Source organism: Methylocystis silviterrae (assembly GCF_013350005.1).
GTDB lineage: Bacteria > Pseudomonadota > Alphaproteobacteria > Rhizobiales > Beijerinckiaceae > Methylocystis > Methylocystis silviterrae.
In genome coordinates, this window is sequence record NZ_JABVWW010000003.1 from 230,687 (window position 1) to 341,733 (window position 111,047).

113 protein-coding genes, 1 tRNA gene and 9 pseudogenes (2 of these 123 running past the window's edge) are annotated in these 111,047 nt (G+C 61.8%); 37 read left to right on the forward strand and 86 right to left on the reverse strand.

Annotated features, from left to right (window positions below; genetic code table 11):
- The 3 genes from HUN39_RS04655 to HUN39_RS04665 all read right to left on the reverse strand — a co-directional run.
- Window positions 1-1,107 carry the 5' portion of a glycosyl transferase family protein gene (locus HUN39_RS04655; RefSeq protein ID WP_175093325.1) on the reverse strand. The gene continues 354 nt to the left of window position 1, outside the view, so only the first 1,107 of its 1,461 coding nucleotides appear in the window; it begins with the start codon at window positions 1,105-1,107; its stop codon lies off the left edge, out of view.
- A 111-nt stretch (window positions 1,108-1,218) separates the two neighbouring features.
- Window positions 1,219-2,394, reverse strand: coding sequence for a non-hydrolyzing UDP-N-acetylglucosamine 2-epimerase (gene wecB / locus HUN39_RS04660; RefSeq protein ID WP_175093326.1), 1,176 nt, complete (start codon window positions 2,392-2,394; stop codon window positions 1,219-1,221).
- An 80-nt stretch (window positions 2,395-2,474) separates the two neighbouring features.
- Window positions 2,475-2,630, reverse strand: a complete 156-nt coding sequence (locus tag HUN39_RS04665) for a hypothetical protein (RefSeq protein WP_175093327.1) — start codon at window positions 2,628-2,630, stop codon at window positions 2,475-2,477.
- A gap of 455 nt (window positions 2,631-3,085) precedes the next feature.
- On the opposite strand from HUN39_RS04665, the gene HUN39_RS04670 reads away from it, so the two are divergent.
- The gene (locus HUN39_RS04670; RefSeq protein WP_232365908.1) at window positions 3,086-5,965 is read left to right on the forward strand and encodes a bacteriophage N4 adsorption protein A; all 2,880 of its coding nucleotides are present in this window, start codon (window positions 3,086-3,088) and stop codon (window positions 5,963-5,965) included.
- An 83-nt stretch (window positions 5,966-6,048) separates the two neighbouring features.
- Here the strand turns inward: HUN39_RS04670 and HUN39_RS04675 are convergent, their stop codons facing one another.
- The 3 genes from HUN39_RS04675 to HUN39_RS04685 all read right to left on the reverse strand — a co-directional run bounded on the left by HUN39_RS04675 (window position 6,049) and on the right by HUN39_RS04685 (window position 9,833).
- Window positions 6,049-7,080, reverse strand: coding sequence for a hypothetical protein (locus tag HUN39_RS04675; RefSeq protein ID WP_232365909.1), 1,032 nt, complete (start codon window positions 7,078-7,080; stop codon window positions 6,049-6,051).
- Window positions 7,081-7,310: 230 nt separating this feature from the next.
- Window positions 7,311-8,336 carry an adenylate/guanylate cyclase domain-containing protein gene (locus HUN39_RS04680; RefSeq protein ID WP_175093328.1) on the reverse strand — a complete coding sequence of 342 codons (1,026 nt, stop codon included), beginning with the start codon at window positions 8,334-8,336 and terminating at the stop codon, window positions 7,311-7,313.
- 1,215 nt (window positions 8,337-9,551) lie between these two features.
- Complete coding sequence (locus HUN39_RS04685; RefSeq protein WP_175093329.1) at window positions 9,552-9,833, reverse strand: hypothetical protein; 282 nt, start codon at window positions 9,831-9,833, stop codon at window positions 9,552-9,554.
- Between the two features lie 50 nt (window positions 9,834-9,883).
- Between HUN39_RS04685 and HUN39_RS19415 the strand changes: the two genes are divergently transcribed.
- The gene (locus HUN39_RS19415) at window positions 9,884-10,012 is read left to right on the forward strand and encodes a hypothetical protein (protein WP_269750300.1); all 129 of its coding nucleotides are present in this window, start codon (window positions 9,884-9,886) and stop codon (window positions 10,010-10,012) included.
- A 271-nt stretch (window positions 10,013-10,283) separates the two neighbouring features.
- On the opposite strand, the gene HUN39_RS04690 is transcribed toward HUN39_RS19415, so the two are convergent.
- The 11 genes from HUN39_RS04690 to HUN39_RS04730 form a co-directional block, all read right to left on the reverse strand.
- On the reverse strand, window positions 10,284-10,532 hold the full coding sequence (locus HUN39_RS04690; protein ID WP_175093330.1) for a hypothetical protein: 249 nt from the start codon (window positions 10,530-10,532) through the stop codon (window positions 10,284-10,286).
- The gene (locus HUN39_RS19420) at window positions 10,526-10,660 is read right to left on the reverse strand and encodes a hypothetical protein (protein ID WP_269750301.1); all 135 of its coding nucleotides are present in this window, start codon (window positions 10,658-10,660) and stop codon (window positions 10,526-10,528) included. The genes HUN39_RS04690 and HUN39_RS19420 overlap by 7 nt, the downstream gene beginning before the upstream one ends.
- Window positions 10,657-10,899, reverse strand: coding sequence for a hypothetical protein (locus HUN39_RS04695; RefSeq protein WP_175093331.1), 243 nt, complete (start codon window positions 10,897-10,899; stop codon window positions 10,657-10,659). The genes HUN39_RS19420 and HUN39_RS04695 overlap by 4 nt, the downstream gene beginning before the upstream one ends.
- A complete protein-coding gene (locus tag HUN39_RS04700) occupies window positions 10,865-11,095 on the reverse strand; it encodes a hypothetical protein (protein WP_175093332.1) in 231 nt (76 codons plus the stop codon). Before HUN39_RS04700 ends, HUN39_RS04695 begins: the two co-directional genes overlap by 35 nt.
- The gene (locus tag HUN39_RS04705; protein ID WP_175093333.1) at window positions 11,095-11,250 is read right to left on the reverse strand and encodes a hypothetical protein; all 156 of its coding nucleotides are present in this window, start codon (window positions 11,248-11,250) and stop codon (window positions 11,095-11,097) included. The genes HUN39_RS04700 and HUN39_RS04705 overlap by 1 nt, the downstream gene beginning before the upstream one ends.
- Window positions 11,205-11,513 carry a hypothetical protein gene (locus tag HUN39_RS04710; protein ID WP_175093334.1) on the reverse strand — a complete coding sequence of 103 codons (309 nt, stop codon included), beginning with the start codon at window positions 11,511-11,513 and terminating at the stop codon, window positions 11,205-11,207. The genes HUN39_RS04705 and HUN39_RS04710 overlap by 46 nt, the downstream gene beginning before the upstream one ends.
- Before the next feature lie 41 nt (window positions 11,514-11,554).
- Window positions 11,555-11,677 carry a hypothetical protein gene (locus HUN39_RS19425; RefSeq protein WP_269750302.1) on the reverse strand — a complete coding sequence of 41 codons (123 nt, stop codon included), beginning with the start codon at window positions 11,675-11,677 and terminating at the stop codon, window positions 11,555-11,557.
- Window positions 11,678-11,680: 3 nt separating this feature from the next.
- Window positions 11,681-12,196, reverse strand: a complete 516-nt coding sequence (locus HUN39_RS04715; protein ID WP_175093335.1) for a M15 family metallopeptidase — start codon at window positions 12,194-12,196, stop codon at window positions 11,681-11,683.
- A 256-nt stretch (window positions 12,197-12,452) separates the two neighbouring features.
- Window positions 12,453-12,893: an FkbM family methyltransferase gene (locus HUN39_RS04720; protein ID WP_175093336.1), complete on the reverse strand. Its 441-nt coding sequence runs from the start codon at window positions 12,891-12,893 to the stop codon at window positions 12,453-12,455.
- Window positions 12,853-13,197, reverse strand: a complete 345-nt coding sequence (locus tag HUN39_RS04725) for a class I SAM-dependent methyltransferase (protein WP_175093337.1) — start codon at window positions 13,195-13,197, stop codon at window positions 12,853-12,855. Before HUN39_RS04725 ends, HUN39_RS04720 begins: the two co-directional genes overlap by 41 nt.
- Before the next feature lie 115 nt (window positions 13,198-13,312).
- The gene (locus HUN39_RS04730; protein WP_175093338.1) at window positions 13,313-13,624 is read right to left on the reverse strand and encodes a hypothetical protein; all 312 of its coding nucleotides are present in this window, start codon (window positions 13,622-13,624) and stop codon (window positions 13,313-13,315) included.
- A 1,055-nt stretch (window positions 13,625-14,679) separates the two neighbouring features.
- On the opposite strand from HUN39_RS04730, the gene HUN39_RS19140 reads away from it, so the two are divergent.
- The 4 genes from HUN39_RS19140 to scpB all read left to right on the forward strand — a co-directional run bounded on the left by HUN39_RS19140 (window position 14,680) and on the right by scpB (window position 18,107).
- Window positions 14,680-15,225, forward strand: coding sequence for an Arm DNA-binding domain-containing protein (locus HUN39_RS19140; RefSeq protein WP_232365910.1), 546 nt, complete (start codon window positions 14,680-14,682; stop codon window positions 15,223-15,225).
- A gap of 80 nt (window positions 15,226-15,305) precedes the next feature.
- Window positions 15,306-15,923, forward strand: coding sequence for a site-specific integrase (locus HUN39_RS19145; protein ID WP_232365911.1), 618 nt, complete (start codon window positions 15,306-15,308; stop codon window positions 15,921-15,923).
- 416 nt (window positions 15,924-16,339) lie between these two features.
- The gene (locus HUN39_RS04740; protein ID WP_175093339.1) at window positions 16,340-17,329 is read left to right on the forward strand and encodes a DUF1403 family protein; all 990 of its coding nucleotides are present in this window, start codon (window positions 16,340-16,342) and stop codon (window positions 17,327-17,329) included.
- 16 nt (window positions 17,330-17,345) lie between these two features.
- Window positions 17,346-18,107: an SMC-Scp complex subunit ScpB gene (gene scpB / locus HUN39_RS04745; protein WP_175093340.1), complete on the forward strand. Its 762-nt coding sequence runs from the start codon at window positions 17,346-17,348 to the stop codon at window positions 18,105-18,107.
- 58 nt (window positions 18,108-18,165) lie between these two features.
- On the opposite strand, the gene HUN39_RS04750 is transcribed toward scpB, so the two are convergent.
- Complete coding sequence (locus HUN39_RS04750; RefSeq protein ID WP_175093341.1) at window positions 18,166-19,251, reverse strand: AI-2E family transporter; 1,086 nt, start codon at window positions 19,249-19,251, stop codon at window positions 18,166-18,168.
- 544 nt (window positions 19,252-19,795) lie between these two features.
- On the opposite strand from HUN39_RS04750, the gene acsA reads away from it, so the two are divergent.
- Genes acsA through HUN39_RS04780 form a run of 6 tightly spaced genes read left to right on the forward strand, consistent with a single transcriptional unit; the run spans window position 19,796 to window position 25,884 of the window.
- Window positions 19,796-21,574 carry an acetate--CoA ligase gene (acsA, locus tag HUN39_RS04755; RefSeq protein WP_175093342.1) on the forward strand — a complete coding sequence of 593 codons (1,779 nt, stop codon included), beginning with the start codon at window positions 19,796-19,798 and terminating at the stop codon, window positions 21,572-21,574.
- Complete coding sequence (pdhA, locus tag HUN39_RS04760; RefSeq protein WP_175093343.1) at window positions 21,571-22,557, forward strand: pyruvate dehydrogenase (acetyl-transferring) E1 component subunit alpha; 987 nt, start codon at window positions 21,571-21,573, stop codon at window positions 22,555-22,557. The genes acsA and pdhA overlap by 4 nt, the downstream gene beginning before the upstream one ends.
- Complete coding sequence (locus tag HUN39_RS04765) at window positions 22,554-23,561, forward strand: alpha-ketoacid dehydrogenase subunit beta (RefSeq protein ID WP_332310722.1); 1,008 nt, start codon at window positions 22,554-22,556, stop codon at window positions 23,559-23,561. Before pdhA ends, HUN39_RS04765 begins: the two co-directional genes overlap by 4 nt.
- Window positions 23,562-23,572: 11 nt before the next feature.
- Window positions 23,573-24,733, forward strand: a complete 1,161-nt coding sequence (locus tag HUN39_RS04770) for a dihydrolipoamide acetyltransferase family protein (protein ID WP_210266842.1) — start codon at window positions 23,573-23,575, stop codon at window positions 24,731-24,733.
- Window positions 24,730-24,996 carry an acyl carrier protein gene (locus tag HUN39_RS04775; RefSeq protein WP_175093345.1) on the forward strand — a complete coding sequence of 89 codons (267 nt, stop codon included), beginning with the start codon at window positions 24,730-24,732 and terminating at the stop codon, window positions 24,994-24,996. Before HUN39_RS04770 ends, HUN39_RS04775 begins: the two co-directional genes overlap by 4 nt.
- 27 nt (window positions 24,997-25,023) lie before the next feature.
- On the forward strand, window positions 25,024-25,884 hold the full coding sequence (locus tag HUN39_RS04780; protein ID WP_175093346.1) for an ROK family protein: 861 nt from the start codon (window positions 25,024-25,026) through the stop codon (window positions 25,882-25,884).
- On the opposite strand, the gene HUN39_RS04785 is transcribed toward HUN39_RS04780, so the two are convergent.
- On the reverse strand, window positions 25,861-27,657 hold the full coding sequence (locus HUN39_RS04785; protein WP_232365912.1) for an ABC transporter ATP-binding protein/permease: 1,797 nt from the start codon (window positions 27,655-27,657) through the stop codon (window positions 25,861-25,863). The two genes, HUN39_RS04780 and HUN39_RS04785, sit on opposite strands and share 24 nt — an antisense overlap.
- A gap of 174 nt (window positions 27,658-27,831) precedes the next feature.
- Here HUN39_RS04785 and HUN39_RS04790 point away from each other — a divergent pair, with 174 nt between their 5' ends.
- Both HUN39_RS04790 and HUN39_RS04795 read left to right on the forward strand, forming a co-directional pair.
- Window positions 27,832-29,961 (forward strand): glycoside hydrolase family 3 N-terminal domain-containing protein, encoded by a 2,130-nt coding sequence (locus HUN39_RS04790; protein ID WP_175093347.1) that lies wholly within the window; start codon window positions 27,832-27,834, stop codon window positions 29,959-29,961.
- Between the two features lie 18 nt (window positions 29,962-29,979).
- Window positions 29,980-31,566 (forward strand): alpha-amylase family glycosyl hydrolase, encoded by a 1,587-nt coding sequence (locus HUN39_RS04795; protein ID WP_175093348.1) that lies wholly within the window; start codon window positions 29,980-29,982, stop codon window positions 31,564-31,566.
- Here the strand turns inward: HUN39_RS04795 and HUN39_RS04800 are convergent.
- Window positions 31,558-31,908, reverse strand: coding sequence for a ribose-phosphate diphosphokinase (locus HUN39_RS04800; RefSeq protein ID WP_232365913.1), 351 nt, complete (start codon window positions 31,906-31,908; stop codon window positions 31,558-31,560). The two genes, HUN39_RS04795 and HUN39_RS04800, sit on opposite strands and share 9 nt — an antisense overlap.
- 462 nt (window positions 31,909-32,370) lie before the next feature.
- Between HUN39_RS04800 and ftsH the strand changes: the two genes are divergently transcribed.
- Both ftsH and HUN39_RS04810 read left to right on the forward strand, forming a co-directional pair.
- Window positions 32,371-34,245: an ATP-dependent zinc metalloprotease FtsH gene (gene ftsH / locus HUN39_RS04805; protein ID WP_175093349.1), complete on the forward strand. Its 1,875-nt coding sequence runs from the start codon at window positions 32,371-32,373 to the stop codon at window positions 34,243-34,245.
- A 326-nt stretch (window positions 34,246-34,571) separates the two neighbouring features.
- Window positions 34,572-34,745 (forward strand): annotated as a pseudogene (locus HUN39_RS04810) (IS630 family transposase); the annotation flags it as partial.
- Window positions 34,746-34,777: 32 nt separating this feature from the next.
- Here the strand turns inward: HUN39_RS04810 and HUN39_RS04815 are convergent.
- The 5 genes and pseudogenes from HUN39_RS04815 to HUN39_RS04830 all read right to left on the reverse strand — a co-directional run.
- Window positions 34,778-36,333 (reverse strand): annotated as a pseudogene (locus tag HUN39_RS04815) (ISL3 family transposase).
- Between the two features lie 59 nt (window positions 36,334-36,392).
- Window positions 36,393-36,605: a hypothetical protein gene (locus HUN39_RS04820; protein WP_175093350.1), complete on the reverse strand. Its 213-nt coding sequence runs from the start codon at window positions 36,603-36,605 to the stop codon at window positions 36,393-36,395.
- A gap of 414 nt (window positions 36,606-37,019) precedes the next feature.
- On the reverse strand, window positions 37,020-37,370 hold the full coding sequence (locus HUN39_RS04825; RefSeq protein WP_175093351.1) for a hypothetical protein: 351 nt from the start codon (window positions 37,368-37,370) through the stop codon (window positions 37,020-37,022).
- Window positions 37,371-37,993: 623 nt separating this feature from the next.
- The gene (locus HUN39_RS19550; RefSeq protein WP_332310727.1) at window positions 37,994-38,662 is read right to left on the reverse strand and encodes an OmpA family protein; all 669 of its coding nucleotides are present in this window, start codon (window positions 38,660-38,662) and stop codon (window positions 37,994-37,996) included.
- Between the two features lie 96 nt (window positions 38,663-38,758).
- Window positions 38,759-41,299, reverse strand: a pseudogene (locus HUN39_RS04830) (cation-translocating P-type ATPase); the annotation flags it as partial.
- 394 nt (window positions 41,300-41,693) lie between these two features.
- On the opposite strand from HUN39_RS04830, the pseudogene HUN39_RS19725 reads away from it, so the two are divergent.
- Together HUN39_RS19725 and HUN39_RS04835 are read left to right on the forward strand one after the other, a co-directional pair.
- Window positions 41,694-41,768, forward strand: a pseudogene (locus HUN39_RS19725) (IS6 family transposase); the annotation flags it as partial.
- A gap of 945 nt (window positions 41,769-42,713) precedes the next feature.
- Window positions 42,714-42,921, forward strand: a pseudogene (locus HUN39_RS04835) (helix-turn-helix domain-containing protein); the annotation flags it as partial.
- Window positions 42,922-43,038: 117 nt separating this feature from the next.
- Here HUN39_RS04835 and HUN39_RS04840 read toward each other — a convergent pair.
- Complete coding sequence (locus HUN39_RS04840; RefSeq protein WP_175093353.1) at window positions 43,039-43,599, reverse strand: cytochrome b; 561 nt, start codon at window positions 43,597-43,599, stop codon at window positions 43,039-43,041.
- A 471-nt stretch (window positions 43,600-44,070) separates the two neighbouring features.
- Here HUN39_RS04840 and HUN39_RS04845 point away from each other — a divergent pair, with 471 nt between their 5' ends.
- Window positions 44,071-44,457, forward strand: coding sequence for a hypothetical protein (locus HUN39_RS04845; protein WP_232365914.1), 387 nt, complete (start codon window positions 44,071-44,073; stop codon window positions 44,455-44,457).
- 309 nt (window positions 44,458-44,766) lie between these two features.
- Here HUN39_RS04845 and HUN39_RS04850 read toward each other — a convergent pair whose 3' ends face one another.
- The 3 genes from HUN39_RS04850 to mgtA all read right to left on the reverse strand — a co-directional run bounded on the left by HUN39_RS04850 (window position 44,767) and on the right by mgtA (window position 49,602).
- Window positions 44,767-45,900, reverse strand: a complete 1,134-nt coding sequence (locus tag HUN39_RS04850) for a sensor histidine kinase (protein ID WP_175093354.1) — start codon at window positions 45,898-45,900, stop codon at window positions 44,767-44,769.
- A gap of 283 nt (window positions 45,901-46,183) precedes the next feature.
- On the reverse strand, window positions 46,184-46,696 hold the full coding sequence (locus tag HUN39_RS04855; RefSeq protein WP_175093355.1) for a L,D-transpeptidase: 513 nt from the start codon (window positions 46,694-46,696) through the stop codon (window positions 46,184-46,186).
- Between the two features lie 314 nt (window positions 46,697-47,010).
- Entirely contained in the window at window positions 47,011-49,602 is a 2,592-nt protein-coding gene (mgtA, locus tag HUN39_RS04860) for a magnesium-translocating P-type ATPase (protein WP_332310723.1), read from the reverse strand.
- 227 nt (window positions 49,603-49,829) lie between these two features.
- Between mgtA and HUN39_RS04865 the strand changes: the two genes are divergently transcribed.
- The 3 genes from HUN39_RS04865 to HUN39_RS04875 all read left to right on the forward strand — a co-directional run bounded on the left by HUN39_RS04865 (window position 49,830) and on the right by HUN39_RS04875 (window position 52,583).
- Window positions 49,830-51,548: an ABC transporter ATP-binding protein/permease gene (locus HUN39_RS04865; protein WP_175093356.1), complete on the forward strand. Its 1,719-nt coding sequence runs from the start codon at window positions 49,830-49,832 to the stop codon at window positions 51,546-51,548.
- Between the two features lie 148 nt (window positions 51,549-51,696).
- Entirely contained in the window at window positions 51,697-51,861 is a 165-nt protein-coding gene (locus HUN39_RS04870; RefSeq protein ID WP_083909734.1) for a DUF3309 family protein, read from the forward strand.
- A 20-nt stretch (window positions 51,862-51,881) separates the two neighbouring features.
- Window positions 51,882-52,583 (forward strand): VIT1/CCC1 transporter family protein, encoded by a 702-nt coding sequence (locus HUN39_RS04875; protein WP_175093357.1) that lies wholly within the window; start codon window positions 51,882-51,884, stop codon window positions 52,581-52,583.
- A 76-nt stretch (window positions 52,584-52,659) separates the two neighbouring features.
- On the opposite strand, the gene HUN39_RS04880 is transcribed toward HUN39_RS04875, so the two are convergent.
- The gene (locus HUN39_RS04880) at window positions 52,660-52,959 is read right to left on the reverse strand and encodes a hypothetical protein (RefSeq protein WP_175093358.1); all 300 of its coding nucleotides are present in this window, start codon (window positions 52,957-52,959) and stop codon (window positions 52,660-52,662) included.
- A 222-nt stretch (window positions 52,960-53,181) separates the two neighbouring features.
- Window positions 53,182-53,373, reverse strand: coding sequence for a CsbD family protein (locus HUN39_RS04885; RefSeq protein ID WP_175093359.1), 192 nt, complete (start codon window positions 53,371-53,373; stop codon window positions 53,182-53,184).
- Window positions 53,374-54,327: 954 nt separating this feature from the next.
- On the opposite strand from HUN39_RS04885, the gene HUN39_RS04890 reads away from it, so the two are divergent.
- Window positions 54,328-55,440, forward strand: a complete 1,113-nt coding sequence (locus HUN39_RS04890; protein WP_175093360.1) for a DUF2252 family protein — start codon at window positions 54,328-54,330, stop codon at window positions 55,438-55,440.
- Between the two features lie 172 nt (window positions 55,441-55,612).
- Here HUN39_RS04890 and HUN39_RS04895 read toward each other — a convergent pair whose 3' ends face one another.
- Entirely contained in the window at window positions 55,613-56,008 is a 396-nt protein-coding gene (locus HUN39_RS04895; protein WP_175093361.1) for a cupin domain-containing protein, read from the reverse strand.
- A 1,267-nt stretch (window positions 56,009-57,275) separates the two neighbouring features.
- Between HUN39_RS04895 and HUN39_RS04900 the strand changes: the two genes are divergently transcribed.
- The 3 genes from HUN39_RS04900 to HUN39_RS04910 all read left to right on the forward strand — a co-directional run bounded on the left by HUN39_RS04900 (window position 57,276) and on the right by HUN39_RS04910 (window position 58,561).
- Entirely contained in the window at window positions 57,276-57,440 is a 165-nt protein-coding gene (locus tag HUN39_RS04900) for a DUF3309 family protein (RefSeq protein WP_175093362.1), read from the forward strand.
- 174 nt (window positions 57,441-57,614) lie between these two features.
- Entirely contained in the window at window positions 57,615-57,980 is a 366-nt protein-coding gene (locus HUN39_RS04905; protein ID WP_232365915.1) for a VIT1/CCC1 transporter family protein, read from the forward strand.
- Window positions 57,977-58,561, forward strand: a complete 585-nt coding sequence (locus tag HUN39_RS04910) for a DUF3833 family protein (RefSeq protein ID WP_175093363.1) — start codon at window positions 57,977-57,979, stop codon at window positions 58,559-58,561. Before HUN39_RS04905 ends, HUN39_RS04910 begins: the two co-directional genes overlap by 4 nt.
- A gap of 386 nt (window positions 58,562-58,947) precedes the next feature.
- On the opposite strand, the gene HUN39_RS19615 is transcribed toward HUN39_RS04910, so the two are convergent.
- The 5 genes and pseudogenes from HUN39_RS19615 to HUN39_RS04935 all read right to left on the reverse strand — a co-directional run bounded on the left by HUN39_RS19615 (window position 58,948) and on the right by HUN39_RS04935 (window position 62,311).
- Window positions 58,948-59,511 carry a hypothetical protein gene (locus tag HUN39_RS19615; RefSeq protein ID WP_408631387.1) on the reverse strand — a complete coding sequence of 188 codons (564 nt, stop codon included), beginning with the start codon at window positions 59,509-59,511 and terminating at the stop codon, window positions 58,948-58,950.
- Window positions 59,512-59,687: 176 nt separating this feature from the next.
- Window positions 59,688-60,168, reverse strand: a pseudogene (locus HUN39_RS04920) (DNA-binding protein); the annotation flags it as partial.
- Window positions 60,146-61,344 (reverse strand): annotated as a pseudogene (locus HUN39_RS04925) (DUF932 domain-containing protein). The pseudogenes HUN39_RS04925 and HUN39_RS04920, both read right to left, overlap by 23 nt.
- A 228-nt stretch (window positions 61,345-61,572) precedes the next feature.
- Window positions 61,573-61,648, reverse strand: a tRNA-Lys gene (locus HUN39_RS04930).
- A 111-nt stretch (window positions 61,649-61,759) separates the two neighbouring features.
- Window positions 61,760-62,311: a hypothetical protein gene (locus tag HUN39_RS04935; RefSeq protein WP_175093364.1), complete on the reverse strand. Its 552-nt coding sequence runs from the start codon at window positions 62,309-62,311 to the stop codon at window positions 61,760-61,762.
- Between the two features lie 241 nt (window positions 62,312-62,552).
- Here HUN39_RS04935 and mdh point away from each other — a divergent pair, with 241 nt between their 5' ends.
- Both mdh and HUN39_RS19430 read left to right on the forward strand, forming a co-directional pair.
- Window positions 62,553-63,515 (forward strand): malate dehydrogenase, encoded by a 963-nt coding sequence (gene mdh / locus HUN39_RS04940; protein WP_175093365.1) that lies wholly within the window; start codon window positions 62,553-62,555, stop codon window positions 63,513-63,515.
- A gap of 181 nt (window positions 63,516-63,696) precedes the next feature.
- Window positions 63,697-63,822, forward strand: a complete 126-nt coding sequence (locus HUN39_RS19430) for a hypothetical protein (RefSeq protein ID WP_269750303.1) — start codon at window positions 63,697-63,699, stop codon at window positions 63,820-63,822.
- Window positions 63,823-63,929: 107 nt separating this feature from the next.
- Here HUN39_RS19430 and HUN39_RS04945 read toward each other — a convergent pair whose 3' ends face one another.
- The 6 genes from HUN39_RS04945 to HUN39_RS04970 all read right to left on the reverse strand — a co-directional run bounded on the left by HUN39_RS04945 (window position 63,930) and on the right by HUN39_RS04970 (window position 69,603).
- Complete coding sequence (locus tag HUN39_RS04945; protein ID WP_175093366.1) at window positions 63,930-65,483, reverse strand: DUF882 domain-containing protein; 1,554 nt, start codon at window positions 65,481-65,483, stop codon at window positions 63,930-63,932.
- A gap of 505 nt (window positions 65,484-65,988) precedes the next feature.
- Window positions 65,989-66,765, reverse strand: coding sequence for a hypothetical protein (locus HUN39_RS04950; protein WP_175093367.1), 777 nt, complete (start codon window positions 66,763-66,765; stop codon window positions 65,989-65,991).
- A gap of 85 nt (window positions 66,766-66,850) precedes the next feature.
- Entirely contained in the window at window positions 66,851-67,879 is a 1,029-nt protein-coding gene (locus tag HUN39_RS04955; RefSeq protein ID WP_232365916.1) for an NUDIX hydrolase, read from the reverse strand.
- Window positions 67,839-68,363, reverse strand: coding sequence for a tyrosine phosphatase family protein (locus HUN39_RS04960; RefSeq protein WP_175093368.1), 525 nt, complete (start codon window positions 68,361-68,363; stop codon window positions 67,839-67,841). The genes HUN39_RS04955 and HUN39_RS04960 overlap by 41 nt, the downstream gene beginning before the upstream one ends.
- A gap of 21 nt (window positions 68,364-68,384) precedes the next feature.
- Window positions 68,385-69,017: an HD domain-containing protein gene (locus HUN39_RS04965; protein ID WP_175093369.1), complete on the reverse strand. Its 633-nt coding sequence runs from the start codon at window positions 69,015-69,017 to the stop codon at window positions 68,385-68,387.
- A 4-nt stretch (window positions 69,018-69,021) separates the two neighbouring features.
- On the reverse strand, window positions 69,022-69,603 hold the full coding sequence (locus HUN39_RS04970) for a DNA-3-methyladenine glycosylase I (protein ID WP_332310724.1): 582 nt from the start codon (window positions 69,601-69,603) through the stop codon (window positions 69,022-69,024).
- A gap of 233 nt (window positions 69,604-69,836) precedes the next feature.
- Between HUN39_RS04970 and HUN39_RS04975 the strand changes: the two genes are divergently transcribed.
- Entirely contained in the window at window positions 69,837-70,376 is a 540-nt protein-coding gene (locus HUN39_RS04975; RefSeq protein ID WP_232365917.1) for a hypothetical protein, read from the forward strand.
- A gap of 122 nt (window positions 70,377-70,498) precedes the next feature.
- Window positions 70,499-70,894: a DUF3126 family protein gene (locus HUN39_RS04980; RefSeq protein ID WP_175093371.1), complete on the forward strand. Its 396-nt coding sequence runs from the start codon at window positions 70,499-70,501 to the stop codon at window positions 70,892-70,894.
- Between the two features lie 76 nt (window positions 70,895-70,970).
- On the opposite strand, the gene HUN39_RS04985 is transcribed toward HUN39_RS04980, so the two are convergent.
- The 32 genes and pseudogenes from HUN39_RS04985 to HUN39_RS05145 all read right to left on the reverse strand — a co-directional run bounded on the left by HUN39_RS04985 (window position 70,971) and on the right by HUN39_RS05145 (window position 94,611).
- Window positions 70,971-72,347, reverse strand: a complete 1,377-nt coding sequence (locus HUN39_RS04985; protein WP_175093372.1) for an ATP-binding protein — start codon at window positions 72,345-72,347, stop codon at window positions 70,971-70,973.
- A gap of 4 nt (window positions 72,348-72,351) precedes the next feature.
- Window positions 72,352-73,035: a response regulator transcription factor gene (locus tag HUN39_RS04990; protein ID WP_175093373.1), complete on the reverse strand. Its 684-nt coding sequence runs from the start codon at window positions 73,033-73,035 to the stop codon at window positions 72,352-72,354.
- A 22-nt stretch (window positions 73,036-73,057) separates the two neighbouring features.
- Window positions 73,058-73,441 (reverse strand): PepSY domain-containing protein, encoded by a 384-nt coding sequence (locus HUN39_RS04995; RefSeq protein ID WP_175093374.1) that lies wholly within the window; start codon window positions 73,439-73,441, stop codon window positions 73,058-73,060.
- Window positions 73,442-73,516: 75 nt separating this feature from the next.
- Window positions 73,517-73,711, reverse strand: coding sequence for a hypothetical protein (locus tag HUN39_RS05000; protein WP_175093375.1), 195 nt, complete (start codon window positions 73,709-73,711; stop codon window positions 73,517-73,519).
- Window positions 73,698-73,919 (reverse strand): hypothetical protein, encoded by a 222-nt coding sequence (locus HUN39_RS05005; RefSeq protein WP_175093376.1) that lies wholly within the window; start codon window positions 73,917-73,919, stop codon window positions 73,698-73,700. Before HUN39_RS05005 ends, HUN39_RS05000 begins: the two co-directional genes overlap by 14 nt.
- A gap of 1 nt (window position 73,920) precedes the next feature.
- A complete protein-coding gene (locus tag HUN39_RS05010; RefSeq protein ID WP_014890979.1) occupies window positions 73,921-74,097 on the reverse strand; it encodes a hypothetical protein in 177 nt (58 codons plus the stop codon).
- A gap of 41 nt (window positions 74,098-74,138) precedes the next feature.
- Window positions 74,139-74,750 carry an N-acetylmuramoyl-L-alanine amidase gene (locus tag HUN39_RS05015; RefSeq protein WP_175093377.1) on the reverse strand — a complete coding sequence of 204 codons (612 nt, stop codon included), beginning with the start codon at window positions 74,748-74,750 and terminating at the stop codon, window positions 74,139-74,141.
- Window positions 74,751-74,821: 71 nt separating this feature from the next.
- Window positions 74,822-76,408, reverse strand: a complete 1,587-nt coding sequence (locus tag HUN39_RS19435; protein ID WP_175093378.1) for a DUF2793 domain-containing protein — start codon at window positions 76,406-76,408, stop codon at window positions 74,822-74,824.
- 8 nt (window positions 76,409-76,416) lie between these two features.
- Window positions 76,417-80,300: pseudogene (locus HUN39_RS05025) on the reverse strand (baseplate multidomain protein megatron).
- A gap of 147 nt (window positions 80,301-80,447) precedes the next feature.
- Window positions 80,448-80,879: an NlpC/P60 family protein gene (locus HUN39_RS05030; protein ID WP_175093379.1), complete on the reverse strand. Its 432-nt coding sequence runs from the start codon at window positions 80,877-80,879 to the stop codon at window positions 80,448-80,450.
- Window positions 80,876-81,766 carry a DUF2163 domain-containing protein gene (locus HUN39_RS05035; protein ID WP_175093380.1) on the reverse strand — a complete coding sequence of 297 codons (891 nt, stop codon included), beginning with the start codon at window positions 81,764-81,766 and terminating at the stop codon, window positions 80,876-80,878. The genes HUN39_RS05030 and HUN39_RS05035 overlap by 4 nt, the downstream gene beginning before the upstream one ends.
- Window positions 81,767-81,828: 62 nt before the next feature.
- Entirely contained in the window at window positions 81,829-82,467 is a 639-nt protein-coding gene (locus HUN39_RS05040) for a DUF2460 domain-containing protein (protein ID WP_175093381.1), read from the reverse strand.
- 15 nt (window positions 82,468-82,482) lie between these two features.
- Complete coding sequence (locus tag HUN39_RS05045) at window positions 82,483-83,076, reverse strand: phage tail tape measure protein (RefSeq protein ID WP_175093382.1); 594 nt, start codon at window positions 83,074-83,076, stop codon at window positions 82,483-82,485.
- Window positions 83,073-83,312: a rcc01693 family protein gene (locus tag HUN39_RS05050; protein ID WP_232365918.1), complete on the reverse strand. Its 240-nt coding sequence runs from the start codon at window positions 83,310-83,312 to the stop codon at window positions 83,073-83,075. Before HUN39_RS05050 ends, HUN39_RS05045 begins: the two co-directional genes overlap by 4 nt.
- Complete coding sequence (locus HUN39_RS05055; protein ID WP_175093383.1) at window positions 83,309-83,665, reverse strand: gene transfer agent family protein; 357 nt, start codon at window positions 83,663-83,665, stop codon at window positions 83,309-83,311. Before HUN39_RS05055 ends, HUN39_RS05050 begins: the two co-directional genes overlap by 4 nt.
- A gap of 161 nt (window positions 83,666-83,826) precedes the next feature.
- Complete coding sequence (locus tag HUN39_RS05060) at window positions 83,827-84,234, reverse strand: phage major tail protein, TP901-1 family (protein WP_175093384.1); 408 nt, start codon at window positions 84,232-84,234, stop codon at window positions 83,827-83,829.
- A 12-nt stretch (window positions 84,235-84,246) separates the two neighbouring features.
- Window positions 84,247-84,654: a DUF3168 domain-containing protein gene (locus HUN39_RS05065; RefSeq protein ID WP_175093385.1), complete on the reverse strand. Its 408-nt coding sequence runs from the start codon at window positions 84,652-84,654 to the stop codon at window positions 84,247-84,249.
- A gap of 10 nt (window positions 84,655-84,664) precedes the next feature.
- Window positions 84,665-84,991: a phage head closure protein gene (locus HUN39_RS05070; RefSeq protein WP_175093386.1), complete on the reverse strand. Its 327-nt coding sequence runs from the start codon at window positions 84,989-84,991 to the stop codon at window positions 84,665-84,667.
- The gene (locus HUN39_RS05075; RefSeq protein WP_175093387.1) at window positions 84,988-85,563 is read right to left on the reverse strand and encodes a head-tail connector protein; all 576 of its coding nucleotides are present in this window, start codon (window positions 85,561-85,563) and stop codon (window positions 84,988-84,990) included. Before HUN39_RS05075 ends, HUN39_RS05070 begins: the two co-directional genes overlap by 4 nt.
- A gap of 71 nt (window positions 85,564-85,634) precedes the next feature.
- On the reverse strand, window positions 85,635-86,861 hold the full coding sequence (locus tag HUN39_RS05080) for a phage major capsid protein (RefSeq protein ID WP_175093388.1): 1,227 nt from the start codon (window positions 86,859-86,861) through the stop codon (window positions 85,635-85,637).
- Window positions 86,862-87,017: 156 nt separating this feature from the next.
- Complete coding sequence (locus HUN39_RS05085; protein WP_175093389.1) at window positions 87,018-87,629, reverse strand: HK97 family phage prohead protease; 612 nt, start codon at window positions 87,627-87,629, stop codon at window positions 87,018-87,020.
- Window positions 87,629-87,805, reverse strand: coding sequence for a histidine kinase (locus HUN39_RS05090; RefSeq protein ID WP_175093390.1), 177 nt, complete (start codon window positions 87,803-87,805; stop codon window positions 87,629-87,631). The genes HUN39_RS05085 and HUN39_RS05090 overlap by 1 nt, the downstream gene beginning before the upstream one ends.
- The gene (locus tag HUN39_RS05095; RefSeq protein ID WP_175093391.1) at window positions 87,802-87,990 is read right to left on the reverse strand and encodes a hypothetical protein; all 189 of its coding nucleotides are present in this window, start codon (window positions 87,988-87,990) and stop codon (window positions 87,802-87,804) included. The genes HUN39_RS05090 and HUN39_RS05095 overlap by 4 nt, the downstream gene beginning before the upstream one ends.
- Before the next feature lie 36 nt (window positions 87,991-88,026).
- Window positions 88,027-88,415 (reverse strand): annotated as a pseudogene (locus HUN39_RS05100) (phage portal protein); the annotation flags it as partial.
- A gap of 28 nt (window positions 88,416-88,443) precedes the next feature.
- Window positions 88,444-88,746 carry a hypothetical protein gene (locus tag HUN39_RS05105; RefSeq protein ID WP_018407163.1) on the reverse strand — a complete coding sequence of 101 codons (303 nt, stop codon included), beginning with the start codon at window positions 88,744-88,746 and terminating at the stop codon, window positions 88,444-88,446.
- 16 nt (window positions 88,747-88,762) lie between these two features.
- A complete protein-coding gene (locus HUN39_RS19555; protein ID WP_210266843.1) occupies window positions 88,763-89,719 on the reverse strand; it encodes a phage portal protein in 957 nt (318 codons plus the stop codon).
- Between the two features lie 4 nt (window positions 89,720-89,723).
- The gene (locus tag HUN39_RS05120) at window positions 89,724-90,032 is read right to left on the reverse strand and encodes a hypothetical protein (RefSeq protein ID WP_175093392.1); all 309 of its coding nucleotides are present in this window, start codon (window positions 90,030-90,032) and stop codon (window positions 89,724-89,726) included.
- Between the two features lie 69 nt (window positions 90,033-90,101).
- Window positions 90,102-90,509 (reverse strand): hypothetical protein, encoded by a 408-nt coding sequence (locus HUN39_RS05125; RefSeq protein WP_175093393.1) that lies wholly within the window; start codon window positions 90,507-90,509, stop codon window positions 90,102-90,104.
- A gap of 3 nt (window positions 90,510-90,512) precedes the next feature.
- Entirely contained in the window at window positions 90,513-91,112 is a 600-nt protein-coding gene (locus tag HUN39_RS05130) for a hypothetical protein (RefSeq protein WP_175093394.1), read from the reverse strand.
- A gap of 5 nt (window positions 91,113-91,117) precedes the next feature.
- Window positions 91,118-92,605 (reverse strand): phage portal protein, encoded by a 1,488-nt coding sequence (locus HUN39_RS05135; RefSeq protein WP_332310725.1) that lies wholly within the window; start codon window positions 92,603-92,605, stop codon window positions 91,118-91,120.
- Window positions 92,606-92,792: 187 nt separating this feature from the next.
- A complete protein-coding gene (locus HUN39_RS05140) occupies window positions 92,793-94,064 on the reverse strand; it encodes a DNA-packaging protein (RefSeq protein WP_408631388.1) in 1,272 nt (423 codons plus the stop codon).
- Between the two features lie 13 nt (window positions 94,065-94,077).
- Window positions 94,078-94,611 carry a hypothetical protein gene (locus HUN39_RS05145; RefSeq protein WP_175093396.1) on the reverse strand — a complete coding sequence of 178 codons (534 nt, stop codon included), beginning with the start codon at window positions 94,609-94,611 and terminating at the stop codon, window positions 94,078-94,080.
- Window positions 94,612-94,967: 356 nt separating this feature from the next.
- Between HUN39_RS05145 and HUN39_RS05150 the strand changes: the two genes are divergently transcribed.
- Both HUN39_RS05150 and HUN39_RS05155 read left to right on the forward strand, forming a co-directional pair.
- Window positions 94,968-95,261 carry a GIY-YIG nuclease family protein gene (locus HUN39_RS05150; RefSeq protein WP_175093452.1) on the forward strand — a complete coding sequence of 98 codons (294 nt, stop codon included), beginning with the start codon at window positions 94,968-94,970 and terminating at the stop codon, window positions 95,259-95,261.
- 366 nt (window positions 95,262-95,627) lie between these two features.
- A complete protein-coding gene (locus HUN39_RS05155; protein ID WP_175093397.1) occupies window positions 95,628-96,179 on the forward strand; it encodes a hypothetical protein in 552 nt (183 codons plus the stop codon).
- 49 nt (window positions 96,180-96,228) lie between these two features.
- On the opposite strand, the gene HUN39_RS05160 is transcribed toward HUN39_RS05155, so the two are convergent.
- Window positions 96,229-96,837 (reverse strand): YcgN family cysteine cluster protein, encoded by a 609-nt coding sequence (locus HUN39_RS05160; RefSeq protein WP_175093398.1) that lies wholly within the window; start codon window positions 96,835-96,837, stop codon window positions 96,229-96,231.
- Window positions 96,838-96,977: 140 nt separating this feature from the next.
- Between HUN39_RS05160 and HUN39_RS05165 the strand changes: the two genes are divergently transcribed.
- The 3 genes from HUN39_RS05165 to HUN39_RS05175 are packed head-to-tail and all read left to right on the forward strand — an operon-like array spanning window position 96,978 to window position 100,412.
- Complete coding sequence (locus tag HUN39_RS05165) at window positions 96,978-99,212, forward strand: transglycosylase domain-containing protein (RefSeq protein ID WP_175093399.1); 2,235 nt, start codon at window positions 96,978-96,980, stop codon at window positions 99,210-99,212.
- 16 nt (window positions 99,213-99,228) lie between these two features.
- Window positions 99,229-99,819, forward strand: coding sequence for a DUF1214 domain-containing protein (locus HUN39_RS05170; RefSeq protein ID WP_175093400.1), 591 nt, complete (start codon window positions 99,229-99,231; stop codon window positions 99,817-99,819).
- Window positions 99,810-100,412 carry a DUF1254 domain-containing protein gene (locus HUN39_RS05175; protein WP_175093401.1) on the forward strand — a complete coding sequence of 201 codons (603 nt, stop codon included), beginning with the start codon at window positions 99,810-99,812 and terminating at the stop codon, window positions 100,410-100,412. The genes HUN39_RS05170 and HUN39_RS05175 overlap by 10 nt, the downstream gene beginning before the upstream one ends.
- Window positions 100,413-100,476: 64 nt before the next feature.
- Here HUN39_RS05175 and HUN39_RS05180 read toward each other — a convergent pair whose 3' ends face one another.
- The 5 genes from HUN39_RS05180 to HUN39_RS05200 form a co-directional block, all read right to left on the reverse strand.
- Window positions 100,477-101,010, reverse strand: coding sequence for an SRPBCC family protein (locus tag HUN39_RS05180; RefSeq protein WP_175093402.1), 534 nt, complete (start codon window positions 101,008-101,010; stop codon window positions 100,477-100,479).
- Window positions 101,007-101,372: an ArsR/SmtB family transcription factor gene (locus tag HUN39_RS05185; protein ID WP_175093403.1), complete on the reverse strand. Its 366-nt coding sequence runs from the start codon at window positions 101,370-101,372 to the stop codon at window positions 101,007-101,009. The genes HUN39_RS05180 and HUN39_RS05185 overlap by 4 nt, the downstream gene beginning before the upstream one ends.
- A gap of 539 nt (window positions 101,373-101,911) precedes the next feature.
- Window positions 101,912-102,310: a DUF1178 family protein gene (locus tag HUN39_RS05190; RefSeq protein ID WP_175093404.1), complete on the reverse strand. Its 399-nt coding sequence runs from the start codon at window positions 102,308-102,310 to the stop codon at window positions 101,912-101,914.
- Window positions 102,307-102,579, reverse strand: a complete 273-nt coding sequence (gene grxC / locus HUN39_RS05195; RefSeq protein WP_175093405.1) for a glutaredoxin 3 — start codon at window positions 102,577-102,579, stop codon at window positions 102,307-102,309. Before grxC ends, HUN39_RS05190 begins: the two co-directional genes overlap by 4 nt.
- A gap of 21 nt (window positions 102,580-102,600) precedes the next feature.
- Complete coding sequence (locus tag HUN39_RS05200; protein ID WP_175093406.1) at window positions 102,601-103,368, reverse strand: ComF family protein; 768 nt, start codon at window positions 103,366-103,368, stop codon at window positions 102,601-102,603.
- A gap of 173 nt (window positions 103,369-103,541) precedes the next feature.
- Here HUN39_RS05200 and HUN39_RS05205 point away from each other — a divergent pair, with 173 nt between their 5' ends.
- Window positions 103,542-104,858, forward strand: coding sequence for a cation:proton antiporter (locus HUN39_RS05205; RefSeq protein ID WP_175093407.1), 1,317 nt, complete (start codon window positions 103,542-103,544; stop codon window positions 104,856-104,858).
- A gap of 32 nt (window positions 104,859-104,890) precedes the next feature.
- Here the strand turns inward: HUN39_RS05205 and HUN39_RS05210 are convergent, their stop codons facing one another.
- The 5 genes from HUN39_RS05210 to HUN39_RS05230 all read right to left on the reverse strand — a co-directional run bounded on the left by HUN39_RS05210 (window position 104,891) and on the right by HUN39_RS05230 (window position 110,448).
- A complete protein-coding gene (locus HUN39_RS05210; protein WP_175093408.1) occupies window positions 104,891-106,087 on the reverse strand; it encodes a CobW family GTP-binding protein in 1,197 nt (398 codons plus the stop codon).
- Between the two features lie 96 nt (window positions 106,088-106,183).
- A complete protein-coding gene (locus tag HUN39_RS05215; RefSeq protein WP_175093409.1) occupies window positions 106,184-107,599 on the reverse strand; it encodes a D-alanyl-D-alanine carboxypeptidase family protein in 1,416 nt (471 codons plus the stop codon).
- A gap of 143 nt (window positions 107,600-107,742) precedes the next feature.
- Entirely contained in the window at window positions 107,743-108,303 is a 561-nt protein-coding gene (locus HUN39_RS05220) for a DUF3280 domain-containing protein (protein WP_175093410.1), read from the reverse strand.
- A 103-nt stretch (window positions 108,304-108,406) separates the two neighbouring features.
- Window positions 108,407-109,051, reverse strand: a complete 645-nt coding sequence (locus HUN39_RS05225; RefSeq protein ID WP_175093411.1) for a response regulator — start codon at window positions 109,049-109,051, stop codon at window positions 108,407-108,409.
- Window positions 109,048-110,448 (reverse strand): sensor histidine kinase, encoded by a 1,401-nt coding sequence (locus tag HUN39_RS05230; protein WP_175093412.1) that lies wholly within the window; start codon window positions 110,446-110,448, stop codon window positions 109,048-109,050. Before HUN39_RS05230 ends, HUN39_RS05225 begins: the two co-directional genes overlap by 4 nt.
- A gap of 244 nt (window positions 110,449-110,692) precedes the next feature.
- Between HUN39_RS05230 and HUN39_RS05235 the strand changes: the two genes are divergently transcribed.
- A protein-coding gene (locus tag HUN39_RS05235; protein WP_175093453.1) for a LysR family transcriptional regulator crosses the window boundary here: on the forward strand, window positions 110,693-111,047 show its 5' end (the start). 545 nt of this gene lie beyond the right edge of the window; only the first 355 of its 900 coding nucleotides appear in the window; it begins with the start codon at window positions 110,693-110,695; its stop codon lies off the right edge, out of view.

Genomic DNA, 111,047 nt, shown 5'->3' on the forward strand with positions numbered 1-111,047 from the left:
ATAGGCCACGACGGCGATAATGCCGGACAGGATGCCCTTGCGATCGCGTAGAAAAAAGATTCTCTCGGTAAGCGTGTTCCCCCAGCCGAGCTTTGCGGCTCCCTGGAAGCCGATTCCCAGAAGCCAGCGCGCACGCTGGCGGTAGGCGGCGCGGTAGTCGCTCGGAAAATTTTCTCTCGTCGCGATCGCGAGCGGTGATGCGATCCGTTGCACCTGATCAGTCCCGAGCGGAATATCGAGCGTATAGGGGGCCTCATTGAGAACGAACGCGGACGTCAGGCCAAGCGATTTCATGGCGAAGGCGACGTCGTAGTCCTCCGTCAAAGCGATGGGGTCGAACACCTCGCCCCGACGCCAGGACTTCAGAGCTTCAATCGCTTTTCGGCTGAAGCATGCGGCCACGCCGGCGCACGGAACAACGCCTGTAAGACGCTGCCGGACAAACAGATCCTTATTATGAAACTCCGCGAATTCATCCATATAGGTGCCCGCGGTCATCTGAAGGACCGAGCGCCTGAAGGAGTATACCGGGATCTGGATGAAGTCGAAGGTGGCGAGGAGCGCGCTGAACAGCGGAAATTCCAGCGGATGAATCACATCCTCGCTGTCGTGGAGCACAAATCCCTCAAACTTTATGTTTGAGGCTTTCTCATATTCGCCGATTTCCGCGATGAGCGCATTGAGACAATCGGCTTTCGTCGTCGGCCCGTCATGCGGACCGATGACAAGGCGGACATTTTTTGGAAGTTCCGCCGCCGCTCTCAGCACTTCCAGCTGAGTCGCGGCATCATTGGGATAGGCGCCAACAAAAAAAACCGTCGTCGCGGAATGGACGGCGTTGGTCTTCAACATTTCGTAGATGACATCCTCTTCGCGCCAGGCCGGCACCATGACCGCGAGGGGGCGTTGCCGCTGTTCAAGCAGCGCCTGTTCAGAAAGCTGAAATCGTTCGGCGCGGATCCTTCCTGAAAGTCTCATAAGCCAGTAAACAACGTCGATGAAGACATCGTCGAGGCTGTAAAGAATAATGGCGACGCCAAAAACAAGGAAAAGTCCCACCAGCGCGTCGACATAGGCGACGGTGGCGTCGGTCAGGTCAAAAAACATCGGTCGTCCTTAAGCTCTTCAGCCTCGCGTGTTCGGCAGATTGAGCGCGCGTCGGACTTTTGTTTGTGCGCCTTGCCGCTAAGCGTCGGCATGGCGAAGCGCTGAAGCGGCCTAAGCCGCCGACAACGCCGGAATCGCGCGCACCAGTCGCGCACGCATCGCGGCGACGATCCGCTTCGCCGCATGGCCATCGCCATAAGGGAAAACCGGGACGGCCATGCGGGCGTATAGCGCCGGATCGTCGCAAAGCTGAGAGATCGCGCTCGACACCGCGGCGGAGTTTGTGCCGACCACGCGAACCGCTCCGGCGCGAACCGCCTCAGGCCGTTCGGTGGTATTCCTCAGCACGAGGACGGGCTTTCCCAGCGCGGGCGCTTCCTCCTGGAGACCGCCGCTGTCGGTGACGACAATCCAGCATCTCTTCAGCGCCGCGACCATGTCGGCGTAGTCGATCGCATCCGTAACCACGATGCGCGGATGGCCGCCAAGAATCCGGCGCGCCGGCTCATGAGCGTTCGGATTGGGATGGCTGACGAAAAACAACCCGAGGTCGTCATGCCGCTCGACCGCCGCCCTTATGCCCCGTAGCGCGTTTTCAATGGGCGCCCCGAAGCTCTCCCGCCTGTGCGCCGTTGCGAGAATGACTCGCGGCAAATTCGGAAACCCCTTCGGGGCAGGCAATTTGCGCGCCGCCGTCTGCAGCAAGGCGTCGATGCCCGTATTGCCCGTGACGAGACAGTCGCCAGGATTGACGCCTTCACGCAGGAGATTATTGAGCGACGCTGAGGTCGGAGCGAAATGCATGGCCGCAGTCAGTCCGGCGATTCGCCTGTTGAGTTCTTCCGGATAGGGATCGTTGAGATTTCCCGTGCGGAGCCCCGCCTCTATGTGCATGAAAGGCACGTTCTTGTGAAATGCGGCGAGCGACACGACCGCAACCGACGTCGTGTCGCCCTGGGCGATGAAGCAGTCAGGTTGAACTTCGTCGATCACGCGATCCATCTCGGCGATCACCTTGCCGAATAGCTCGTTCAGCGAGCCGTTTCGACGTTCGAGGTCCAGCCGGCGCGAAGGAACCACGCCAAAATCCTTTAGGGCTCCTTCAACGACATCAGCGTGCTGGCCGGTCGTCACCACGTAGGGAAAGGCCCAATCCGAATGATTGAGTTCGGCGATGACAGGGCCCATCTTGATGGCTTCGGGTCGTGTGCCAACGACGCATAAACAGCATAGTTTTGATTTACTTAGGCGAATGTCGCCTTTCTTGAGGCTTGTCAATTCGTTCATCTCAGCTCCGCTCAGGGTCGCCAGTTTAGTGACCTGTATAAATTAGAAGTTCTGAACTGTCGAATGAACATTTAGACATCTCAGCGGCCTGTAAAAAAAGCTATTCCGATAAAGGAGATAGACAAACCCAGCACCATCAGCACGACAGCTCCCGCCGCGCCAAAAAAGAATGCTCCGATGAAGCCGGCGAGGGATATCAATGTAAACAGCACGAGGACTAACAGCATAAGTTTCATTTGGCTTCTGCTCCTGCATATGCGGTCAAGGTTGGGCTTCCGTGTACAAATCTTCTGGGCGCTCCATGGGTCTAAGTATAGATTTTAAATTAAGTTTCTAGTATGATGCAAAACATAGGAATGCGGCGACCTTGCGAAGAGCCATCGTCCCAGAGTTCGAGGCGCGCCCGCCCGATTTTGCTTCATTCGCGGTTATAGGTTAGCAAAAACAATATGTTTTGTTCCTGATTCGCGTGACGCGCGTTCGAAGATTCCGATGTCGGAATCTCGGCTTTTTGCAACGCAGATGGAGCGCAATCGTGCGGCGGGTTTTTCGAAGGCCTTGCGCAACAATCCTCTTTTTGGCGCTGGCGCTGGCGCTGGCGTCCACGACGCCAATCGCTGCTCGCGCTGGTGACAACGACGGCGTTCGCGAGGAGCCGCGGCCAGGCCAGCCTGGCTATCAGGAGCTTGCCTTGGCGTTCGCGCGTCTGGCCAAGGGCGATTACGATGGCGCCCTCAAATACGCGCAGCGGGCGCGAAGCCTCGCGCCCGCATACGAGATGCCCGTCCGCCTGCTGGCCGACATTCTAAACAAATCGGGACGAACCGGCGAGGCGGTCGACGTCATTAACGCCTTTGTCGTCAGCCATAATCATTCGATGGCGCTGATCGCCCAGCGCGGGCATCTGCGCAAGCGACTCATGGACGTCGCCGGCGCCGAGGCGGATCTGCGCAGCGCACGAGACAGCGGCGCGCTGACCCAAGAGCAGGCCGCCGCGGTCGACGTCGCGCTCTTCGATCTTGCAATGAGCGTCGCATATAAGGACTTCAACGAGTCTCGGCTGAATGAAGCCATAGAGAAGGCGCGAGCGGCGCACGAACTCGATAAAAAATCGGAAGCTCCCGTCGGGCTTATCGCCGAAGCCTATAGCCGACAGGGCCGGGCGCAGGCGGCTCTCGACGAGCTGAATCGCTATATCTCGCAGAATAAGGCGAGCGGGCGTCTTCTCGCCCAGCGCGGATATTTGCGTCGCGCCATGCAGGACTTGAAAGGCGCGGCGGCGGATTTCGAAGCCGCGCTCGCCGCGCCCGACATTGAGCCGAGCCAAACGCTGCCATTGCGCAACGCGCTCGCGGAAGCTGTCAAGGCTGAGCATGATAGCATTGTGCAAGCCGAACTCGCGGAGGTTTACGCAGCGATCGCGAAACGCGATTACGCTCGCGCGGTGAAGGCGGCGCGCGACCTGCGCGCCAAATATCCAAGCGCCGAAGCGCCGCTATTTGCGCTCATGACGGCGTTGACCAAATCCCGGCAGGTAAAAGCAGCGGTAAAAGAAGCGGATGCGTTCATCAAGGACAATACGCCGAGTTCGACGTTGCTCGCGCAGCGCGGATACGCCCGGCGCACGATTGGAGACCTGCGCGGCGCCATTGCGGACTTTCGGGATGCGCTCGCGCAGCCGGCTCTCGAGCCCGCGCAAGTGAAAAGGCTAAAACTCGCGCTTGCGGAGGCGGAACGCGCGAATGAACAGGGCGGTTCGCCGGTCGGCGCGCAGGCGACGCCCCTGCAGCAAGCGCTCAACAGCGGCTATGACGCGCTAAAAGCGGGGCGGCCGGACGAGGCTGTGCGTGCGGCAAGAGAGGCGCATAGTCTCGATCCCAAAGCGGAGGAGCCTGTTCTCCTCCTCTTGACGGCGCTCCTTCGCCAAGGGCGCAAAGCCGAGGCGCTTGCGGAAGCGAACCGCTACCTTGCGTCTGTCCCGCAAAGCCCGAGGGTGCTCGCACAGCGCGGGTTCATGCGGCGTCAGGCCAAGGATATGAGCGGCGCCGTCGCAGACTTCGAGCAGGCCTTGAAATACGGACTTCCGGCCGATCAGAAGCTCAACGTCACGCGGGCGCTTGATGAGGCGCGCTACACGCTCGTCGCCGAAAAGGCCTTCAAGGCTCTGGCCGCTCGCGATTGGGTGAGCGCGTTGCGTTATGGCAGGGCGGCAGAGGCTTTCCCCCGAGCCGACGAGGCCGTTTTTCGCGTGACGATCGCCGCGCTTGCAGGGCTTGGCCACACGGATGAGGCGCTACGGGCGTCAAACGCGCTCATCGCGCGAGGCAAGGCCACGGGCCAAGCCTATGCGCAAAGGGCCTATCTTCGTAAGACGCTCGGAGACGGCGCTGGCGCGCTTGCGGACTTTGTGAAAGCGCTTGATCGGGGAGGTTTGCCTTCAGCGCAAAGGATGGCGGTCGAACTCGAAATCGCTACCGCCAGGTCGTCTGCGTACGAAAAACAGGGAGATCTGATGCGCGCGCGCGCCGAACTCGTCAACTTCGCGCAAACGCATCCTGGCTACGCTGCCGGCTGGTCAACGCTTGGCCAATTTTATGCGCGTCAAAAGGAATATGCCGCCGCCGTCGCGGCCTTTGAGAATAGCCTCGCGGTCGAGCGCAGCGGCGAAGTGTTGCTGAACGCGGGCTATGCGAGCGTCTATGTCGATCGCTCTAAGGAGTCGCAGTTCTTTCGGGAAGCGCTCGACCGCTGGTCGAGCGATCCCTCACTCAAAGCCCGGCCGGCCCGCGATCGAGATGTGATCAGAACGCAGGTTGTCGAGGCGGATGCGAGCGTTCGCACCAATGTGGTGTTCAACGGCATCGCCGATCGTCGAAAACGCTGGGGCGGGCATCAGCTTCAGCCGAGCTTTGAAACGGTCATCCGGTTCGATGGGCGCTACCTGCCGTACATATTTGGCCTCGAGGGTTTGATCGGCGGCTTTTGGTCCCAGGACCAGACACGCTTCACCGAAAGCTATTCGCGGCTCGGTTTGCGCTTGCGTCCGTTCGACGGCGTTAATTTCTCGGTGAGCGCTGAGTGGCAGCACTATTTCACGCGAAACGCGCCGTTCAATCAGCTCGCCTTGTCATGGGGCTATGGCTACGGCGGATTCGCCTATTCGAGCGCCTCAAGCGCGGGAGCGGCCGGCGCGATCGAACCGACAGACATGAGCTATCCGCATGAGACGACATGGCAGCCGCTGACGAGCTTTGCGACCTATGGCACCTACAGGGCCGGCGAGCGCCGGTATCTGCAGAACGCGGTGGGTTTGCTTGGCTATTCCTACTGGGACGCCGACTCGCGCGTCGTGCTCGGGGCGGCTGCAATGGGCATGGCGACATATGATAGCGCGGATACCCGCCGATTTGCCTTTGGGGCAGGTCCGGCGCTGGTCGCGCGCACATGGCTGGGCGGAGACTTCTATCGCGCCTTTGACGGCATCTTGACTGCGCAAATCGGCTATTTGTTCCCCTTCGGGGAGAGTCGCCGTCAAGGCGGTCTCAACGCGACAATCGGAATTTCCTTTTGACTGCACGCATATCCGGGGTCCGCCTCTGACGCCGGGACTGCGCGATGTGGCACCCGCCCAGAACCCGACCTTGCGGCGCGTCCCTATTTCAAATAATCCGCTAAGGCGCGAGGAATCGTCACGACGACCGAATGGAAATACACTGCGGCGTCCTCGGAATAGAATCCGACAAGCCCATTCGAATAGGGTCTTTCTCGGTCAGTGAAGGTGGTCAAGAGCACGCCGTCGACGAATGCCGAAATCGTCGTCGACGTCGGGGTGACGGCCTGAACAATTTTGACGACATATCGATTTCCGATCGGATAAATCGGTCGATTTCCCGACGCCAAGAAGCGCTGGTCGCCGGGATAAGCAGGGTCCGCCTTGCCGAGTTCCCAGCCGTTCGGCTTCGGGATGAGGTAATAGAAATGCGTTTTGTCGACGTAGTCCCACAAAAGCCAGCCCACTTCCCAAGGATTTGGCGCATTCTGCCGACGCAACTGCTTCTCTGTGTGCAGCGAGGCCTCGATGGTGAAATTGCCTTTGATCTCGACGGGCCAAGACGGATGCGGCCCGCTGATCAGCCCGGCATGCGTTTCGTTCCCGGAATTTGACTCCTTCGGGCGTATCGCCAGCGCCTGGCCATCGAAAAGGCGGGCGACCGAGTTCGAACCATAGCCGTGATAAACGGACTTCCATTTGTGAGCGAGAAGCCCGCCATCTTCGATCCGGGTTTCAGGCCCGTGAGGAACCGCGCTGTCAAAAATATCGGAAAGGATGATGCGTTCCGGCGTTACCGTCACGACAGCGCGACGCGACCTGGACGTCGCGCCTTTCTTGCACTTTATCGTATAGGTCGTCGTGCGGGCGGGCCGTACGACAACATTGCCCGACACGTCGTGGACGACAAAATTCGGATCGCGCGGGCGGCTTGAACTCATGCAGACGTCGGCGTTCGTTGCGGAAAACGCCAGAGTCGCCGACTGACCCGGATTGATCATCGTCGGCTTCGCCGACAGTGCAGCAACGGGAGCGTTCCTGATCGTTTCCGGGCGCGTCGGCGCATCCTCAGCGGCGGCGTCGGCCAATGAGATCGACGCCAAGGCGATCGATCTCAGCAAGAAGGCCCATTTCATTTAAGCCAAGCCACGGATGGCTCCCCACTCGCAAACGCAACGCTCCGAGACCGCCACTTTACTCAACTTTGCCGATCCGCGATGAGGATTCCACGGCTAGGCTTAATAGGCCCGAGCGAGCCACAGGCGATTTGGCGCATGAGCCTGACGGCCGCAGCTTGATTTGGTTGCTCGTGAACGTCGCGTCAAGCATCGTTAGCGCGCGAAACCATCGCGCGTTTGAGGCGGCGTTAGGAAATCGCCCGTTCGTCCTGCAGACGGCTCGCCGGAGTCCATTGGTAGACCTCGTAACCGTCCACCACCTTGCCTGCATCGTTGAAGCCTCCGCGCTGCTGCACGGGCTCGATGATCTGCTTCGCGCAGGCGATCGTGCCTGGCAGCGCATATTTCTGCATATGGCCGGCGATATCGATGACGCGGTCGCTCATCTCCTCCATCGGCGTGTGCTCGTCGTAATAAACGTGCCCGGCGTTGATGCCGCAACGAACGGTGAAATTCGATTTGATCATCTTCACATTGGCGTTGAACGCGTCGAGACCGGCGATCACTTCCTTGGCGGATTTCAGCGCTGCGTCGATCGAGGGAAAGCAGGCCATGACGCCGTCGGGCGTCCACGCCGCCTTCAGCGAGCCGTTGCTGCGGAGCTTGCTGTCGACGAGATCCTTGTATTCACGAAAATCATGCTCGATGAATGTCTTGTCCTCGCCGAGCTTCATCTTGGTCGAATCGACGACGTCGATAGACAGAAAGGCGAGGTCGCGGCCCATCGACTCCAACTGACGCTTGGCGTCGCCCATGACCTTGAGCAACTCCGCGCGGCTCTTGGGGTTGCGCGCATCCATCGTCTTCATTTTTTCCTTTACCGGCGCAAGCACCCGCGCGTCGGCCGGCGCCGCGGACTGCAGCGCCTCGAAGTCACGCTGCACCGTCGTACGGTAGATCGCGGTAGAAACCTTGTGCCGCAGTGTGTCGACCCACATGCGCCCGAAGAGGAGTCCGCCGACGATAAACCAACGCGCCAGCTCATAGCCCTTGAAGTTGGTCGGGACCAGCGACTTGACCCACCGGATCATCCGCGCGTCAAAGACTTCGACATGTTCAATCCAGCGGTATGACCCCGCATGCTTGAAATAAGGCGTGACGAGCGGGAGCAGGACGAGCGCAACCGCGACGAGCAGGGCGATGTTCAGCAGCCCGAGTAAGACTCTGGCCAGCCTCAGACGGAGCGGGGATCCGGGATTGCGCGAATGATCCATGAGCTTCTTTCAATCCGAGCTGGGGACGCCGATCGCCAGCGTTATCGCACGCGCAAATCGGTCCGCGCAATTCTGGACCGATCTTCGACACGCACTCAACGCAAGTACCGAAGTTCCTTGGCCAATTACCGCAAGGCGCGCCTGACGCGATTTAAAATTTTCGGCGCAGATCTACGGCGAGCGCCATCCGCTGCGCTTGCGCTGCATGCCCCGGGTCGAGCCCGAGCGCTATCAATTTTGAGTCTCAAGATAGGAGAGAACGCCCCGAGCCCGGATGCACGCGCGGAGCGTTTTTCTATTGTTGAGGGAGTCCTTATTGAGGGACTTCTTGGTCGAGAGAATCCCTACTTGGATTGGTGAAGATCTTTCGCATGAAGCGAATCCAATAGCTCATTGCCCTTCAGCGTAGAGACCCGTGCGGCCGTTCCGTCTTCGTTGCATTTCCCGCTCGTGTTTTTCGAGCCAGTGCATTGGCGGCTCCCGTCGGCGGGGCATTCGAAGACGACGTCGTTTGTGCATCCGACCAAAGAATTGCCTTTGATGCCATAATTGCAGGTTTGCCCTGCGCCGTGCATCCGATCGCACGCCGAGATAACGGCGCCAACGGGCGCCGCAATCGCAGCCGAGACAGTCACAGAAAAAATAAGCGCGAGCGCACATGTTCGGGGAAAGGTCGTCCTCATGGCAAATCTCCAAATTGCTGTTTTGGCGTCGCCCTCCCAAAGCCCTTGAAATTGTAGAGCCCAATTCACGGCGAGGAAGATCGCGAGAGAGGTTACGTTTCCGGGCTGCTCGTTCTTTCCGCGGTCAGAGCCCTTGCGATCGTCTGCGCGACGGCTTTGGCGTCGGCGCCCGACGGCCGATTGACGAGTCCGCGACGGCTCGGGTCATCCTCAAGATCGACATAGGCGGGCGCGGCCACGAATGCGGAGGCGAGCGACGGGCCCAGCGGAGGGTGAGAGAAGCGACCCCTAAAGCTGCCCCCAGCAAATTTTGCGGGTATTTCCGCGGGCGCCGAATTTTGCGTAACGGATTGCATGAGTGGTGGGCGCACAAGGGCTCGAACCTTGGACCCGCCGATTAAGAGTTATTGGAAATATAAATAAAATCAATATGTTGATAGGTCAGCCCGTGCGCCTTTCATATGAAAGTCAGACGAAAGTCGCACGGATTTTGTCAGGTCGCGCTTAGCTGGCGTCTTCCTCGATCTCGATCTCATAATCGATGACGCCAGCCGGCTGGCACCGCCGCGCCATTGAGATTGATCCCGAGCCATTCCGCCGCCCCGCGCAGCCGCAGCGGCGCGTTCTGGAAGCTGAACTCCACCGGCTGCGGCTGCGCGCCCGTGCCGACCGCCGGCATGTTCAGGCGCGTCGCGCCCATCGTTCCGACCGCCGTTCCGAGTGTCGTGTAATTCGCCGTGCCGACCGTCGACACGACGCCGGTCGCGGCGCCATCGGTGGTGTCGAGCTTGACGCCCGTCACTGCCGTCAGCACGGCTCGAGCCGAGCGTTCCGGCGGTCGAGCGCCGCACGAGCTGCTCCGGCATGTTGCCCTGCGCCGTCGCGACGCCGCCGATGCGGATTTTCGTCACCCGCAACGTCTTGGTCGCTGACCCCTGGATCTGGATGACGTCGGTCGGCGTCGCGACGGGCGTGAAGGCGACCCCGGAATAGCGATAGGTCGGCCGAGGCACGAAGTCGAGGCCGCCAGCGCCATCGGCCACCAGCATGCGGGAATGCGCGTCATAGGGCGTTTGCTGGAGGGCGACGGCGCTCCCGGCGAAGAGAAGCGCGAGGCCGCAGATGAGAAGCAGGCGTTTCATTGATTGTCTCCTGGGAAAGGTTGGACGCGCACGCGCAACCTGGCACAAAATCACCACGGCCCATTCGGCTCCTATTTCAAAAATTCGCTCTTGACGCCGAGATACGAAAGCAGCGCCAGGCCTCAAATGGTGAGCATCCGGGCTAGAAAATGGTGAAATCCGCGACGCGCCGTCAGGCGCAAATCGCGGATGAATTCCTGATTCTTGCGGATTTCGGCGCGCTCTCCCGCATCGTGGCAGCGCCAACCCGCCGTGAGTTCGAGCTTCTTGGCCATCGCCTCGGCCAGCACCGCCGCGCCGGCCTCGCTCTTGAGCGCTTCGATCATGGCGGTGCGAACGTCGTCGCGGGTCAAATTTGGAACGGTCACCACGGCGGCCTCTCGGTTTCGCGCATGAAGCAGATGAAAAGGCGCACGAGCAGCTCGGTCGCCAGCAAAGCGAAGACGCCCCACATGGCGCGCGAGACAAGCTCCGGCAGCATGTTGGGGTCGAAGTTCATTGCGCGGGTTCTGGCGCGCCGCCGGCGCGGCAGGCGTCGCGGGTCTTTTTGTAATCGACGATCATAGCGGCCAGCGGCGAGTTCTTCGGCAGCGTGCGCAGCTGCTTGGCTGCATTTTTCTGCTCTTCGAGCGAATAGGCGACGAGCGGCGGACAGCCCCCGCCCGTCGACTGGCAGGCCGCAAGCGCCAGGCTAAAAGCGAGACTAAAAGCCGCCTGCGTCAAGATCCTTGGCGACATTTTCCACGTCCTTATGCTGGGCCATGATTTCGCCCTGACGCTTGGCGACGGCGAGATCGGCTTGCGCGCGTGTCGCGCGCTCGGCCGCCGCGCCGCCTTCGGCGAGCTTGCCGTAGACGTAGCGACGCAGCGCGTAGACGACGACGCCGGCGACGACGAGCGCCGCGCCGGCGATGAGCGGGCCGTAAGCGCCCATCAGGCCTTCGGCTCGTTGGCGGCGTTGCCCCAGTTCCAGGCGACGGCGTCGATAACCTTGCGGCCGAAGCCCCACCAGGTGCCGCGCGCGCCCTGCGGCAAGGCCGCGCTCAGCGCCGACGCGGCGCCGGAGATCGCCAGCGGCGTCGCCACCATCGCCCACATCGACGACCACCAGGGCGCGCCGGGGGCGCCGCGGCGTCAGCGGCTTCCTGCGCGAAGGCGGGCGTCACGCCGATCAGCGCGCCGATGGAGACATGACCGCCGAAGATCGCGCGGAACACAGCGGCGATGTGATCGAAGGCGACCGTCATCCAGCAGAACGGCTCAAGCGCCGGCTGGCCGTCGAGCGCAAAAGCCGGCGCGACGAACAGCGTGGCGACCAGCGCAAGAGCGCCAAACAATGCAAGCAGTCTCATATGTTTCTCCTTTCAGAGCCGGGAAACCGCCCGGCGGGGGTTCAGTGCGGGCTTGCAACGGCTTCGAGCGCCAGCTCGAAAACCACCCCGGCGCCGAGCAGGACGATCGCCGCCACAAAGGCGAAAAGGATCAGGCAGGCGATGAGCTTTGCGAGATCGAACATCGCTCAGCCCAACCGCGCGAATTGAAAATGCATGCCGTCGCAGGCGCGCTCGTCGAGACTGTCGCCGTCGCCGTCCCAGTCGCCGCCCCAGACGCCGCCGAGCGCGAGGAACGGCTTCACGACCTGTTCGCGCAGCGTCTCGAAATGCGGCGTGCGGTCATATTGGCCGTTGCGCGGCGCGTCGAAATCGACGGCGCAACCCCAGGTGTGCATCGACAGCGTCCTGCCGCCGCGCATGGCGCGGAAATTATAGCCGCCGGCGGTGTTGTCCATGCCCCAGTCTTTGATGATTTTGCGGTCCTTGCCGGCGTCGGACCAGACGGCTTCGACCCACGCCATGAAGGCGTCGGCGCATTTTTTGTGGACGCGCAGCCGCATCGACTTGCCGAGAAAGAAGATCGGGAACGGCGGCGTGACATAGGTGAGGTTCTTCGCCTCCCACGACGCGCTCGCCAGGCCGTTGCGCCCGCGCGGATCACCATAGAACGCGTTGCACTCGGATTGTTTCGGCCAAGGCATCGGACGCCCTCCTGATTTGCGCCAGCTTAGGCGCGCGGGAGGGGCGTCAATTCAGGGTCAGGGGCCGTTCTAGCAGTTTTGAGTCGAGCTATGCTCAGGGCGAGGGCGCACAGGCGCGGCAGAGATATGCCCGGCATGGCGGGTGGGAGGCTAGGCACGATGATGCGCGCCGGCTCGCGGCGCGGCGCGCTGCACAGATATCAGCGTCAGTCGATCGGGAGGCGGCCCGTCTGTCAGTTGCGCAGGCGCTGGCGCGTCAGGCCCAAGCCTTATCTTCGCAAAGAGCGCTTGAGCTTCTCACAAAAACAAAATCGCCGTGGCGCGGCCTGTTATCGCGAGGCCTCGGATATATCGAAGCGATGTCGTAAAGTTCAAAACCAGCATCATCAAAAAACTGAACTAATTGAGCTATGGTCGGCTGATAGGATTTCGCATAAAATGCAACTTCGATAAGCACGACCTCGATATTGCGCAGAGATTCGCGGCCACCCTTCAGAGCTTCCAGCTCCCATCCTTGTAAATCGAGCTTCAGCAGTGCGCGATCATCTCGCCGCAACCAACTTGCAAAGACATCGTCCAATGCGATCGTCGGAACCGAGACACTTGAAGGAGTCGCAAACTCTTCAACATAAGCGCCTGTCGTTACCGCGACAGGATCAACCACAAAATGCACGTTTTCGTCGCTCTTCGCGCTCATCGCTGCAGCGTGATACACAAACCCTCTTTGTTGTAGCCAAGGATTCAAGCGCTGGCGCACAGGCCGGCTGAGGGTCAAACATATGAATTTTCAGGTTCGGCCCGAAAATCTCATCGGCAAGCAGCGAAAAACTGCCCACATTTGCGCCGCCGTCCGCAACGACCTTCGGCGCGTATCCTCGTCGCTTGAGCGCTCTGAGCGTTTCCTCGATCGCCTCAAAGCGATTATAATCTGCAGCGCGAATGATCTTATATGGGGTTTTACGAAGAAACGCCCTAATCGAAGCTTTCAACTTTCTCAACATTACTTGCCCCTATGATTTTCGTGATGAGTCTATCGCTACCATGGATCACGGAGAATTAGATGGCAACATGGCGTAATCGCCTGCCGCGGGTTCCGCCCCCGAGGGAGCGGATCGTTCAGCCTCTGGACGTCGCCCCGCCCTCAACTACAGGCTGCGCCGCCAACCCCATAGACTCCGACCCGCACATCAAGACGATGAACTTGAAATCCGGAAGAAACTCGACGATTAACCCCGTCTCTTTGAAGTCGAGAAGGGCGGCGTTGACGTCTTCGACCGGCACGTTGGCACGCACCGCGATCGAATTGACGTCAGGGAAGCAAACCGCTTCCGGAGAGCCGCTATCAGTCGCCAGCAGCATCAAAACCAGCTTCGCTGCCGCCCCCCGCGTGGGCCGCTTCTCCGCCCAAGAAAGCGCATTCAAATTCATTTCATTTCTCCTTTGAGCTTTGTTTCATCTTAGCCGGCCGCGACGATCATCCATCGCGACACGAAGCCAGTGCTGCTGATAAATCCGGTGTCTTTCAATCTTGCCCACTTGCCGGCACCGGCGGGGAGGATAGCCGTTCCAAGCGCGCTGCCCGCCAGAGGCTCGACGTTCGCCGAGGCTGAACTTAGCGTAAAAGCGCATGTGCTGCGCATCAAGAGAGGTCGACCTCTGCCTGTCGGAGTTGGCAGCGTAATCGTTCCGTTCGCCGAGCCCGCCCATATGATGACCTCGTTGCCTTCATATGCTGTGCTCGTCGTTGCGGTAATTCTTCTGGGCAGATCTTATCGATGCCGAATTTCGCTCAGACCCTATGAGCGTGCAATGTTTTGATCTTCGAATTGTTGAACGCGTTCGGCAATGCGTTGCGAGTAGAGAGCAATTTGAGAAGAACAATCCGATCTATAGGATTTGTCCCGGCGGCTCGACAAGGAAGGGGTGAGGGTGTGACGCTTTCTTCGAACAGCGCTCACGAAAGTTCAGGGCTTACGGCGTCTAGCGAAGAGGAAATGCACGCCTTGGACAGCCTCGCGCCAGACGCCGCGAATTGCTGAACTATGCCAGCGAGAATTATTCGGCCTTGCAGATCACCAGAGCCAAAGCCGACGGGAGCAGCGGCGGCGCGGTTCCGCCCCAATGAGCGGCAAGCGCTACTGGAAGCGATCGCGAAACGCGAAGCAGCAATCCCGCCTTTGAAAATTGTCGATCGAACAAAAGTCGCACGTGCGACTTTGCGACCCCTCGTACGCGGTCGCATGTTCTCGCGACGTTCCGCCTGATAGCGCCTCAAATCTCTGATTTTATTGGTGGGCGCACAAGGGCTCGAACCTTGGACCCGCTGATTAAGAGTCTCACCCATGGCTATTCTACGCTATCCGTTCTTACGCCATTCTGCGATAATATCCTGATTATAATTGACATTATGCGCGAGGTGCTTTCCCATTGCCGTCGGCGATATTCTTTCTGGTGGTCACCATATGGTCACCAAAGGAAGCCCGATGATAGTGCGGATTGCGAAGCTGACAAAGCGGATTGTCGACACGGCGCAGCCTGAGCCTGAACGTTATGTAGTCTGGGACAGTACGTTGAAAGGCTTTGGGCTTAGGGTTGAGCCGTCAGGGACAAAGACGTTTCTTGTCCGATATCGCATTGCGGGTCGGAAGCGCTTTCTCGCGGTGGGCCGGTTCGGACATTTAACGCCGGAGCAGGCGAGGGGGTTGGCTCAGGCAACTCTTGCCGATGTGCGTCGCGGCAGTGACCCTGCAGAAGAACGTCGTGGTGAGCGAGCGGCAATCACTGTCGACGAACTGGCAAGGAGATTTCTCGCCGAGCACATCGACCCGAAGCGGAAGGGCACGACGGCGGCTCACTACCGCAGCCTGATAGAACGCTATGTCTTGCCCAAACATGGGCCCCGGAAGGCGCATGATTTCGCCCGGTCCGAACTCGCGCGTTTACATTTGTCGATGCGAGACCATCCGTATCAGGCCAATCGGCTGCTCGCGGTCGCAAGCATGTATTCTTCGCGGAGCGGCTTGGACTAGTCGCAGATGGATGTAATCCCGCTGCTCGGATTGAGCGGTTTCCAGAAGCGCGGCGGGAGCCCTTCCTAACGACGGAGGAGTTGGCGCGGCTCGGAGAAGCTCTTCGTCGATTTGAGAACGACCGGCGATTTCGAGAGGGGATTGCGGCGCTACGGCTCCTGCTATTTACCGGCGCGCGCTTGCGCGAAATTCTTCACCTTCGTTGGGAACATGTCGATATGGAGCGGGGCTTGCTGCTCCTGCCCGATTCCAAGACCGGCAAGAAAACGATCTTCCTTAACGCGCCAGCACTGGCGGTGCTGCGCTCGCTGGAGCGGGTCGGAGAATGCGTCATACCTGGCGCGGACCCGAGTCTGCCGCGAGCGGATCTCAAGAAGCCGTTGGCGGCAGTGACGGAGGCCGCCACTCTTCCGGGGCTGCGCATTCATGACCTGCGCCACTCTTTCGCCAGTGTCGGCGCCGGAGCAGGGCTTGGCTTGCCAATCGTCGGCAAGCTCCTCGGCCATATGCAGGCTTCGACGACTAACCGCTACGCGCATCTCGACGCCGATCCGGTCCGGCGCGCAGCGGATACGATCGGTGAGACCATTGCTGCAGAGCTTAACAAAAGCTGTGATAGGGGTCCAAGTTTAAAATCGGATGCTAACCACTTATCGATTCAAGTTCGCAGGCGAGCTGAGGTTGTCGGAGAAGAATAGCGGAGGTCCACTACCGCCGATCCCGCGACTGAAACCATTGGCATTTTCACGTTCGCTCGCATAGCCGGTCAAAACGCCTGACAGGGTGGCGGACGCGCCGGGCACCGCCACCAATCTGTTCATTCGGTTACCTTGAGAGTCAGAAGCTAAACTTGTGCGATTAATCGACCGCAAAATGCATCCGATATGCGCACATTATCGGACATGCGGGAGAGACGACAAGCGCGGCGGATCGGGCGTGAAATCGAGTGACAAAGCGCCGCTTTCGATTACGATTTTGAGATGCTGGAAATCGATTAGGCCGCCGTTTTTGACGCGCAATCGTCGTCGACTGGGGCGCGCAAACGGCGCGCATCAAGAGGCTGCGCGCGCTTGACAGATACGAGAATTCCCAAAGAAATCCAGGCGTTTCCGTCTTGGGCGCGGCTCCGAACGCCGCCCGTTGCTCTGGCGCCGATCTATCGTGCGCCGGCAAAGACTCCGGCGATGTTTTGAGCGTCGGCAAAAGCGGCGGGGGAGGCGGCGACGAACCCGTTTTCGCCGGCGCGCTGCGTCATCGCCTCGCCTTGCGCGCCGGCGCCGCCAGCGCCGCCCTTGCGCGTCTCCGCGAAGATGAGGGCGCGTTACGTGACGCGCAGCATCTTGCCGGCGTTGACGCCGCACTGAGCCCGGGCGCACGCCTGCATCGGCTGTGGCGCCTGTTCGCAACACGTCCAACGCGGTTCGATGCGCGCGTGTTGCGTGTCGCCGCCGATTGTCTCGACCTGCCGCCCGACATCGACTGCGATGCGCTTATCGCCGCTGCGCATGAGACAATGGGTGAAACGCCGCTTGCCGCGGCGACGCGCGTTAGCGCGGAAACGCTACGCGTGCTGAATGACGCTTCCCCGATCGACGTCGAGATTTTCGCTTTGTGGCTCGCCGATCTCGTCCTGGCGCAACAGCTGCGATGGGACGCGCCGCTGCCGCTGCTCGCAACGATGATCGCGCATCCTTCAGTGCGAAATGCGTCCTCTGGCGGCGCTTCCAACAGCGCCGCCGATGTTTCGAGCGGCGCAGGAAACATCCGCGCCGCATTGGGGCGCCGACCCAGGCTAGGCGACGCCGATTGGTCCCTAAGCGTGATGCGGGCGTATGCGCGGGCGGCGCAAGAGACTTATGCGCTGGCGGGCGAGTTGTCGCGACGCGCGGAAACATTGCTGCGCGCCGCGCCAAAATTGCGCGCGAAAAAGGCGACGCGCGTTGTCGATCTTCTGCTGGCGGATGATTGCGTTTCTGCGTCGCGCGCCGCGAAAACGGCGGGGCTATCGGATCGCGCCGCGCGGCGGCTCTTCGATCGACTCAGCGAACTTGGCGCCGTGCGCGAACTTACTGGCCGCGCAAATTTTCGGCTCTACGGACTGTGACGAGAGGATCGTCGACATGCGGTGGATGAAGGCGCCGCGCAACGAAACTGACGCGCAACATGAGATGCGCGCGCGGCCGCATCGTCGCACATCGGAGCAGGGGAGCGGCCTGCTATTCGACCCCGAACTGTCCGATCTGCCGCAGGCGATGCGCTGGCGTGAGTGGATGGGCCGTGTCGAGGCGGCGATCTTCGCCTCGCCGACGCCGATCACGCGAGAGGCGCTGAGCAAACTCGTCGGGCGCGCCTGCAATTTCGATGAGCTGATTTCGGACATTCGCGACGACTTGCGCGCCAGGCCGTATGAACTGGTTCTTGTCGCCGGCGGTTATCAACTGCGCACCAAACCGCGCTACGCCGACGCCATTCGCGTCTTGAACAACGGCGCCCGCGACGCCGGACCGCCGGCGCTGACGCCGACTGAACTCCTCACGGCGACGGCGATCGCTTATCTGCAACCAGCCACCCGCGCCGAACTCTCGCGACTCGCCGGCAAAGAAATCAGCCGCGACGTCATCGGCCAGTTAAAAAGCCTGGACCTCATTGCCGCCGGGCCGCGCGCGCCGACAGCGGGCGCGCCCTATGCCTATGTTACGACGAAGCGATTCCTTGAGGCGTTCGGGCTCGCAAGCCTGCGCGATCTGCCCGATATCGAAAAGCTCGAAGATGCCGGACTGTTGCAGTGTTCCGCCAATGAAATCGAACTCGACGGCGTGTTGCGAATGCGCGATCGGGATGCGATCGAATTCGTTGAAGCCGTTGACGACGAGGAGGATTAATTCCAGCGTCGCGAGAAAGCGGCGAGACAACGCAGCCGATGTTCTTACTTGGTCGTGATCATCGAGAGCAATTTCTACTGCTTCGAGCCAAATCCAGAGCTTCTACTGCTATCGCCGTCCTCCGCCAACCATTGGCGCCAAATTGCAAAAAGGACGGCCAGAATGAGCGGGCCGAGAATAGTCCGACCAGTCCGAACGCGAGCAACCCGCCCATTACGCCGAAGAGGACAATCACGAGTGGAACGTCCGTCGCGTTGCTGATCAATAGCGGCTTCAAAATATTGTCTGTCGGGTTCACGATGAAAGTCCCCCACGCCAGCAACGCGAAGCCAGCGCCAATCCGATCGGAGAATAGGAGCCATAAACCGATCGGTCCCCAGACCGCCACAGTGCCCAAGAATGGCACCAAGGCCGTTACAGCCGTGAGCGCGCCTAACAGAATTGGCGGTCCAACGCCGATAAATGCGTAGCCAATACCGGCAATGAGGCCCTGCGCCAAGGCGCTGACAATCAGTCCGAAAACCACGGCTTGCGTCGTATCTCCTACGGCTTTGAAATATTGATCCGCCGGCTCGCCTGCAACTTTGCGCAATCCTCCGCGAATCTGCTCCAACACCCGTTCTCCGTCACGATAGAAGAAGAACAGGGTAACCGTCGTGATGGCAAGTTGCGCGAATGTGCGCCCAATTTGTCCGATGATCCCGGCAAGTTCCCGCACCCAGGGCTCCAGCCAATCTTTCACCTGCTGTTTCCGAAGCTCCGGATCGTTCCACACTTGGGTCACCGCCTCATCGAGAGCAGGGCCAAGGATGGGGATGTTGGTGACTGCTTTAGGCAAGACAAGCGGTTCGCTGGCGAATTTTGTCGACATCTCCCTGTAGGCGTCGGCGAGTTCGCTTTGCAATCGGATCAAGAGAAACGAAACTGGCACGACCAGAACCACCATAAGGACGAACGTCGCAATCGTTGCAGCAAGGGATGGCCGATTTCCGCAGACGCGTCGGATTCTCACGTGATATGGACCGGTGACATACGCGAGAATGGCGGCCCACACCAGGGGCGTGAGGAAAGGCTTCACGACGACAAAGCCAAGCCAGACCATGACGCCAAGCAAGACGAGACCAAAAATCTGACGATTTGGCATTGTCCCTTGCTCCCTGCTCCGCGGTGTCTTGTTCCTATCGATAAACGTCGAGCCGCGTTGTGATCGCGCGCCGCGCGCTTAATTTGCTGAACCCTATAACATCGACCTGGGTCGCGTGATGACGGCGGCCAAGGAGCGCGGTTGCTGCCTGGAGCTTAACGCAGAGCCGACCGCCTGGACCTGACAGACGTCGCCGTCAATGGCTGCGAAGGATTTGGGCGTGAAAATAGCGATCTCGACGGATGCGCATTCGACCGCCGGCCTTGCTTATATGCGCTATGGCGTGACCAAGCGCGTCGCGGCTGGTTGGAGCCTGACGATGTCATAAACACCCGGCCGTTAAGGGAGCTGAAGAAATTGATCAGGCGATAGCCGCGTCGCTATGGCCCATGGCGGCGCGGCATTGTCACCGCCCCTTGGGTTCTTGCCCATCAAAGATCTGTTGCTTAAGCTCAATTGGCCAAGTCCGACGCGATAACGCCTCTGATCGACGCCGCATATTGGACGATGGAAGAAGAAGCGTGGCGGCTGCGGGAAACATTAGATGCGCGCCTCTGATAATGCTGCCCGTTATGCGACGATCCACAAGGATCCGGCCTCCTTTGCGGTTCCGCCAAACCTTGCGGACTATCGCGCCGTCTGCGCCGCGTTCAACTGGGAGGCGGCGCGCAAAGGCTTGAGCGGATTGCCGCAGGGAAGGGGTCTGAACATCGCTTACGAGGCGGTGGACCGACATGCCTACGGTCCCCGCGCGGATCGCACAGCGCTGCGGTGGATCGGGAAGACCGGAGAACGTCGCGATTATTCCTATCGCGAACTGGTCCTCGCAACCAATCGCCTCGCAAACGCCTTACAAACCATGGGCGTCAAGTCGGGCGACAATGTCTTCGTTCTGCTCGGCCGCGTTCCGGAGCTTTACGTCGCCGTTCTGGGCGCGTTGAAGATGAAGTGCGTCGTCACGCCGCTCTTCTCCGCATTCGGGCCAGAGCCGATCGCGACCCGCATGAAAATCGGCGATGCGCGCGTCCTGGTCACGACCGAAACGCTTTATCGGCGCAAGGTCGAAGCGCTACGCGGGAGCTTGCCCAAGCTCCACTGCGTTATTCTCGTCGACGCTGACCAAGACGGCGAAGGAACGCGCTCTTGGCGCAAGCTGATGCAGGCGGCGTCCGACGCCTTCGAAATACCCCCGACCGATTCGCAAGAGACGGCGCTGCTGCATTTTACAAGCGGCACGACCGGCCGTCCCAAGGGCGTCGTACATGTGCACGAAGCCGTAGTGACGCATTACGCGACCGGACTCTATGCGCTTGATCTTCATGACGACGACCGCTTCTGGTGCACGGCGGACCCCGGCTGGGTGACTGGAACGAGCTATGGGGTCATCGCGCCGCTCACGCATGGCGTGACCAATATTGTCGTCGAGGCGGAATTCGACGCGCCGACATGGTACGGCGTGCTCGCACAGGAACGGGTCACCGTGTGGTACACCGCTCCCACCGCCATCCGCATGATGATGAAGCTCGGCGCGGACGCCTTGAAGGATTATGATCTCTCCGCCTTGCGCTTCGCCGCCAGCGTTGGAGAGCCGCTGAACGCCGAGGCGGTGGTGTGGGGCGCAGAGGCCTTCGGCCTGCCGTTCCATGATAATTGGTGGCAGACCGAAACGGGCGGCATCATGATCGCTAATTTCGCGTCCATGGACATCAAGCCCGGCTCGATGGGCCGGCCCTTGCCAGGCATCGAGGCGGGAATAGTCCGGCGGAAGGCCGACGGCGGGGTTGAAACGGTCAATACTGACCAAGAAGGCGAACTCGCGCTCAAAAGCGGCTGGCCATCGATGATGCGCGGCTACCTTCACGAGGAAGCGCGCTATCGAAAATGCTTCGCTGGCGAATGGTATCTGACCGGCGATCTCGCACGCTGCGACGATGATGGCTATTTCTGGTTCGTCGGACGCGCCGACGACGTGATCAAATCCTCGGGCCATCTCATCGGCCCCTTCGAAGTCGAAAGCGCGCTGATGGAGCATCCGGCCGTCGCCGAAGTGGCGGTCATCGGCAAGCCGGATCCGATCGCCGGCGAGATCGTCAAGGCTTTCGTCGCCTTGAAGCTTGGCTTTCCGGCGGACGAAGCCATGCGCAAGGAGTTGCTCGGACACGCCCGCAAAAGGCTCGGCGCCGCCGTGGCGCCCAAAGAAATCGAGCTTCGCGCCAATCTGCCGAAGACCCGTAGCGGCAAGATCATGCGGCGCTTGCTCAAGGCGCGCGAGCTCGGCCTGCCGGAAGGCGATCTTTCGACGCTGGAGAGTGACGAGCGATGACCAAGAAAGTGCATCTCGATCACGTCCACTTGCTTCATCTCTTGAAAGCGATGATCCGCATCCGGCATTTCGAGGCCAAATGCGTCGAGCTCTATCAGGCGCAAAAGATTCTCGGCTTTCTTCACCTCTACGACGGCGAGGAGGCCGTTTCGGTCGGCGTGATGGAGGCGCTGACGCAAGACGACGCCGTTATCGCGACCTATCGCGAACATGGCCAGGCGCTCGCCCGCGGCGTCGATCCGAAGTGCCTGATGGCCGAGATGATGGGTAAACTGAACGGGTGCTGCCGCGGGCGCGGCGGCTCCATGCATTTTTTTGATCGCGCGCGCCGTTTCTATGGCGGCAACGCCATCGTCGGCGGAGGCCTGCCGCTGGCGCTCGGCGTTGCGCTCGCCGACAAGATGCAGCGACGATCCACTGTCACGGCCTGCTTCTTTGGCGAAGGAGCGGTGGACGAGGGCGAGTTCCACGAGACGCTCAACTTGGCCAAGCTCTGGCGGCTTCCGATCCTGTTCGTCTGCGAGAATAATCTATACTCCATGGGCATGGCGGTCGAGCGCGCGGAGGCAGATATCGACTTCGTGCATAAGGCGTCGGGCTACAGAGTCGCTGGCGAGAAGGTAGACGGCATGGACGTGGTCGCCGTCGAAAGCGCGGCGAGAAACGCCATTGATAGAATTCGCAGCGAAAACGACCCCTATTTCCTCGAGTGCCGAACCTATCGTTTTCGGGCGCATTCAATGTTCGACGCGCAACTCTACCGCTCGAAGGATGAAGTCGAAGCTTGGCGCAAAAAGGGGCCGATCGTCCGCTTCCAGACCTGGTTGGAAGCCAATCGCTTGATCAAGCCCGAAGAGCTTGCGGCGATTGAAGAGGAGGTCGACAAGGAAATCGCGGCCGCAGTCGCTTTCGCGGAAGCCGGCGGTCTAGAACCGGTTTCGGAGGTTGAACGCTTCGTCACGATGGAGGCGGTCCCGTCGTGAACACACCGCAAGCGAACGCCGCCGCCACGCGCATGACCTATCGCGAGGCCTGCAAGCAGGCGCTTCGCGAGGCGTTGCTCTCTGATTCACGCGTCTTCCTGATGGGCGAGGACATCGGCCGCTATGGCGGCTGCTACGCAGTGACAAAGGGTCTCCTTGAGGAGTTTGGCGAGGAGCGCATTCGTGACACGCCGCTCTCGGAGAGCGCCTTCGTCGGCGCGGGGGTCGGCGCCGCCATGGCGGGGATGCGACCGATCGTGGAAATCATGACCGTGAATTTCAGCCTGCTCGCGCTCGATCAGATTCTCAACAACGCCGTCACCATTCCGCATATGTCGGGCGGCCAGTTCGCGATCCCCCTCGTCATTCGGATGGCCACCGGCGGCGGGCGACGCGTCGGGGCGCAGCATTCGCGCAGCCTCGAGGGCTGGTATGCGCATATCCCTGGACTGCGCGTCCTGACCCCCGCCACAGTCGAGGATGCGCGCTTCATGTTGAAGGGCGCGCTCGCGGACCCCAATCCTGTGATTATTTTCGAGCATGTCATGCTCTACAATATGGAGGGCGATCTTCCATCGGACATGGAGAAGGTCGATATCGCGCATGCGAAATTGCGTCGCGCCGGACGAGATGTAAGCCTCATCACCTATGGCGGCAGTCTGTTCAAGGCGCTGGAGGCGGCGGACGCGCTTGCTGCTGAGGGGATCGATGCAGAAGTCATCGATTTGCGCGTGCTCAGGCCACTCGACACGAAGACCATTCTCGACTCAGTCGCAAAGACGAGGCGCTGTGTCATCATTGACGAAGGCTGGCGCAGCGGGTCGATTTCGGCCGAAATCGGCATGCGCATCGCAGAAGAAGCTTTCTTCGAACTCGACGCGCCGCTGCGGCGCGTATGCTCGCGAGAGGCGCCGATACCCTATGCGGCGCATCTCGAAGACGCTTGCCTGCCGCAAGTAGCGACGATCGTCGCAGTAGCACGCGAACTTGTCCGTCCGTCATGAGCGCGTTCAAAATGCCAGCGCTCGGCGCCGACATGGAGGCCGGCACGCTCGTCGAGTGGCTCGTGAAGCCTGGCGATCGCGTCAAATCCGGGGATGTCGTCGCGGTGGTCGAGACGCAAAAGGGCGCGATAGAGGTAGAAATCTTTCTGGAGGGCGTCGTCTCCAACATCCTCGTTCCGGTCGGCGCGCGCGTTCCGGTCGGGACAGTTCTTGCGCAGATCGACGGCGCGCCCGGCGCCGCCCCGCCGCTCCCCCTTGAACCCGCAGCCGCTGCGCTGAAGCCGGCACCGCAGATATTGGCGCAGGCGCCGCCGATGCCGGCCATCACGGCGCCGAGCTCGCGACTAAAGATTACGCCCGCGGCGCGGCGCCGAGCGACGGCGTTGAGCCTCGACCCCACAATGATCGTGAAAGGAACCGGCGTCGAGGGATCGATCCGGCTCGCCGATGTCGAAACATACGCGAGCGGAGCAAAGCTCGCACAACGCCCGGCGAAAAAAGGCCTCGATCTTTCTCAGATGCGCCAGGCAATCGCCGCCGCTATGAGTCGCTCGAAGCGAGAAATCCCGCACTATTACCTCACAGAAACGGTCGACCTTAACGCCGCTTTGACCTGGATCGAGCGCTTCAACGCCGAGAAAACCCCAGTCGAACGCATTCTGCCCGCCGTGCTCTTTCTCAAGGCTGCGGCCTTGGCCTTGCGCGAGCAACCGCAGCTCAACGGCGCTTATGAAAATGGCGCCTTTATTCCTTCTTCGAGCATTCACGTCGGTTGGGCGATTTCTCTGCGGGGTGGCGGGCTGATCGCGCCAGCAATTCGGGACGCGGATAAGAAATCGCTCGCCGAATTGATGGGTGCCATGCGCGACCTCGTCGAACGCGCACGGCGCGGGAATTTGCGCAGCTCCGAACTCACTTCACCCACTGTTACCGTCACGAGCGTCGGCGATCGCGGCGCGGAATCGGTGACCGGCATTATCTATCCTCCGCAGGTCGCGATCATCGGATTTGGCCGTGTGGTCACGCGTCCATGGGTCGTCGATGGGCGCATCGAGACTCGTCCGCTCGTCACCGTCAGCCTCGCGGCGGATCATAGGGTCACCGACGGCCATATCGGCGGCCTGTATCTCGCCGCGGTCGGGCGTCTCTTACAGGAGCCGGATAAATTATGACGGACGCCGAAATCAGAGCGCTCATCCTGGAGCTCATTGGCGAAATCGCGCCCGAGGCCGATCTCGCGTTGGCTCGCGATCAAGATGATTTACGTGAAGTATTCGATCTTGATTCGATGGATTTCGCCAATCTCGTCGTCGCCATTCATGATCGACTGGGGGTCAATATTCCCGAGGCCCACTACAATCAGCTCTTCACGCTGGAGTGTGCGATCGCCTATCTGCATGATGCGCTCACGCAACCAAAACAAAACGATGGATAGCGCCCATCGTCAGGGATGTTTAGCAAGATGCATGTCGTCATCGATATTGGCGGAACGAAGACGCGGCTCGCAGGCGCTCATGATCTTGGTGCGTTCCTAGAACCCGTCATCGTCGATACGCGGCAGAATTACCGAGAAGCGCTCGACGCTCTGTACGCGGCAGCTGTAGGGGCGTCGACGGGCGCGTCGATCGACGGCGTGGCGATCGGCGTTCCAGGGGTGCTGTCGCGCGATAAGCGCGTTCTGGTTCACGCGTCCAATCTTCCAAAATGGAATGGAGCCAAAATCGCCGACGACATCGAATCCACTGTTGGCGCGCCCACCGTGTTGGAGAATGACGCCGCCCTTGTGGGCCTCGGCGAAGCGACCGATGGCGCGGGAAAGGGCTCGGCGATCCTCGCCTATGTCACGATCTCGACGGGCGTGAACGGGGCGCGCATCGTCGATGGCCAAATCGATCGCACAACCTATGGTTTTGAGATTGGCGAGCAATATGTCGACGATTCGACGCGCACTTTCGAGGAGCTTGTCTCTGGCCGCGCGATCGCCGCGCGCTTCAACATGCCTCCGCGAGAGCTCGGCAAGGACCATCCCGTGTGGGATGAACTCGCTCGGCTCACCGCGCGGGCTCTGCACAATGCGATCGCGCATTGGTCGCCCGACCGCATCGTCATTGGCGGCTCGATGATGAACGAAGTTGGCATTCCGATCGATCGCATATGGACGCATCTGCAGGCGCTGCCGCGCAAGAATCCGGTGCTGCCTGAAATCGTACATGCGACGCTCGGCGACTTCGGCGGATTATGGGGCGGTCTTGCACGACTGCGTCTCGCGCGCGAGCAAATATCGCTCGCGCCGGCCGGCTCAATTGGCCAAGCGAGCGTTTGATGCGGCCGAACGTTCGGGCAGCCGTTGTCGCGCGTCCAGCGTCAAATGCAACACGCGGCCAAAGAACTTGTCCTGACTTTTTGGTCCGCTAACATAGATTAGCGCCGTTCCCGCCAGCTCTTGTCCGAAGACATCGAAAAGCGTTTGGCGTGCCTGGGGCGAGAGCGACTCGATCGCCTCGTCCACAACGACGAACCGCGGCTTGTGCAGCAGGACGCGTGCAAAGGCGAGTTGTTGCTGCTCGGGATCTGTCAGCTCATTCTCCCATCGCGCCACCCGATCCAGCAGAAACGCGAAATGTCCCAAATCGAAACGCGTCAGCGCCGCGACATAGGCTTCCTCAGAGAAATCGCTCGATGGCGACGGGTAGGATATAATCGCGCGCAATGAAAGATCGGGTATGTAGGCGCGCTTCGGGACAAAGAGAACGCTTTCCGCCGACGGCAGACGAATGCGTCCGCTCCCGGATGTCCACAATCCCGCCATCGCCAGAAACAACCGCGTCTTGCCGGACCTCGGCTCGCCTACGATCAGCACATGTTCGCCGGGCGCAATCTCGACACGCGCTTCGCTTAAGCTCGTTAGTCCGGCAGGCGAAAGAATGCACAGTTCGTCGAGGACAAACCGATCGTCGGACGTCTCTTCGAATGTGATGCGGCGCGCGTCCAAGCCGGCCTTGTCGATGTCGATCAAGGCTTGCCGAAAACCGCCGACGCGATGCAGCGTCGCGCGCCAATCGGCGATCGTTCCGGCATTGTCGACGAACCAGCGCAGCGATTGCTGCACCTGAGTGAAAGCCCCCACCGCCATGAGCAAGCCGCCGAAGGTGAGACTTCCCGCAAAATAGGCGGGGGCGGCGACGATGATGGGCGCAACGATGGTGAACCAGCCATAGCCGGCGGTCACCCAAGTCAGATTGGTGGTTGCGGAGACAATTCGGCGCAATACGTCGAGAAGACGATCGAGCTCCCGGTGCAGACGAGCTTCCTCCAGCTTCTCGCCGCGGGAAACCGCAATCGCTTCGCCGTGTTCATTGACATGCATCAGTGCAAAACGCATTTCGGATTCTCGCGCATAGCGCTGGGCGCCGAGCTCGACCAGCGGGCGCCCGACACGCCAGCTGGCGAAAGAAGCGACGCTTGCATAGAGGAGCGCGCACCACACCATATAGCCCGGAATGACGATCTTTCTGTCGAATAGGCCGAATGCAACGCCTTCGGAGAGTCCCCATAGCACGCCGACGAAACTTAAGAGCAGCAAAGTTGCTTGCAGAAGGCCGATTCCTAAATCCGTTGAGACCTCGGCGAGCCGCTGCGCGTCCGCATGAATGCGCTGGTCTGGATTGACGCCGATTTCGCCCAGACTCGCGATGCGGAAGCTGCGATGCGATTTCAGCCACTGAAAGAACAAATCCCGGGTCATCCCTTCGCGCAATTTCAGCTTGGCCGTCTGAGCCAGCCACGTCTGAGCGACGTTGAGAACCAGCAATGCGCCGGCGATATAGGCAAAAACCAAAAGCTGCGCGATAACGGCGGAGAGTTCCTTTCTCGATAGCGCGTCGTAAAAAGGCTTATTCCACGCGTTTAACCGAATCTGGCCATAGGCCGTCGCGCTGATGATCACAACGAGAGCGAAGCCCAGCCAATAGAGCGCGAATCTTTCGCGAGACGCGCGAAGGGCGCCGAGAATCATCTTGAGATGCGGCCATAGGGTGACGGCCGTGGTCGTTCCCAGAGCCATTGCTTCCTGCTGCGGGTTGTCTTGGTCAATCATCTTAAACGATCTCGCCCAAGCAATTTCGCGGCGCCGTCTCCGACCGTTGCGCGCCGTCGGCGGCCGGATGATCTGTTATACATGCAGTTTAGAACGGATTGTTCCGCTAAGGCGAGGCCCAGGTCCGCGCCGAGACGGGACGGTTGAAACGACGACAATTATGTGGGCGACGCCATGAGCCGGATTGAGTCCCTTCTGCGCGCCATGACGCTCGAGGAGAAGCTCGGCCAGCTCAACCTCGTCACGGCCGGGCAGGCTGCCACTGGCCCAATCGTCCCAGGCGAGACGACGCAAGACATTCGCGCCGGCCAGGTTGGCGGCGTCTTCAACCTTTGGGGGCGCGATGTCGTCGCGCGGACGCAGCGGCTTGCGGTCGAGGAGACTCGATTGGGCGTGCCGCTGATTTTTGGCCTCGACATTCTCCATGGATATCGCACGATCTTTCCGGTTCCGCTTGCGGAGACCGGCGCTTTTGATCCGCTCTTATGGGAGCGCACGGCCCGCGCTTCGGCGCTAGAGGCGGCATGCGAGGGCATTCATCTGAGCTTCGCGCCGATGCTCGACGTCTCGCGCGATCCGCGCTGGGGCCGGATTGCGGAGGGACCGGGCGAAGACCCCTTTGTCGGATCGAAATTCGCGCAGGCGAAAATTCGAGGCTTCCAGGGCGAGCGCCTGAGCGATCGAGGCGCGCTCGCAGCGACCGCCAAGCATTTCTGCGCGGGCGGCGCCGCCACAGCAGGACGCGACTATGCGGCTGTAGATGTCTCGGAGCGCATGCTACACGAAGTCTATCTGCCGCCGTTTCGCGCCGCCGTCGAAGCAGGATGTGCGGCAATCATGTCCGCCTTCAACAATGTCAACGGCGTTCCGATGACGTCGCACGACAAGCTGTTGAACGGATATTTGCGGCGTAAACTCGATTTCGACGGCGTCATCATGAGCGATTACACGGCGGTCACGGAGCTCGTCGAGCATGGCGTCGCCGCCGATCTTGTCGAAGCGGCGGCCCTTGCGCTCACTGCCGGCGTCGACATGGATATGGTGAGCGGCGCCTATTTGCGTTGCCTTCCGGAGGCGCTGGCGCGCGGCCTGATGGCCGAAGCCGACATTGACGCAGCCGTCGCGCGCGTCTTGCGGCTAAAAGAGCGGCTTGGATTATTCGACGATCCCTATCGGTTCGCGACGCCCGCTGAAGGCGTTCAGGAGGCGCATCGGCAGCTGGCGCTGGACGCCGCCCGGCGCGCGATCACGCTGCTGTCCAATCGGGGCATTTTGCCGCTTGCCGCGGATGTGCGCCGCATCGCCGTCATTGGACCCCTGGCGGATGCGCGCGCCGACATGCTTGGTCCCTGGTCTGCGGCCGGGGCCGCTGAAAATTGCGTCACGATCCTCGAAGGGCTCAAGGCCGCCTTGCCGGCTCTTGAGATCATTCATTGCACGGGCGTCTCGATTGAGGGCGACGACGAGAGCGGAATCGAACAGGCTCGCGCGCTGGCGAGGGACGTGGATGTCGTCGTGCTCTGCTTGGGAGAATCCGCTAGCATGAGCGGCGAGGCGGCCAGTCGCGCGACGCCGGGACTGCCTGGAAAACAACGCCAACTTGCGGAAAGGATAATAGCGACCGGCGCGCCGGCGGTCGCACTTCTTTCTTGCGGACGCCCATTGACCGCGCCTTGGCTTTTCGAACAGGCGCAGGTCGTGCTCGCCACATGGTTCCTTGGCGATATGGCGGGCCATGCCATCGCCGATGTGCTGACGGGCCGCTTCAACCCTTGCGCGCGGCTTGCCGTCACTTGGCCGCGCGATGTCGGGCAGGTTCCGATTTTCTATGCGTCGCGATCGACGGGGCGCCCGCCGGACGCGAACAATTTCTACAGCAGCAAATATCTCGATTGTCCTGTTGAGCCACAATTTCCTTTCGGCCACGGACTTTCCTTTGCGCGCGTGACCTTGACGAATCTTCGCATCAATCGGCTTGAGTTCACGCTCGGCGATGAAGTCGAGGCGCGCGTCGATGCGCGCAATGAGAGCGAGGTTGCGACGGAAGAGACGATCTTTCTCTTCCTTCATGACGTTACGGCGCGTGTCGCGCGCCCGCTGATGGAGTTGAAAGCCTGGGCCAAGGTCGCCTTGGAGCCCGGTAAAAGCAAGACGGTTACTTTCACGCTGACCGCAGAAAGCTTCTCCTTTCCAGGCGACGATATGGAGCCCATGTTCGAGCCCGGCGCTTTCGACATTCTGGTCGGCCTCAGCGCGGACCGGAAAAAATTGCTGACCGCACGCTTGCGCATGATGTCGACTTAACGCGCGTTGGAGGCGCACATGCCGCACTCCTGGTGGCGAACAGGAACGGTCTATCAAATCTATCCGCGCTCCTTTCAGGACTCGGACGGCGACGGCATCGGCGATCTCGAGGGCGTGCGGCGTCGGCTCAACTATCTCGTCTGGCTCGGCGTCGACGCGATCTGGCTCTCGCCCTTCTATCCTTCGCCAATGCATGACTTCGGCTATGACGTCTCCGACTATTGCGATGTCGATCCGCTCTTTGGCTCGCTTGCGCGTTTCGATGCGCTTGTCGATGAGGCGCATGCAAAAGGACTGAAAATCATTATCGATTTCGTTCCAAACCATACGTCCAATGCGCATCCCTGGTTTCTCGCGAGCAAGAGCGCGCGTAGCGATCCCAAGCGCGACTGGTATCTCTGGCGTGATCCCGCGCCGGACGGCAGGCCGCCGAACAATTGGTTCAGCCATTTCGGCGGCGGCGCATGGAGCTGGGATGAGCAAACGCAACAATATTATCTGCACTCATTCTTGCCCGAGCAGCCCGATCTCAACTGGCGCAATCCGCAAGTTCGCGCGGCAATGCATGACGTGCTGCGTTTCTGGTTGCGACGCGGCGTCGACGGATTTCGCGTCGATGTGATCTCGCATATCGTCAAGGACGCCGCCTTCCGCGACAATCCGGCCAATCCGGGTTGGACCGGAGAAGGTCCCGACATCTTTCGTCTCGCCCAGACCTATTCCTCGGACCAATCCGAAGTACATGACGTCATCGCCGAAATGCGACGGGTGGTCGATGAATTTCACGATCGCCTGCTGATCGGCGAAATCTATCTGCCGATCGAGAGGCTCGTCGCCTATTACGGAAAAGAGCTGCAAGGCGTCCATCTGCCGTTCAATTTCCAGCTTCTAGATGCGCGCTGGAACGCCGCCGAGATCGGCCGATTGATCGAGAAATATGAAGCGGCGCTGCCGCAAGGCGCCTGGCCGAACTGGGTGCTCAGCAATCACGACAGGCCGCGCATTGCGGCGCGCGTTGGCGTGGCGCAGGCGCGGATCGCCACAATGCTGCTTCTGACGCTGCGCTGCACGCCGACGCTCTATTACGGCGATGAAATCGGGATCGGGCACGTCGATATTCCGGCGGATCGCGTCCAGGACCCTTGGGCGAAGCGCGAGCCGGACCTTGGCGTCGGCCGTGATCCGTCTAGAACGCCCATGCAATGGGACGCAGGCCAATTCGCGGGATTTTCAACGCGCGAGCCTTGGCTGCCGCTGACGCCAGACCGCGAGACACGCAACGTCGCGACAATGCGCGACGACAAATCATCGATCCTCGCCTTGACGCGAAAGCTGCTCCATTACAGGCGCGAGCGCGCCCCACTCAACAAGGGCGAATGGCGTCTATTGTGTTCTAGCGACGACATTCTCGCCTATGAGCGTGTTTCTGGCGAAGAGCGCGTATTCGTGGCGCTCAATTTCTGCAGCGAACCCAGAAGTTGCGCGCTTCCCACGACCGCTGGCGCCACAATAACGATCTCGACCCATGGCGACCGCCGCGGTGAAGCCGTCGGAACGGTCCTAGGCCTTCGCGGCGACGAGGGCGTCCTCCTCTCCTCACCATGAACCGCGTTGACCTGCGGTCCGCGCGACAGCCCCGCCGCCGGCGATCAGATCGTCAATGAGGATCGCGATGCGATCCTTGACGTCCACGGCGAAAATGTCGCCGACGACGCGGACTTCGCTGCGATATTTGTCTATGAAGACCTTGGCGACCGGCCGTGCCAACATGCGCTCCAGCCGCAGACGAAGGAGTTCCACGCACTTCTCGCCGCCGAGATCAGTCGAGACGACCGCGACCAGCGCATCGCCAATCTGTCCGATGAGGCGGGGCGCGAACAGCGCCTCCGCGCCGAGGTAAACGGCCTTGCAACGAAACGCGTTCTGGAACGCGGCGATGTTGTGCACGTCAACGCCGACGACGTGACCATCGCCATCTCCTCGAATAATTGCGAGACGTAACGAATCGTCACAGGATCGCGCGGCTTTGCGTCGCCGTTTGCTGTCGATTTCGGTTTCATTTGAGACTGTGCCTTCGGATGCAGTGTCAATTGAAACAGCACTTTTCTGACGTCAGGTGAAAACGGCTCCGCATTCAAGCACGGGCTTCCAACGCTCGACATCGTCATCGGCGATTTGTTCTTTTCCGGTCCGTCGACATGATGGTCGTCGATTTGTGAAGGCTTGCCGGCCTCATCGGCCTGCGTGTACGGTGAGCCGGACCGTCGACCGTCTCGCGTCCGACCATTCTACCCTGTGCCGGACAGGCGCGGGGATTTCGAAATAGTTGCCCGGATAGAGAATTGTCGGCTCGGCCTCGCCTTCGATTAGAAGACCTGCCGAGCTGGCCACCACAATGAGGCGTCGACCATGGAAAAGACACCGGCGGGACGAGATTGGCGTTTCAATGTCGGCTATTTGCTTTTCGCGCTGATCGCCATCCTGATTCTGCATCGAATGTGGGATATCCACCAACAGACAGAGGTCATCCTCTACAGCGAGTTCGCCAACCTTCTGCGCGAGGACAAGGTCTCGGAAGTCGTGGTCGGCGATCAGGCCGTCCGCGCGACCTTGAAGGAACCGACGCCGGATGGACGAAAGCAGGTTCTTGCGGTGCGCGTCGAGCCCAATTTCGCCCAGGAGCTCGAGGCCGCCAAAGTCAAATATTCCGGCCAAATCGAACACACATGGATTTCCACGCTGCTCATATGGATGGTGCCGATCGCCATTTTCTATTTCTTCTGGAGCCTGATCACACAGCGTATGAGCCAAGGCCTCGGGTCGATCATGTCAGTCGGCCAGAGCAAGGCCAAGGTTTTCGTCGAAAAGGACATCAAAATCGGTTTCGCCGATGTCGCGGGCGTCGACGAAGCCAAGGAAGAACTGCAAGAGATCGTCGCCTTCCTGAGAGACCCGACGACGCATGGACGACTCGGCGCGCGCATCCCGAAAGGCATTCTACTCGTCGGGCCGCCCGGAACCGGCAAGACCCTTTTGGCGCGCGCGGTCGCGGGGGAGGCTGGCGTCCCATTCTTTTCGATCACCGGCTCGGAATTCGTCGAAATGTTCGTCGGCGTCGGCGCCGCCCGCGTGCGCGATCTCTTCGCTCAGGCGCGCGCCAATACGCCTTGCATCATTTTCATCGATGAACTCGACGCGTTGGGGCGCGCACGTGGCATTTCGGGTTTAAGCGGCGGGCATGACGAAAAGGAGCAGACACTCAACCAGCTTCTGAGTGAGCTCGACGGCTTCGACCCGACCATCGGCGTCGTTCTGCTCGCAGCGACCAATCGTCCGGAAGTGCTCGATCCCGCGCTGTTGCGCGCCGGCAGGTTCGATCGCCAGGTTTCGGTCGACCGGCCCGACAAGAATGGTCGCGTCGCGATTCTCAATGTGCATTTGAAGAAAATCAAACTCGCCGAGAATGTCGACCCGGCCCAGATCTCCGCATTGACGCCCGGCTTCACGGGCGCTGATCTCGCCAATCTCGTCAATGAAGCGGCGATGCTGGCCACGCGCCGCCAGGCGTCATCCGTGTCCCTTGATGATTTCACCGCCGCTGTCGAGCGCGTCGTCGCCGGTCCGGAAAAGCGCAAGCGCCTGCTCAATCCGCGCGAGCGCCAGATCGTTGCGTATCATGAGATGGGCCACGCGATCGTCGCCATGGCTCTGCCGGACACCGACCCGATCAAGAAGGTTTCGATCATTCCAAGAGGGATGGGCGCGCTCGGCTATACGATGCAAATGCCGACCGAGGACCGCTATCTGATGACCCGCACGGAATTGCTGAATCGCATGACTGTGCTGCTCGGCGGACGGGCGGCGGAGATGGCGGTCTTTCGAGAGGCGACGACAGGCGCCGCCGACGATCTCCAGCGCGCGACCGAAATGGCGCGCGCTATTGTCACGCGATACGGCATGGAGCCGGAAATCGGGCAGGCCTCCTTCGTCGCCGAGCGCCCACGCTATCTCGACTTGCCGGGGCTTGGCCCCTTTCAGTCCGAAGCCAGCGACGAGACCAACGCGAAAATCGACGCCGCCATCCGCAAGCTCGTCGATCAGGCATTCGATCGCGCGACCGCCATATTGCAGAACTGCGCGAGAGTCCACAAGGACTCGGCGCAGCGTCTGCTCGACAAGGAAACCTTCGGCGAGGACGATCTGGCTCCGATACGAGCCGCAGTTACGCAATGCGTCGCTGGTCCGTCGAAGACGACAGCGGGCGCTGGCGCGGAAACTTCGTGAGAAGAGTCGAATTTTCGCTGTTCCGCAATCGTCCGTGGAACTCTTGACGCAAGGGACGAGCCGATCGCTCTGAAATTCGGAGCTTATGGGCGTTGATTTGCATGGGCTCGTCCTTGCGCCTTCGCAAGTCGCCCATCGCCGGCGGGCGCATTGTCGGCATACGCCTCCCCACCGGTTTCGTTTACTGGATCAATTGAATCCAGACCGTACTGCACTGCTCCAACAAATGGACAGGATTGCGTTATGCGAGCCCCCGGCTAGTCATCTGGAACTGAAGTTCGTTTCATTATAATCTAACGCTTCCGATTGAAAGCGGGAGCGCGATTATGGCCAATTCGACAGGACGTCCGATTGCTCCATTGATCCTCAGCGCAGAAGAAAGAGCCTATCTCGAACGACAGGTTCGTCGTCATCGTGCGGCGCGGTCTTTGTCGGAACGCTGCCGCGTGATCCTCCGGTGCGCGGACGGCGTTCCCAGCATGTCAATCGGCGTTGAAGTTTGGCTCTGACGCAGATTTGATGCAGGCCGCGATCAGTTCGCGCCGATGAGGCGCGCTTCGAGTAGATCGATTTTTGCGCGCCCATACATTTGGCGCTTCACGAGTTTGAGCTTTGTGATCTGACCTTCGGTCTGTCCGTTCGACCAAGCGGATATGATTGCGGCGCGCACAGCAGCCCTGTCTTTTATGACGCCGTTAGCCAAGGACGCGACGAGACTCAATTTTGCGTGCTCAATCCAGGCGTCGAGCTCCGCATCATGCTTCTTTCGGATCATGGCGTGGAAAGCTGCGATGACGCTTCGCGCTTCGACGAGCAGCGGGACGCCGCTTTCTATCGCCGCAATCGTTAGGGATTCTGACTTGGAGAGCGTGTCGCGACCTGTCGTCATCAGCCGCGCAATGGTTCTGGGGGAAGGGACGCGGCGCAAGCTTGAAGTATCAGCTTTCTCGGCCCGACGCCGCCGTCCAGCCCATTCGGAAACAACCCGCAAACATCCCCGGAATCCCTGGCTCTTCAGACGCCGCCAAAGCTCGGAACCGCTGTGAAGGCCTGCGGTCCATTGCGCGTCGAGCCAGGGCAGATACGGCTCCAAAGAACTTTCGCGCGTTCGGAATACGTCTGAACGCTGGCCGCGCAGAATCCTGCGCACGAGTCCCCGGCTATGCCCGGTCTCCCGTACGATCTGTTTGATCGAGGCTCCATTCTTGGCGCGCACAAGGATGGCGGCGTCCGCATCCTCCCGCCGCAGATATCCCTCGTATTGAATACGCTCAGCGGCGGTAAGCAGATCCGGATCGACGATCGCCGCGCCGATTGCGGAGCGGATTTGACGCATCGATTTGCGCACGGCGTCGAGGAAGGCATGGCTGGCGTTCGCCATCAGATGCCAGCGATCAGCGACCTGCGTCGCCTGCGGTAACGCCTTGGTGGCGGCCAGCGAATAGGAGCCGCCACGGTCACGCGCGACAATGGCGATCTGTGGCTGAGCGGCCAGCCACGCCTGCGCGGTCGCGGGCTCCCTGTCGGGCAGAAGACGGATAGGCCGTCGTCGTTCGAGATCGCAAATGATCGTTCCGTAACGCTGATTGCGCTTCCACGCCCAGTCATCGATCCCGACTACAGTAGGCTTGGGGAATGGTGGACAGCCTCGCCGGCGAACGGCCCTCAACAAGTGTCGTTGCTTACCGGCAGCATTAACCGACGAGCGAAGTTGGCGGCAGGACGGCCGCCGAGGGCAAGTCCCAGATGATGGACAAGGCAGTCCAGTCGCGCTGTCCGGCGAGCCGACGGCGCCAGAACATCGGCGCTGAAGCGCTCCGTGAAAATTGCGCGACGACAGGAAGTAGAGTCGCATCGGAACCGGCGCGCGATGACAATGAGCCGAACCTGACGACCCGCCAATGGCAGATCGGCCAAGCGCCGGAGATAGTGGCTGTGGACGCGCTCAGCGATCGTCGCGCAACCCGGGCATTGACTTGATTTGCTCGTGTGGCGAACCGTGATGACCGTGATCGCGCCATCTTGGACGGCATTTTCAACGTGGAAACCGGGTGGCACAAAGGCCGCGGGGTGCAGACTACGAGGCATGGCGTTGATTCCTTCATGAAACCAACACGAGCCGGCGCCCGAACTTCATCAAAAGTGAGTCAGAGCCAAAATTGCACGCCGAAACACAGCCAAGCGATGATTGTCTCGCCATCATCCGTCGCAAGGCGCAATTCTTCGATGCCGCTCATGCCGGCGTCGGCGGGATGGATCAGCCGCCGATCGGGGAAATATGTGAAGCGGCGTTGAAACACGGCCGCGCCAACGACCACGAAGGCATAGATCGCCACGAGAAGAGCTAGCTGCAATTTCAAGCGACATTCCCCTTATGACCCATTGGCGCGACTAAGCTTCTGGTCGAATGGCGGCGTGCTCAATCGGCTCGCCCTCTTTGACGCTGTCGACCGCACCGATCAGCCTCTTGAGCGCCGACTCATAGGCCTGCGGCGCGTCAAAAATAGCCGGCGCGCCGAACGCATCGAGATCGCGTGAGCCTCAACACGCGTTCTCGTTCCACTTATGTCTGCGACGATGTACATATTGTTGATCGAGCTCTATCAAGCGGTTCAGCCGCAGCTGGCGTTACGAAAGTAACCCGAGCGCTGAGACGACCATCGCTTGAAAAATCGCAATACTGCAAGTCGCGATCTTGGCGTTTGTGGCCGCCTTGGCGACCGCGACTGCTTCTTCCGTGAAGAGGGTCGGCGATACTAAGAAGCGTGACAACATTACGTCTTCAGCAAAATCGCATGCCATGAACAGCATGGCGCCAGCACTAAAAGCCAATCTGCGTAGGGCGGCCATTTCAAGGTGTGAGCCGCGATCACGGATCCAAGCCCGAGAAAACCGCCGAGGCAGATCAGGAACATCACATCAAATGGAAACAGCACAGGAAAAATGTAACCGCGCGCTCTTGTGGGATTGTGCGCGACCCCAGTCAATGAGGCTTGTGGCGTCGTATCGTGGGTTGATTTCAAGAAAGCGACCAGAAACATCCGACCCATATCGGTCTGCGAGAACGCCGACCGAAAAGTTGAGTGCGGCCGCAAGGCGCCCAAAAATATGGCGGCGTCGATCATTTCCCCTCCACTCAGACGACTTTGATGAGGCAGATAGTAATGAGGGCCAGACCGTGCTCGCAAAAAAAAACGTCGAAACTCGCGAACAGTCCTTCTTCGTAGGACGTGACAACCCGTCACACCCAGTGGCGATGATCAACTGATCGTCGATTGGACTTGACTTAGCCCGGGTTTCTCACAGAGCTTCGGCTTATAGGGTTCAAGAACGTCATCGTCATGGCTTCCTTCTGCCGCTCGACCAAGGAGGCCGAGCGTGCGCTCGGAAGCGCAGAGAGGACAAATGATTAACTCCGTCATCGCATGTGCGGTCCTGATGAAGCTGTCTATGACGACGAAGCTCGAAATGGCCCGTGTCTTCCCAGAAGTGGCCAACTACTGCATGACACATCCATCTGGGAAGGTTCGCGTCTTCTACCGGTTCGAGGGTTCGGGAAGATCATCACGGTCCGGCGGCCGCCGTTGAGCCACAAGAAGCTTCGAGCGACGGCAAAACCGCGCCAGAGATTTGGAACACGGTCATTGCGGCTTGCCCCCGTCGAACGCCCAAACGCGGTTTTGCGACCGTCCGTTTGAATTTGCACCATAGCCCTCAAACTTGCTGAAACCATTTTTCTTAGCATTCGCTACTTTCGAGTTACGCCTAGCGAGATTCGTCGATTTTTTGTCCGTCCCTCCTCAGTGTCATTGGTTGCGACCGGATGGCTTTCACCATAACCTTTCGTGTTGAGGCGTGAAGCGTCCACACCCATTCTCGTCAACTCGCGCATCACCGAGTCTGCGCGCGCTTTTGACAATCTCTTATTTGCGCTCCGGGCGCCGACGCTGTCCGTATAACCGCCAATCACGGATATGACGTTCGGATAGGCCGCCAGGATGTCGGCGATGTTTTTTAACTGATCCTGAAATGCGGCTTGCGGTTTTGCTTTGCCCGTCTCGAATTGGAGGCGGTCGAAGTCGAACCAGGTCACTCCTTCTATCTTCGCTTCACGCTCGAGAAACGCGAGCAGATTGGCCTCCATGCCGGAGCTCGGAACATTCAATATGAGCCCGCTGGGCAGCTTCCTGCTTAAAAATTTGGGAGGCCCGCCAGCCGCCGTTCTCGTGCTGGTCTCTTGTTCCCGGCCGCTTGGCTGGGCTTCCTCCACGGCGGATTTGGTTTCCTTGGACGGAGTGGGAGCGTCTTGTTGCGCGGGCGGGGGCTCAATCCTCTCTACTCGAACCGACCCAGTCTCTCGCGGCGTGATGAGCTTTGGCGCATAAGCGATAAGAAGCCAGCCAAGTGAAATCGCCATCGCCGCGGCCGCCGCCCATCCGACAGAGGCCCTCGCGTTCACGCGACCTTGTACGAATATCCGACGGAGCCAACGAACTCCGCTAAGTCCTGCGCCGCGCCAAACGTATTTGAGCGCTTCAAGCAGCACCAACACGATCACGCCGGCGCCGAGCGTGACCGCCAGGTCGTCCAGGTGTAGGGGCCCGAAGCGGAAGAGATCGCTAATGGGGGGCGAAAGAAGCGTCAGACTCAGCATCGCCACGACGGCAAGGAGCACCCACGCAAGCGCCGTGTTTGGTCGACGGAGCGCTGTTTGCAGCGATGCGCTGAAGGTGCGGTTGACAAAGATCAGGCTGACGATCGCGAGGACCAATGAGAAGAAAGTTAACGCGCGCACTTCCGTCTCTGGCATGCCCCGCTTCAGCCCAACAAGGAAAATGACTGCAACAAGCGCGAATGCGAACGCTCCCTGTAAAAGGCCCCACGCGATCACGGGACTCGAGAATAGGGGCTCGTCGGTAGGACGTGGCGGGCGGCGCATCACATCGTCTTCCTCGATCTCGGCTTCGAAGACGAGCGAACAGACCGGGTCGATCACCATTTCCAGAAATGCGATGTGCATCGGCCCAAATAGGAGCGGCAGGCCAAACAACAGAGGCAATATCGCCAACCCCGCGATGGGCACATGCACCGCGAAGATGAAACCCGTCGCCTTGCGCAGATTGTCGTAGATTCTGCGGCCAAGCCGGATCGCCTTGACGATCGAGCCGAAATCATCATCGAGAAGCACGATTGAGGAGGCCTCCCGCGCCACGTCCGTTCCGCGTCCGCCCATGGCAATGCCAATGTGCGCGGCCTTGAGAGAGGGCGCATCATTCACGCCGTCTCCCGTCATGGCGACGATCTCGCCGTTTGCTTTGAGCGCATTCACAATTCGGAGCTTCTGATCAGGCAGGATTCGCGCAAATATGTTCGCTGTCCGCATGCGCTGCGCGAGCTGTGCCTCGCTTTTGCTTTCGAGTGTCTGTCCTGTCACGACTTCGTCGGTATTTAGACCCGCCTGGCGAGCGATTGCCTTCGCCGTCGCTGGGTAGTCGCCCGTGATCATGACCACCCTGATGCCTGCCGACCGACACTCGCTCACGGCGGCCGGAACGGCTGAGCGTAACGGGTCGGCGAGTCCGACGAGCCCCAAGAATTCGAACGTGAAGTCTCGCTGCGAGTCCGGCAACGCTTTCTGCGCGAAGGATGCGTTGGCCACTCCCAGAACGCGCTGACCCTCCGCAGCCATGCCCTCAACGGACCGCTTCACTGCAGCAAACTCCGTCTCGTTCAATCGGCAGAGGGTAGCGATGGCTTCCGGCGCGCCTTTGGCCGCGACAACGAATTCCGGCGTGGCGTCGCTTTGCCAGACCTGTGACATCGCAAGGAGATCGGAACGAAGACCGTATGTCTGCAATAGTTTCCAATCTGGACCAAGCAGAGTTCCGGTCTTGGGCAAATGGTTCCGGCCGAAATCGTGAAACGCTTTTTCCATCGGATCGAATGGATCAGGCGCGCTGGCGAGAATTCCGAACTGGACCAGATGATCGAAGCTCGCAGGCATTGAGCGGGATATCTGGCCGGCTCGTAATGCCTCGCCGCCCTTGAGGCGTAGTTCGGCAATCGACATCTGGTTCTCGGTCAGGGTGCCGGTCTTATCCGTGCACAAGACCGTCGCCGAACCCAGAGATTCGATGGCCGCGGCGCGACGGGTCAATACGCGCGCCCGCGAAATCCGCCATGCTCCCATCGCCATGAATACGGTGAGCACGACGGGAAACTCCTCGGGCAGCATCGACATGCCGAGCGCGATGCCCGCAAGCACCGCATCGAGCCATCCTCCGCGCAACACGCCGTAGAGCAACACCGCCAAAACGCTCACGGCGCCTCCTGCGAGAGCAAACACCCCCACGAGACGCCGTGTCTGCGCCAGCAGACGCGGCGGCTCCGTTTCGACTGTGCTGAGCGATTGGCCAATTTTGCCGATTTCGCTCTGTGCGCCGGTCGCGATCACTTCGCCTATTCCGGTTCCGCGCACCACCAGCGAGCCTGAAAACACATATGGCAGGTCATCGCCCCCGGGCCGGCGGCTTTCGAGAGGCGCATCGGCGCGAGAGATCTTGCGAACGGGCGCTGACTCTCCCGTCAGCAGCGACTCGTCGATCTGGAGGTCCTGGCATTCGCTGAGCGCCGCGTCGGCGGGAACCCGGTCGCCTTCGCTGAGCACGACGACATCGCCACGCACGACTTCGCGCCCAGCGATTCTCTTACGTACGCCGTCACGAATAACCAGCGCGCGCGGACTCGTAAGGTCGCGCAGCGCTTCCAGGACGCGCTCGGTGCGGGTCTCTTGCACCGCCGTGATGACGACCGACATTGTTGCGAAGACGAGGAGAATTAATGCTTCCTTCAAATCCCCCAGCAGCAAGTAGATCAGGCCGCCGCCGATGAGCAGCGCGAGCATCGGCTCGCGCAGGACCTCGAGAACGATTCGCAGCGGCGTGCGCCGTTCCGGCCGCGGTAGCTCGTTGTACCCCTCGCTCTTCAGCCTGGCCTGCGCATCTGCTTCACTGAGGCCGGGAGTCGAGTGGAGGGCTGAGGAAGCATCTGGCACGAAAACCCTCCGAGCGTTCGCTAACCCGCATTTTTCAAACTCGGCATGCGTTAGCCGACTTGTGACGGGACGATGATCGCAATGCCGAGCAGGCGTCACAAGCCGGAGAATCGTCGCCAAGTTGCGGCAGGCGGATGTGTAGCAGTCACAAGGGCAAATCGCGGACGCCGTCCCATACGATCGGTGTGACCGAGGGGACTTACCGCAGAGTCGATCGTGGCCTCGTCCAGTCCAAACTGCGCCTGCGCCTGATCATGGGCATTTTTCGCATTATCCAGGGCGTCTCGAGAAATCACCTTGGTCGGGGCGAGTCTCTGGGGCATTGTCACATTAGGCGCATACCGCTGCTGATGTCCCGCTCGTATCCGCCATGATGACCAAACTCAGCTGTGCCCTGAGCTTCCGCGACGTGGAAGATCTGTTGGCTGAACGGGGCGTCGCGGTTTCCTACGAGACCGTGCGACGATGGGATGTGTCCAATGCCTCGACGTGTATCCACGTCAGTGGGAGGAGGTGTCGCTTCCGCGATCTAGATTCGTGCGAACCGACAAATTGGCCTGCCAAGGATTGGATGAGGGACCACGTCTCCGATGCATCACGCCTCGTTATAATCAGCGGCGCTTTTCGCAAGGCGATCCGCGCGTTGAACGCAATTAAATGACCAGCGCCACTCGCGCCGGACCGATCAAGCGTTTGGCATATCCGTTCTGCTAAGTCGAACCGAACGAAGTGGTGAGCGCGTCCAATCTTTCGAGTTGAGGCCTTTTGCCGAGGCGCATCGGCGTCTCACGAATTCCTGTTGCCAAAACTCAACGCAAATGCGAAATTTTGAAACAGATTTGTAGTAAGCTCTTCATTAGGCGAAAGCCGAGGGCTGACCCAAGCGCGCGTCACCAAAAATCGACGAAAGTGCAATGAGTTTTGGACATTGCCGTAAATTTACCGGGAGACTGCGGTGCTAACGCTCATAATTGGAATCCTTATCATCGTCGTCCTTGGGGCGATCTTGTTTTGGGTGATCGATAAATTCTGTCCCGATGCGCGGCTAGCACAGCTACTCAAGCTGCTAGTGGTGCTAGTCTGTTTGGGAGCGATCATAGCCCGGGTGCTTCCGCTACTTGGGTCTCCTTCATTTCTATAGCAGCATCAAGTAAACGAAAATCCCGAAGGGCTAAGCAACTTCCTGGATGGACTTCCCTTTGAAAAGCCATGTTCAGCGGGTGGATTATCAGGCGGTCGGCGATCGCTACAAAAGGCGTTCCCTCCTCAGAGTGGCTAGCAGGTCCCGCCTCGGCTCACGACCGTAGCACGCCTCCTCGCTATTAGAGCGTTTCCAGTTTTTTTAGACTCGAGCTGATTCCCATTTTCTGCGGATTGTGATTCGAGATGCTGGCTGGATGGAAGGCCAGCATCGATGGTTCGACCCCTTCCCAACGATCTTCGCGAACGCGTCGTGGCTGCGGTTTCGGCCGGTGAGAGTTGCCGGGCTGTGGCGTAGCGGTTTGGTGTTGCGGTTTCTTCCGTGGTCAAGTGGTCGCAGCGCCAAACGCGCGACCGGCTCCGACGCGCCCGCCAAGATGGGCGGCTATCGCAAGCGCACGCTTGAGCCGCATCGGGCTTTTTGCGGTTAACCGTTATTCTTGCGATGAAAAGCAGAGCTGCCCGCGGTGCATTCGCGCCGACAGGCCGCAACGAAGCCCAAGCTATCACAGCGTCACTTTAGAGCAGCGAGCGCAGGATTAGCGAGGCTTCGAAGCCCCTGGCAGCATACGTCTCAGAGTGCGATCGCGAAAAACGAAGTGGTGGACGAACGCCGCTCCAGCATGGAGCGTGGCGAGGATGATAAGTCCGTTCGCTAGAGTTTCATGAATTTCCTTCATGTCATGTGCAAACGTTTTGTTCTTCGTCCACGGCGATGCGATATCGAAAATGCCAAGCACGGAAAGCGCGTCGCCATCGGCAAATTGCGTCGCGACGCCAACGGCGACAACCGCCGCAAGCAGCGCGTAAAGCGCAAGGTGGACGATTTTGGCGGCCAAATCGCCAAATCTCCCCAGCGGCGTCGGTTCTGGAGACGGCGGCGCGTTGATTAGACGCCAGCCGACACGAAAGATCAAAAGGATGGCGATCAACTCTCCCGCAGAAACATGGATTAATTCCCCGAGATCGCGGGCTCTCCCACGTGGCAGGTTTTCGCCCACGGTCCCGAGCACCCATGCGACGCCAACAAGAAGCACGGAAAACCAATGAACGATTTGGACGGCTGCACCGTAGCCTCGCAGAGAATTGCGCCATTGCATTGAGGACCTCACTGTATTTTCCGCGGACTTTATCAAAACGACATAATTGTTCACTTCGGCGAATTTCAGTCGAACGCCGAGAAGCGATGCGGCAAATTGTATCGGCGGAACGTCATGAATCCACATTGATCGCTTCCCGCGCAGCAGTTGGCGCGCGCAATGAGGCAGCCGGCCCTACTAGGCACAACAAGCCCACGACGATCAACATGACGGCCATATAGTCGAAATCAATTTGCGACAAAATCCCCGGCCGTAATACGGCGTAAGGTCACATGCTCAAGGCGCTGATTTTACTGTCGTGAAAGTTTTCGAAAGGGATCACAATTGAAATCTGAGTTACACCGAGGCCTCGACAACTTCACATTTGGGCCTAGTTGATCCTCTTCAGAAGCAGCGCGCGGCACGCCCGCGTTGGGGCGGACTCGACTCTGTGTTTCTGAAAATCTGCGTTTCTAAAAAAGGGAGGTCGAAATGTGTAAGAGTGTGAAATCTGTCCTGGCCGCGTTATGCGGGGTGACCGCGCTGGCGGCTCTACCGGCGGAAGTTTTGGCTGGCCCCATGAGCGCCGCGAGTCCAACGAGCGTTGGACTAACCAGGTCATTCGAACCAGCTTATTATCGGGGCCATCGCCGCGGTTATTATCGCCACGGTTATTATCGCCGAGGCTACGGCATCCCGGGCGCTGCGGTTGGCGCCGCAGCTGGCGTCGCGGGCGCGGCGGCTGGGGCCGCGGCTGGCCTTCTGGGCGCGGGAGTCGCAGGCGCATCGGCGGGCTACGGCTATCCCGGCTACGGCTATGGCGGCAGTTCGTGTTGGCAGTGGGACCCGATCGCTGGTTGGGTGTGGGCCTGCCAATAAAGCGCGCGCCTTGTCCTGCGCCGCAATTGGACGCGAGGCCGCAACAGCTACCGGCCTCGCGGTGAACCGAGTGGGGCGACTTCGGTGGGATAAGGGCGCTGCACGTGCCCTACTCCTTTCGATTGCGGTTGCCTCGACAAAATGTTGTCACAGCGACAGTGATGCCCTCGGCAGGTTCTCAGCCTTTGGGCTCTGATCCAGCGTTAACCTGTCCGTCCAATTTTCATGGATTGCTCCTGCTGATGCAGTAACCGTCGCGCGCGACGTTTACTGCCAACGCCTTGCCGATCCGATCTGGATTGGCGAGGCCTATGCAGGCCGTGGGCTAAATGTCGCGTGCGCGATCGACACAACGAGTCCGCGAGGACTGCTCACCATTTCAATTTGCGCCTTGATCTGTTGCGCGAGCGCCTTCACAAGCGTGCTGCCTAAGCCGTCTGAAGGGGCGGCTGTAGTGTATCCTTCCGGCCTGCCCACGCCATTATCGGAGACAGTGAGCTGCCAGTCGGAGCCGGACGTCTCGTATTTGACGAGGATTTCCGCGTCCTGGCGGCTTTGAGGAAATGCATATTTCACGGAGTTGATAACCAGCTCCGTCGTGATCAGGCCAAGACTCACTGCTTCCGTCGAGGGAATGAGGGCGCTGTCGAAGGTGTATTTCAGGGATATTTGTTTCTCCTCGCCGATCATAGAGGCCGCGAGTCCGTCACATAGCGTGGTCAAATAGGGAGCGACTTCGACGAGTTCCGTGCGGCCTGCCGTGTCGATGTGCCGCTGCAATGTCGCCACCGACATAACGCGGGAGTAGGCGTCCTGCAGGTGTCGGCGCGCTTCTTCCGAGGTCGTGACCCGAGTCTTCATCATGATGATGTTCGCGATGATTTGCAAACTATTGAAAATGCGGTGCTGCATTTCCAGGAGCAACACTTCCTTCTCCCGTAGCAGCGTCCTGGTTTCATTGAGAAGAGACTCCTTCTCCTTCTCTATGACACGTCGATGGGTCACATCTACGAAGGAGAGCAAAATAGCTTTGTGAGCGTTGCTCGTGAAGAAGACTTCTCGCGCGTTCACAATCACGACGCGCTGTCCGATGCGAGGAAACTCGGCATCTATCTCAAAATCTTCCGCGACGGCGTGCTCGGGCAGGATTTTATCCAATACCGAAGCCAAGCGCGCTATGTTGAAGCGGCCGTCTAAAATCTCATAAACCGAACGTCCGATGACCTCTTCAGGGGTGACTGCAAAATTATCGAAAAAGGACCGGCTAGCTACGGTTACGCTGAGATGACAATTAAGCACGAGCAGAGGATCGCGGACCGTGTCGACGACCGCCTGGGCGAGCACCGGAGCGTATTGCGGGTCTAAGGGCTCGATTGTGATTTCGAAATATCCTTGCTGGCGCTTTTTACTACGCGCAATTAATACGATAAAACCTTGTTGCAATTTGGCTCAGGCGCGTTGCCCTAAGGCCAGCGCGAAATTCCGACTGCGTCGCTGCTACGCTCACGCCACGTACGCGGGTCTCTAGAGCGGTCGCGGGCCGAGGCCCCTCCTATAATTTTCCTTCCTACGCTAGAAATATAGCAATTCCAACATTCCGAGTCATGTCGCCGCGCCAGGTGGTCGAGAAACGCAGCCAATGCCGACAGTCGAAGCCTCCAAAACTCTCATGGTCTGCATAACACGTTGAAAATCGGCCGCCCGCGGACAACTAAGATCGTGACCGTCATGGCCTCATGATGACAGGCGTGCCGACGCTTACGCGATCGAACAGATCAATCACATCCTCATTCAACATGCGGATGCAGCCGTAGGAGGCGGCGGAGCCGATCGATGCGCGCATCCTTTTGGTCGTCCCGTGAATCGCCACCTGGAAGCGGCTGAGGGTAAGCGCGCGAGCGCCCATGGGATTGTTCGGCGCGCCGCCGCGAATAAGGTCCGGCAATTCCGGATGGTCGCGTTTCACAATCCTTGGCGGAGCCCAGTCGGGATTGACGTATTTACCGATAATCGTGGCGGAGCCGGACCATTCCTCGCTGCTCTTTGGCACGGCGATCGGATAGCGAATTGCGACGCCTTCATCCTCAACGAAGAAAAGTTTGCGGCGCCGCGCGTCGATGACAATCGTGCCCGGCTCGACGGACGATGAAAAGGCCACCATATCCCGGGCGGCGCCGATCGACGGCAAGGCGGCGGCGCCAATGACGAGCGCCACGCCGACAAGGAGAGTGCGCGACAAACGAGCGAGACGTTCCGTAAGAGCCGGAGCGTGTATTTGAGACGATAAGCTACTCATGGCGTTTTTTTCTTACGGTTAATGGCGGTCGGGCGATTGCGTCGCCGCAATTATGGCGATGGCGGCGGCCGCTTTCCGGTCGGCCTAAGCTATTTGTTTGGCTGGATGGCGGACTTTGACGCTTCATGCGGCTAAAGTCCCAGTTGGACAAGCGTTCCGATCAGACGAGCGTTCCCGTTAAGACCAAGGCTCCCGCCACGACCAACGCCGTAGCGAGGAGCGCGCTCATGAAAGGCCCAAGAGGATGCGGTCTGGGCTCAGGGGCCTTGGTCGCGAGCTCTGATCCGCTTCGAACGACCTGCGGCATTGACGGACCAGAAGAACCATATCTTACCCACTTCCGTGGCCACGATATAGCCGAGGACGATAGCGACAACGGCGCTGATCTCAATCGCCGAGAGCGGCACGAAGCCGAACATCGAGCTCAGCGCCCCGAGGAAGGGGATAGCGAAGGTCGCGGCTGCTACCGCAAGCGTTGACCACAACAGCAACTGACTCGGGCTGCTTCGAAAAGCCGGCTTGTGGGTTCGCAGGACGAGGACGACCGCGAGTTCGGTCAGCAGCGAAATCATGAACCATGCGGTCTGGAACGTCGCCTCGCCGGCGTGGAAAACCAGGAGCAGCACCGCGAAGGTCAACATATCGAAGGCCGAACTGATCAGGCCGAAGACAATCATGAACTTCTGGATCTCGCTGATGCTCCAGCGCTGCGGATGTGAGACCCGGTCCGCATCGACATTGTCGCTGGATATCGCGATCGACGGCACGTCGGAGAGGAAGTTATTCAGCAGGATCTGCTTGGCGGCAAGCGGCAGGAACGGCAGCAGCGGCGCCGCCAGCGCCATGCTGACCATGTTCCCGAAATTCGCGCTGGTGGTGATCGAGATGTATTTCAGCGTGTTGGCGAAGGTCCGCCGACCGTCCTCCACGCCAGAGCGCAACACGTCCAGGTCGCGGTCGAGCAGGATGATGTCGGCGCTTTCGCGGGCGACGTCCACCGCCGTCTCGACCGAGATGCCAACATCGGCCGCATGCAGGGCCGGCGCATCATTGACGCCGTCGCCGAGATATCCGACCGAGTGACCTGTCCGCTGCAGGGCGCGGACGATCCGCTCCTTCTGCTGGGGATCGATCTCGACAAAGAGGTCTGTCCGTGGCGCGAGATGCCACAAAGCCTCGTCCTTGAGTTTTACGAGCTTTTCGCCCGTGAGCATCGACGTTGCATCGAGGCCGACGGCCTTCGCCAGATGCGCCGTCACATAGCGGTTGTCGCCGCTGATCACTTTGATGCGGATGCCTAGCCGATTGAGATCGTCGATCGTGCGCCGCGCATCCGCCTTAGGCGGGTCGTAGAAGACAAGAAAGCCACGAAAAGTCATCTCCCGTTCGTCGTCGCGGTCGTAGTCCGCCTTCACTGGAACCTTGCGGGTGGCTACGGCCAGAACACGGAAGCCTTCAACGCTTTTGGCCTTGAAGACTTTCTCCAGTTCCGCCCGCCGCTCGGCGTCCGCTGGAACCTCGACGCCATCGCGGTCCAATGATGTGCATATGTCGAGCACGTTCGAAAACGCCCCCTTGGTGATGAACAGGCGCTGTGACGGCGCTCCATCCTCCGCCACGACGATGGTGAGTCGGCGACGCATGAAGTCGTAGGGGATTTCGTCGATCTTTGCGGCGCCGCGGGTCGTTAGCCCAATGTCCTTGCCCGCAGTCACAATCGCTTCATCGAGCGGGTTCTCGATGCCGGTCTCGAAGGCGGCGTTGAGAAAGGCAAGCCGTCGCACCTCATCTGAAGGTTGGCTTCCGGCGTCGAGGACGTCGCGCAGAACAATGGCGCCTTCGGTCAATGTGCCCGTCTTGTCGGTGCACAGGATATCCATGCTGCCGAGGTTCTCGATGGCGTCGAGCCGGCGGACGATGACGCCGCGCTTGCTCATGGCCCGCGCGCCGGCCGAAAGGGTCACGCTGATGATCGCCGGCAAGAGTTCAGGCGACAGACCGACCGCGAGCGCCACGGCGAACAGCAGGGACTCGATCACCGGGCGGTGGAGCAACAAGTTCACAGTCAGCACGAAGAGAACGATGACAATCATCACGCGGACGAGGAGATAACCGAACTGCCGCACGCCACGGGCGAAGTCGGTCTCGGGTTGGCGCGCCCCCAGCCGCGCCGCAATAGCGCCGAACTCGGTTCGGCGGCCGGTGCTCATGGCAAGGACCTTCGCCGTGCCGCTGCGCACCGAAGCGCCGAGAAAGACGGCATTGGTCCGTTCAGTGATAGGCGCGTCGGGACGAACTATCCCGGCCCGCTTCTCGACCGGAAACGACTCGCCGGTCATGCTCGCTTCGCTGACGAGGAAGTCCTGCGCCTCGATCACGAGCCCATCAGCCGGGATTAGATTGCCCGCCGAGAGGAGGATGTGGTCGCCGGGCACGATCGCGCTGACCGGCGCCGTCCGCTCCACCCCATCCCGCACCACGCGGCACGTCAGCGCCAAGCGCTTCTTCAGTTCCTCGACCGCGGTGGACGCCCGATATTCCTGAAAGAAGCTGAGGAGCGAACTGCCCAGGACGATCGCCAGGATGATGGCGGCGTCCACCCATTGCTGAAGCGCCAGCGAGATTGCGGCGGCGAACGCCAGGATGAGGACGAGCGGGCTTTGGAACTGGCGTAGAAGGAGGCGAAGCGCGCTCAGGCGCGGCGCATCCTCGACGCTGTTGGGACCGACGCTTAAGAGCCGCGCAGCGGCGCGATCGGACGACAGCCCATCTGGACCCGACTCCAAAGCTGCGGCCAGCTCGGAAGCATCATGGCTCCAGTAGGGAGTTTCATTCGCGTCCCAGGTCACTCACGGTCCTATCTGCGATTGTGTGTCGGCGAACGTCGCTAGTCTGCTCTTCGGCCTCGCTTCACGCGAAGCCAGACGGCGTCCATCAAAATGACATGAGAAAAACGATCACATAAGAGTTCACAGGCAGACAGCGATAGTCTCACATGAAGGCGCCGATCGCGCCAAGATGCAGGGCCATCTATGCCGCCTTGCCGGTCATCCCAAGTTGAGTTTTAGGAACGAATATGACTAACGGCATTGTTCCAACCGCGGTCGATGTGCGGCTCCTGCGCCACTTTGCGAACCTCTCCTTTGGCTTCTGGACCGGCCCCACGCGCCGCAAAGCGAAACTGTTCGTGGCGGGGCTCTTTGCCTGCCTGCTGCTCAATCTCGCCCCGGCCATCGCGGTCAACCGATGGAACAAGTTTTTCTTCGACGCCCTGCAGAATAAGGACCAGCGGCTGATCCTTCTCAGCATCGGCCTGATGCTGGCGCTGGCCTTCGCCTCTGCGTTGACGAGCGTCGCGCTACTGCAGATGCGCATGCGCTTTCAGTTGCGCTGGCGGGAATGGCTGACTCAGACGCTCGTGCGGCGCTGGATGGAGCGCCGCCGCTTTTATCAGCTCAGCGTCCTTCGACTCGTCGACAATCCGGAAGCGCGCATCGCCGAGGACGGGCGGATCGCTATCGAGCTCTTCGTCGACTTTGCGACGGGCGTCACGAATGCTCTGCTCATGGCGGTCTCGTTCGTCAGCGTGCTGTGGTTCATCGGCGGCTCGCTGACGATTGGGGGCGTGACGATCCCCGGCTATCTCGTAATCGCGGTCGTCATCTATTCCGCCTCGACGTCCTTCGGCATGCTGCTTTTGGGCCGTCCGCTCGTCGCGCGCGTCGAGGCGAAGGCGGTCGCAGAGGCGGACTTTCGTTTTGAACTTTCGCACACTCGCGAAAACGCCGAAACAATCGCGCTTATCGGCGGCGACGACGCCGAGCGGGAGCGGCATTATGCGAGATTCAGTCAGGTTGCGCTGCGCTGGGTTGCGGTGATTGGACGACAGGCGCGCATGCTCTTCCTGTCGAGCGGCAATAACGTGCTTGCGCCCGCCATCCCGCTCATGCTGGGCGCACCGAAATATCTCGCCGGCGAAATGTCGCTCGGCGATCTCATGCAGGCGGCCGCCGCCTTCATACAGGTGCAATTGGCGCTCAACTGGCTCGCCGACAATTCGCTGCGCCTCGCGGACTGGTTTGCCTCGGCTCGGCGCGTCGCCGCCCTTGACCTCTTCTTCGATGACCTCGACGAACTCGCGATCGGAGCCGAGGAGAAGATGATTGATCTCGCCTTCAGCGACGACGACGCATTGCATCTTTGCGGGCTCTCCATCGCCCAGCATGACGGCGCGTTGATGCTCGCGGACACCGATGCGACGATCGGACGCGGCGAGAAGGTTCTCGTGAAGGGAGATCCTGGCGCCGGCAAGAGCACGCTGATCCGCGCCATGGCGGGGTTGTGGCCGTGGGGCAGCGGCCGCATTCTGCGTCCGAAGGATGCGCGCATCGCGTTCATGCCGCAGCAGCCGTATATGCCGCGGGGCACGCTGCGCGAGGCGCTCGACTATCCTTGCGGCGACACGCCGCCCGACCCCGCGCGCACCAAAAGGATCCTCGCCGCTTGCGGCTTGGCTCATCTCGTATCGCGCCTGGACGAGGAGCAGAGCTGGTCCGATGTGCTATCCGACGGCGAACAGCAACAGCTCGGCTTCGCGCGCGTGCTACTGAGGCCACCAGACATCATCATCATGGACGAACCGACCTCGGCGCTCGACGACCTCAGTCAGATGCGGCTGATGGAACTGCTCTGCGAGGAAGCGCCGGGCTCGACCATCATCCACGCGGCACGCCGCAATGTTGACAAGCGGTTCTACGACCGCGAGATCCAGCTCAGCGCGAGATCCCCATCATGAACCCGACGATTGTTGACTTTCGAAGGGCATTACTATTCGACGCGTTGCCGCCTTTCAATTTGAATGTCTTGAAAAGATACGGGGCGTGGACCGGCGAAGCGGCCGTGATAAGCTCAAAAGTGAAATTCCCTGCGACGGAGATTGCTTAATGTCACTCTCAACATTGCTCATCATCCTCCTCATCATCGTTTTGCTCGGCGGTTTCAGTGGACGTTTTGGCGGCTACGGCTATGGGTACGGGCATGGCGGCGTCGGCGTGATCGGCCTCATCCTGATCGTTCTTGTCGTTCTCATGCTGCTTGGGCGGATTTAATCTGAGAATTGGAACGTCGGATGAGTCGTCTGCGACTGCACCCGGAATACCATCTGGTCGGGCGTATCGGGTGGCTAAGAGCCGCGGTGCTCGGCGCCAATGACGGCATCGTTTCAACTGCGAGCTTGATCGTCGGCGTTGCAGCAGCCAATACGGCTGAGGGCGGCGTCTTGATCGCTGGCGTCGCGGGACTAGTGGCTGGCGCCATGTCCATGGCCGCTGGCGAATATGTGTCCGTGAGCTCGCAATCCGATACCGAAAGGGCGGATCTCGCTCGGGAACGCAGCGAACTGACCGAGAGCGCCAAGGCCGAACTTGACGAGCTTGCCGAAATTTACGTCCAGCGCGGCGTCGATCCGGCTCTTGCGCGGCAGGTTGCCCATCAGTTGATGGCGAAAGACGCCCTGAGCGCTCACGCGCGCGATGAACTGGGGATTTCGAAGATCACCACGGCGCGTCCTGTGCAAGCCGCACTGACATCGGCTGCAGCATTTTCTGTCGGCGCCGCCATGCCCTTACTCATGGTCCTGGTGTCGCCCGCTGGCGATCTTGTTCCCATAGTTTCCGGCGCGTCTTTGTGTTTTCTCGCTCTTCTAGGCGCCATCGGCGCAAGAGCAGGCGGGGCGAATGTTTTGCGCGCCACAGCCCGAGTGACATTCTGGGGCGCCTTGGCGATAGCTCTAACCGCCGGTATCGGGGAAATATTCGGCGCGGTTGTTTGACCATTTGGATGATGGAAAGGGATACAAAAAAACGCGCACGGTCATGGCGAAACGCAGGAAGTCCTCGTCACCGCAGTCACAAATCTTTGTGGCTGTGAAGAAAGCGGGCGAGTTGCTCTTTCAAGTCCGCTGTGGCGAGCGGCTCGCCGACAGAAACGGCGCGCGCGAAAAGTTCCCGCTGGACTTCCGTGGGTAGATTATTCCAGCGGCTGATGACCGCCGCTCCCAAGCACTGTAAAATGAGTGCTTCTTCTTCCTTGGCCAGAGCAGCCCGCTTTTCCCGATCTGCATCGGTTCTGCCGCCTTCGTTCTCCCATCTGGATAAGGCGCGGACCAGCGGGTTATCCTGAATCGAAGCTTTTGGTTCCTTGGCCATCACGCATCACCCTGAACGATATCAATGCTCACAGCCGAGGGGGATTATGCCGCCCTTTCGCCGACTTCAACACCCAGCGCACACTAGCATGGCCAATCCCAAGTTGATCGGCCATGCCTTGCCGCGACACGCTCCGCTCTGGTCCCCCGGGGCTGGTCAAATGACCAAATACGAAAGGCGGCCTGTAGGGCCGCCTTTTTTTACGCACAGGATGAGGTCAAGTTAAGCCTTGTCGACGAGCTTCTTCACGGCATCCTTAGCCTTGCCGACGGCCTCCTGAGCTTCGCCCTTGAGCTCCTGCACAGCGCCTTTGAGCTCAAGGTTTGGGTTGCCCACTGCTTGGCCGACTCCCTGTTTGACTGCCCCCGCCGCCTGATTTGCCGCACCCTTGATCTTGTCGGTAGTGCTGCCCATGGTCGGTCTCCTCAGTTATGACTGACAATGCGTTATTGCGTATTGCCTCTCGCGATTTGCCAGTAGCGCAATCATAGTCGATCACGAAAAGCCCGGTAGCGCAATGAGTGAGACATAAGGCCGCGCCGGCCCTTTGCGCTAGTTGCGAGCCTTCAATCACTTCGCGTCACTCGTGATGCGCATTGACGCGGCGCGCTCCGCTGAAGTGCAGAGATACAAAATTGATAGCCCCGAAACCTGAAGAGCGCCTGGCGAAGCACATCCAAAACAGAGCGTAAGTCAGGGAGCGTTCAATTGCTCTCGATGCTCGGCGTTCCAATTCTGATCATCATTCTCCTGGCGCTGATCCGACGTTAGCGGCGGATCAGGAGGCGGCGTTGCCGGCGTCTCCGGATGGATGCTTGAGCATCGGCCAAGCTTACGATCTTCGTGCGGACGGCTGCTCTAAACTCGATCGTTGTCGACTTCGTCGATCCGTGGTCGACGAACGTCAAGGAGATTGTCGTCATCGGCCCCACCTTGCCCAGGCTGGACACGATCGAGAGCCTCAGCGGACGCGAGATCCACGTACGCCTTTCAAGCAGTATGCGGACCATCTCGCGGTGGCCAAAGGCTTGAAGCAGATTGCAATCATGCCGATCGATGAGAACCTTGAGAACGAAGACCTTCGTCGATGGTGAATGCCTAACTGCTACCTTATGTTGTCGTCGGCGCTCACAAAGCCACCATATAGTCTGGGGTCTTTCCCAAAGCGCTCCCACGCAACGACCTTGTCGTTAGCGAAGGGGGCTGGGCGATTCCCAACTACAATCCGGAGATCAAGTCCGCGCTAAACGCATTCATCAGGGAGCATCGCGCCAATACCACCTTCGGCGCCACGGTCCGGCGACGCCACATTCTCTCGATCCGGGCTCTGCGAGACATTTCGGCGACGATCGAGCGAGGAGACAGGATATGTCCTTTCGGGCTGACAACGATACATACGAGGCGTGGCTTCGTAACCAATGCCAAGTGGTGGAAGCAGACCTTGAACATAAACACGAGAAGATGAAGAAGGACGCCTTCACCTTCCTTCGCGCAACATTCTTCCGATGGGCGAAGACAATCGAGAAAATTTGCGCCGATCTAAGTGATGCGCCAGCCGTTCTTAGCGTTGGTGATACTCATGTCGAAAACTTCGGGACGTGGCGCGACGCCGAAGGTCGTTTGGTGTGGGGCGTGAATGATTTCGATGAGGCGGCGGTCATTCCATATCCCCTTGACCTTGTCCGACTTGCGACAAGCGTGCGGCTCGCTCCGGGCGTGGCGTTCAGCAACCACGACGCCGCCAGCGCGATTGCCGCTGGGTACCGAAAGGGTCTGGACCAACCGAGGCCAACGCTGCTCGATGAGAACGCAGCCTGGATGCTTCCGTTCGTGGCCTGCACCGACGAAGAGCGGGAAGAATTCTGGGACGAGGTCAGGAAGTATCCGGCGGCGACCCCGCCGGATGAGGTCAAGAGCGCTCTTCGTTCGAGTCTCCCCACGGACGCCGTCGTCGAGAGGTTCGCGTCTCGTAGAAAGGGCAGTGGAGGGTTGGGGCGACAACGCTTCGTGGCGGTCGCGGACTGGCGCGGCGGGAGCGTCATACGGGAGGCGAAGGCGCTGGCGCCGTCCGCGTGGCAGTGGGCCCATGGCGGAGACGCGCGCCCGCCTTCTTTTGTCGATCTAGCTACGGGCAAATATCGATCGCCTGATTCCTTCCTTCATATCCATGACGGTTTCATCGTCCGGCGGATTGCGGCGGATTCCCGAAAGCTCGACCTCGGCGACAACGCAGGCGCCAAGTTGAACCTCCAATTGCTCGAGGCCATGGGCTTCGACCTCGGCGCAATCCACGCCGCTAGCGAAGTGCAAACGCCAAGCATTCGCAGCGATCTCGACGCGCGCCCGGTCGATTGGCTGCACGGCGCTGCTAAAGTTGCAGCCGAAAGTGTGAAAGAGGATTATGCCGCATGGGCAAAGCTGATCCCGTCAATGATTGCCGCTTTTCGCGACTTCCTTAATGTGGACCATAACGCCAAGTAGAGCGATGAAGGACGAACACGTCCGCGCGCGACATCAGAACCTTGACCTGATTTTTTTGCGCTCCCGTCTGCCAAGAGTTCGCGGTGGCCGCAGTTAGGTTCGGGCCGGCGGCCGATGCTCGAGGCAGCAGGCAAAAAGGGGCGATCGGTTTGCCGTGCACAACCTTGAGCGGCTACTCCGTGGTCTTGCCATCGAAGTGCTCGTCACCAGCTTCGGCCTCCGCCTTAGTGGCGCGGACGACGCCGTCCCGGTGATCCGGCGGTCCATAGATCGTATAGAGCTTCAAAGGCTTTTCACCCGTGTTTATGACGTTGTGGCGGGCGCCTGCGGGCACGATGATCGCATCGTCGCTCTTAATCTTCGTACGGACTCCGTCAATCAGAACTTCGCCCTTGCCTTTTTCGACCCGGAAAAACTGGTCGTGGTCCAAGTGGACTTCCTCTCCGATTTCCTCCCCGGGTTTTAGAGCCATCAGCACCAACTGAAGGTGCTTGCCCGTATAGAGAACGCGCCGGAAGTCCTTGTTCTCCTCGGTTAGTTCCTCAATGTCTTCGACAAAGCCCTTCATGGCGATATCCTCACTGGTGATGGGCAGCTAAGCAGCATCAAGATTAGCCGTTGAATATGACAAAGCCAGCGTCACGCGGATTAAATCGACCCGAATGGTTTTGATAATGCGCTTAATGGCCATGGCGGCTTTACGGCGCCGTCGACAGCTACGGTCAAACGGTGGAACCCGTCTGGCGCTGAGGCGGAGAGCTCAACGCTTCCTTCGGAAGACTTTGAAGCAACTACACACTGTAACGCCAAAAACCATCACGGTCGACAAGAACCGCGCCTATCCGAGCGCGGCCAAACCGGTGAAAAAAAGGGCGGGCGAGTTGTCGCGCTTCGCCTGGAGGCCATCGAGAAGGTTACTGGAAAATCTAAATTCGGTTTTTCGCTGCTGGGGCGCGATCCGGTGATGGGGTCGCGCCCCGGCCAATGGCTAGTCCTTGCCGCACGATCGAACAACATCATAACGCCAGGAGGCGCGTTATTAAATTCAAACTTGATCCGCGGCGGGCGCTTGCCTCGCGTCTAAAACCAACGTCCTCGGCCGTACCAACCGCCTCCGCCAAGCAGGAGAACAACAATAATAATGAGGAGCAGCGTCTGGATATCCATGATGTCCATTCCTTCAGTGCGATGGCGGCTTTGGCTTGTTCACAATATCTGTCGAGCACATCATATGGGAGACGCCGACGGACAAAAAAAGAAATCGGTGAATTTCGTAACAATAATATGTCGGCGAATTATTGACCAGAAACGTCAGCAACACTCCTTCAGCAGCGCCAAAAAGCGACGAAGGCAACTTGCTGCTGCTCTTTCCAATGATGCTCCGCGTCTTGGTGGAGCCATTGCGGCAGTCTCGCTTATGAAGGACCAACTCAAATATTTTTGCCTCCATATCAATTCCTGGCTCAACACATGTTAATGGCGCTTACGGGCGATCGAGCTTGACGACGCTCACCGCGCTGCGAGAAGTCTCGACGATTCCCGCATTCCCGACGCCAAACTGCTGGAGACTCAGGAAACCGCAAGGCGCGTCCTTGAGGAGCTCAAATTTGCTGAGTAGCGCTCGACAGATAAGGAAGATCACGCTCGCCCATATTTGCACCATGCTCGAGAATGTCACTAAACTGGCCGCCAGTTCTTAACGGCCTCTAGCTGCCGCATCGAATCGAAAGACCAAACGCTGTCAGGCTCAAAGAGCTGGTCGTTCCTTTGTCGATGCTTGACCGGGTGAGGTCGCATCATGTTTGATTAGGTTCCTTCAAGCGGAGGTACGGATAATGTCACTGGGAACTGTACTTATCATCATCCTCGTCATCTTTTTGCTTGGAGGCTTTAGTGGCCGCTTTGGCGGCTACGGCTACGGCTACGGCCATGGCGGCGTCGGTGTGATCGGCATCATCCTGATCATCGTGGTTGTCCTGCTTCTTACAGGACGGCTTTAATCAGCCGAATGTCGAGCGAAACGATCCGGCTGCCGCAACGCGAACGGATAATGCGCTCGGCTTGATGGCAATGGGTTCGAGGCCCTTCTCGCGGCGTACGCGACGCGGCTCCAATTGGAGCCGGTCAAGGACCGGTTGCCGACGAGCCTGAATGGGTGATGTGGGGGAGGAGCGATGAAATCGTCTTCGACTGCACACGGAGAACCTCCTGGTCGAGCGTATCGGCTGGCAACGGCGCTCCGCGCTATCGACCAGATAGTCTCGACTGCAAGCTTAATCGACGGAGTCGCGGCGGCGGCGGCGCGGAACGATATTTTGATTTCAGCGGTCGTGGCGGCTGACGCCATACCGATAGCCGCTGGCGAGTATGTGTCCGTCAGCTTCCAATCTGACGCCAAGCGGGTGGATTCCGCATGCGAACGAACTACAGAGAATGACGATCTGGGGCGCCTTGGCCTTGGCTCTAACCACCGGGACTGGGAAAAATGTTGCCCCGGTTGTCTGAGCGAGTCGACAGAGAGAAGTATAGCTGGGTCATGAACGTCATCGACAATTCAAGCGTCTTGGGGATCGACTCGGAACTGTGGTGGGCCATGTCGCGTTTTGTTCGTCACTTCAGCCTCGTGGCCCTCTTCGCGGCCTCCCTCATTTCATGTCCGGCCTTCGCAGAAGGGAAGGCGCATGATTTGGCGACCTTCTTCAGCGGGCGATTGACCGCCAAGGGAAAATTCAAGAATTTCCACGACGGATCGACGCGCGGCGTGCGGGTCGACATCCGCGGAGCGCCAGATGGAAACTCGTTCAAGCTGATTCAGGACACGACCTATTCGGACGGCGAGAAACAACATAAGGTCTGGAGATTCTCGAAAATCGGTAAAGGGCGTTACGTCGGCCGGCGCGCCGACCTGGTCGGCCCGGCGAGCGTGGTTGCTCACGGTAATAACATCGAGATCGCCTACCGCGCCCGAGTCTCGACGAAGGATGGCAAAACCCATGAGCTGAATTTCAAGGAAACCTACCTATTCACGCGGCCCGGGACGGCCACTTACTGGCTACGCGCGTCGTTACTGTTCATTCCGATGGGGGAAGCGCGTCTGACCATTCGAAAGCTGCCCCGCTGACGAGGATGGTTTCAGTGGTTGCGTCTGACGGCGGGTTACGTGCGGCGTCGATTGCGCAACAGAGGCTCGCTCGCGCGAGGCAGGGCGTTCACTTGCTCCAGATCTTCAATCGCTAACCTGTTCGCTCTTCAGCCCGCCGTATTCCTGTCGCCGCCGATAATACGTAACTTCAGTCACGCTTATCATCGAATGGTTTACGCGACCGATTGCCCCTGCATCGTCAGCACGCGGCCTGCCGGAGCGATCTTCTCGGCTTATGACGCTTGCTGGCCATCTCGAATCTCCTCCAGGCTCCAAAAGCCAAACTCTATGGAGGACCATTGTTCAGCGACTGACCAAAACGCTAGAGTCGCTCTACTGGGTGTCGAGAGGTCATTCGTCATCAGTCACGAATCAAGTCGATTGCTTTGTAAGTCATGGATCAGATGACTGAGAGACGGCTCGTCGAGGTCGTGCAGAACATCTGCCAATCTTTCATCGCCAGACCGCCCCGGAGCGAATCCGGCCCCATAGGTCTGACGCAATGTGGATATGAGCGTATTGCCATGCTTCTTGCTGATTCTGCCGTTCTTGTCTCGATGGCGGCCGTCGAGTCCCGGTTGCTTTGTCATGACCGTTTCCTCGGGTCGAGGGGAAAAAGCCCCATCACGACTCATCTGGGAATTGACTCGGTCGAGAACGGCCGCGGCCGTGGGCTCTGCGACGGCCGCCGCGTCCCGGGCGGCTTCGGTCTCGGCCGCCGCCTCCGCCTTTGCCTCGGCGTAGAGATCCTCGGCGGCTTCGGCGATTTCGCCGCCCCGGATCCGCGCCTCGTGCATCGCGATCAATGCTGCTTTCAGCGCGGCTTTCGCGGCGGGACGTGCGCGTCGCGCGATATGCCGGCCAAATAGCGCGACGCCCGCCGCGCCTATCAGCGCTCCGAGCGCCACGCGCGCCAATGGTGGCGACATGATCGTTTCTCCTCTCGAACCCACGCCAATCATGCAGGTTTAGGTCTACTTTAGCGCAACGCGATAAAGTTTTACCCTTCTTAGCCCGCTTGCGCTCGCGCGAAATGTCGGCGGCAGGCTGAAGCTCTTTCCCGACGAAGAGCCGTCTTCGACGCGATCCGTGTCCATGCGGGAGTCAATGACGAGGCAAGGGCGTCGGGGATTTCGCCGGCTTCGGAATAGTCCGCTTCGAGCTGAGCGGCTTCGAGACGAAGCGACTCACGAGTTGCGACTTCTTCTTCGCTCAAAGGCTGGCGTTCGCCCTGAAGGTGGCGGAGCCCATAGGTGTGGCCGTAGGGGAAGTCGATCGCCGTCTGGACCCATTTCCACCCCTCGGCCCGGACGGGCTCGGCGTCGCGCGCTAATTTTTCGGCGACCAGCCGTTCAAGTAGAGCGACATCCTGTAGCCAGCCGCCGTCGTCGCTCTGGAAAAGGTCCCGAATGATGGGACCGCCGGCGGCGAGATAATCTTCGCCGACATATTGCGCGCGCTTGTCTGAAGCCCGCACCGCGCCTTCGGTGAGAATGCGGCGGATCTGATATGGCTTCCTTGTTGTAGGAGCGCTGGATCGCTTCCCAGACCTGCTGCTGGCGCTCATGGTCTGGATTGACGGTGAAATTTCTTTGCACGCTTCTCGAGATCGAGCCTTTCGTCCTGATGCGTCTTCCTCCGCGCGATCGCCGTAATCCCTTGCACGAAATCGAAGACGCTCTCGGGCTTTCGGCCTTCCTCGGTCAGCATCGTCTCGATGATCTTCGAGGTCTCCGGTTTCGAGAAGCCGCGCTTGCGCAGGAATTCGACGCGATCATCGACATTGTGGGCGACAATCCGTTCCCGCGCAGCCCTGACGCCATTGATAAAGGGCATGGGCGAGGAATTGGCGAAGCGCGTCAGCGCCGGCGCCGCCTCATGCGCGAAGCGCGATGCTGCATATTTGGAATGGCGGATCGTGATCTCTTCGAAATCTTCGACGCCCAAAGATTGCGGTTCTGACAAACGGCCCGAAGATAGAAGCTCGCAATGCCAAGCGTCTTTGCGCCGACTTCTGAGTTCCAGCAGTAGAAAGCTCGAAAGAAAAGATCGGGCGACCCGTCAGGCAGACGGCCGGCCTCGATCGGGTACAGATCGTCGACGAGGAAGAGGAAGACGTCACGGTCGGAAGCGTAGAGCGTTGTCTTTTCCTGTGTCACGTCGACATTGGGGTTGTAGATGCCGGTCGACCAGTCGAGCACGCCCGGAACCTTCCAGCGCGTGTCGCCTGTCCCATTGCCCGCGATGCGCTGCACTGCGGATACAGGTTCATGATCGAAGATCCGGCCATAGTCTGGACCGGTCACTGCGCGCAGCTCGATCCGGCTGTCGTCGGTCTCGAGCGTCTTGATCTGCTCGGCGCGATGCGCGCTCAGCCCATACTGCAGATTGATCCCAGCGAGCGGCGCAGGAAGCTGACGCAGATATGTCGCTGGCGCGCCGACGAAACTCGCGAGTTGACCGAAGCTCCAATGCGTCGGCGCGATTGGCGCATCGGAACCAGGCAGCAAGAGCGCAAACTTTTCGGAATCGTCGCGACTGGCTTCAACGCGGATCGCAGCGCTCTCAACCGTTCGCGTTCGGCTATGCTCGGTCCGGCCGTGTACGGCCGCGAACAGCTCCGACAGCGACAGATACCGCTCATCCGCGGGCCGCGAGAACCATTCAGAGGACACGCGTCCAATCCGCACTCCGCGGCTCGCATCCACCTCGTAGCCGCCGTCATGTCCGCGCGCGGCGTCCAGAAATTCCACCTGAGTCATGGTTCGTCTCCATGACGGGCGCCGGGAAACTCTCTCCCGGTCCTCAACCCGTCATGAAAACCCGACGCCGCTCTCACTCTCGTGCCTCGCGGGCTCGCCTGTTGAGGTATGCGGCGCCGACGGGAGGCGATCATCCCCAACAAAAATTCTGCGCAGTCGGTTGGTCACCATATGGTCACCAAGCCGAACTGCGAGCCAATTGTGACGGCTCTATATCTTTGATTTTATTGGTGGGCGCACAAGGGCTCGAACCTTGGACCCGCTGATTAAGAGTCAGCTGCTCTACCAACTGAGCTATGCGCCCGTTCGGCGAGCGCCGCGAGCGCGACGCTTTTTCGAACGAGCGGTGCGAATATCAAAACCGCTCGCCGCTGTCCAGCGTTACGCGCGGCCGCCCGCATTTTCCTGCGCCGGATTACGGGGCGCGCGCCGCCGGCCACCCGTGGATCAGACGTGCTTTCGTCACGAGATCGGCCCACGGGCCCGTGTGGGCGTTGCCCGCGGCGGGCGTGGGCGCGGCCTGTTTGCGCGCGCAAACGGCCTTGGCCGCCTCGGTCTTCGGCCCCTGCGTGTAAAAATAGATGACGTTCATCTTCAGCTGCGACGCCAGTTGGTTGAGAATCGTGCCCCTTTTCAGCACATTGACCCCCCAATGCGCGTCACGCGGCGCTCCCGGCTTGAAGCCGTAGCCGTAATCGCCCTCGCCCCTGATGAGATCGAAGCGGATGTAGCAGAGCTCGCCCTCGGGCGCGGGCTGCGCCACCATCTCTCGGGTGACGATCACGTCCTGGTTGTTGTAGCGGACGTTATAGTCGACGGGAGCATGCCAGACGTCGACCTTCTCGAAATGCTGCAGAAGCTCGGATTCGTCCGGGTCCGCCGCCTGCGCCGCGGCGGGACCGAAGAAACAGGCGCTCGCCGCGAGCGTGGCTGCGCACAGGGGTTTCAGCAAAAAATCGCTTTTCATATGTCGCCCTTCCACCGAGCGGCTTGCGCGCGCTCCCCTCGAGCTTCGCAGGTAAGGAGCGCCGCGACGGCCCGCAATCCCTGCGACATTCCGCGCGACAGGAAACCGCTGGGCGCGCTGTCGGGTCGCGGAGCGCTCTGGGCCGACGTGTAAGGCTCTGCTTACGACAAGCGCCGAGAAGTCTTCCCACCGCCGCAAAAGCGCGGTAGCTGTTTCCCAGAAGCAAAGAACGAGTTTGATTATGTCGCGAAGAAAAATCGCTTTGATCGGCGCCGGCAATATCGGCGGAACGCTTGCCCATCTCGCCGGCCTCAAGGAATTGGGCGACATCGTTCTTTTCGACATTGTCGACGGCGTGCCGCAAGGCAAGGCGCTCGACATCGCCCAATCGTCTCCCGTCGCGGGCTTCGACGCCAAGCTCACCGGCGGCTCCGACTATTCGGCGATCGAGGGGGCGGACGTCATCATCGTTACGGCGGGCGTGCCGCGTCAGCCGGGGATGAGCCGCGACGATCTTCTGTCGGTCAATCTCGGCGTCATCGCCAAGGTCGGCGCGGGCATCAAGCGCTATGCGCCGAACGCCTTTGTCATCTGCATCACCAATCCGCTCGACGTCATGGTGTGGGCGCTGCAGAAGGCGTCTGGCCTGCCGACGCAGCGGATCGTCGGCATGGCGGGCATGCTCGATTCTTCGCGCTTTCGCTATTTCCTCGCCGAGGAACTCAATGTTTCGGTCGAAGACGTGAGCGCCTTCGTTCTGGGCGGCCATGGCGACGACATGGTGCCGTCGGTGCGTTATTCGACGGTGGCCGGCGTGCCTTTGCCGGATCTCGTCGCCATGGGATGGACCACGCAGGCGCGCATCGATGCGATCGTCGAGCGCACGCGCAAGGGCGGCGGCGAAATCGTCGGCCTTCTCAAGACCGGCTCGGCATATTACGCGCCGGCGACCGCAGCGATCGCCATGGCCGAGAGCTATCTCAAGGACAAGCGGCGGGTGATGCCCTGCGCCGCCTATCTCAGCGGCCAATATGGCGTGAACGGACTCTATGTCGGCGTTCCCGTGGTCATTGGCGCGAATGGCGTCGAGAGGGTGATGGAGATAAAGCTCGACGCCGCCGAGCGGGCGATGTTCGAAAAATCCGTCGCATCGGTTCGGGCGCTGCTGGAAGCCGCCAAGGCGCTCGATCCTGCTTTCGCCTGACGCCTCTCTGAGGCGGCGCCCGGCGATCCGGTTCGGCGACGTTCTTGCGGCGCAAGCGCGGGGCCGGCGGCCCGGGGCTCTGGCGCGACTGTAGGAACATTCCTTGCAAGTTGGGGGTTAGACTGTCTGAAAGACTGATTCTCCCCGAGAGGTTCAGGCTTGCTCGAGTGGATGCGAAGCCATGTTGGACCCTGACGCTATTGGCTTTATCAAAATACTTGCCATCGCCGGCACGCTTTACTTTGCAGTCCGCGGGGCAATCCTTATCGCCGTCGCGGCGATAAACGCCGTTGCTCTTTTGCCCTGAGTTTTACACTCGAGGCTTGATCTATACGTCTGGCGCGACGGCGTGGCTTGGGGAACTGTTCGAGCGGGAATCTACAAAGCTCAAAAAACCGCTCCCCTGCGCCAGTTTCACTGCGCGGGGGTTTCCGCGTCATGTTCGGCCGAGACGCCCTTGTTTGTGTGGCTGCGTCCGCGGGAGCGGGCGGCCGCGCGAAGGCCAGTTGACGAGCCTAGCAGAGGGGTTGCGCCGCGAACTGTCGCCTCGGCGACCGCCTTCCCGTTGTTTTCCCCTGCGGCGGCGTCCGACGGCTCAGCGCCCTGCGGCGGCTCAGGCGCATAGGCGAGCGACTCGTGGCCGGCCGCCGCTCTAGACTTTCTCGTCTCATTTTTGGGCGAGTCGACCAGCCGCGCGATCGCGCTCGTCGCCTTCGCGTGGGGGATACCGGGCCGAGTCGGGGGCAGGGGCGCGGACGCGAGCTTTGGACGGCGTGGCGGCGCATCAGTTGCGGGCATTCTGCCTGAACGGCGGTCAGCGCGGTCGGCGTCCTGAAATTCGACAGCGCTTTGCAGCTCGGCTGACCTGTCATACGCTGTCCGCGCGTCCAAGCGTGCGGCGAGCGAGGACGGACGCTGCGGCGGCAGCGGCGCTCGAACTGTTGGAAGCTTCGCGGCGGGCGGCTCTTGCTCGGGCGCTTCTGCGCCCGGCGTGGACAGAGTCGTCTCGCCACGCGGCAAATCGGCCTCCGCCCGCGAAAGTTCTTTGGCCCCGTAGCGATAGGCGCCGGTCGCGGCGGACGCCGCGCTTTGCTCTTCCATTTCGCCGCTTGTCCCGCGTGCGGGCCGTGGCGCGAGCGAAGCCCACTGCTTTCGGGCGCTCGGCGCCGGCGCCGCGACCTCAGCGTCTTCTTCTTCGCCGCCCCCGCCGCCAAACAGCATGGCGAAGAAGCCGCCAAACGTGCGGCGCGGCGCGACGACATAAGCGCCGTCGCCGCGCGCCTCGATCTCGGCGCGCGCCTCTTCATAGCGCGCGAGCGGCTGGCCATTGGTCGGCAAATGCACCGTTTTGCCGTCGGGGAAAAGCCGCGCCAGCTCGTCGTAACTCATGCGCGGCCATGCTCGAACATTGCCGACGTCGAGATGGACGAAAGGCGTGCCCGCCGTCGGATAATAGCCGACGCCGCCGCGCTGCATGCGCATGCCGATCTCGCGAATCTGCGACATCGGCATTCCCGGCATCGTGGTGTCCATCGCCTTGCCGAGCATGTGCTGGGAATATTTGGCGACGGCGCGCGAACGGGCGCGCAGCATGGCGTTGGTCTCGGGAGAGCGATAGGCGGAGACGACGTTCACGACCTGATCGCCGGCGCCCGCGTGGCGGTAGGCCTCCCAGACGACGTCGAAGAGGCGCGGATCCATGTTGGTCGGCTCGTCGCGTCGCCAGTCGCGCAGGAACCAGTTCAATTGATGAAGGACTTGGGCGTCATATTGCCCGTTGACGAGATATGTCGCCGAAATCGATTCATGCGTATGGGCGTGGTAGAGATGAATTGTCCTTGTGTCGCCATTGGCGACGGCGGTTTCGGTCATCTTCGGCGCGAGCGTCGCCAGACAAAAGACCACGAGCCCAAGTACCGTCGAAAGCGGAGCGGAAATCAGGCGCGCGCTGGAGCGAGGCGTCGTCAATAGCTGCTTCCCGTCTCGCTTGAAGCGCGCCTCGACCGACGTCGCCCCAGATACTAACAAGCCCTCCGACCTTTCGGCCGAAAGGCGCCCTTTGCGCCGGGCGGCGCGAGGCGACGGCGAAAAATCACATGCGGAATGCGCAGTTAGACGCGCTTTGCCCCTCGGCGGTCGCTGCCGCCCTGATTCCCCACCAATTCTGGAGTTACGGTAACATCGTGGCGAAAAATTGCTCAAGCTTCGCCGGATCAAAACGGCGCGGCGTCGTTTTACGCTGCGGAATCCAAAATAGCTTCGAGGGCGGCGCGAAGAGCTGCGCCCGTCACGTGAGGTGCGTGGAGGCGCCCAAACGCCGGTATCGCGAAGGAATGCTTATGCTCACGGCGTGGAATAGCGCGCGGAGCGGCCGATCAAAAGCGCGACTTTGTGGGACGTGGGCCAAACTGCGAGCGTAAAATTCTGAACGCTCCTCACAGCTACGCCGCGCGGCAGTCTGCGACGTCGCCGCTCAGTTCGAGGCCACTGTGCGCACGAGCTGCGGCCCCAGGATGGGCTGCGCGCCGCTGATGAGGCGCAGATAGGCCGGAGAGAGCGACGCCATTTCCTGCCCAGCAAAGGCCTCTGACGGCGGCCTTCGCGGCGGCAGCGGCGCGGGTTCGGGAAGCGCATTCGCCGCCTCTTCGTCGCCGCGCGCGAATCCCGTCAGCTGCCGCCGGTCGGCGACGGCGACATGGATCGGATCGGTTGTCTGGCCGCCAGTGCTCGCAAGGGCGGTGGCGACGGCGGACTGCACCTTCTGCGCGATGTCGCCAAAGGCGGCGAGGCTCGCGCCGGACTGCCCATCTGGTCGTGCGCTGGCGACGCTGGTCGAAGCCGCGCGCTGCTGCTTGCGGCTTGCGATCATGGTCGGGCCGCCCTCGCAATTGCGCATGCCAAGAGCGATCAGCTCCGTCCCGGTCAACACGCGATATTCTCTGGTCAGATAGCCAAGCCGCGCCTGCACCGCGGTCGGGTAGGCGGCGAACAGCCGGGATGAGACGCCGACGTCGACCTCCCGGTTGATAGCATTATAGGCTTGATGAAATTTGACCTTTGCGTCGGGATAGACGCAGACGTTGGGCAGGCTCAGCGCCAGCGTGCAGGCCGAGCGGCATTCATGCAGCCTGACCTCGCGGTTCTCGCGGCGATATCGTTCGGTGAGCGCTTCATAATCGCTGACCAGTCCGCCGACGTCCTTGTAGACGACGACAGGCGCCGGCAAGGGGGGCGGCGACAAATAGCCCAAGACGCACCTCTACTCTATGCATTGCGAGCTTCGCTTCAGCAAACATTCACCATGTCGCGGTGAACATCGCCTTAAAGGAGCGACATCAGCCTCGGATGCCGACGCGAAGCCCTGGCGCGGGCCTTTCTTGCAGAACATTGCGGCGAAAATGGAATAGAGCCGCCGGGCGTCCGCCTGTCTTTAAGGACATATCCCCCGTCGGCTCGACAATGGCCGTTGATTCCACCAGACGGCGGAAGTTCTGCTTGTGCAGATGTCGGCCAGCGATGGCTTCTACTGTCCGCTGCAGCTCAGTCAGCGTGAACTCCGACGCCATCAACTCGAAGATCACGGGACGATATTTCATTTTGGCGCGCAGTCTGCCCATGGCTGTGGCGAGAATGCGGCGATGGTCATGGCGCATCGGGGTCCCGAGCGGCGTCAGCGGCGCCCGTTTCTCCGCCGATTCACGACCATCGCGCAGCGCCTCCTCGAGAAGCCCCGCCTCGTAAAGAAGCTCGTAGCGCTCAAGGACGTTCTCCTCATTGAACGCGCGTCCCTTGCCGCCAAAGAGAAGATTGACCCGCACCCGGCGCGAGACGCCTGAGGAGGAAACGGCGTCCGGCGCCTCGGCCACCCAGTCCGTCAATCCCGGCGCGATCGTTTCCTCGAGGACCACGGGCGGACCTTTGCGCCAATCCTCCCAGGGAAAGAAATCATGCCAGCTCCGCCAGACGCTTGCGCGCCGATCGGCGTCGTCTTGGATGCGCGTCAACGCCAAATAGCCGACCGAGACGACGTGCGGATCACGGTCGCCGGCGCGGGCGTGCCGTCCGCGATCTCCGAATGTATAGAGCTGCTCGACATAGCCCAGCGGCGCGCCGGTCTGCTCGGCGACCCATTCGCGCAGGCCGATCTCGAAGGTGCGATGGCGGATCGGATCGAAAGGTCCGGAGGGAAGGGCGGCGACCCCCGTAGGCCCGTCCGCGCGCGTCGTCAGGATCAAGGGCTCGTCGTCTCGAACAGCGACGATTGCGGCGGTGAGGCCGATTTCGACAGGCGGAGATAGGGGCGCGAGCGCTTCGGCGGCTCGACTAGGCGTCGGCGAATTCCAGGGCGAAGGGCGTTCCCTCATAGCAGTCGGTCCCGCGTCCGATCGCGGCGATCGCGGCGGACATTCGCCCGTTCCGCCCGAGCCTTTCGTCGGCGAGCGCGACCAGCCGTCTGTTGGGGGTCGCGGTCGGCGAGACGCGGCGCAGTTCGCGCGCGATCTCCATTTCGCAGCGACGCGGCGCTAAAGCACAGGCCGCGACAAAAGCCGCCGCGGGCGATCGGCTCACCCCAGCGTAGCAGTGTATGACGAGCGGCGCGGAGCGGTCCCATTCCTCAAGGAAAGCAAGCAGCCGATTGATATGTTCCTCGCCAGGGAGGACGTGCCCTCCCCGCGGCGCGTCGATATCGGAGACAGCGATGCGCAAATGGCGCTCGCGGGAGATTTCGCAAGGCCGAACAAGCGACGCCCCGGCGGTAAGAATGGTGACAAGCGAGCGTGCGCCGCTTTCGCGCACCGTGTCGACCACCTTAGTCAGGGAACAGACGTACAGGCGCCCATTCGGCATTTTTCTCCCCGACGTTCTTCTTCAACTTTCGTCGACCGCCCGAAACCGAGCGAGAAAACTCGCCTGCGTCTCCTCAATGGGAGCCGGGGCGAGTTCGTCCATGAAGGGCTGCGGCGGGATCGCCGGGCGGCCGAAGATGCGCTCGGCTTCGCCCCGTGTAAAGCCCGCAAGCTGCACCGCCTCGAAAAAAGCGGCGGCGCGGTCAGCTTCCTTGCACAGGCGCCGCAGTGCGGGACAGGGCGTCGGCGGCAGAGAGAAACGCAGGAGAATCGCGCCCAATATGCGGTCCTCGACGCTTTTGTATGCGTCGCCGATCACCGCCTTGAACGGGGAGATCATATCGCCGATCACATATTCCGGCGCGTCATGCAGCAACATGTAAAGCCGCTCCGTTCGGCCGATCGCGGGATCGAGCGCGCATGCGACCTTTTCCACAAGCATGCTGTGTTGCGCGACCGAGAAAATATGCGCGCCGACGGTCTGACCGTTCCATCGCGCGACGCGCGCGAGCCCATGCGCGATATCTTCGATCTCCACGTCGAGCGGCGAAGGGTCGAGCAGATCGAGGCGGCGTCCGGATAACATGCGCTGCCAGGCGCGGGGCGCCTCGCCGGGCGACGGCCGCCCACGATTTTTCGCTGGAGGGGAGCGCATCGCGTCAGCCGCCCTCGCCCCCTGAGTGGCGATGGCAGCCCGTCAGATGATCGTCCACCATGCCGACCGCCTGCATGAAGGCGTAGACGATCGTCGGTCCGCAGAATTTGAAACCGCGCGCCTTGAGATCTTTGGAGAGGCGTTCGGAAAGTGGGGTTTGGGTCGGCACGTCGCTCATGCGCGTCCAGCGATTGACGATCGGTCGTCCATCCACGAAACCCCACAGATAATCCGAAAAGCCGGTCGTCGCCTCGATCTCCAGCCACGCCTGCGCCGAGAGCACGGCGCCTTCGATTTTTGCGCGGTTGCGCACGATTGCATCATTACGCATCAGCGCCGCGACGCGCTTCTGATCGAATCTCGCGATCTTTGCCGGATCGAAGCCGTCGAAGGCCGCGCGAAACGCCTCACGCTTGCGCAGAATGGTGATCCACGAAAGGCCGGCCTGGAAGCCGTCGAGCGTCAGCTTTTCAAAGAGCGCCCGGCCGTCCCATTCGGGCCGGCCCCATTCGTTGTCGTGATAGTCGAGATAAAGCGGATCGACGCCGGGCCACGGACAGCGTTTCAGTCCGTCGGGATGCGACACGACCGTGAGCTCGCGCCAACTTGCCGGCTGTTCCCGAACGCTTGCCAACACTCACCTTTAAAAAGCGGACGAAAAACGCCGCGTGCTCGGGCTTTATCGCGCGTTTGGATTGCGTTCACAACCAAGTTGGGACTATCGTCGGCCCCGGCGGGCGCAGATGGCGCGCGTCATGCTTCTATGCGCCGTCGCAGTTGTTGCGGCTCAGTTCGCGCCGTCGATCAATGGAGATTTATATGGGGATCCGTATCGCTGTTTCTTACGCTGCGGCCGGCGGCGCTCTGGCCGTGGCCGTCGCCCTCGCCGCGAGCTCAGGGGACGCGTATGCGCAGGCCAATGTATTGAAGGAATGCGGATCGCAATACCAGGCGGCTAAGGCGGCCAACGAACTCGGCGGACAGAGCTGGCAGGAATTTTTGAAGGCCTGTCGCGGGCGATTGGCGGAGCAGGCCAAGCCCGGCGAAGAGAAGCCGGCGGAAGCCAAGCCTGCCGAGGCGAAGCCCGAGACGCCGCCGCCGGCCGCCGAAGAGTCGAAGCCCACGCCGCCCCCCGCGACGGAAGCCAAGCCCGTCGAGCCGACTCCGCCCGCCGCGACCGAAGCGACCCCGAGCCCCAAACCCGCGACGGACTCGAAAGCCGCGACGCGCGAGCGCCAGAAGAAATGCGCCGCGGAATGGAAGACGAAAAAGGCGGAGCTCAAAAAGGCCGGTTCAAAAATCACCTGGCCAAAATATTGGAGCGAGTGCAACAAGAGGCTGAAAGCCGCGGGCGAATAACGCTCTTCGCGCTTTTTGACGTCGCCCGGCGGCTCTCCGCCGGGCGTTTTTCATGCGCTCTTGCTCGGCGAAAGGCGTCGTGGCAGAGGGAATGAAACTGATCGCTGAACGGGGGCGGGCGTTTGGATAAAACCGAATTGCGAAAACTGCAGGCTTTTCTGCGCCGTTCGCTCGGCAATGAGGGCGTTCGCGTCACAGCGGATCCGAAGAATCCGGACGACGCCGCCGTGCATCTTGGCGAGCGAAGGATCGCTTCGATCTCGGTCGACGACGAAGACGGCGATCGTTCCTTCGCCTTCGAGATGAAAATTCCCGTCGGACGCGAAGTGCTGCAGTCCTATTTGCGCAAGCTGTTCGAAAACGATCGCCTGTCGATCGTGGCGCGCGGGCGCAAAACGGATTCCGTCGAACTCAACGCCGACGGCGAATTTCTCGGCGTCATCTCCGCTGACGATCCGAAGCTGTCGAGCTTCACGCTGCAGGTCGCGATTCTCGATTTCGATCTCGAAGAAGAGTGACGCGCTGCACGAAATCGGGGCGGCCGTTCGATCGTTGATCGGTCTCGGGCTTTGCTTAGGGCGTGGCCCACGCAGCTCAAAACCCCGGCAGTCGAAGCTCTGCGCGCAAACCGCCGCTGGGGCTGTCGTCGAGTTGCAGCGAGCCGCCATAAGCGGCGGCGAGATCGACGACAATCGACAGGCCAAGACCTGATCCGGGCTTGGTTTCGTCGAGACGCCGCCCACGCTGCGTCGCCGCGGCGCGCAAATGCGAAGCAAGCCCCGGTCCGTCGTCGTCGATGGTGACGCGCAGCGTCGGCCGCGACGCGCCTTCGACGCAGACGTCGATCGTCACCCGGCTCTTCGCCCATTTGCCGGCGTTGTCGAGAAGATTGCCGATCATTTCTTCGAGGTCCTGGCGCTCGCCAAGAAAGCGCAGACGCGGATCGGCGCCGCCAGAAAAGATCACGCCCTTGTCGCCATAGATTTTACTGAAGGCGCGCAGCAAGGCCTCGATCGACGGCGCAATCTGCGTCGCGGCGCCGAGCGCGCCGCCGCGCGCCGCCGCCCGCGCCCGGTCGAGATAGAAGGAGATCTGATCGCGCATGATCTGCGCTTGTTCTTGAACTTTCCCGGCGAGTTGCCCGGGCGCGGAATCGGCTTCATTGACGATGACGGAGAGTGGCGTTTTCAGCGCATGGGCGAGATTGCCGACCTGCGTGCGCGCGCGTTCGAGAATGTCGCGATTGGCGCTGATCAGCAGATTGAGCTCTTCGGCGAGCGGCGCGACTTCGCTCGGGTAGGCGTCCATGATCCGCTCCCGTTCGCCGCCGCGGATCGACGCCAGTTCGCGCTGCAATTGCCTCAAAGGCCGCAAGCCAAAGCGGACCTGGAAGGCGGCGCCGATGGCGAGCGCAATCGCGAGCGCCGCGAAAGCGACGATCAGCGCGAAGCGAAAACGGGCGATTTGCTCTTCCATCTCTTCGCCGCTGCCTGCGACCTGCACGAGATAGATGCCGACGTCGCCGACGTCGATGACGCGCTCGACGATGCGCAGCCTGCGCCCGTCCGGGCCCAGCCCGTAGCCGCGACGAAAGCCGCCGACCTCCGCTACGACGCCAAGATCTGAGAGCTTGGGCAGCGTGTTGGCGAAGAGCGAGCGCGACGCCTTGATGTCATGCGACTTGTCGTCGAGACGCGTGATCTGCCAGTACCAGCCCGAGCCCGGCAACTCGAACTGCGGGTCGCCGAGCTGGCCAGGGCCGGTACGTCCCTCCTGTCCCGACTCGGACACGTCGGCGACGATGGCGCGCAGGTAAACGTCGAGGCGCCGTTCGAAAACCTCTTCCGCTTCGTTTCGGTAGTAGGCGGTAAGAAGAATGCTGGCGACGATCAGCACGACCGAACTCATCGCCGCGGCAGTCAGGAACAGACGCGCGGCGATGGAGCGAAGGGAGACGAAGGAAAGGGGCATGCGCCTAGCGTTTATAGCCGGCGTCCTTTGCCGGCGCGGCCGCCATGTAGCCCAGCCCACGCACGGTCTGGATCAGATCGACGCCAAGCTTTTTGCGCAGCCTGCCGACGAAGACTTCGATCGTGTTCGAGTCGCGATCAAAGTCCTGATCATATAAATGCTCGATGATTTCACTGCGGGATACGACGCGTCCGCCGTGATGCATCAGATAGGCGAGCAGCCGGTATTCGTGCGAAGTGAGCTTCACGGGCGCGCCGTCCACGACGACGCGGCCGGCCTTGGTGTCGAGCCTCACCGCGCCGCAGACGATTTCATTCGTCGCATGGCCCGTCGCGCGGCGCAGCAGGGCGCGGATGCGCGCCAGCACCTCCTCCATGTGGAAGGGCTTTGAAACATAATCATCGGCGCCGGCGTCGAAGCCTTGCACCTTGTCGCTCCAGCGGTCGCGCGCGGTGAGGATCAGCACCGGCATGTCGCGTCCCGCCGCGCGCCATTCTTCGAGAATGGTCACGCCGTCCTTCTTCGGCAGACCGATGTCGAGGACGACGGCGTCGTAGGGCTCCGTTTCGCCGAGATGGCAACCTTCCTCGCCATCGAAGGCGCGGTCCACCGCATAGCCCGACTGCTCGAGCGCACGAACGATCTGGCGGTTCAAATCCTTGTCGTCTTCAACGACGAGCAGCCGCAATGTGTCCTCCCGCGTGCGAGACTCAATCGCCTATAGAGCCCGCGCCTATAGAGCCAGCCCCTATAGAGCTAGAATGAGGCCGGCCGCTGAACGCGTCGACAAGAATCTTGACGATGTGGCCGTCCCGGCGCAGCAGGCTGATCTCATAGATAAGTCCTTCGCCCAATTGGCACAGCCGCGCGCCGAGCGGCTCGGCCTGCAGCCGCAGGGCGACATCCCGCATGCACCGGAAAGGATCGGCGAGCTTCTGCGCTTCCATTTTGCTGCGCGCCTGCGCCATGGTGAAACATTGCAGCCGCGCGGGAGCCTCTTCGGCGCGGCTGGCGGCGGCGCGCAGGAAAGCGGCCGTCGCCGCGAGAGCGGCGACGGTGAGCGCCCGTCTCCAACAACCTCCGGCGGCCCGCATGCGCCTCTCCCCGGCGCATAGTCGGCCGAAAGCCCTGAATGCGCAATGAATAGTCGAGAAATGCGGCCGCGCGCCTCAGCTCTCCGAGGCGCGGCAGGCGTCCCGCATTTTCTTGTAGTCGATGATCATGGCGGCGAGAGGCGCGTTTTGGGGCAAGGCGCGCAGCTGCTTCGCCGCAATCTTCTGCTCTGCGAGAGAATAGGCGACGAGCGGCGGACAGCCGCCGCCCGTCGATTGGCATGCCGCAAGAGCGAGGCTAAAAGCGACCATGATCGAGATCTTGCGAAACATCTTCAACGCTCCTGCGCTCAACCATGATTTCCGCCTGCCGCTTGGCGGCGCGCATATCGGATTCGGCGCGCCGCGCGTTCTCCTTAGCGGCGCCGCCGGCGACAAGTCGCGCCAACATTGCGCGTCCAAGCGCATAGGCGACGACGCCGGCGACCGCGACGAGACAGAGCGCGGTGAGCTTGGACATGTCAGGCCGTTCCCGGCGGCGTCGAGGTGATGCTGCGCATGATCGCCATCAACGCCGCCGAACCGATGGCGATGGCGCCGGCCTTCGGATCGTTGAGGAAGGCGATCCAGTCGGTCGATGCGAGCGCGCCAAACAGCGCGACGAGACCAGCGGCGACATAGGTGCGATAGCCTTGCATGGGGAGTTCCTTTTTTGATGCCGGAAGCCGCCGGCGCGGTTTCACTTGCGGCCGAGGACTCGTGAGACGAATGAGTCCATGGCGAAGGCGGGACCCGGATCGCGCTTGCGCGTCGGCGCAATGTCGTCATGTCCGGCGATGTCGCTGATGCCGTAGGTCTGGCAGAGCGCCTTGGCGATATCGACGGCGGCCGAGATCTGAAGGGCGGGATAGATCATCCAGGGCTTTTCGCCGCCCCTATCCAGCTTGTGGACGAGCATTGCGACCTGACTCGCCGGCACATTTTTTCCGTATGCGTCGGCGAATTTTCCGTTGGCGAGCTTCGTCAATGGTCCGGCGTTGGTCAGCTCAATGCCGATCGAAAAGGCGTTGCAGTTCGAGCGCCGCCTCCAAGCGCTTTTGCCCGCGTGCCATGCGACGCGATTGAACGGCGCGAGCTGCGTCACCGCGCCGTCGAGATCGACGACGAGATGGGCGGAGGCTTTCGCGTTGGGATTGCACAGCCAGGAGATCGCGCCCTTCGCCGACTGAGCGGCGGTGTAATGCATGATCAGCAGCGAGGGCTTCAAAACGCCGCCGACATTGGGCGTCGGCTTTTGAGCGACAGGCTTGTCGTTCTGGTGCAGGACGTGATTCTTCACGGCGAAGGCCATGGGCCGACTCCTTCTCTTCCGATGTCGTTTGTTGATGAGGAATCGCGCGCGACGCGCTTGATGTTTTGCGATCAGAAATATTCGAAGACGACGGCGTAGCCGCCGCCGCCATTGCCGCCAGCGCCGGAATTGGCGCCGTTCTGCGACGCGCCGCCGCCACCGCCGCCAGCGCCCATGCCGCCGTTGCCGCCAGCGCCAGGAGTCGTTGCATGCGACCCTCCGCCGCCGCCGCCCCCGCTGCCTTGGTCGAGCGGACCGGCGGCGTTCGCGAAGGACGAACCGGAAGAGCCGTTGACTCCAGAGGCCCCGCCACTCGCCAAAGTGACGACGCCGGCCACCCAAATCGCGCCGCCGCCGCCGCCCGCGCTCATCGCGTTGGCGGCGGTAATGCCACCGCCGGCCCCGCCGCCGGATGCACCGAAGAATACGCCGCCTCCGCCTCCGCCGGCGGCCCCCGTTGCGGGACCGCCGCCTCCGCCTCCGCTGAAACCTCCAACGACAAGAACGCTGGCTGACGGAGCCGCAGAGCCACCATTGCCTTGGCCCCCCTGGCCAACGCCGCCGGTAGCGCCAGACGCGCTACCGGCCACGCCAATGACGCTCCCCCCAGCGCCACCGCCAGAGCCGGACGCGAGCCCGCCGCCGCTGCCAAAACCGCCGCCGAACGCTTTAAGCAGCGATCCAAAAGCGGTGTTGCCGCCGGCAGTTCCGCTATTTCCAGCCGTGCTATCGACGGTCTGCGCCGCGCCGCCATTGCCGCCCGCGCCGATCGTGACGGTGAGGCCCCCGCCGATTTGAGCTGCGGTGAACTTGCCTTTTGCAATTCCGCCGCCTCCGCCCCCGCCTCCGCCTGAGGCGATTGCCCCGGCCGCCTGTCGCGCGCCTGCGCCGCCGCCGCCGCCGCCGCCAAAAAGGATCACGTCAACAAAGCGCATTCCTGGCGTCGGCGTATAAGAATCCGTGGCCGCAAACAGATGAACGTTCGCCGGGCCGCCGCTTGGAAAGGCGACTGCGCCAGTGGCGCTGTCGATGACGATCGCTTCCTTCCAGATCGAACCATCGGGCGACACTTTGACGCGAAAATGATCGTCGCCAATCAACCCAGTTTCGGCGCGCGCGGAATAGTTCGATTCGTAAAGTTGCGAGAGAGTGTTCGCCGCGCTCTCCTTGTTGAGCGCGAAGCGGAGATCGCCGGAGCCGCCTTCGCCGACGCTCGTGGCGGTAAAGAGCGTTGCATTGAGTTTGGCGAGCAGCGGATTGGCGCCGTCGGCGGTCGCGCCGATCCCGAGCAGCGCAAGGTTTTGCAGCTGGCGCAAGGACAGGCCGCAATCAATCCATCCCGCGCCGTCATAGAGCAGCAGAAGCGATTCCGCTTCGACATAGGCGCGCCAACCGGCTTGCGGCGAAAGGAAAGTCCAGCCGCCTGCGAGGAATGTCGCGATCTGATCGCTTCTGTCCGTAAAATCGCCGGTCGCGCCCGCGCCGACGAGCACGCGGTCGCCTTCCGCCGGCGTCGCGGGCGGCGACGTCACGCTTCGCGCAGAGACCGAAAGCTGCGTCAGCGCGTCGATCAGCGCCAGAGCTTCATTATGCGTGACGTGCTTTTGCGCTTGCGCCGCCTCGATGAAGGGCAGCGCAAGATGCGTGGTTTGCGTCATCGTTTTTCCTATTGGACGGGGAGCGTCGTCGTCAGCGGGAAACCCCGTCCAGCCGTCGCGCTCATCTGATAAAGTGAAAGCGTCAGTTCGCTTTGCGGCGCGCCGAATCGTCGAGTTCTTCGGCGGCGGGATAGAGGATCGGCGCTGCGGCGGCGGTGAGCGTGCGCTTTCCGCTCGCCGGCAGTGAGATATCGGCTTCGTAGGATTCGCTCGCCTCGCCGAGCGGAATGTCGAGCGCCTCCCAGGCGTCGGAGTCGAGGCGTCCACGCCGCACGAAATCGATGACGACGCCGGCCGGCGTGCGCCGGGCGCGCGCCTGCGTCGGCGCGTAGGGACGCAACGCCTTATTTGTCGCGGCGACCGTCGGCTGAACGAAGATCGGCTCCGCATAGTCGCGATCCGCCGGACCGATGCGATAGGTGATCGGCGCGCCAATCTCCGCGACCTTGCGCGCGAGCGGCGCGATCGCGTCATCGAGCAGCACGACGGTCGCGCCGGCCGGCGCATCGCGCTTGGCGAGATGTTCTTCGCCGCCGAGTCCGCGAATGAGCCTTGACAGACGATATGTCTGTTCGCCGATAAGTTCGGCGTGCGCGAAAGCGAAAATCTCCCAGTCGCCGTCGACGCGGATCGCCATCGCCGAGCGCCCCGCGAGCGCGGCGAGATCGCCCACCGACGAGAGGTGTCCGGCGCCGATTCTAACAGTGACGCCGCCGCCATTATCGAAACGTCCGACCGGGCCGGCGCGCAGGACTTCGAGCGTCTCGCCGATCGTCGCGCGCTTGTCGATTATGGCGATCTGCTCATAGCCGCCCTCGAACGTCATTCTCCAGATGGCGAGCGGACCGGGCCAAGGATCGGCGAAGGCGGCGACATAGGAGAGCGCTTCTTCATCGCGCGTCAGCGCGAGGTCGAGAATTTCGACTCTCGGCGGTCCGACCATCTTCGGCGAGACGACATTCACGCGTCCGAGCAGCGGCGCGGCCGAATCATAGACGGAAGCGTCCGCCGCGCGCGCGCTGACTTGCCGCGCGGCGCCGTCCGTGATGCGTTGAATTTGAAACAACCGGTCGCCGCCCGCTGCGCCGAGCCGCACCAGATCGCCGGGCTGCAAGGCGAGAAGGCCAGGCCGCAGCGTAAACTCCGCGGTTTCGCGTCCGATCCACACGTCCTGAAGCCAGCTCTCCGCAAGCGACTGCGCATTGGCGCGATTCGTCATCACCGCGGCTTGCGCTTCACTCTGGCGCGCCGAGCGGCCCTCGAGTCTGCGGGATAGGACTCGCGCCATTTGAAAGTCGTTTTCGGAATCGCAGAAGGAAAGCGCGATCTCCTGCGGCAGTTCGCTTTCCTGCGCCCGCGCCAGCGTCACCAGCGACGCGGTTTTGCCGGAAACGAGATCGTCTTCGTCAATTTCGCACACCGGCTTCCCGCGCCGATCGACGAAGCGCAAGGCGCCCGCGCTCGCCACGACGTCGATGCCGTAAAGCGCGGCAAGAGGATCGATCGCCTCGCGCGGCGACATCGGCCGCTCCAGCACATAGCCGTCGAGAAAGCCGCTGACGTTCGGCCGCTGCGCGACAACTTCAGGCGCAGAGACGGCGCCGGCGAGCGCCGTCAGGAGGCGGTCGAGCGGCGCGCCTTCGAGTCGTCCGTTCAACCAATGGCCCGTTTCCCAATTGGCGGCGTCGCTCCACGCATCGGCTTGCGTCGGAAAGGCCGGATAGGGGCGCGCATCCCAGCACCATATGTGCAGGCGCGCCGGGTCAACCATCGGCCCGGCGTAGAGGCTGGATGTCGGATTGCGCGCCCCGCCGCCGGGCGCCGCCGGATCGAAATGCGCGATCATCGCCTCGATGAATCGCGCCTGCATGAGATCGTCGCGGCCGTTGCGCGAGAAATACGGCAAACCGCCATCGCTCGAGCGCGGGTCCGGAAAAACATTCGGCGCATTGGCGCCGCGATCCACCGCCGGACATCCCGTCTCGACGATCCAGATCGGTTTCGACTGCGGGACCCATGCCGTCGGCGCCGCCAACTCAGCGCCGCCGACGCGCTCGTAATGCGGTTGCGACCACCATGACAGAAAATCCTTCTGGCGGAAGATCCAAGGCTTGCCGAGTCCGTCGCTGATTGGGGTGCGATCCTGCGCCAGGCGCGCATCTGCGTCGGCGTAATGCCAATCATAGGCCTCGCCCGAAGCGATGCGAGACTTGAGATAGTCGAGGTCATAAATGCTCGCCGCTTCCTGCGCGTCGAGATGCGCGTCGCCGTCGCGCCAGTCGGAGAGCGGCCAATAGACGTCGACGCCGACGAAATCGACGGCGCTTGACGCCCACAGCGGGTCGAGCGGAAAGCGCGCTTCGCCGCCTGCAGGAACATGTGCGCCATATTCCGTCCAGTCGGCGGCGTAAGAGAGTTTCGTTTGCGGGCCAAGGATCGCTTTCGCTTCCGCGGCGAGCGTCATCAGCGCCGCGACGGCGGGATATGCGCCCGGCGCCGAGCGCACGCGCGTCAAGCCGATCAGCTCGGAGCCGATGAGGAAGGCGTCGACGCCGCCTGCCGCGACGCAAATATTGGCGTAATGCAGAATGAAGCCGCGATAGCGCGAAAAGAATGCGTTGAGCTGCGCCGCGGCAGTCGCGGTTGCGTCAGGTGAACCCGGCCGACCCGGAGCGGGATCGCATGTGACGCGTCCGCGCCAGGGGAGCGCCGGCTGTTCGACGGCGCCTGTGTAAGGATTGGGCAGCGCATTGCCCGGCGGCACGTCCATCATCACGAAGGGATAGAAAGTCACCACGAGGCCGCGCGCTTTGAGATCGGCGATAGCGGCCATCACCGACGCGTCGCTGGGCGTTCCGCCATAGGCCGCGCGTCCGTCGATTTGCGACACGAGCCGCGCGCTTGCGCGCGTCAGCCCGGCGACCGACCAGTCGGGCGGCCAGAAGCCGCCGAGAATGAAGTTGAACTGACCGATGGTTTTGAATGTCGCGTCGACGCGCGGCGCGATCGTGCAATGTTCAGCGCGAAGGTCGTCGCCGAACCAGGCGACGACCAGCGCGACGCTTTCGAGATTCGGGCAAAGCGCCTGCAGAGCGTCGATCGACGCGGTCCAATCCGTCGCCGCGGTGAGCTGATGGCGATTTTCCGCCGCCGTGGCGCCCGGCGAGTAGAAATTGAGCTTGAGAGCAGGGTGATAGCCGGCCTCCGTCGCGCCGGGAATGAGGTCGACGGCCCGGATCATCGCGCCGAGTCCTTCGACGGGCTTCACGACTTCGAACGTAAATTGCGGAATGCGATTGCCGAATGCGGCCAGCGCGAGATCCTCGAAAACGATATAGGCGAGGCCACGATAGGCCGGCGCGTTTTCGGTCCCTTCCTTGGCGACGATCAGCGGATCTGGCTCCTGATCTTCGGTCCCGGAATAGACACGAATCGGCAGCGTCGTCATGTCGAGTTCTGACCCATCAGCCCAGATGCGTCGCACGAAAGCGACAGGCCCTTCGCATAGCCCAATCGCGAAATTCGCCGAATAGGCATAGGTGAACTGAATGTTGAAGCCGCCGCCGCCGCCGCCGCCGCCTTTGCCCTGATGCTGGGTCTGCGCAAAAGACACATTGACGCGTTCGAGAAAACGCGTCGCCCAGATCATCTGTCCGCCGAGGCGCGCGCGGCCATAGACGCGCGGCACGCCGGCGCCCTCCGTTGAGGTGATCCCGTCCATCGATTTCAGCCGCGGGCCGATCGAATAGCGGGGCGATGCATGCGGTTGCAGCGCCGCGTCGACGAAGGAGCCGCCAAAGCCGCCGAGCACGCCGCCGATAGAGGAACCAATAGGTCCGCCGATCGCGCCGCCGGCGACAGAGCCGACCGTCTGCAGAACAAGAGTGGCCATGAGCGTCTCGAAGAGCCTCGCAATGTCATTCCCGACAGGCCGAAGGCCTGATCGGGAATCCAGAGCAGCTTCAGGAATGTCGGGTTTTGTCCTGGATTCCCGATCGCGCGCTGAGCGCGCGTCGGGAATGACAGACGTGCGGCGTCTTCAATCCACAACGTTCGGAAAGGCGAAGGCGGCGAAAAGCTTCTTGCGCCAATGCGGGCCAATCGCGACCTGCGCGACGCAGGCGCCGGCATGGGCGTGAATCATATGCGTCGTCGATATTGCGATGCCGAGATGTTTCGCCGGGAGATGTTCACGAAAGCGAAACAGCAGAACGTCGCCTTCACGAAAATCGCTTAAGGCCACCATTCTGAAATGGCGATGGGCGGCGTCAAGCAATGTCTCGGCGCTCAAGGCTTCGGCCCAATCGGGCGTATATGCGGGCGCCGCCTCCGGCTCGTCGCCGATGATGTCGCGCCAGACGCCGCGCACGAGCCCAAGACAATCGCAGCCGACATGGATGAGCGAAGCTTGATGCACATAAGGCGTGCCACGCCAGCGCCGCGCCGCCGCGACAATGTCGGCGCGGGTCAACTAAAAAAACTCCCGCCGTCCATCGCTGGCGCAAGCGAACTCGGATAGGCGATGATTCGGTCATTGCCCGGCATATGCGGGAAGCCTCGAAAGTTGACGATATTATCGAACTTCAAGCGACAGGCTGTCGGCGACTTATCGCATCCCGCCGTCAGGACAACGACGTCTCCGGCGAGAATCGCGCCGCCTGGCGGCGTCCACAGCGTGACGGTCGCGCGAAAATTTTCCTGCCAATGCGATTTGATCGTGAAACGGGCATTCTCATTCGCGCCGCTTATGAAGGTCAGCGCGCCGCCTGCAAAGAAGCCGCAGTCGAAAAGTTCGGAAAGATCCATGTCGATTGCGCCGCCGACGAAGGCGGCGATGACGCTCGTCGCGTGAAAGCCGGGCGCCATGACGTCGAAGCCGCAGCGCGCGTCGCCGAGATCCGCCGAACAGCTGCGTTGAAAGGCGCGGCCCTGCTGCTGATCGAAAAGGTGCGCGCTCGAGCGCAGCTCCGCGGCGAAAGCCATCTCGCCGCGGCGTATCTCGCCGATCGTCGCGATATCCAGCAAAGCGCGATCAGTAACATTCGTCCAGTCGACGAGCCATGTCTCGACCGAGGCGCCGTCATAGAGGCCGTTCAGCAGATCCGCTTCGGTGAGGCTCTCGTCGCTCAAGGCGCCGGCCGCTTCGCCCGTTCCTGGCGCAAAGCCGACGCTCGATTCGAGCTGCGACGCTGAGAGACCAGTATTTGCGCGAAAGGTCACGCCATTAAAAGTCAGATCGCGATCATGATCGGTGAACCCCAACACTGTCGCATCGTTGCGCGCGACGCGCCAACAATGGCAGAAGGTGGTGGCGCGCTGATTGAGCTTCGCTTGCATCGAAGGAGAGAGCGAGAGCATCATTGTCTTCCAATTTTCAACGTCATTGCGAACCGCGAAGTGTTGCGGCGCTTGTTCGACGGCTAGGGAACGATTTCGACGATCGGAATATTTGGAATCGCGCCGGCCTCGAAGGCGTGCATGTCGATTTCGAGAAAATCCGTATCGAAGCGCACAGGCACGTCGAAGAGAAAGCCAGCCGTGACGACCGCTCCCGCCGAGGGAACGACGCCCGGCGCGAAGGTCACGATACCTGTCGTGACGTCGACGCTCACATCCGGTGCCGATTTCTCGACGCCATCGGCCGCGACCCGCACTGTTCCAGCGACGGGCTTTACGATGTCGCGCGCATAAGCGGAAAAGGCGCCTCCGTAAGTCTTCACAAGCTGAAATGCGGCGCGCGCGCCATCTCCCATTCCTATTGGTTGATCCGTTGGGCTCGGAGTCGCGCCCGGCGCGCAGGAGGCGCAATCGGCGCGATCGCGCCATCGAAAGCCATAAAGCCTGCCGCGCCGCTCTTCGAAGAATTCGATGATCTGCGAAAGTTGCGTGAGACTCTTGACGCCGTAGCCAGCTTCATAGCGGCGCCGAGAATGCGCCCAGCGGGCGTTGCGCGCCTCGCGATTGGAGCCAAGCGTCACGATCTCTGTGCGCCGCTCCGGTCCGCCGCGCCCGCCCAGCGAGACATCAAGCGGAAAGCGGATCTCGTGAAAATCGCTCATGCCGGCTGCGCCCGCTTAGAGGTTGCGCTGGCCGCGCGCGACAGCCCGCGCCAGGGCGCCCGTGATTTGCGCCTCCGAACGGCGGAAGCTCTCGACATCCTGCGCAGCGATGTTGACCGTGACCGCAACCGGACGCGCGCCGGCGCCTTGCGCGACGACGCCGAGCCGGCCATCCGCGCCGCGCGCGAGCGGCATGATCGCCTCGGCGCCGCGCTCGCCCATCAGCCCCATCGCGCCGCCGCTCGCAAAATAGGTTGGACTTGCGACGACCCCGCCCTCCGCAAAAGGCGCAACGGTCCCGGCGCCGCCGAAGGCGCTGGAAAACATGCCGCTCAATCCGCTCACCAGTCCTTCGGCGAGCGCCTTGGTTCCTGCGCGCAAGGCCATGCGCGTCAGCGACTGTGCGATCGTCGAGAGCACGTCGTTGAAGCTGCGGCCGCTTGCCGCCGCGGAGCCGAAACCCAGGTGAAGCGTCTTCGTGACATTTCCTGCCGAGACGTTGATCTGATCGAGCAGAAGTTTTGTCGCTTGCAGGTTAGCCGTCGCGACGCGCTCATTCGCGCCCGGCGCGTTGAACGGGTCCGGGAAGGGGTCGAAATCTGTCGTCATGTCGATCCTTGAGAATCGGGAAATTGGCGCATCATGTCTTCAAGCGCGGCGCGCGACGGCGCGCCCGGCGCTAAGCCGTATACGCCCTCCGCCGCGCAAAAAAGTTCGCGCGGCGTCATCGACCAGAATTCGCGCGACGGGAGCCGCAGGACGCCGAGCCCGAAGGCCATGGCGCGCGCGAAGGGAAAGGGCGCGCGATGGGAGGCGTCGCGCGCTGCTTCTTTCGCTTGCCTCAAGCGTCCTGCGGCGTCGGAGGGTTTGCGTCGGCGCTCCGCTCCGGCGCATCGCCGAAGGTCGCGGCGAGGAGATCGGCCGCGATACGCACATAGCCTGCAAGACCCTCCGAAACTTTCATTCTCGCGACGTCTTCGTCGGTTATGTCGTTGCCCGCTCCGCGCAGCCCGCAGCCGATGATGCGCAGTATGTCGCGTGCGGAAAGCCGTCGTTCCTCAAAGCGGCTCGCGAGCGCGACAAGGTCGCTGGCGCCAAAGCCGCTTTCGAGTTCGGCGAGCGCGCCGAGCGTCAGGCAGAGCGTGTAACTCTTGCCGTCGATTACCACGTCGATTTCGCCGCGTTTGCTGTTCGCCATTGCGTCCTCACATGAAATGCGCCGGTCCATCTGGAATTGTCATTCCCGGCAGGCCGAAGGCCTGACCGGGAATCCAGAGTCGCAACAAGCATGTTTGATTTTGTCCCTGGATTCCCGATCGCGCTTCGCGCGTCGGGAATGACAGTTGAGCCGTTCAAACGTCACAACGCCGCGAAGGCGAGCGCGCCCGCCGATTCGAGCGAAATGTCGAAGGTCACTTCGGCGGAATATTCGCCCCGATAGTCGAGATTGGCGATCTGGAACAGGCCCGAGAGCACGCCGAAGTCGGGAATGACAATCTGCCAATCGCGCAGCAGCCCGTCGAAAAAAGTCTGGCGCAAGAGCGCATCCGACGACTGATCCTTAAACACGCCTGTTCCGGAGACGCTTGCGCGCCTCAGTCCTCCGCCGTCCAGCAATTCGCGCCAGTGGCCGCTCGACTCGGCGTCGGTCACGTCGACCGTGTCGGCATTCAGCGCGAGGCGTCGCGTGCGCAAGCCAGCGACCGTGACGAAGCTCGCGCCGTCATGAATTTTCAAAAGCAGATCCTTGCCTTTCTGGGCGGCCATCATTGAGCTCCGTTACAGATATTCGGTCGTGGCGCGAAAGCGCAGATTGACCCGCGCGAAGCGGCCGTTCTGCTCGCGACGCGTTTCCATGGAGAGGAAGCGCAAGTCGACCAGCCGATGATCCTGAAGAGTGAGCGCCGCCTCATCGAGAAGATCGGCGATGCGCTGCGCCAGTTCCAGCGCCTCGCTTAGCCCCCGCATCGTCGACGTGACGCTGATCGTAAAGAGCTGCTCCGCGCCCGGCGTGAGATCGGCGGACCAGTCGCGTAGCTGCGCTTCGCCAAAAAGCGCATAGGGCGGTTCGGCTCCTCGTGGCGCTTCGTCGTAAAGCTTCGCGCCGAGCGCGGCGGCGAATCCTGCATCCGCGAGCAGATAGGCGCGGATCGCCTTGCGCAGCGCGACGACGGGTGAAACGCTCATGGCGAGTCCTTTAAGTGATCTCTTCGCACGCGCAGATCAAAAATCGCTGGCGCTCGTCGGGGTCGAAAACCGATTGGATGCGAAGCTTGCGACCGCGATAGACAAAGCGCATGTCCTTTGAGACATCGTCACGCCAGCGGATCGTCACGACGAGAGCTGTCGCCTGCTCGGCGCGTTGCTCGACGAAGTCCTCGCGGGCTCCGGAAGGCGCGATGCGCGCCCAAAGGCTCGCGACCGGCGTAAAGCTGCGCGAAAATCCGCCGGCGCCATCGGGTGCGTCAATCAGCGCCTCGAGCGTCACGCGATGGCGCAGCGCGCCGATGGGGAGGCCGCTCACAGCAGCCGCTCCCGCCGAAATGGCGCCGCAAGTTGCGCGACCGCTTTCGGCAAAGCGTCGTCGCCGCTATCGCCGCGATGCTCACGCCAATGCGCGACGAGCGTCAAAATCGCTTGGCGCAGCGGCTGCGGCGCGTCGCTCGCGAGGGAGCCATAACCGACGTCAAAGTCGATTTCGATTGCGTCGCTCGCGCGTCCAGGCGCTGGCGGCGTCGATGTAAAGCTGATGCGGCCAACCTCTTTCGAGGATGGCGCGCGAAAGGTCGCAGCGTTGAGCGTCTGCGGCGCGTCGTTTGCGTCGAACACGCGGATCGCCGTCACCGACTGAAAGGGCGCGAAAGGAATGCGGAGCGTCGCGTTCGAGGCAACCGAAGCGGGCCAGCAGTCGAAAACCAGGCGCCAGCTTTGCGTGACGAAGAAGCGCCGCGTATAGGCCTCGAGCGTCATGCGCGCGGCGACGATCAGCGCCTGGATCAATTCATCCTCTTCGACGCCGTCTTCGCGTAGCCATGATTTTGCGTCGGCGAGCGAGACGGGCTCGATCGCTGGCGCGCCGATGAGCATCGGTCGCATCGCGAGTCCTAGGTGTGGGGTGAGCAGAAGGCCGCGACGTTTCTCGTCGCGGCCTCAACGGGGCGGGCTGATTAGGATGCGGCGAATTTCAACAGCTTGATCGCCTCGAAATTCTGCACGCCGCCGCCGACTCGCTTCGTCGTGTAGAAGAGCACATAGGGTTTGGCGGAGTAGGGATCACGCAGCACGCGAATGCCGACGCGGTCCACCACCACATAGCCGCGCTCGAAATCGCCGAAGGCGATGGAGAGAGAATTCGCGGCCGGGTCTGGCATGTCTTCCGCTTCAACGACGGGGAAGTTCATCAGCGAGGCGCCGGCGTCGGCGGTAGCGGGCGGCGCCCAGATGTAATCGCCCGTCGTCGTCTTGAACTGGCGCACGAGCGACTGTGCGCGCCGCCCCATCACGAATTTGCCGTTTTGGCGGAAGCCGGCGCGCAGCGCATACACGAGATTGACCAAGGCGTCGGAAGGATCGCTCGCCGCGAAGGCGCCGGCGGCGCCCGTCAGCACATAGCCGATATTGCCCCAGGTCCAACTCGCGTCCGCAACCGTCGCATAGGAGAGAAAGCCCTTCGGCTTATTCACGCCGTCGCCGCTGACGAAGGCCGCGCCTTCCTGTTCGGCGAAGGCGGTTTGCACCTCCTCGGCGATCCATTGCTCGATGTCCACGACGGCGTCGTCGAGCAGCGCCTGCGTCGCCGCCGGCATGGCGTAAAGCTCCATCGCCGGGAAGGTCATGTCGGCGAGCTGCTGGTTGTTGGTCTGCGGGCGCGGATCGGCTTCGGCGACCCAGCCGGCCGCGGGTCCTGTCGTTGAAAAAGCGCGGCGCAGCGACGCGCCGGAGATTTCGCGCACGCTGGAGATAGCGCGGATCGGCGAGAACTTCGCGAGCCTTCGCAGCACCTCGCGTTCCGTTGGCAGCGGCACCAGATAGCCGCCGTCGGGGCCCGAGCCGCGCGACAGCGCCTTGGCTTCGAGCGCTTTGAGGCCGCTGGCTTCGCCGGAGCGCATGTAGTGATTGAAGGCGCTCTTGTGCTCGCGCCCGCTGTGGTCGTCGACGAGCTTGCCGCCGATACGCGGCCGCGACATTTCGAGCGCCAGGCGATCGAGCCGGCTCTTGGTGTCGTCGAGCGCGTGGTCGATGCGCGCGAGCTTTTCTTCGGTCACGACGTCGGCGCCGAGGCGGCCCTCGAGCTGCGTCAAACGCTCGTCGTTCGTCTCCTTGAAGGCGCTGAAGGCGCGATTGAGGTCGGCGAGAATATCATCGCCGGCGGATTTCGTTTCAACTGCTGACATGTGTAGAGCCTCATGTTTGGCGCCGGCGCGTGGAAAAACGCCCCCGCGGCTGGAGCCGCCGGGATGAAGTCCGCGCGCTTGGGAAAGCCGTCTCGAGAGTTCATTTGCGCCCGACGGCAAGGCGGGAATCGATGCGATTGTTCTTTTCTGCGTCGGTCAGCCGCGTGCGGCGGCCCGCCGCAGCGCCTGCGCGAATTCAAGCGAGGCTCGCTGCGCCCTCAGGCGCGCGAGCGTCGCGCCGAGCGCCTCCATGCGTGACGCGCCACTGCGACTTTGCTTGACTGCGCCAATGCGCGCCTGCGGCAGCATCGGAAAGGTGACGATGGAAATCTCCCAAAGGTCGATCTCATGCAGGCGGCGCACGCCGCTCGATTTTTCGGTCGTGGCGCGCCGCGTGCGAAAGCCGATCGAGAGGCCGTCGATCGCGCCCTTGCGCATCAGCGACAGCGCCTCGCGCGCCCTCGCCACCGAAAGATCGAGGCGGCCTTCGACCTTCAATCCGCGCGAATCTTCAACAATCGAGGTCCAAAGCCCGATCGGCTCGGCCGCGTGATGCTGCCACAGCATTTTGACGCCCCCCGCGCCGCGCTTGATGAGCGAGCGCGCGAAGGCGCCGGGCATCACCATGTCGCCGCCTGAATCAACGACGCCGAAGAGGCTGGCGTAGCCCGAGAAGGCGCCGGCTTCGTTGGCCTGCAGCAACGGCGACTCGGCGCGCTTGATTTCCGGGGCGCCTGCGCTCGACGTCGGTTTTTGCAACGCCGCCATCAGCTCTTCTCCGCCTGGGCGTTGATTGGCGTATGGCTCGCCGCGCGGGCGTCGGCGCGCAATTGCGCCAGCAATTCGACAAACGCCTTGAACACGGCGGAAGGATCGTCCCGCAGACGGGCGTTGCGTGCGCGCGGACGCTTGATGAAATGCGGCAGCCAATTGTTCTGACTCATGGATCGCTCCTGCAACGGCGGTTGAAACGCGCGAGTTCGCGCACGAAAGCGTCAAGGCGGCGCGTCGCTTCGCCGAGTTCGCGCAAGGCGAGATAGGCTTGCGCAGTGGCGGCGCAGGCCCACAGAAACAGCGCGAGATGCGCGAGATCGCCGCGCTCCAAGATGGCGTTCAGAATGTCGGACATGAACTATGGCTTCTTTCGAGCCTGAAAGCTCTTCTGCACGCGCGCGACGAGCGGCAGCACGGTCTGGCCCAGAAGGCGCGATTGGCCTCGGCGTAATTGCTGAAGGTGTTGTCGCCGGGCAGGCCCAGAAGCAGCGGCGGCACGCCGAAGGCGAGCGCGATCTCGCGCGCCGCGCCCGCCTTTGACTCGGTAAAATCCATGTCCTTTGGCGAAAGCGACAGCGCCTTCCAGTCGAGCCCGCCTTCGAGCAGCAGCGACCTTCCGGCGTTGGTCGCACCGGAGAAATTCTCCTCCAGTTCTTCCTTCAGCCGAGAGAATTGTTCGTCGGTGAGATGCGCGCCTTCCGGCCCCGCATAGACAAGGGCGCCGGAAGGGCGCGCGGAATTGTCGAGCAGCGCCTTGTTCCAGAAACTCGCGGCGTTATGCGCTCGTCCTCTTTCGCCGAGCGGTTCTTCACTCCCCTTGCGGAGAGCCTTCAGCTTTCAGTCGTCGCCATATCTCTTCAAGATAAACTCGATAGTGTTGTTGATCGGCAAAGCCAACGCGTGCGCCGCCGTCAAACCAAACAGCCTCCAATTCCGTGTCGCTGGGATCGCCCGTCAAGATTTCAGTAAGAAAATCCTTGACGATCTGCTTTTCTTCGGCACTGAGATGTCCGATCGCGTACGAGATGTCGTCCGAGCCTTCTGGAATGTTTTCCTCGAGCTCGAGGTCGAACCAACCGCACATCTCGTAGAATGCGTCGGGTACCTTCATGACAAATTTCCTTCGTCTACTCGAGTGGGCGCGGATTCATGGGAAATGCGGTTACTCTGTAGCCTTTTTCAGCCTTAGAATCCCTTATTATGATAACACGTACGCCAAATGTCTGTCGGATAACAGGAGTTGAAATTCCTGATGCCAAATAAGCTTCCTTGCCGGTGCGATATCCGAATATGCGCTCAAGCTTTGCTTCAGGCGACTTTCCCTCGGCAACTGCATCCACCAGGTGCTTGTTGGCCTCCAACACACGGTTGACGAAGTCGTTCGCCGATTCATGGGAATCAAATGAGCCAACAGCCCGCAGATACTTTACGACACGCACAGCGGCCGTTCGTGTCGTTGTTCGCTCTTTCTCAATTGCAGCGAGCAACTCATCATCACGTTTGCCAACGTGCCGCTCAATTGTGTGGCCGTAACCTTCTTCGTCTTTCAGTTTGACGACGTAGCGATCACGACTCTCGTTTTGTGCCGTTCTAAACCTCGGCGCAAAGGTTGAACTATCGGCCGAACCATTGCTTTCGCTCCTATCGCCTCCGCCTCCGCCGCTCGTCCATTGTCCGCCGCCGGAATTTCCCGCCGGGACGCGCGGCTGATCCGGGCTATAGCGGCGCTCCAGCGCGGCATCGCGCTTGGCGAAGAGCGCCTCTTTCGGCGCCGGGCCGTAGCCCACAGCCTCGCGCTGCTCGTCGAGCGTCAGGAAAGCCGCCTTGCCGACGCGTTCCCATTCGGCGGCGCGCTCGCTCGCCAATGCTTCCAGACGATCGGCGTTATAGTCGAGGCGAAAGGAACCGAAGCCCGGCTGCAGCCAGGCCTGAAAGCTCTTCTGGACGCGCGCGACGAGTGGCAGCACCGTTTGCCGCCAGAAGGCGCGATTGGCCTCGGCGTAATTGCTGAACGTGTTGTCGCCGGGCAGACCCAAGAGCAGCGGCGGCACGCCGAAGGCGAGGGCGCCGCCGCTGGCAATCACCTATTTAGAGAGGCAAGACGATATCGTAGTTGTTGTCGGGGATAAGGATATTCTCCTTGCCGAACGCCTCATAAAAGATAGCAGGGATGAGTTCGAGCAGTTCCGAGCGTTCCTTGTTCCATTCGATCAGGAAGGTACATTTTGGATCGAAACCGTATTCGGCGTCATTTTCGATATTGTGAGGCCTTGCATCTCCCACGTCTGAAATCCAGAAATGTCGAAGTATGTCACGAAGTCTTTCCCGAGCTTGGGAGAGTAGCTCCTTGGTCTGGTCGAGCGGTGAGGCGCTATCGAAGAAAAAGCAGGTGGACATTACCGGCCTCCAAAGAGGTAGTGGAGTTTGCCCTTCTGGTCGATGACCCAAGAGGTCTGCGCACCTCGCCTACGACGTCCCCGCAAGCTCCTCGCGCATCAGTGCGATCACCTCTTCGAAAGCAGGGGTGAAAATCTCTTTGCGCTCGCGCATCCAGGTCAGGCCAGGGTCGAGTTGATTGCGCTGGAAGTCGGCGTAATAGGCCTCCATCGCACGCAACAATTCAAGCCGTTCCTCGCGCGGGTGGTCGCTGAATTCGAAGAAGTCGAGAGCTTTCCCGTCGGGAAACCCATATTTAGCCGGCCAGCCGTCGTGGAGGAAGCCAAGCACTTGCGGCGCCAAGTCTTCGGCGATTCGAGGCGCCTTACTATGATCGAGATAAAGCTCATAAGCTCCTCCCAATATGGCTTCGAACTGCCCTCGGGAAATTGGCAGCCATTCCTTGTCGATAGCGTCGAAAGTAACAAGAGACGACATATTTCACCTCAGAACTCTAATGCGCGCCTGCGCTTCAACGGGCAGTCCCCAAATGTAGGTCAATACTCTTGCAGCATTCTCGCCGCCCAGGCCTGAAAGATCAACGACGTATCGGTCAACCGCACGATTGCTCAGCTTCCTTTTGAGCCGGCTCGTAAACCTTTCGTAATTGAAAAATTGATCCGACACATCACTCCCTATGGCATCCCATGTTTGGCCAAACTCATCCTGGAAATCTGCGCCAGAGGCGCTTGACCTCGTAAAGGCCCTGCCAGTTTCTTTCTCCAATCGCAACACTGTTGCGACCTCCGGCCAGCGGGGCTGACCGAGCGAAGCGGGGTCTCGCGCCAGATCATCGATCCGATCCTGTTCAGGGCCTGTAACGCCGGAAGGATAAAATCCTTCGATCACCGATTCTCGTGTCTGCAGCCGACGAAATGGATCGCGCGGCGGCATGTTGTCGCCGAACTTTGCGCGCAGAAGCTCGGCGTAGTGCGCGTCCGCCTCGCGGATGTCGCTTTCATTGCGTTCGATGCGGTGCTCGATGTTTTCCGGATCGATGAGTGTTTGCGGCGGTCGCCAGTCGGGATCGAGTTCTTGCACGCGCGTCATCGCTCGTGCGGCGCGCTCCGCCGAGATTGTCTCTCTTGCGAGCTGCGCCGGCGTGGCGCCGACTCCACCCCCGACGCGCCGGCTTTGCACGCGCGTGTGGGGTTGGCGGCGTCGCTCGCCACTCTCGGATCTATGTTCGTCGCGGTCCGGACTCGGTCCTCCGCATCCCGCCGCCGCGCGCGATCATCTCGCGCGCCGCTAGACCCGCCTCCGCCGTTCGTCCATTGCCCGCCGCCGGAATTTCCCGCAGGCACGCGCGGCTGATCCGGACGATAGCGGCGCTCCAGCGCGGCATCGCGTTTGGCGAAAAGCGCCTCTTTCGACGCCGGGCCATAGCCCAGCGCTTCGCGCTGTTCGTCGAGCGTGAGAAAAGCGGCCTTGCCGACGCGCTCCCATTCGGCGGCGCGTTCGCCGGCCAATGCTTCGAGACGATCGGCGTTATAGTCGAGACGAAAGGAACCGAAGCCCGGCTGCAGCCAGGCCTGAAAGCTCTTCTGCACGCGCGCGACGAGCGGCAGCACGGTCTGGCGCCAGAAGGCGCGATTGGCTTCTGTGTAATTGCTGAACGTATTGTCGCCGGGCAGACCCAGCAGCAGCGGCGGCACGCCGAAGGCGAGCGCGATCTCGCGCGCGGCGCCGGCTTTCGACTCGGTAAAATCCATGTCCTTTGGCGAGAGCGACAGAGCTTTCCAGTCGAGCCCGCCTTCGAGCAGCAGCGGCCGCCCGGCGTTGGTCGCGCCCGAGAAATTTTCTTCCAGTTCTTCTTTCAGCCGCGAGAATTGTTCATCGGTGAGATGCGCGCCTTCCGGCCCCGCATAGACGAGGGCGCCGGAAGGGCGCGCGGAATTATCCAAGAGCGCCTTGTTCCAGAAACTCGCGGCGTTATGCGTGTCGAGCGCCACTTGCGCAGCGGCCAGCGGCGGAAAGCCGTAATAATCATCGAGCGGGTTGAAGAATTTGATGTGCAGGATCGGCTCGATCCCTTCGCCGCGCATCTCGTAGCGCGCTTCCTGTCCGAGCGCGCGATAGATAAAGGCCGCCGGCCAGCCGTTGCGCCCGGGCTCGACGCTCATGCGGTCGGGCCGCAGCGCGTAAAGCTCGCGCAGCTCCTCGTCGATCAGAACGGATTCGACATAGGCGTTTCCGTAAAGCAGCAGATTGGCGCAGATCGCCTCGATGAAGGAGGCGCTGGTGTCGAGCGGATTGGGCCGCTCGATGAGAGAGAGGAGCGGATGATCGATCGCCTCCTCGCGGCCCTCATAGACGAGCCAGGGAACGGAGGCGGCGGCCTCCGCCACCATGCGCACGCAGCGATGACAGACGGCGTTGCGCTCATAGCCTTCGCGCGTCAGCACCGTCGAATTGCGCGCGCTCCAATGCGGCTGTCCGAGCGCATGCATGGCGAGGAGCTTCGCCGCGCGCGAATATTTGGTTTCGCGCGGCGGCGCGACCGCGCCGATGAGTCGCGAGAGCAGTGAGGGCATGAAAGGTCCTTGAAAGATAACGTAAAGCAGCGCGCGTTCACCCTCTCCCATTGGGAGAGGGTGGCTCGACAAAGTCGAGCCGGGTGAGGGGTACTGCGATTGGCGCTTTGATGCGGAATTTCACGTCATGTGCGACGTCGAAACCCCTCACCCTAACCCTCTCCCATTGGGAGAGGGAATTTCGCGCCTACACTCTTCGCATGCGGGGCTCCGGTGCCTTTGGCGTCAAGGCGAGCGCGGTGATCGCCCAGACCAGCGCGTCGAGTCGATCGGGACTGCGCCCTGACGAAAGTCCGTCGGCGCCGAAATCGCACATCTCGTCTTCGAGCGCCGGAAAGGCGCCGACATGTTTGACGCGTCCTTGCTCGTAAAGCTGCGCGACCGGCGCAGCGCGTAGATATTTGCCGCGCGTCGCGCGCGCCATCGTCACCGGCGCCGAAGGATCGGCTTCGTTCAGCACGGCGCGCACCATCTCGCCGCCCTGATTGACTTCGGCGACAAGCGCGTCGGCGGAAAGCTTGTGATAGAGCGCGATCGCCGCGCGCGCCCATTGCGCCGGCCGCGCCGCCGACAAGGTCGCGTCGGCGAGAACGTAGAGCGTTCCTGCCTCTTCAACTCCCGCCGCCACGATCCCGCAATTGTCGGCGCGTTTTCCCGAACTCGCCGGCGGATCGACGGCGACGACGATGCGCTTTAACGGCGGCGCCTCATGCACGCGGGCGCCCTCCAGCATGTCGCGCGTCCACAGCGCGTCCTTGCGCTCGTCTAGGATCTCGCCATCAAGCTCCTGACGGCCCAATCGCGTGCCGGCATATTGCGCGACGACGCTTTCCAGAAACGACGGCGCCAGATTGGTTGCGTTCTCGCGCGTCAAGGCGCGCGTCACGACGCTCGTCGGATTGGCGATCAGCTCTTTCAAAAGCGGCAGCGGACGCGGCGTCGTCGTCACCAGCTGACGCGGCCAGTCGCCGAGACGCAGGCCAAATTGCAGCATGTCCCATGTCTCCCTGGCGTAACGCCATTTGGCGAGTTCGTCGCACCAGGCGGCGTGAAACTGCGGCCCGCGCAGGCTCTCAGGGTCTTCCGCCGAAAAGGCCTGCGCCACGGCGCCCGAGTCCCAGACGACACGCTTTCGCGTCGTCTCCCAACGCGGCCGCTCGCGCCTTCCATGCACGGCGAGAAGACCGGAGACGCCCTCGACCATCACTTCGCGCACATCCGCCGCCGTCTCGCCGACAAGCGCGATGCGGCCGAGCGGCCGCGGCGAGAATTGCGCGCGTCCGAGCGCAAGCGCCTTCACCCATTCGGCGCCGGCGCGGGTCTTGCCCGCGCCGCGCCCGCCAAGGATCAGCCATGTGCGCCAAGGCGCGCCGCTCGCGGCCAGGTGCGGCGGCCATTGATCGCGCCGCGCGACGAATTCCCACTCGTCGAGAAGCCGCGCCAGTTCTCTCGCGCTCAGACCTTCGAGCGCGTCATTCAACAGACCCTGCGCCGCGCAGGCGTTCAAGCCGTCGAGCAAGCTCCGCGCGGAGTTCGGCCAATTCGCGGGGCGGGGCGTCGCCGTCTCGTTCGCTCGCGGCTTCATCGCTGTCATCGTCTGCGTCGTTCTTCTTTTCCTCGCTCTCGCGTCGCATGCGCTTCAATTCGGCGAGCGTCTTGACGAGGCTTGCAAGCGTGCGGGCGCTCGCCTCGATGGTCTTGGGCGCATGTTTGGCGAGCGCAGCTTCGGCGCGGGCGAATTCCTGTTCGACCGCGTCTTCGAGCCGCGCGATCAGCCGGCCAGCATCGCGCGGCTTCTTTGCGGCGAGCGCAGCCTCTTGCGGCTTTTTCGGCGCGCAGGCGGAAGCGCGTAGCGGCCAGCCGTGAATTTCGCGAAAGCGGCGGAACTGCCCGACGCTCATGCCGAGCAGGTCGAGAATTTCGCCGATGGGCGTGACGCCCGAGTCGTAGAGAAGCTTCGCCTGCGCAATCTTTTCGTCGCAGGGCGGGACGGATTTGGCCGCCATCAGCCAGTCTCCGAAGGGTTGGCGACTTATCGGGTTGCACCGCTAAAGCAGTGGGGCTTTGTCATTCCCGACAGGCCGCAGGCCTGATCGGGAATCCAGAGTCGCAACAAGCGTGTTGGATGTCGCTCTGGATTCCCGATCGCGCTCCGCGCGTCGGGAATGACAGCCGGGGAACGAATTGAGCGAGGTGTTCACTTTTTGAAAAGCTCTATATTGGTAGCCGCTGCGCAGTGTCATTCCCGACAGGCCGAAGGCCTGATCGGGAATCCAGAGTCACACCAATCATGCTTGATCTTGCCCCTGGATTCCCGATCGCGCTTCGCGCGTCGGGAATGACAGCAGTGGAAGCATCGAAGATGGAGAAGACCTATTTTGTCTATATCCTCGCGAGTGCGCGAAACGGCACGCTCTATGTCGGCGTGACCAATGATTTGGCGCGGCGCATTCATGAGCATAAGGCCAAACAGACCCGAGGTTTCACATCGCGATATAATGTTCACATGCTCGTTTGGTATGAAACCTATGGCGACGTGAACGAAGCCATCGCACGAGAAAAGCAGTTGAAGAAGTGGGAACGGCGATGGAAGCTCGAATTGATCGAAACCTTTAATCCCACATGGAAAGACCTCTATTTCGACCTCAACAACTGATCATCGGGAATCCAGAGTCACACCAATCATGCTTGATCTTGCCCCTGGATTCCCGATCGCGCTTCGCGCGTCGGGAATGACAAGCCGGGAGCCTGACGAGTCGGTTTTCAGCAATTCTCCAAAAAAATCCCCTCGGCCCAAGACGCAAGCGTCTCGAAGCGCGAGGGGATCGAGTTTGCGCGGGGGGAACGGGAGGAGAGGACGCCGCGCCGGTAAACTCGTTCGCGCCGCTCAAGCGCAATTTTGGAGCATGGCGCTTTTCTATAGGACCATCGTCCGGCTGTCAAGGAATATATTCCGAATGAGAAAATTTCTGCGCGCCTTCGTTCCAGCGCGTGGCGGAGTCGAATGTGCGGTGAGACACGGATGACTGGCCACGAGCGCAGTCTATTGCCCGGCGATCTCCCCGGCGTCGTGAAGCCGTGGCGTCGTCGTGAGATTCGGCCCAAGCTCAGTCATCCTACTGGCCGGAAGGCGGCGCATATCACAGTTCAGGTCTCGACCTTTCCGATGACGACAGAATTCATCAAACGCGCCCGCATGCTCCTGCCGGACTGTCTCGGCTGCACGGCGATTTTCGTTATTCTGCTGGGATGCTTGGGGTATATTGCCTATCTGCCGAGGACGGCGGATCACAGCGATTGCTCGGAATATCCGGCGACCGTTGAGGCGATGGACCAAAGCCGCGCCAATATCTTGACCCTTGCAGACCGGCCCGAGGCCAGCCGCTGCGATGCTTATCAGTCCCACGTCGCAGCGCTCGCCAAGGCCCGCTCGGCAAGTCTGCGCTGCAGGGGAATGTTGCTGCGCCAAGCCTATGTCGGCAATGCGCGGCAGGACTCCTCGCCGGAAATGCTCCTGTTCGAGGAAAATTTCTATCAGCGCCTGATCGCCGATAAATGCGGGGCGGCCCGCTAGACAGGGCGCGGCGGGAGAAAGTCGGCGTCCGCTTTTCGCGAGCCGGGCTCTAGAATCTCGCCTTCTTCGGCCAGCGCTTCGGCCACAGCCGGATAAAATCCGGCAGATCGTCGGTGTCGACGTCGTCTTCGCCGGCCTCGATCCGGCCGCGCGCCGACACGCCGGCGCGAGAGACGCTCTCCGGATCGCCGGAGATCAGCGGATGCCAGGGCGGCAGCGGCTTGCCCCGAAAGCGCAGCACATAGGCGCAGGTCGGCGGCAGCCAGGGAATATCCGCAAGCTTCTCCAGCGTGAGCCGCACGCAGTCCGGCACGTAGCGCCGTCGCCGCGGATAGTCGCCGCAGCGGCAGCTCTCCTGGTCCAGCAGTTTGCAGGCGACGCTCGTATGATAGATCGCGCCCGTGTCCTCATCTTCGAGCTTCACCAGACAGCAGCGGCCACAGCCGTCGCACAGCTGTTCCCACTCGGCGCGGGTGAGGTCCGAAAGCGGCTGTTCCCAGAACGGCGTCTCGGTCTGGCGGGCGACCGAATGCGAAGAACTGGAAAGAGGTTTTTCGGCGCGCTCTAGGTGTTTGGAGCCGGTCCCATTCTCCTGATTCGGGCGGTTCCCGGCGCCTGCAGCGTGATCTGGGGCATTTTCGCCTTTTTTTAACGCCATCCTTCTCTTTCGACTTGCGCTTTGCGCGACAGAAACCATAACGCAGTGTGGGTCGCGCGGACTGTCGTCAAGATGGTTAGAAAAGTGTTAATGTCCACAAAGCGCCGGTAAGTCATATCTGCGCGGGGAGCATTTGAGCTGTGTTGGAGCGTTTCCAGGCTTCTGCTTTCGCCAAGCGCTTGAGGCGCATCCTGCTCGCGATCGATGCGCTCATCGATTCCGCCATGTTCCAGAGCGGGCGGCGCGCCCGCGAGCTCTATGAGGATTTTTCGACCTTCATGGAGCGGTTCCATGTCTCCGGCCTTGCCCGGGTTGGCGTGGAGCTCTCCTGCGAGGCGCTAACTCTTGGTCTGGGCGCCGGCATCGTCGCCATGGCGCTCGCCTCCTCGGCGTTCCAGATGACAAGCGACGAGAATTGGCTCAAGCAGACCGATCTCGCTGTCACCTTCCTCGATCGCTACGGCGCGGAAGTCGGCCAGCGCGGCATCAAGCATGACGACGCCGTGCCGCTCGATCAATATCCCGATTATCTTATCAAAGCGGTGCTGGCGACGGAAGACCGCCGCTTCTACGAACATTTCGGCATCGACGTGATCGGCACGCTGCGGGCGCTCACGGTCAATGCGCGGTCATCGGGCGTCGTGCAGGGCGGCTCCTCCATCAGCCAGCAGCTCGCCAAGAATTTATTCCTGTCGAATGAGCGCACCATCACCCGCAAGATCAACGAGGCCTTTCTGGCGCTGTGGCTCGAGCACCATCTGACCAAGCGCGAAATCCTCAAGCTCTATCTCGATCGCGTCTATATGGGCGGCGGCGCTTTCGGCATTCAGGCGGCAGCCGAATTCTATTTCGGCAAGTCGGTCAAAGACGTCACGCTGTCCGAGGCGGCGATGCTCGCGGGCCTCTTCAAGGCGCCGACGAAATACGCGCCGCACGTCAATCTGCCGGCGGCGCGCGCGCGCGCCAATGACGTCTTGAACAATCTCGTCGACGCCGGCTTCATGACCGATAGCCAGATCATCGCGGCGCAGCGCAGTCCGGCGACGCCGATCGACCGCGCCCGCGAGACGAGCCCCGACTGGTATCTCGATTACGCCTATGGCGAAATCCGCAAGTTCGCGCAGGAAGGCAAGCTCGGCGACAATCGCGTGCTCAGCGTGCGCACCACGCTCGATTCCAATGTCCAGAAGCGCGCCGAAGACGTCATCGAGACCAATCTGCGCGAGCAGGGCCGCAGCTATCGCGCCAAGCAGGCCGCCGCGGTCGTCATCGAGCCGGACGGCGCCGTGCGGGCCATCGTCGGCGGCCGGGATTATGGCGCAAGCCAGTTCAATCGCGCGACCGACGCCGCGCGCCAGCCCGGCTCCTCCTTCAAGCCCTACGTCTATCTCACCGCGCTGATGACCGGCCGTTTCAAGCCGACGACCATCGTCACCGACCGGCCGACCTGCATCGGCAATTACTGCGTCCATAACTACAGCGGCGGCTATGCCGGCTCCATGCCGCTCGCCATGGCTCTGGCGAAATCCTTGAACACGGTCGCCATTCAACTGTCGCAGGCGATCGGCAAGGGCGATTCGCGCATCGGCCGGGCCAAGATCATTGAAACCTGCCGGCGGCTCGGCATCACCACGCCGCTCGAGGACACGCCCTCGCTTCCCGTCGGACAGAGCGACGTGATCCTGCTCGAACATTCGGCGGGCTATGGGGCCTTCGTCAACGGCGGCAAAAAGGTCACGCCTTACGCCGCCGTCGAAATCCGCAATCGGCAGGGCGATCTGCTCTATCGCCACGACCGCGACGCGCCGCCGCAAACGCAGGCGGTGCCGTTCGACAAGGTGGTCGAACTCGCCGGCATGATGAAGAAGGTCGTCGAGGAAGGCACCGGCAGGCGCGCGCAGCTCGGCGAAGGCATCGACGTGATCGGCAAGACCGGCACCACAAATGGCTATAAGGACGCCTGGTTCTGCGGCTATACCGGAACGATGGGCGGCTGCGTCTGGTACGGCAACGACGACAACGCCCCGATGAACAACATGACCGGCGGCACGCTGCCGGCAAGCACCTGGCACGACATCATGGCCTATGCGCATCAGGGCGCGATCCTGAAGCCGATCGTCGGCTTGAAGCCGGATCCCAAGGGCGCGACTGCCGCCGTGAACGCCAATGTCGTCAAGCCGCTCGAACTTGGCGCGCCGCAGCGTCCCGCGACCCTGTCCAAGGGCGCGATGCAGGCGCTCGAATCGCTTCAAACGAAGATCAAAGCGGTCGGCGGCGACAAGCAGAGCGGGCTCGAATCGCCTGACCCCGCCGCATCCGCCGTCGATCGGCGCGAGGCGCAGCGCGCCAGCGGCGCCGACGGCGTCATCCGTTAGCGGCGGGAGCGCACCCTTGGACCTCAAGCCTTACGCAAATTATCTGCGCGCCGCCTCGGCGATGATCGCCGGGGTCGGTGTCGGCCTTTTGGCGACCGTCCTGTCGCTCAACGCCGGCTACGGCTTCAATTCTCTGCGCGCCGGGCCATGGACCGCCTGGCCGCATATCGGCGGCGCCGACATCGACCCTTATGCGCGGGCGGTCATTTCGCGTTCTGGAGAAGCGCCGCTCGGCCGCGATCAGGGATTGGCCTTCATTGCGCGCGCCGACTCCAACGGCGCGCCGCTCAGCGCCGAATGCGAATATCGGATTATCGATCCCTTGCCGGCCGCACGCTTCTGGACGATCGCGTTGGCGAGCCCCGACGGTCGGCTGCTCGCCAATCCCACCGAGCGCTATGGCTATTCCTCGGTCGACGTTCTGCGCAACGAGGGGGGCGCATTTGAGATCGACGTCGCGCGCGAGGCGCGGCCGGGCAATTGGCTGTCGCCGGGCGGCGCGAAAGACTTCGTCGTCATGCTGCGGCTCTATGATACGCCGCTCGACATCGAGTCGGCTCCAGATCCAAATTCCTTTCCAAAAATCGTGAAACTCGGATGCGCCTGAATATTCCCGATCGCTATCTCGACCTTCTGCCGTGGCTGCTTGCGACGCTGCTCGTCGCGGGGATCGTGCATATCGTTTCGGTGCTGCTGATGCCGACTCTGGCGCCGAACGACGCGCTCGCGCGACTCGCGTCCTATGTGAAGAGCGCCGCGCCGGCCGAAGGCCTGGTGATGCTGCCGCAGATGGCGCCGGGGGCCGAGACGCTGCCTTTCGAGGACCCGGCCTTCGCCGAGGCGGTCTGCGTCTATGATCTCGCCAAGGGTCCGCTGCGGGTCAAGACCAGCGTCGACGGCGAGGATTTTCTCGGGCTTTCATTTCACGCCAACGCCGGCCGCATCTATCATTCGATGACCGACCGCTCGGCGATCAAAGGCAAGATCGACATCGTCGTCGGCGACGCGCGCCAGATCGACGCGCTGACGAGCGCCGATGAAGGAGACGCCCCGCCGCCGCAGGAAGTGCGGCTCACGGCGCCGACGAAGCGCGGCTTCATTCTGATCCGCTCCTTGGCCAAGCGCGCCTCCGATCAGGAGCGCGCGCGCAGCCGCTTAAGCGCGATCAGCTGCCAGCGCTTCGATCTGCCGCAGGGGTAGCGCGGTTTCCCGCCAAAGCGGTTATTGGCGACCGGCTTTCGGTCGCCAACCTAAAAACGCGCCGTCAGGCGGGCATCCGCTTGTCGTATTCCTTCTGCAGGCGGCTCCAGCCTTCCCAGAATGGCGCCGGCTTCCTGCCTGTCGCTCGGGCGACCAGGATGTCGAGGTGCATGTGCCAGCCGGCCCCGACCTTCAACAGGGTTGCGCGGTCGGGCAGACGTCGATGGATTACGGTCAGCAGCACATGATCGCCCCTTGGCTCGAGCTCGAAAGAAACGTCGCCGCTGCCTTGCCATGCGAAGGCAAGTTTGCGGGGCGGATCGACCTCAGTGATGCGGCTTTGCATCCGGTGCTCGTCGCCAAAGTCGGGCGGCCGCCGGCCAGGCGGATCAGTCAGTTCGTCGTTGCGCCAGACGAACTCGAAGGGCGCGCCGACCTTCATCTCCATCGGCCCCGCCGCCAGCCATTTGCGGCGCAGGTCGCTCTCCGTGAGATAGGCCCATACGCGCTCTATGGGGCCGGGGAGAAGGCGCTCGATCGTCAAGGTGGCGGGTTCGGTAAGCGCGCCATAAGCATTTGGCGTTGCAAGATCGGTCATGAGTCGTCTCCTTTGCAGGCGTCGGAACGAAGCGTGTCCTCCGTAAGGAGGAGCCCTTCGAGCGCATCCAGACGGTCTGTCCAAAAGCGCGCGTAGAAATTCAGCCACTCGTGGGCGCTGGCGAGCGGACCAGGAGCGAGGCGGCAGATATGGGCGCGGCCGCGCACTTCGCGCCGGATCAGCCCTGCATTCTCAAGCGCCTTGACGTGCTTCGAGGCGGCAGCGAGCGACATCGCAAAAGGTTCCGCAAGCTGGCCTACGGTTCGTTCGCTCTTGGCGAGATCGCGAAGCATCCGCCGGCGCGTGGCGTCGCCGAGCGCGTGAAAGACGGCATCGAGTTGAGGCGCTTCTAATTCAACCATAGGGTTGAATATATCGGCTCATCCGCAAATGTCAACCAGTTGGTTGAATGAACGGTTATGGATGCTTTTTCAATTGCTTTGGTCGATTTTCGATGATGGCGGGCGCCATAAGTAGCGTTATTCGAAACTGCGCGCCGCCGGCTCACGCCCCGGAGATTTTCCCTGCCACGGGTTTTGGAGACCAGGCGACCCAGCTCAGCATTGATGCTCGATCTCGCCGGCTATCGTGTCGAGGCGGGGCCTGTCATCAAGGAAGGCGTTTTAGTCGTCATTCGGAGGAGCGCGGCGACGAAGCAATCCAGAGCAACGGCGCAACGATGGATTTCTTCCCCTGCGTGTTGCAATGACGACTCTGATTGCCGCGTCATTCCCGACAGGCCGAAGGCCTGATCGGGAATCCAGGGGCAACGCCATGCACGATTGGTTTTTTCTGGATTCCCGATCGCGCTTCGCGCGTCGGGAGTGACAGCGCGCAGAGGCCCTGCGCGTCGGGAATGACATCGGGCGAGGCTTGCATTTGGGGGCGCGACAGGCGCGCGTCAGTTGCTGTCGCTGGGCAGACCCGGGATCGGCAGAATTTCGATTCCCTCTTCGAGCAGCGCCTTCGCTTCTTCGAATGTGGCGCGGCCGCGGATGGCGCGACGCTCCGTCTCGCCGTCTTCCATGGCGCGCGCTTCCTCAGGGAAGCGGTCGCCGACGTCTTCGGTATGCGCGACCACCGTGTCGTGCAGCTCGCGCAGCTTCATGCGCAGATCATGCGCCGCGTCGTCGCGCGGCTTGGCGATATGGGGCGCCATGACGTCGCGCGCAATCTTCGTCGAGTCGCAGAAGGGGCAGGCGATCTGTCCTTCGGCCGCCTGCTTTTCAAATCCCGCGCTGTCGCGAAACCAGCTGTCGAAGCTGTGCCCGGCGTCGCAGATGAGGGAGTAACGGATCATGGCGTCGCTCCGCCGGCGAGGAGCGCGTCGAGCTTTCCCTCGCCTTCGAGCGCGTGAAGCTCGTCGCAGCCGCCGATGTGCTTGTCGTCGATGAAGATCTGCGGAACGGTCGAGCGGCCATTGGCGCGCTGGCTCATGCGGCGGCGTCCGAGCGGGTCCCACGCCACCGAGATTTCTTCGAATTCGGCGCCCTTTTGCGTCAGCAGCCGCTTCGCGGCGAGGCAATAGGGGCAGGTCGGCGTGGTGTAAATTTCAATGCGGGGGGCCATGGCGCGCTTATACGCCTGCGCCTAGGCGCTTGTCACGGCCCGCGCGAAGACGAGGAGATCGACGCGCGCCGCGCCCGCCTTGAGCAAAGCGCGAGTCGCGGCGTTGGCGGTCGCCCCGGTCGTCAGCACGTCGTCGACGAGCACGACATTGCGCCCGTGGATGGCGTCCGCCCGCTCCGGTTCGACGCGAAAGGCGCCGGAGAGATTGGCGGCGCGCTGCGCCCGGGTCAGTCCCACCTGCGGCGCCGTCGGCTTGACGCGCTGCAGCGCCAAGGTCTCCACCGGCACGGCGCTCTCGCGCGCGATCGCCTGCGCGAGGGCCGCCGACTGGTTGAACCGCCGCGCCAGAATCCGCAAGCGGTGCAAGGGGATGGGCACGATCACGTCGGCGTCGGCGAGGAGTTCGGCGCCGGCCCGCGCCATCCAGCGGCCCATCGGTTCGGCGAACTCCAGCCGATCGTAATATTTCAGCCGGTGCGCCAAAGCGCGCGCCTTGTCGCTGTCATAGCGCGCGACGGCCCTGGCGCGGCCGAAGGCGGGCGGGTTGGCGGCCGCTTCCAGCGAGATCAACCCCGGCTGCGCCAGATCGCGTTCGAACGGCGTGCCGAGCCGCTCGCAATAGGGGCGCTCGATGAAGGCGATGTCGCGCCAGCACTCGGCGCAGATCGCGCCATGGGCGGCGACCGCCCTTCGGCAGACGAGGCAGGATGGCGGATAGATGAGGTCGAGAAGCGCATGTCCCGCCCGCGCAAGGGCTCGAAGCAGACCCTCTTTCACGAGCCGCGTCATGGCCGAAATCCGCTCAAATGAATCTGCGCGCGCGCTTCGCAAAATAATTCAGGGCTTGAGCGCAGGCGGAATCCTATCGCATCGTAAGGCTCAGGAAAAGAATCATCCGTCGGAGTCGGCCGGCGCGCCCCCGTTACAGCGCGAAGCGAAGCCCCTTAGGAGTTGTCGCCCCCATGAGCGAATTCCACACGATCTTCGTCATCTCCTGCATCGCCGTGCTGGCGCCGCTGCTCAACAGGGTTCCGGCGTTTGCGCGCGCGCCGATCGTCGCCATCGAACTGTTGCTGGGCATGCTCGTCGGCCCAAGCGGGGCGGGGCTGGTGGCGGGGGATGGCGCCGTCAATTTTTTAATGGAGTTTGGCCTGGTCTATTTGTTTTTTCAGGCGGGCTTCGAGTTCAATCAGAAGGAAATAACCGGAAAGCCGCTTCGACTGGGATTTTTCGCATGGCTCATTTCATTGAGCCTCTCGGTCGTTATTTCCGGACTGCTTTATCTCGTTGGCCTCGTGGAGGCGCCGCTTCTCGTCGCGCTGATCTTGCCGACCACGGCGTTCGGCATATTGATCCCCGTTTTGCGGCAGGCAGGGGACCTCGATAATGAATTCGGACGCTATGTCCTTGGCGTCGCGGCTGTCAGCGAACTTGGACCGCTCATTCTCGCCTCGATCGTTCTGGCGCAGCACAATCATCATCTGCACCAGACGCTGTTAAGCGCGCTTTTCATCGTGCTCGGGCTTGCCGCGATCTTTTTCCTCAAGACCGTGCGTTCGGACCGACTCGCCGAAAGCATTGTGTATTGGCTTGGCGACAGCGAGCTTCTGCCAATTCGAATCGCGCTCGTCGTTTTGCTTGGCTTCGTCTCATTCGCCGACAGGCTGGGGATGGAGCTTGTGGTCGGCTCCTATATGGCGGGCATGGCCGTCGCGGTCCTGGTGCGGGGCACCAAGGCCGAAATCCTCAAGGATCGTTTGACCGCTATCGGCTCCGGTTTTTTGATTCCGCTGTTTTTTATCGAAAGCGGCGCGTCATTTGACTTTGTGGCGCTCGTCAGGAGCCCCGCGACCGTCGCGCTCTTCGCGTTTTTTTGCGTCGCCTTCCTGCTCATTCGTCTCGCGCCGCTGAATCTTTTTCGCGGGACGGTGCCCGAGCGGGACATGCCCGCGCTGGCGCTGTTGTCGTCGACCACCCTGCCGCTCGTCGTCGCGCTCACCTATCTCGGCGTCGGGAGGGGACAGATGGCGCCAGAGACGGCTTCCGCGCTTGTGGGCGCCGCGATGGTGACCGTCACGGCGTTCCCGACGCTGGCCTTCTGGCTGCGTGGAACGCGTCAGCCATCGCGCCTTGAGAGCGGCATATCGTCCATCGCTCACGCCGTCGCCGACTGGTTCTCTTCGCAAGCGGCCGGCGCGTTCGCCAAACTGCCGCCTCGATGGATCGAGACTCTCCAGGACGCCGAGCGTCGCGTCTCCGATCTGTTCAACCGCCCTTAGAGCGCTTCCCGATCACTTTTTCGGAACCTGCTCTAGCCGAACAGGCCGCTCGGCCTCTGCGCAAGCGGATTGTCGGTGAGCGCCTGCGCGTCGGGACGGTCGGGCGCAGGGTGATTGACGAGCGCGCCGTAGAGTCCGCGGACGAAGCCTTCGTCGAGATCCTTGACGATAAAGACGATGCGCGTGCGTCTGTCCGCGTCGGGCCAAGCGTCGAGCCGATGCGGCGGGTGAAAGACATGCTGCACGCCATGGATCGCCACGGGGCGCGATGGATCATCGGCCAGCGCCACGATTCCCTTCACGCGCAACATGCGCGGCCCGTGGGTGTGACGCAGAAGGTCGATGAAAATGTCGAAGGAGGCCGGCGTTAGCGGCGTCTCGGAGGAAAAGCAGAAGGCCCGGATATGCGCGTCATGCCGGTTCACGTCCTGACGATGGTCGTGGGCTTCGTGGTGATGCTCATGATCATGGCTGTGGCCGTGACCCGAGTGGTCGTGCGCCTGCGCCGTTTCCACCGCTTCGGCGTTGAGCCACTCTTTCACGCGTGGCGTCTTGGTCTCGGGATCGTAGAGGCCGCAGTTGAGGAGCGCCTCGGGCGTCGCTTCGCCCTTGGCGGCGTCAAGCTGTAGGGCGCCCGGATTCAGCCGCGCCAGCCGCGCCTTTAGCGCGTCGACACGCTCGGCGGCTTGCGGCAGATCCATCTTGGCGATGACAAGCCGATCGGCCACGGCGGCCTGTTTGACGGCTTCCTCATGCGCGTCGAGCGTCGCTTCGCCGTTCACAGCATCAATGAGCGTCACGACGCCATCGAGCCGATAGCGCATCATCAGATAGGCGTGGGACATGATCGTGTGCAGGATCGGCGCCGGATCGGCGAGGCCAGTCGTTTCCAGCACGACGCGCTTGAACGGCTTGATCCGGCCGTTGTCGAGCCGCTTCAGCAGATCTTCGAGCGTGTTCACCAGATCGCCGCGGATCGAGCAGCACACGCAGCCCGAACTCATCATCACCATGTCGCCGTCGATCTTCTCGATGAAAAGATGATCGAGTCCGATCTCGCCGAACTCATTGATCAGGACGAGCGTATCGGCGAGCGCCGGCGAGGCGAGCAGTCGGTTGAGCAGCGTGGTCTTGCCGGCGCCCAGGAAGCCGGTGATGACGGTCAGCGGAATTGGCGGCGGCGCCGAGCGCGTCGCGCGACTCGCGGCGGCCTTGGTCAGATCGTTCATTCAGCGGAACTCGCACCCGAGCAGAAAAAATTTCCTGCTCGCGGAAGGCTCGTATCTTCGCCGAAAACGCCGCGCGTTTCCAGACTCTGGCGATTCTCAGCTCTTGCCCGGTTCGGCGGCGGAGTGCGCCTTCGAGGCCGCCGGCTTTTGCGCTGCGGCCGCTTTCGGCTTCGTCGCGCTCCTCGCCGCCTTGGGCTTGGGGGCAGGTTCGTCGGCGATGACGGCGTCGACCTTTGCAGCGTCCGCCTTTGCCGCCTTGGCGGCGCGCGCCGCTTTCACGGCCTTGGCGTGTTTGGCTCGTCGCAGCGATACCGCGTCGGGCGCCGGCCTGCTGATCGGCGAGGCGCTGGCGTCGCCGGCCTCCGGCTGCGACGCATAGGCGGCAAGATCAGGCTGCTCGCCGACCGGCGCTCCCGGCGCGCGGGCCCTCGCTACCGGCCCGGCATAGCCAGGCGCGCGTCCCACATAGACGGATACAGGCTCAAAACGCGGGCGCGGCAGATGCGCGATCTCCTTGGCGTTCATCTGCTGTTGCGGAGCGCCGCCGAGCGTGTCGAGCAGCGGAACGCCTGAGCCGACTGGGACCGAGGCGTCCTCGATCTCGGCCATGAATTCCGCCGCCGCCGGGCCGCGATGGTGGCACACGGACTCGCGCAAGTCAGGCGCGGCCGTTGGGCCGGAGCTGGGCAGGGACGCCAAAGAGGCGACGGCCGCGCCGCTCTGGAAGCCGCGATCGAGCAGCGCCGCCGTCTTCGCCGTGCGCAGAATCGGATTGGGCGCGCCGAGGACGACGGCGATCAAACGTCGGCCGCCGCGCGTGGCCGAGGCGACAAGATTAAATCCGGCCGAACATGTGAAGCCGGTCTTCATGCCGTCGGCGCCCGCATAACGGCCGAGAAGATGGTTATGCGTGGGGATGATCTGCTTGCCGAGCTGCATCGCGCCGATGTTGAACAGATTGGCGTGCTCGGGAAACTGCAGGTAGAGCGCGCGGCCGAGAATGGCGAGGTCGCGGGCCGAGGTGACCTGCCGCGCATCGGGCAAGCCGTTGGGATTGACCCATATCGACTGCGTCATGCCGAGGGCGGCGGAGTGGCGGTTCATCTCGTCGGCGAAGGCCTCGACCGAGCCAGACACGCCTTCGGCGATGGCGACGGCGATGTCATTGGCGGATTTCACCATCAGCATGATGAGCGCATTTTGCAGGGTGACTTCCGAGCCGGGTCTGAAGCCCATTTTGGAAGGCGCCATGCTGCAAGCGCGCGGCGACATCATCACCGGCGTGTCCAGCGAGATGCGCCCCTGACGCACCGCGTCGAGCGCGACATACGCCGTCATCAGCTTCGTCACAGAGGCGGGATACCAGGAGGCGGTCGCCTGATCATGCGAGAGCACGGCCCCGGACGCTACGTCGACGACGATCGACGGGGTCGCGCGGCTGGGCGCTGCGGCGCCAAACACGATCAGCAATACGCTGGCCGCCGCAATCAATGTGGACTTCGAGAAGTTCATCGCCTAGCCCCGTTACCCGGCGCTGAAACGCGCGGGATCGCATGAAAACGCCATCTATATAATAGCGCCTGAGGCGCATAGCCGGAATAGGCTTGGAATTGGGCGATTCGGGGGCGGTCGTTGATAACCTGTTAACCATGACCTCAGGGCTGAATCGGGTGATTTCGACGCGCAAGTTCTGGCTCGACAAGATGATATCTCATCAGGAACTTCAGCGCGCGGGTCCATGACTGGTCGGTTTCTCCGCGCAGATCCGTCTGCGAGATATGCGCCAGTTCTCCTGTGCGCGCATCGCGAATGCGCATTTCGAGATATTGCTCCATCACACTGACTTTTCGAAAGAAGCAGACGAAGGACAGGTCCGCGCCAAGCGCGCGCGCAATGTCGGCGTCGCAGCCGTTGCACTTGCGCAGCCAATGGTCCTTGACCCTCTGATCCGTCGCCGCGCTTCCGTCGATGATTTCGAATAGGCCCGACTGGGCTAAAAGCTCTCGCGCCAGCGCGGTCATCCGCTGGAGGCGCGCGGTTTCTTCCGGGCTTTCGCCGGCGATCGGCCCCCCGGCGGTGAAGTCGTCGAGCTCGATGTCGAAGACCGCGAGTTTGAATGGCGGGGAGGATTGCGCGCGAGCGCCGGTCGCGACGGCTCCGGTCGCGATTGTGACGAGCGCCGATGCCAAGATGTGTGTGAGCGTCTTCTTAACCATCGCCAGGCTCCGCTGTTGCAGTTGAAGGCGTAGCTGCGCGAAGCGTTAGACGCTTCGGCCTTTCGCCTGCGGCGGTCTGGGCAAATTTCCTTTGGGCGGCCGATCAGGTCGCCGACGCGTCGCCGACAAGTCCTGCGCCGATGGCGAGCCAAACCAGATGGGCGTCGGTGCGCGCGCCGATCTTGGATTTGATCTGATAATGGTAGTTCTGAACGGTTTTCGGACTGAGGTTTAAGATGCCGGCGATGTCCTCGGTCGTTCGGCCCGACGCGACGAGCCGCAAGATCTCCGTCTCTCTGGGGCCAAGCTCATCGACGAGCGCGCGGCCCTCGCCCAATCGCTCCGCGGCGATCTCTCGCGCGACGTCGTCGCTGAGCGCTCGGCCGCCCTTGGCGACGATCGCCACGGCGCGGAGCAGCTCCGCGGCGTCGCTGCTTTTGGTGACATAGCCGGACGCGCCGGCTTCGAATGCTTTCAGCGCAAAGGCCGCGCCGCTGTGCATGGTGAAGATCAGAATGCGCGCGCTTTTATCCCACTGCCTGATGTGGCGGACCGCTTCGACGCCGCTCGCGCCGGGGAGAGAAAGATCCATGATGACGATGTCGGGCGAATCCTTCCGATAGGCCTGGTAGGCGTCCGCGGCGTTGGCGGCTTCGGCGACGATCTTGTAATCCGGCTGGCGCTCTAAAAGCCGCCGATATCCCTCCCGAACGATCGGGTGGTCGTCGACGAGAAGAATCGTGGTCATGCGAGCGCGAGACCTTTCATCGGCGCGGGCGCGACGGCGATGAGCGGAATGCGCGCGACGACGCGCACGCCTTTCGTGGCGTCGCTGATCGACAGACTTCCGCCAAAAGCCGCAATGCGCTCGCGAATCCCGAGAATGCCGTGGCCGGAGGCGGCGGCGAGGCGGGAGGCGTCGCCGCCGCCGTCATCCTCGACCGTCAGCGCGACGAGCCCGTCGGCCGCCGCCGCGCGCTCGACGCGCAGATAGACGTTTTTCGAGTCGCCGTGCCGCATGGCGTTGGTCAGACATTCCTGCGCGATGCGATAGAGGCTCGTCGAAATCGTCTGAGGAAGGTCGGCGAGGTCGCCCGTGAGCCTCAGATGGATGACCGCTTTTCGTCCCGCTTTGGCGTTCCAGCTCGCCGCAAGCTGGACGAGACAGGCTTCGAGCCCCAGTTCATCGAGGTCTTGTGAGCGCAGCCGGGCAAGCGCCTCGCGAAGGGTCGTCATCATGCGCTTGGCGACGCGCCCGATTGAGCGGGCGTCCTCGGCGACGCCGGGATCAATCTTAGCCGCCGCAGCCTCGATCGACCCGGCGAAGGCGAGGGTCGCCGTCAGGCACTGACCGAATTCATCGTGCAGGTCGCGGGCGAGCGCGCGGCGTTCCTCCTCCTGGACCTCGAACAGCCGCTTCGTGAGCGCGGCGCGCTCCGCCGTCGTCCGCGCCAGCCGCTCGGCGAGATCGTTGACGGCGCGCGCGATCAGGCCGAACTCCCCTTTCTTGATGGCGCTGAGCCGGGTGGCGTAATTCCCTTGCTCCAACTGACGCAGCCCGCAGACGATGGCCCGGGTCGGCGCCAGAGCATGGATGATGGCGACCGCGGCCAAGAGGCAAATGCAGACCGCCATCGAGGCCGCAACGCCGACGATGATCGAGATCTGCCGCCAGGCTTGTCGGATCGCCGCGCCGGCGTCCGCCCTGACGAGGATTGCGCCGGTTTCCGGTTGCCGCACGGTCAAGGGCCGAATGATCGCCGCATGTGCGCCGAATATCCGCTCATAGGCCGCCGCAAACCATGCAGGCGCGGCGGAGCCGACGCCCTCGAGCTGGCTGCAAAGGGTCTGCGGCTCTTCGTCGCCTGGCGCATAGCTGATGCAGACGCCCGGCGAAACGAGCTTCAGGGTCGAAAGCGACTCCCAGTCGGGGACGGGCAAAATCTTGTCACGCCGCATGCTGCCCCGCCAGAGGATGGCCTGCCAGTAGAGATTTTCGAGGTGGTGCGCCACGCGCTCGGCAGAGGTCGCCGCTTCCGTTTCGACCGCGCGGCGCGCGTCGACCATCACCCAGCCCGCCGTCAGCGTAAGGCAGATGAGGGTGATGCCGACAAGCTGCAAGACGAGCCCAACGATCAACCGCATTGGCGCATTCCCCGACAAAAATCCCGTCGCTCAGTAGAGCAGGAATCGAAAGGAGGTCCAACGCGCATCATGCGCTTAGGCCCTGATCGGGCAAATTGCCTATTGGCGTGCGAGCGATTTGGATTCGTTTCAAAATTTCGGCGCGGCCTGGGCGGATATGCTAATGTGACGCCCGTGCGGGCTGACGGAAGCGCCAGTGACGGCCTGGACGCTGCGTCTTGGCGACCCGTTTGTGGACTCGGTCGTGATCGACAAGCTTGAATTCCTGATCGCCGTCGCCAAAGAGAAGAGCTTTTCGCGCGCGGCGGAGATTTGCGGCGTCACCCAGCCCACGCTCTCGGCCGGCGTCAAACAGCTCGAGGATTCGCTCGGCGTGTTGCTCGTCAACCGTTCCTCGCGCTTCCACGGACTGACCGCCGAGGGCGAGCGGGTGCTCGAATGGGCGAAGCGCATCGTCGGCGATGCGCGCGCGATGCGCCAGGAAGTTCGCACGCTCAAGGAAGGCCTTACCGGCCAGCTGAAGATCGCCGTCATCCCGACCGCGCTCGGCATTGTCTCGGCGCTGACGACGCCCTATCGCGAGAAGCATCCGGGGGTGC

Excerpts from the sequence above, each read along its gene's own strand:
- pdhA (WP_175093343.1), top strand. The coding sequence starts at position 21,571 with ATGACCAAGAAAGTGCATCTCGATCACGTCCACTTGCTTCATCTCTTG.
- HUN39_RS04955 (WP_232365916.1), bottom strand. The coding sequence starts at position 67,879 with ATGAGGGAACGCCCTTCGCCCTGGAATTCGCCGACGCCTAGTCGAGCC.
- HUN39_RS04790 (WP_175093347.1), top strand. The coding sequence starts at position 27,832 with ATGAGCCGGATTGAGTCCCTTCTGCGCGCCATGACGCTCGAGGAGAAG.
- mdh (WP_175093365.1), top strand. The coding sequence starts at position 62,553 with ATGTCGCGAAGAAAAATCGCTTTGATCGGCGCCGGCAATATCGGCGGA.
- HUN39_RS05175 (WP_175093401.1), top strand. The coding sequence starts at position 99,810 with ATGCGCCTGAATATTCCCGATCGCTATCTCGACCTTCTGCCGTGGCTG.
- HUN39_RS04750 (WP_175093341.1), bottom strand. The coding sequence starts at position 19,251 with ATGCCAAATCGTCAGATTTTTGGTCTCGTCTTGCTTGGCGTCATGGTC.
- HUN39_RS05095 (WP_175093391.1), bottom strand. The coding sequence starts at position 87,990 with ATGTCCGACATTCTGAACGCCATCTTGGAGCGCGGCGATCTCGCGCAT.
- HUN39_RS05180 (WP_175093402.1), bottom strand. The coding sequence starts at position 101,010 with ATGACCGATCTTGCAACGCCAAATGCTTATGGCGCGCTTACCGAACCC.
- HUN39_RS04965 (WP_175093369.1), bottom strand. The coding sequence starts at position 69,017 with ATGCGCTCCCCTCCAGCGAAAAATCGTGGGCGGCCGTCGCCCGGCGAG.
- acsA (WP_175093342.1), top strand. The coding sequence starts at position 19,796 with ATGCGCGCCTCTGATAATGCTGCCCGTTATGCGACGATCCACAAGGAT.
- HUN39_RS05105 (WP_018407163.1), bottom strand. The coding sequence starts at position 88,746 with ATGAAGGTACCCGACGCATTCTACGAGATGTGCGGTTGGTTCGACCTC.
- HUN39_RS19435 (WP_175093378.1), bottom strand. The coding sequence starts at position 76,408 with ATGACGCAAACCACGCATCTTGCGCTGCCCTTCATCGAGGCGGCGCAA.
- HUN39_RS05065 (WP_175093385.1), bottom strand. The coding sequence starts at position 84,654 with ATGAGCGTTTCACCCGTCGTCGCGCTGCGCAAGGCGATCCGCGCCTAT.
- HUN39_RS04795 (WP_175093348.1), top strand. The coding sequence starts at position 29,980 with ATGCCGCACTCCTGGTGGCGAACAGGAACGGTCTATCAAATCTATCCG.
- HUN39_RS04720 (WP_175093336.1), bottom strand. The coding sequence starts at position 12,893 with ATGAGCGCGAAGAGCGACGAAAACGTGCATTTTGTGGTTGATCCTGTC.
- HUN39_RS04985 (WP_175093372.1), bottom strand. The coding sequence starts at position 72,347 with ATGCCCCTTTCCTTCGTCTCCCTTCGCTCCATCGCCGCGCGTCTGTTC.
- HUN39_RS04870 (WP_083909734.1), top strand. The coding sequence starts at position 51,697 with ATGTCACTCTCAACATTGCTCATCATCCTCCTCATCATCGTTTTGCTC.
- HUN39_RS19550 (WP_332310727.1), bottom strand. The coding sequence starts at position 38,662 with ATGGCGATTTCACTTGGCTGGCTTCTTATCGCTTATGCGCCAAAGCTC.
- HUN39_RS04840 (WP_175093353.1), bottom strand. The coding sequence starts at position 43,599 with ATGCAATGGCGCAATTCTCTGCGAGGCTACGGTGCAGCCGTCCAAATC.
- HUN39_RS05145 (WP_175093396.1), bottom strand. The coding sequence starts at position 94,611 with ATGGCGGCCAAATCCGTCCCGCCCTGCGACGAAAAGATTGCGCAGGCG.
- HUN39_RS05045 (WP_175093382.1), bottom strand. The coding sequence starts at position 83,076 with ATGACGACAGATTTCGACCCCTTCCCGGACCCGTTCAACGCGCCGGGC.
- HUN39_RS05080 (WP_175093388.1), bottom strand. The coding sequence starts at position 86,861 with ATGTCAGCAGTTGAAACGAAATCCGCCGGCGATGATATTCTCGCCGAC.
- HUN39_RS05200 (WP_175093406.1), bottom strand. The coding sequence starts at position 103,368 with ATGACGCGGCTCGTGAAAGAGGGTCTGCTTCGAGCCCTTGCGCGGGCG.
- HUN39_RS04775 (WP_175093345.1), top strand. The coding sequence starts at position 24,730 with ATGACGGACGCCGAAATCAGAGCGCTCATCCTGGAGCTCATTGGCGAA.
- HUN39_RS04785 (WP_232365912.1), bottom strand. The coding sequence starts at position 27,657 with ATGATTGACCAAGACAACCCGCAGCAGGAAGCAATGGCTCTGGGAACG.
- HUN39_RS04825 (WP_175093351.1), bottom strand. The coding sequence starts at position 37,370 with ATGATCGACGCCGCCATATTTTTGGGCGCCTTGCGGCCGCACTCAACT.
- HUN39_RS05040 (WP_175093381.1), bottom strand. The coding sequence starts at position 82,467 with ATGAGCGATTTTCACGAGATCCGCTTTCCGCTTGATGTCTCGCTGGGC.
- HUN39_RS04780 (WP_175093346.1), top strand. The coding sequence starts at position 25,024 with ATGCATGTCGTCATCGATATTGGCGGAACGAAGACGCGGCTCGCAGGC.
- HUN39_RS05060 (WP_175093384.1), bottom strand. The coding sequence starts at position 84,234 with ATGGCCGCCCAGAAAGGCAAGGATCTGCTTTTGAAAATTCATGACGGC.
- HUN39_RS05135 (WP_332310725.1), bottom strand. The coding sequence starts at position 92,605 with ATGCCCTCACTGCTCTCGCGACTCATCGGCGCGGTCGCGCCGCCGCGC.
- HUN39_RS05075 (WP_175093387.1), bottom strand. The coding sequence starts at position 85,563 with ATGCGACCGATGCTCATCGGCGCGCCAGCGATCGAGCCCGTCTCGCTC.
- HUN39_RS04900 (WP_175093362.1), top strand. The coding sequence starts at position 57,276 with ATGTCACTGGGAACTGTACTTATCATCATCCTCGTCATCTTTTTGCTT.
- HUN39_RS19420 (WP_269750301.1), bottom strand. The coding sequence starts at position 10,660 with ATGAACTTCGACCCCAACATGCTGCCGGAGCTTGTCTCGCGCGCCATG.
- HUN39_RS05000 (WP_175093375.1), bottom strand. The coding sequence starts at position 73,711 with ATGGTCGCTTTTAGCCTCGCTCTTGCGGCATGCCAATCGACGGGCGGC.
- HUN39_RS19615 (WP_408631387.1), bottom strand. The coding sequence starts at position 59,511 with ATGTCGCCACCATTGGCGCGCGTGGCGCTCGGAGCGCTGATAGGCGCG.
- HUN39_RS04910 (WP_175093363.1), top strand. The coding sequence starts at position 57,977 with ATGAACGTCATCGACAATTCAAGCGTCTTGGGGATCGACTCGGAACTG.
- HUN39_RS04770 (WP_210266842.1), top strand. The coding sequence starts at position 23,573 with ATGCCAGCGCTCGGCGCCGACATGGAGGCCGGCACGCTCGTCGAGTGG.
- HUN39_RS04680 (WP_175093328.1), bottom strand. The coding sequence starts at position 8,336 with ATGGATCATTCGCGCAATCCCGGATCCCCGCTCCGTCTGAGGCTGGCC.
- HUN39_RS05150 (WP_175093452.1), top strand. The coding sequence starts at position 94,968 with ATGGAGAAGACCTATTTTGTCTATATCCTCGCGAGTGCGCGAAACGGC.
- HUN39_RS05035 (WP_175093380.1), bottom strand. The coding sequence starts at position 81,766 with ATGCTCTCGCTCTCTCCTTCGATGCAAGCGAAGCTCAATCAGCGCGCC.
- HUN39_RS04975 (WP_232365917.1), top strand. The coding sequence starts at position 69,837 with ATGGGGATCCGTATCGCTGTTTCTTACGCTGCGGCCGGCGGCGCTCTG.
- HUN39_RS05015 (WP_175093377.1), bottom strand. The coding sequence starts at position 74,750 with ATGGCCTTCGCCGTGAAGAATCACGTCCTGCACCAGAACGACAAGCCT.
- HUN39_RS05230 (WP_175093412.1), bottom strand. The coding sequence starts at position 110,448 with ATGCGGTTGATCGTTGGGCTCGTCTTGCAGCTTGTCGGCATCACCCTC.
- HUN39_RS04865 (WP_175093356.1), top strand. The coding sequence starts at position 49,830 with ATGACTAACGGCATTGTTCCAACCGCGGTCGATGTGCGGCTCCTGCGC.
- HUN39_RS19430 (WP_269750303.1), top strand. The coding sequence starts at position 63,697 with ATGTTGGACCCTGACGCTATTGGCTTTATCAAAATACTTGCCATCGCC.
- HUN39_RS04700 (WP_175093332.1), bottom strand. The coding sequence starts at position 11,095 with ATGGGCGCTTACGGCCCGCTCATCGCCGGCGCGGCGCTCGTCGTCGCC.
- HUN39_RS05155 (WP_175093397.1), top strand. The coding sequence starts at position 95,628 with ATGACTGGCCACGAGCGCAGTCTATTGCCCGGCGATCTCCCCGGCGTC.
- HUN39_RS05225 (WP_175093411.1), bottom strand. The coding sequence starts at position 109,051 with ATGACCACGATTCTTCTCGTCGACGACCACCCGATCGTTCGGGAGGGA.
- HUN39_RS04695 (WP_175093331.1), bottom strand. The coding sequence starts at position 10,899 with ATGTCGCCAAGGATCTTGACGCAGGCGGCTTTTAGTCTCGCTTTTAGC.
- HUN39_RS04675 (WP_232365909.1), bottom strand. The coding sequence starts at position 7,080 with ATGAAATGGGCCTTCTTGCTGAGATCGATCGCCTTGGCGTCGATCTCA.
- HUN39_RS05210 (WP_175093408.1), bottom strand. The coding sequence starts at position 106,087 with ATGAACGATCTGACCAAGGCCGCCGCGAGTCGCGCGACGCGCTCGGCG.
- HUN39_RS05205 (WP_175093407.1), top strand. The coding sequence starts at position 103,542 with ATGAGCGAATTCCACACGATCTTCGTCATCTCCTGCATCGCCGTGCTG.
- HUN39_RS04665 (WP_175093327.1), bottom strand. The coding sequence starts at position 2,630 with ATGAAACTTATGCTGTTAGTCCTCGTGCTGTTTACATTGATATCCCTC.
- HUN39_RS05055 (WP_175093383.1), bottom strand. The coding sequence starts at position 83,665 with ATGGCGAACAGCAAACGCGGCGAAATCGACGTGGTAATCGACGGCAAG.
- HUN39_RS04875 (WP_175093357.1), top strand. The coding sequence starts at position 51,882 with ATGAGTCGTCTGCGACTGCACCCGGAATACCATCTGGTCGGGCGTATC.
- HUN39_RS05120 (WP_175093392.1), bottom strand. The coding sequence starts at position 90,032 with ATGTCCACCTGCTTTTTCTTCGATAGCGCCTCACCGCTCGACCAGACC.
- HUN39_RS04705 (WP_175093333.1), bottom strand. The coding sequence starts at position 11,250 with ATGGTGGCGACGCCGCTGGCGATCTCCGGCGCCGCGTCGGCGCTGAGC.
- HUN39_RS05005 (WP_175093376.1), bottom strand. The coding sequence starts at position 73,919 with ATGTCCAAGCTCACCGCGCTCTGTCTCGTCGCGGTCGCCGGCGTCGTC.
- HUN39_RS04715 (WP_175093335.1), bottom strand. The coding sequence starts at position 12,196 with ATGCCTTGGCCGAAACAATCCGAGTGCAACGCGTTCTATGGTGATCCG.
- HUN39_RS04730 (WP_175093338.1), bottom strand. The coding sequence starts at position 13,624 with ATGAATTTGAATGCGCTTTCTTGGGCGGAGAAGCGGCCCACGCGGGGG.
- HUN39_RS19425 (WP_269750302.1), bottom strand. The coding sequence starts at position 11,677 with ATGTTCGATCTCGCAAAGCTCATCGCCTGCCTGATCCTTTTCGCCTTT.
- HUN39_RS05215 (WP_175093409.1), bottom strand. The coding sequence starts at position 107,599 with ATGAACTTCTCGAAGTCCACATTGATTGCGGCGGCCAGCGTATTGCTG.
- HUN39_RS04995 (WP_175093374.1), bottom strand. The coding sequence starts at position 73,441 with ATGCGGGCCGCCGGAGGTTGTTGGAGACGGGCGCTCACCGTCGCCGCT.
- ftsH (WP_175093349.1), top strand. The coding sequence starts at position 32,371 with ATGGAAAAGACACCGGCGGGACGAGATTGGCGTTTCAATGTCGGCTAT.
- HUN39_RS04960 (WP_175093368.1), bottom strand. The coding sequence starts at position 68,363 with ATGCCGAATGGGCGCCTGTACGTCTGTTCCCTGACTAAGGTGGTCGAC.
- scpB (WP_175093340.1), top strand. The coding sequence starts at position 17,346 with ATGCGGTGGATGAAGGCGCCGCGCAACGAAACTGACGCGCAACATGAG.
- HUN39_RS05085 (WP_175093389.1), bottom strand. The coding sequence starts at position 87,629 with ATGGCGGCGTTGCAAAAACCGACGTCGAGCGCAGGCGCCCCGGAAATC.
- HUN39_RS19140 (WP_232365910.1), top strand. The coding sequence starts at position 14,680 with ATGATAGTGCGGATTGCGAAGCTGACAAAGCGGATTGTCGACACGGCG.
- HUN39_RS04935 (WP_175093364.1), bottom strand. The coding sequence starts at position 62,311 with ATGAAAAGCGATTTTTTGCTGAAACCCCTGTGCGCAGCCACGCTCGCG.
- HUN39_RS05190 (WP_175093404.1), bottom strand. The coding sequence starts at position 102,310 with ATGATCCGTTACTCCCTCATCTGCGACGCCGGGCACAGCTTCGACAGC.
- HUN39_RS04710 (WP_175093334.1), bottom strand. The coding sequence starts at position 11,513 with ATGAGACTGCTTGCATTGTTTGGCGCTCTTGCGCTGGTCGCCACGCTG.
- HUN39_RS05160 (WP_175093398.1), bottom strand. The coding sequence starts at position 96,837 with ATGGCGTTAAAAAAAGGCGAAAATGCCCCAGATCACGCTGCAGGCGCC.
- HUN39_RS05125 (WP_175093393.1), bottom strand. The coding sequence starts at position 90,509 with ATGTCGTCTCTTGTTACTTTCGACGCTATCGACAAGGAATGGCTGCCA.
- HUN39_RS05090 (WP_175093390.1), bottom strand. The coding sequence starts at position 87,805 with ATGAGTCAGAACAATTGGCTGCCGCATTTCATCAAGCGTCCGCGCGCA.
- HUN39_RS19415 (WP_269750300.1), top strand. The coding sequence starts at position 9,884 with ATGTTGCCCTGCGCCGTCGCGACGCCGCCGATGCGGATTTTCGTCACC.
- HUN39_RS05220 (WP_175093410.1), bottom strand. The coding sequence starts at position 108,303 with ATGGTTAAGAAGACGCTCACACACATCTTGGCATCGGCGCTCGTCACA.
- HUN39_RS04895 (WP_175093361.1), bottom strand. The coding sequence starts at position 56,008 with ATGAAGGGCTTTGTCGAAGACATTGAGGAACTAACCGAGGAGAACAAG.
- HUN39_RS04845 (WP_232365914.1), top strand. The coding sequence starts at position 44,071 with ATGTGTAAGAGTGTGAAATCTGTCCTGGCCGCGTTATGCGGGGTGACC.
- HUN39_RS05185 (WP_175093403.1), bottom strand. The coding sequence starts at position 101,372 with ATGGTTGAATTAGAAGCGCCTCAACTCGATGCCGTCTTTCACGCGCTC.
- HUN39_RS04725 (WP_175093337.1), bottom strand. The coding sequence starts at position 13,197 with ATGTTGAGAAAGTTGAAAGCTTCGATTAGGGCGTTTCTTCGTAAAACC.
- grxC (WP_175093405.1), bottom strand. The coding sequence starts at position 102,579 with ATGGCCCCCCGCATTGAAATTTACACCACGCCGACCTGCCCCTATTGC.
- HUN39_RS04890 (WP_175093360.1), top strand. The coding sequence starts at position 54,328 with ATGTCCTTTCGGGCTGACAACGATACATACGAGGCGTGGCTTCGTAAC.
- HUN39_RS04885 (WP_175093359.1), bottom strand. The coding sequence starts at position 53,373 with ATGGGCAGCACTACCGACAAGATCAAGGGTGCGGCAAATCAGGCGGCG.
- HUN39_RS05010 (WP_014890979.1), bottom strand. The coding sequence starts at position 74,097 with ATGCAAGGCTATCGCACCTATGTCGCCGCTGGTCTCGTCGCGCTGTTT.
- wecB (WP_175093326.1), bottom strand. The coding sequence starts at position 2,394 with ATGAACGAATTGACAAGCCTCAAGAAAGGCGACATTCGCCTAAGTAAA.
- HUN39_RS04880 (WP_175093358.1), bottom strand. The coding sequence starts at position 52,959 with ATGGCCAAGGAACCAAAAGCTTCGATTCAGGATAACCCGCTGGTCCGC.
- HUN39_RS04905 (WP_232365915.1), top strand. The coding sequence starts at position 57,615 with ATGAAATCGTCTTCGACTGCACACGGAGAACCTCCTGGTCGAGCGTAT.